Consider the following 112,950-nt stretch of genomic DNA (forward strand, 5'->3'; position numbering starts at 1 on the left):
GTGCGGCGCCGGCGGTTCACGCGGCACTCAAGCCGCGCAGCATCGCCTATGGCTACAGCATGGGCGCCTATGGCGCGCTGAAGCACGGACGCTGCCTCGGGCTCGCGGGGGCGATCGCCGTCGCGCCGCAGGTCAGCGTCTCGCCCGCCGACGTGCCCTGGGACACGCGCTTCCACCGACTCCATCAGCCGTCGCTGCACCAGGGAATGATCGTGACGGCGGCCGATCTCGCACCCTTCGTCGCGGTGCTTGCCGATCCCTATGACGGGCTCGACTGGCGCCATGCCAGGATGGCGGCGGCGACCGGCCGGGCGCACCTGCTGCGCGCGCCGATGACCGGGCACGGCGCCATCTGGCTGCTCGCGGGTTCGCGTGCCCTGGAGGAAATCCTCGCCCCCGCGCTGGCACACGACATCGCGGGCATGCGCGCGGTGCTGCGGGCCCGGCGGGCGCGGTCGGGGCATTGGTTCCGCCTCATGGGCCGCGCCGCTGCCCGCCATGGCCATGACCGACTTTCCGAGACGCTCTGGCAGCGCGCCGCCGAACTTGGCATGCCGGCCGCCCTGATTGAGGTCGAAAGGGCCGAGGCGATGGCCGACCGCGCCTACCGCCTGGTCGAGGCCGGCCGGCCGGCGGAGGCGGTCGCGCAATGCCGCCGGCTCGTCGCAATCGAGAACCGCCCGGCGGGGTCGATCGGCCGCGCCGGCCACGTCCTGCTGAAGGCGGGGGTCCCTGCCGAGGCAGAGGCCGCCTTCCGCCTCGCGCTGCGCGACCGCTCCGCCACGCCCGACCTGCATATCGGCCTCAGCCTCGCCCTTGGGCAGCAGGGCCGGGGACGGGAGGCGATCGAGGTGGCGCGGGCCGCGCACGCCGCGCTGCCACGCGACGCGGAGATCGCGACGCATCTCGGCCACCTGCTGATCGGTGCCGGCGGCGATCACCAGGCCGAGGCCGAGGCGGCGTTCCGTTCCGTGCTTGCGCGCCAGCCGGCCTCCGGCCAGGCGCTCTATGGGATGAGCGTGCTCACCGCCGGCCGCGGTGACCTGCCGAAAGCCCGGCTGCTGGCCCAGCGCGCGGTGTTCCGCATGCCGGGCAACCAGGACGCGCTGGCCTGGCTGGCGGAGCTGCAGCTCCGCCTCGGCGACGCGACACGGGCGGCGCGCCTGTTCCGCGGCGTGGTGCAGTCCGACCCCTCGCGGGCATCCGCGCATGCCGGGCTGTCGGAGGCCCTGACCGCGCTCGGGCGGCGGGAGGAGGCGGTCGCCGCCGTTCGGCGCGGCCTCGCGGCCCTGCCCGATGACCCCATGCTGCGGGCGCGGCTGCGCGCGCTGACCGGGCCGCGCTCGGTCCCGGCGCGGCTGGCGGCGCGGCTGCTGCGTAGCCTCCTCCCGCGGTTGGCTCAGTAGGCAAAGGGTACGCGGAGCCGTGCCCCGGGGGCGGGCTGGCGCAGCAGGCGGTCCTCCCGGGACTGGACGCTGTGGGGGTCGCTGGTGGCGCCGACACGCGGTTCGTTCGGGTCGATCAACGCCGGATCCAGACGGGGAGAAGTGGACGCCGAGCGATCGCGCGGCGCTTCGATGTCGGGATTCGGCACCGGTGCCGGTTCCCCGCGCGAGGCAGGGGCTGGCGGCGGCGGTGGGGGCGGCGCCGGCGACGCCGCCGGCCGGCGGCGTCGCCGCGGGGTTGCGGCCGGGGAAGGCTGCGCCGTGGCGAGACCCGGCAGAAGCAGGGCAGGCAGGCTCAGCACGGCGCGACGGCCACTCATGCCGGGCTTCCGGGCAGGGGGCGGATGCCGCGCCGGTCCTCGGGCGGGTTCAGCGCGACCTCGCCGGGCCGGCCATCCCGCCAGGCGCGCAGCGCCCAGCGGACGGAGGGGAAAGCAAGGTCGCCCCAGGGGATCTTGTCCCAGGCGAAGCGGCGGACCTCCAGGCTTTCCGGGCCGGCCTCGAAGCCGGGCTGCTCCAGCCTGGCGCGGAAGATGACCTGGACCTGGCCGAGCCGGGCGATGGAGTAGACGGCGAGCACGCCTTCGAGCGCGATGCGGGCGCGGGCTTCTTCCCACGCCTCGCGGCGGGCGCCTTCCTCCACCGTCTCGCCCATTTCCATGTAGCCGGCGGGGATGGTCCAGAAGCCCAGGCGTGGTTCGATCGCGCGGCGGCACAGGAGCACGGTGTCGCCCTCGGCGACGATGCTGCCGACGACGACCTTCGGATTCTCATAGGCCACATGCCCGCAATCGGGGCACATCAGGCGTTCGCGGTCATCGCCTTCGGGAATGCGCCGGACGAAGCGGGACATGTCGAGAATCATGGAGCGTCCCCCCGCGCCGTTGCAAGCGGTTGGGGGAAGTCATTGTTTGGCCCTCAGGCGCCGGGCGTCCCGCATCCGACGGCCTTGGCTTCGTGCCGTGTGCCGGCGCGGTCGCACTGCGCGTTCCCGGCCTGAGGCGGGCCCGGGTGCGAGGTCCGATGCGATCTTGCGATGACGCGGCAGGCCACCTGCCAGCGACGGATCAGACCCGCAGGTCGAGCAGCGAACCGCGCGGCAGGGTCTGGCCGGAGGGCAGGGCGCCCGCGGGCGGCACGGCGCCGAGGGTGCGCTGCGGCACCGCGCTGGCGGCACCGCGCGCCGCCGCCTCCGGTCGTTCGGACCCGCGCACCGGCTGGATGCCGGCGGAGCGCGTGACCTCCTGCGTGAAGGCGGCGAGGGAGTTGAGGCTGAGCATGCGGAGCATTGTCCAGCCGAGCCGTGAAGAATGGCTTAACCGGAGCGGGCCTCGCAGGCGGCGAACGGGAGCGATGCGCATGGCCTGAGCCTGCGCCCGGCGCCCGTTAACCTTCCAGCAACCATTGCGTGCAGGGCGGGCAGGAGGCCCGCCCTGATGTCACGATGCGGTGAGCGCCGCCACCCCTGGCAGCGTCTTGCCTTCCAGCCATTCCAGGAAGGCGCCGCCGGCGGTCGAGATGTAGGTCATCCGATCCGCCACCCCGGCATGGCGCAGCGCCGCCACCGTGTCCCCGCCGCCGCCGATCGACTTCAGCGCGCCCGACTGCGTGAGCGCCGCGACGATTTCCGCCACACCGACCGTCGCGGTGTCGAAGGGCGGCGTCTCGAAGGCGCCGAGCGGCCCATTCCAGACCAGCGTGGAGGCGCCGCGCAGCCGCGCCTCGATCGCCTGCTCGGTCTCCGGGCCGACATCAAGGGCCATGGAATCGGCCGGCACGGCATCGACGCCCACCGTGCGGGTCGGCGGGTTGGGCTCGAAGCGCTCGGCCACCACCAGGTCCGCGGGCAGCAGTATCTCGCAGTTCGACGCCTTCGCGTTCTCAAGGATGGCGCGCGCCGTGTCGTGCAACTCCGCTTCCTGCAGCGACCTGCCCATCGCATGCCCCTGGGCGGCGAGGAAGGTGTTGGCCATGGCGCCGCCGATGACCAGCACATCGACCTTTTTCGAAAGGTTCCCGAGCAGATCGAGCTTGGTCGAGACCTTGGCGCCGCCGACGATCGCCACCACTGGGCGCGACGGATTGCCGAGCGCGGCATCGAGCGCCTTGAGTTCCGCCTCCATCAGCCGGCCGGCATAGGCGGGCAGCAGGTGGGCAACGCCCTCGGTGCTCGCATGGGCACGGTGCGCCGCGGAAAAGGCATCGTTCACATAGGCGTCGGCGAGCTTCGCGAGCGCGGCCGCCATCGCCGGGTCGTTCTTTTCTTCCCCTGCGTGGTAGCGGGTGTTCTCGAGCAGCAGGATGTCGCCGTCCTGCAGCTTCGCGACCGCGGCCTCGGCCTCCGGCCCGATGCAGTCATCGGCCCAGGCGACCGGGCGGCGCAGCGCGGCCGAGAGCGCCTCGACCAGCGGCCTCAGCGACATCTCCGGCACGCGCTTGCCCTTGGGCCGGTCGAAATGGCTGCACAGGATGACGCGCGCGCCGGCATTGGCGAGTTCCGCGATGGTCGGGCACAGCCGCTCGATGCGTGTGCGGTCGGTGATCCGGCCGTCCTTCACCGGCACGTTGAGGTCGGCGCGGAGCAGCACCCGCTTGCCCTTGGCGTCCAGTGCGTCAATGGTTCGGTACGACATCGCGGCGATATTCCTGGCCTGGTGACGAGAAGGAGAAGGGTCGAATGGTCCGGTGGCTTGCGGTCTTCGTCCTTCTTCCGGTCCTAGCATCGGCGCAGGAGGCCTTCCAGTTGCCCTCGGGCAACATCCACTGCGCTGTCTATGACGGCGTGCTGCGCTGCGACGTGCTGAACTTCACCTATGCCCGTCCGCCGCGGCCCCCCGGCTGCCAGGAGGATTGGGGCGGGGCGCTGGAACTCGGCGGCAAGGGCGCGGCGCGCGTGATCTGCCACGGCGATACGGTCGCGAACCCGGGCAACCCGGTGCTCGGCTACGGGCGCGCCTGGCAGGGGCCGGGGATGGCCTGCACGGCGGCGCAGACGGGGCTGCGCTGCACGAACGGAGATGGAAGAGGGTTCGAGATGGCGAGGGCGCGGCTGCGCCTGTTCTGATCCGGCTCTGGCGCGGCATTTGCTTTCCTCTGCCGGTGCCACACAGCGCCAGGTCGCGCGGGAGATCGCACCCATGGAGTTCCTGCCCAGCCTTCTGACCCTCGCCGGGATGCATCTGCTGGTGGCCATGCTGCCCGGGCCCAACACCGTGGTCGTGAGTTGGCTCTCCGCCACCGTTTCGCGGGGCGACGGGCTGCGCGCCACTGCCGGCGTCGTGATCGCCTCGCTGGTGTGGGTGGTGTTGAGCCTCTTCGGCGTCGGCACGCTGCTGCTCGAGGCCGGGGCGCTCTATGCGGCGCTCCGCCTGCTGGGCGCGGCCTATCTGGCCTATGTGGGCATCCGGATGCTGCGGGCAGGCTGGCGCCCGGCGGCGCCGGGGGACGAATCCGCGCGTCCCGCGCTTGCCGGCCGGAGTCCCTTCGCGGCCGGGCTGCTGACGACGCTGAGCAACCCGAAATCGGCGGTGTTCTGGACCAGCGCCTTCCTGGTGGCTGTGCCGCCGCATGCGCCGGCCTGGCTCTATGCGGCGATCGTCGCCGTCATCGCGGTGCAGTCGGCGCTCTGGTACGGCGCGGTGGCGCTCCTGCTGTCCACGGGCGTGGCGAAGCGGTCCTATCTGCGCCTTGCGCGCTGGCTTGATATGGTGGCCGGCGGGGTGATGGTCGCGCTCGGCCTGAAGCTCGCGGACGAGGTCCGGCGGGAGATCGCGGTGCGCGCGGCGTCCTGAACCGTCAGGCCTTGTCGGACGGCAGCCGGATGGTGCGGCCGTCCACCGCGAACTTCCCCCAGCCCTGGTGGTGGATGGTCTTCGCGTCGCGCCGATCGGGATCGATCCAGGCCTGGACCACCTCCAGCACGAACATGCAGTAGGCGTTGACCATCCGCGTGTCGATCACGCGGCATTCCAGGTTGGCGAAGCAGTCGGGCAGCAACGGCGCCGCGACCTGGCGCGCGGGCTTCGTCGCGATGCCGAGCGTCGCGAACTTGTCGGTATCCGCCCCCGAGCAATTGCCGATCGCCACCACCGTCTTCGCATACTCCGCCGGCGGGATGGCGATGACGCATTCCTTCGTCCGCCGCAGCGCCGTGAAGGAGTGGTTCCGGTTGCTGACGATGCAGGCGATCTGCGGCGGCGTGAACTCGACCATCATGTGCCAGGACATGGCCATGACATTGGGCGTGCCGCGCAGGCTGGTGGCGACCAGCACCACCGGCCCCGGTTCGATGAGCTGGTACACCCGTTCCAGCGGGAACGACCGCAAATTCCGCTGTCCGGAGGCCTTTCGGCCTCCGGCGGGGTGGTCCGGAGGGGCGGCGCCCCTCCGGTTCATCACAGGCTGCCGAAGAGCGCCGCGGTGTCGCTCATGCGGTTCGAGAAGCCCCATTCGTTGTCGTACCAGGACAGCACGCGTACCAGGCCGCCATCGACCACCTGGGTCTGCGTCGCGTCGAAGGTGGACGACATCGGGTTGTGGTTGAAGTCGATCGAGACCAGCGGCGCCGTGTTGTAGCCGAGGATGCCCTTGAGCGGCCCGCTTTCGCTCGCTGCCTTCATCGCCGCGTTGACCGCTTCCTTCGTCACGCCTTCCTTGGCCGGCACGAAGTCGAGCGAGACGAGCGACACGTTCGGGGTCGGGATGCGGATGGCCGTGCCGTCCAGCTTGCCCTTCAGTTCCGGCATCACCAGGCCCACGGCCTTGGCCGCGCCGGTCGAGGTCGGGATGGCCGAGACCGCCGCCGCGCGCGCGCGGTGCAGGTCCTTGTGCAGCGTGTCGACCGTGTTCTGGTCGCCCGTATAGGCGTGGATCGTCACCATGTAGCCACGGACGATGCCGAAATTGTCGTGCAGCACCTTCGCCACCGGCGCGAGGCAGTTGGTGGTGCAGGAGGCGTTGGAGATGACGGTCATCTCCTTCGTCAGCGTCTGGTGGTTCACGCCGTAGACGATCGTCGCGTCGGCGTTGTCACCAGGAGCAGAGATGACGACCTTGCGCGCACCGGCGGTCAGCAGCGCGGAGGCCTTCTCCTTGCTGGTGAAGATGCCCGTGCATTCCATGGCGACGTCGACGCCCTCGAGCGGCAGCTTGGTCGGATCGCGCTCGGCGGTGATCTTGATGGGGCCCCAGGTCTTGCCCGCGTTCTTGATGGTGATGGTGTCGCCCTCGACGATCACCTCGCCGGGGAAGCGGCCATGCACGCTGTCGTAGCGGAACAGGTGGGCGTTCGCCTCGACCGAGCCGAGGTCGTTGATGGTGACGAATTCCAGGTCGTCGCGGCCGGCCTCGCAGGCGGCGCGCAGAACCAGACGACCGATGCGCCCGAACCCGTTGATGGAAACCTTCACCGCCATGGCGTTCGTATCCTTCCCGTCAGGAGAGTGAGTCGATCAGGCGAGGCGCTTCTTCACCGCCGCCGTCACGGCATCCGCCGTGATGCCGAAATGCTTGTAGAGGTCGTCCGCCGGCGCCGAGGCGCCGAAGCCGCACATGCCGACGAAGATGCCATCGCTGCCGAGCCAGCGGTCCCAGCCGAAGCCGATCGCGGCCTCGATGCCCACGCGCAGCCCGCTGCCGAGCACCTGCTCGCGGTAGGAGGCATCCTGCGCCGCGAAGATTTCCCAGCAGGGCAGGGAGACGACGGCGGTCGGGATGCCTTCGGCCTCCAGCGCATCCCGGGCGGCGAGCGCGAGGTGCACCTCCGAGCCGGTGGCGATCAGCGTCGCCCGGCGCGCGGCGGACGCCTCGGCCAGCACGTAGCCGCCGCGGGCGCAGCGGTTCTCGCCGGTATCGCTGCGCAGCGCCGGCAGGTTCTGGCGGGAGAGGGCGAGCAGCGACGGCCCGTCCGCCCGCTTCACCGCCAGTTCCCAGCACTCGGCCGTCTCCATCGCATCCGCCGGACGGAAGACGAAGACGTTGGGCATGGCGCGGAAGGAGGCGAGGTGCTCGACCGGCTGGTGCGTCGGCCCGTCCTCGCCGAGGCCGATGCTGTCATGCGTCAGCACGTGGATGACGCGCTGGCGCATCAGCGCGGCGAGCCGGATCGCCGGCCGCATGTAGTCGGAGAAGACCAGGAAGGTGCCGGAATAGGGGATGATGCCGCCATGCAGCGCCATGCCGTTCATGGCCGCGGCCATGCCGTGCTCGCGCACGCCCCAGTGGACGAAGCGGCCGGAGAAATTCCCCGGCGCGATCGGCGGGACGCCCTTCACATTGGTGTTGTTCGACCCGGTGAGGTCGGCCGAGCCGCCGACCATCTCCGGCACGCTCGGCACCAGGGCTTCGAGCGCCTTCTGGCTGGAGACGCGGGTGGCGAGCTTCGGCTTCTCCTCGGCGTGCTTCGCGCGCAGCGCGGCGAGGGCGTCGCGCCAGGTCTCCGGCAGCTTGCCGGCCATGGCCCGGTCGAATTCGGCCTGCTGCGGGTGCTTCGCCAGGCGCTTCAGCCAGGACCGGCGGGTCCCGGCGCCGCGGCGGCCGGCGGCCTCCCAGGCGGCCTTGATGTCCTCGGGCACGGTGAAGGGCGGGGCGGTCCAGCCCAGCAGCTCCTTCGCCGCCGCCGCTTCCGCCGCGCCGAGCGGGGAGCCGTGCGACCCGGCCGTGCCCGCCTTGGTCGGCGCGCCGAGGCCGATGATGGTGCGGCAGGCGATCAGCGTCGGCTTGCGGTTGCGCGTGGCCCAGGCCATCGCCGCCGCCAGCGCCTCCGGGTCATGGCCGTCGACACGGCGGGTTGCCCAGCCATAGGCCTGGAAGCGCTTCAGCGTGTCGTCGGTGAAGGACAGCGCGGTGTCGCCGTCGATCGAGATGTGGTTGTCGTCCCACAGCACGCAGAGCTTCGACAGGCCGTAGTGGCCGGCGAGCGAGGCGGCCTCGTGGCTCACGCCTTCCTGCAGGTCCCCGTCCGAGGCGATGACCCAGGTGCGGTGGTCGACCAGCGAGGCGCCGAAGCGCGCCGCCAGCATCCGCTCGGCCATCGCCATGCCGACCGCGGTCGCGATGCCCTGGCCGAGCGGGCCGGTGGTGGTCTCGATCCCCGGATGCTCGCCGAATTCGGGGTGCCCGGCGGCGGGGGAATGGAGCTGGCGGAAGCGCTTCAGCTCCTCCACGCCCATGCCGGCATGCCCGGTCAGGTGCAGCAGGGCATAGAGCAGCATCGAGCCGTGGCCGGCCGACAGCACGAAGCGGTCGCGGTCGGCCCAGCGCGGGTCGGCCGCGTCGTACTTCAGGAACCTCGTGAACAGCACGGTCGCGACATCGGCCATGCCCATCGGCATGCCGGGGTGGCCGGACTTCGCCTGCTCCACGGCGTCGATGGCGAGGGCGCGGATCGCATTGGCGAGCTCCCGCGCCTCCGAGGCCGGGCGGGCGAGGATTTCGGCCTGGGCGGCGAGCGCCGGGTTCGCGGAGGCGTCGGGCGTCGGGGCGATGCTGGCCAAGAGGAGGCACCTGCGGCTGCTGCGGGGGGTGCGGGCCGCTATAGAGGCGGGGGGGCCGGCGGGCAACCGGGTGGGACGGATGGCCCCCATGCGCGCCGGCCGCGGCCGGGATGAGGCTCCGCCCGGCCTCGCCGGCCGGTGCCTGGCCCGCCGGGCGGCGCCGGGTGCCGCGGAAGCGGCCGGCGCGGCGTGCCGCAGGCCGTTCGCGCATGCGCCGAACGGCGCATTCCCGGGCCGGTGCCGGCATTCTCCGACGGTTTCGCAGGGCGCAACGGAGGCCCCCCCGGGTCGCGGGAGGCGCCCCGAAGGATCAGGGCGCGAAGACGGAGAAGATGTAGCTCGCCGCCAGCACCAGGTGGACGATGCCACAGAGCAGGTTGGTCCGCCCGGTGCCGTAGGTGATGATCGCCACCGCGAAGGACAGCGCCAGCAGCACCGTCTGTCCGGCGGTGATGCCAAGCTGGAGCGGCTGCCCGATCCAGAAGGACACCGCGGCCACCAGCGGCACGGTCAGCCCGATGCAGGCCACCGCGCTGCCGAGCGCGAGGTTGATGCTGGATTGCAGGCGGTTCTGCGCGGCGGCGCGGATGGCGGCGGCGCTTTCGGGCATCAGCACGATGGCGGCGACGATGACGCCGACGATCGCGATCGGCGCGCCCACCGCCTGCACGCCTTCCTGCAGCGCGGGCGCGAGCGCCTTCGCCAGCATGACGACCGAGAGCAGCGCCATGCACATCAGCCCGAAGCAGGCCAGCGCGATCCGCGCCGAGGGCCGCGCATGCCCGTGCCCGGCAACCCCGCCCACCGGGAGGAAGAACTCCCGGTGCCAGTTGGTCTGAATGAACAGGAAGGCGGCATAGAGCGCGAGGCAGACGACGGAGACGAAGCCGAGCTGGACCGGCGAGAGATAGGGCCCGGGGACCGAGACCACGTGGTTCGGTGCGATCAGCACCAGCGTCGCCATCGGGATCAGCACCGCGAGGAAGGAATTGGCGCCCTCCACCCGGAATTCGGCGTTCCGGTGCCGCCAGGAGGCGACGACGATGCAGGCCCCGGCCAGCCCGTGCAGCACCAGCATCACCGCCGCATGCACCGAATCCCGCATCAGCCCGGGATTGGGATCACCGCCGAGCATGAGGGAGATGATCAGCCCGGCCTCGATCACAGTGACGGCGACGGCGAGGACCAGCGTGCCGAAGGGCTCGCCGACGCGCAGCGCCACCACCTCCGCGTGGTGCACCGCCGCCAGCACGCTGCCGAGCAGCACCACGGCGAGCAGCAGTGCGACCGGTCCGAGCCCCGCCTTGCCGATGGCGAGCCACGCCGCCACGCCGATCACCGGCAGCAGGATGGTGTGGAGCGGGATTCGATCGGTGGGTGCGCCGGCCATGCATCCTGCCTAGAACAGATCCCGATCAGGTGGAATCAGCCGATCGGGTCCAGTTGCGCGTGAAGACCGGAGGCTGGGGTGGTTGCCATCAGCCGACGCGAACGAAAGCCGCTCCGGACGGGCGGAACCTGCTCTTCAACCGAATGCGGTGCGCCGGGCGGGCGCTCGCCGGCATCCAGTTGCGACCCTGTCGCGGCCGCCCCGATGCGCTAGCCTTTCGCCCATGATCACGCAGCTGCAAGCCCCTGTCGCGGAAGCGCCGACCCGCGACGGCCTCTGGCCGATGCCACCGGGCCCGCCGCACGAGGAGAGCCACTTCGCCCAGGCCGCGGTGGTGCGCGACTTCGTGATCGGCGCGGCGGACGGGCTGGTCCTGCCCTTCGCCCTGGCGACCGGCCTCGTCGCCGCGGGGTTGGCGCATCCCCTCATCGTCGTCGCGGGCCTGGCCGTGATCGCGGCAGGCTGCGTCGCCATGGGCCTCGGCGGCTACCTCGCCGCACGCAGCGAGGCGGACCGCTATGCCTCCGAGCGGAAGCGCGAGGAGCACGAGACGGTCGAATACGCCGACCGCGAGCGCTGGGAGGTCGCCGCCATCCTGCACCGCTACGGCGTGCGCGGCGACGCGCTGCGCATGGCCGTCGATTCCGTCTGCGCCGAGAAGCGTCGCTGGGTCGATTTCATGATGCGCTTCGAACTCGACCTGAAGGAGCCGGAACCGCAGCGCGCGGGGCGCTCCGCCGTCGCGACGGGCAGCGGCCATGCGGCAGGCGGCCTGATACCGATCGCACCCTACATGCTCATGCCGGAGGCGGGCGGCGCGCTCGCGGTCTCCTCCGCGCTGACCGCCGGCGCGCTGGTGGCCTTCGGCTGGATGAAGGCGCGCGCCACCGGCCTGCCGCCGCTGCGTGGGGCGGCGCAGACGCTTGCCGTCGGCGCGGTCGCCGCGACAGTTGCCGCTATCCTGGCGCGGGCGGCCGGCGGCTGACCCGGGGCGCGGCAGGCCGACATGCCGCATGACATGCAGGTGCCCTGGCACGCCCTGCCGGCGAATGCCGCGCTCGCCGCCTTGGGGTCCGCGCCGGCCGGGCTGGATGCCGCCGAGGCGGCCGCACGCCTGGCGCGCCACGGCCCGAATGCGCTGCCCGAGCCGCCCCGCCCCGGCCTGTTCGCGCGCTTCCTCCGCCAGTTCGACGACCTGCTGATCCGCGTGCTGCTGGTGGCGGCGGGGCTGACGGCGTTCCTGGGCGAATGGGCGGACACGGCGGTCATCCTCGCGGTGGTGGTGATCAACGCCGGGGTCGGCCTGATGCAGGAAGGCCGCGCCGAGCGTGCGCTGGAGGCGATCGGCGGGCTGCTCGCCCCGCGTGCCGCCGTGCTGCGGGACGGCGTGCGGCGCACCCTGCCGGCGGAGCACCTGGTGCCCGGCGACATCGTGCTGCTCGAAGCCGGGGACCGCGTGCCGGCCGATCTCCGCCTGCTCGAGGCCGCCGCGCTGCGCGTGGAGGAGGCCGCGCTGACCGGCGAATCCGTGCCGGTGGAGAAATCCGCTGCGCCGGTCACCGCCGAGGCGCCGCTCGCCGAGCGCGCCGGCATGGCCTTCACCGGCACCCTCGTCGTGGCCGGCCAGGCCCGCGGCGTGGTGGTCGCGACCGGCGCGGCGACGGAGATCGGCCGCGTCGGGTCCATGTTGGCGGGGCTCGAGGCCGCGGAGACCCCCTTGCTGCGGCAGATGAAGCGGCTCGCGCGGGTGCTGACGGTGCTGGTGCTCGGCCTGTCGGCGGTGGTCTTCGCCATCGCCGTGATGCGCCACGGCATGCCGTTCGCCGGGGCGGTGCTGGTGGTGGTCAGCCTCGCCGTCTCGGCCATCCCGGAGGGCCTGCCGGCGGTGCTTTCGGTCACCCTCGCGCTCGGCGTGCGGCGCATGGCGGCGCGCAACGCCATCATCCGCCGGCTGCCGGCGGTGGAGACGCTCGGCGCCGTCAGCGTCATCTGCACCGACAAGACCGGCACGCTGACGACGAACGAGATGGCGGTGCGCAGCGCCGCCTGGCCGGGCGGCGAAGCGACCGTCGGCGGCGAAGGCTACGCGCCGATGGGCTGGCTCGCCGTACGGGGCGCGCCGCCGCCCGCGCGGCTCGCCGAGGTGGCGGTGCTCTGCAACGACGCCGCGTTGCGGGAAGGCCCGCGCGGCTGGGCGGTGGAAGGCGACCCGATGGAGGGCGCGCTGCTCGCCTTCGCCGCGCGCGCCGGCGCCGATGCCGATGCGCTGGAAGCCGAGCACCCGCGCCGTGCCGTACTGCCCTTCGACGCCGCGCATCGGCTGATGGCGACGCTGCACCCGGCCGGCGGCGGCGTGTTGCTGGCGGTGAAGGGGGCGCCGGAGGCCGTGTTGCCGCGCTGCGTCGCGCAGGCCGATGGCGGGCCCTTCGACGCCGCCGCATGGACCGCCTGCGCCGAGGCCATGGCCGCGCGCGGCCAGCGCGTGCTGGCGCTGGCGATGCGGGAGGACGCCGCGGCGCCGGCCGCGGTGCTCCACCTGCCAGAAGGGCTGACCCTGCTGGGCCTGCTCGGCCTCGCCGACCCGCCACGGCCGGAGGCGAGGACGGCCGTCGCCGAATGCCGCGCCGCCGGCATCCGCGTGGTGATGATCACCGGCGACCACGCCGCGACCGGCGCCGCCATCGCCGCCGAGCTCGGCATCGCCGAGGCGCCGCGCGCCCTGACCGGGGCCGAGCTGGACGCCCTCGACGAGGCCGCCTTCACCGAGGCCGTCACACGCACCGATGTCTTCGCCCGCGTCAGCCCCGGCCAGAAGCTGCGCCTGGTCGAGGCGCTGCAGCGCGACGGCACGGTGGTGGCGATGACCGGGGACGGGGTGAACGACGCCCCGGCGCTGAAGCGCGCCGATATCGGCATCGCCATGGGGCAGCGCGGCACGGAAGCCGCGAAGCAGGCGGCGCAGATGGTCCTCGCCGACGACAACTTCGCCTCCATCGCCGCGGCCGTGCGGGAAGGCCGCACCGTCTACGACAACCTGCGCAAGGTGATCGTGTGGAACCTGCCGACCGATGGCGGGGAGGCGCTGGTCATCGCCTTCGCGGTGGTCTTCGGCCTCGCCCTGCCGATGACGCCGCTGCAGGTGCTGTGGATCAACACCATCACCGCCACCGCCCTCGGCATGGCGCTGGCCTTCGAGCCGACCGAGCCCGGCACCATGCGCGAAGCGCCGCGCGACCCGCGGCGGCCGATGCTCTCGGGCTTCCTGCTCTGGCGCTTCCTGCTGGTCTCGGTGCTGATCGCCCTCGCCGCCTTCGGCATCTTCGACTGGGTCCTTGCGCGCGGCGTGGGGGAAGACGTGGCACGCACCGCGGTGGTCAACGCCATCGTGGCGCTCGAGATCGCCTATCTCTTCGCCGTGCGGCGGGGGCGGGGCGCGCTGATCACTTCGGCGCGACCGACGGCGGCGCTGTCGCTCGGCATCGCCGTCACCGCCGCCGGCCAGGTGCTTCTCACCTATGCGCCGCCGCTGCAGGCGGTGTTCGGCACGGCGGCGCTGGGCGTGGCGGAATGGGCCGGCGTCGCCACCGCCGCCGCGGTGTTCCTCGTGGTGCTGGAAGCCGAGAAGGCGCTGCGCCGACCGCGGGTTGATCGGAGGCCGGGAAGCGTATTGCGCGGATGACATGAAATTCATGTCCGCGCAGGATCGGGCGGATGCGTCGCCGTCGCCCTCGCACGCCATGTCACCCGGTGAAGTGCAGGCGCGTCTCGATGTGGGGGCGGAAGGACTGTCCGGCCCCGCCGCCGAGGAGCGGCTTCGCCGCCACGGCCCCAACCGGCTGCCGGAACCGCCGCGGCGCGGGGCGCTGCTGCGCTTCCTCGACCAGTTCCGCAACCTGCTGATCTACGTGCTGCTGGCAGCGGCGGCGGCGAGCGCGCTGCTCGGCCATCCGCTCGATGCCGCGGTCATCCTCGCCGTGGTGGTGCTGAACGCGATCGTCGGCTTCATCCAGGAAGGCAAGGCGGAGCAGGCGCTGGCCGCGATCCGTGACCTGCTCGCCCCGCGCGCCTCGGTGATCCGCGACGGCCGGCGCCAGGAGATCGACGCGCAGGAGGCGGTGCCCGGCGACATCGTCCTGCTCGAGGCCGGGGACCGCGTTCCCGCCGACCTGCGCATCCTCTCGGCGCGCGGCTTGCGGGCGGAGGAGGCGATGCTGACCGGGGAATCGGTCCCCGCCGACAAATCCGCCGACGCCGTGCCGGAGGAGGCGGCCCTCGGCGACCGGCGCTCCCTGCTGTTCTCCGGCACGCTGGTCGTCGCCGGCCAGGCGCGGGGCGTCGTCGTCGGCACCGGCGCGGCGACGGAGATCGGCAAGGTCAGCGCCATGCTCGCCGGCGTCGAGACGCTGGAGACGCCGCTGCTCCGCCGGATGGACCGCTTCGCCCGCCAGGTGACGCTGGCGGTCCTCGCACTCGCCGTCCTCGCCTTCGGCGTCGCGCTGCTGCGGGGCTGGCCCGCGGCCGAGGCCTTCATGGCCGTGGTCGGCCTCGCCGTCGCGGCCATCCCGGAGGGGCTGCCCGCCGTGCTGACGGTGACGCTGGCGATCGGCGTGCGCCGCATGGCGGCGCGCAACGCCATCATCCGCCGGCTGCCGGCGGTGGAGACGCTGGGCGCCGTCGGCGTCATCTGCTCCGACAAGACCGGCACCTTCACACGCAACGAGATGGTCGCCGGCGCGGTGGTCACCTCGGCCGGCGAACTCGCGATCGAGGGTGCGGGCTACGGGCCGAAGGCGAGCATCATGGCCGCCGAGGGCGGCGACCCCGACCCGGAGACGATCGGCCTGCTGCGCCGCCTGGCGCGCGCCGGTGCGCTCTGCAACGACGCCGCCCTGGCGCCCGGCGATGCCGGGCACTGGCAGGTGCTCGGGGACCCGATGGAGGGGGCGCTCATCGCGCTCGCGGCCCGGGCGGGGGTGGCGGCCGAAGAACCGCGGCTCGATGCCATCCCCTTCGACGCGCGCCATCGCTGGATGGCGACGCTGCACGAGGACGGGGAAGGCGGCCGGATCCTCGCCGTGAAGGGCGCGCCGGAGGCGCTCCTGCCGCTCTGCCGCCATGAGGCGGCGCCGGAGGGCGTGCGCGCGCTCGATCCCGCCGCCTGGGAGGCGGCGGCGCATCGCCTCGCGGACGGCGGATATCGCGTGCTTGCGCTGGCGGAGGCGCGGCTGCCGGACGATGCCGGCCTCGCCGATGCGCGGCTGCCGCGGCTGACCATGCTCGGCCTGGTCGGCCTCGTGGACCCGCCGCGGACGGAGGCGATCGCGGCGGTCGCCGCCTGCCGGTCGGCCGGGATCCGCGTGAAGATGATCACCGGCGACCACCCGGGGACGGCGCGCGCCATCGCCGGCGCGCTCGGCCTCGACGCGACGGGGCGTGCCCTGACCGGCGTGGATCTCGACAGCCTGGACGATGAGGCGCTCCAGGGCGCGGCGGCGGAGACCGACGTCTTCGCGCGCACGAGCCCGGAGCAGAAGCTGCGCCTGGTGACCGCGCTGCAGGCGGGCGGCGCGGTCGTCGCCATGACCGGGGACGGCGTGAACGACGCCCCCGCCCTGAAGCGCGCCGATGTCGGCGTGGCCATGGGCCGCAAGGGGACCGAGGCGGCCAAGGAGGCCGCCGACATGGTGCTCGCCGACGACAACTTCGCCTCGATCGCCGCCGCGGTGCGCGAAGGACGCACGGTCTACGACAACCTGCAGAAGGTCATCGCCTGGACGCTGCCCACCAATGGCGGGGAATCGCTGGTCGTGCTGGCGGCGATCGGGCTCGGCCTCGCCCTGCCGATGTCGCCGGTGCAGATCCTGTGGATCAACATGGTGACGGCGGTGGCGCTCGGCCTGACCCTCGCCTTCGAACCGCCCGAACGCGATGTGATGGGCCGTCCGCCGCGCGTGCCGGGAGCATCCCTCCTGCCGGCGGTGCTGGCCTGGCGCGTGGTCTTCGTCTCCGCGGTGATGGCGGGCTGCGCCTTCGCCCTGGATCTCTGGGCGACGGCACGCGGGCTCTCGGTCGAGGAATCGCGGACGCTGGTCGTCAACGCGATCGTGGCGATGGAGGTCGGCTACCTCTTCGCCGCGCGACAGTCGCGCGGCAGCGGCTTCTCCGCCGAGGGGTTCCGCGGCACGCCGGCGATCTGGACGGGCATTGCCATCACCTCGGCAGCGCAGGCGGCCATGACCTGGGCGCCGCCGCTGCAATGGACCTTCGGCACCGCATCGCTCGGTGTGACGGAGGTGCCGGCCTGTCTCGGCGCCGGCGCGCTGCTGCTGGTGCTGGTGGAGGCCGAGAAGGCGCTGCGCCGCGCGAGGTGAATCCTACCGCACCTGCGAAGCGCCCGTTTGACGCGGCGCTTCGCCTGGGCGCAGCAATTCGTCGCTGGGTTCTTCCGCCGATGAGGATTGCGCCATGTACGCGATGATCCGCAGCTACTCCGCCACCGGCTCGATCGAGGAGATCGTGCGCCGCGTCGAGGCGACGGTCCTGCCGATGCTGAAGGCGCATCCCGGCTTCCGAGGTTACTGGGCGGGGCGGAGCGAGGGCGGCGCCTTCTCGATCAGCCTCTTCGACAGCCAGGCGGAGGCGGAGGCGGCGCATGAGAAGGTGCGCGGCATCGTCGCCGCCAACCTGGCGGAACTGCTGCCGCAGCCGCCGGTGATCACCAAGGGCGAAGTGCTGGTGACGGCAGTGCCGTGAAGGGAATAGGAAGGCGCGGGGGAGGGGAACCTCCCCCGCGAACCCCCTCCCTTCCTTGGCTGTCGGCAGGGCGGCCCGGCGCGCCGGGCACGCCCATGCCGGTGGTCGGAAAAGGAGGGGGGAGTTCCCTCCCCCCGACCTTGCGGCCCCTGCTCAGGCCGGCCGGTTGGCGCGGGCCACCACGGCTTCGAACAACACCTGGCAGCCGGCCTCGGCCTCCTCGGGGAGGATGCTCTCGGCCTCGTTGTGCGACAGGCCGTCCTTGCACGGGGTGAAGATCATCGCCGTCGGCACCGAACGCGCCACATAGACGGCGTCGTGGCCGGCGCCGGAGATGATCTCGCGCGCCGAGAGGCCGAGCCGCTTCGTCGCCTGGCGCACCAGATCCACGCAGGACGGGTCGAAGGGCTGGGCCGGGATGAGGAACAGTTCCGCCAGGTCGAGCTGGCAGCCCGTCTCGGCGACGAGCTTGCGCGCCTGCTCGGGGAAGGTGTCGGCGAGCGTCCTGATCTCGGCGTCCAGCGGGTGGCGGAACTCGACGCTGAAGCGCACCTCGCCGGGCACCACGTTGCGGGAGGGGTGCATCACCTGCAGGAAGCCGACCGTGCCGCGGCCGTCCTCGCCGCGCGCGCGCATCAGCTCGTCGACCAGCGTGATCACCCGCGCCGCGGCGACCAGCGCATCCTTGCGCGCGGAGGGCGGCGTCGTGCCCGCATGGCTGTCCTGGCCGGTGATGACGGCGTCGTACCAGACCTGCGCCTGCGCGCCGGTGACGATGCCGATCTGCTTGCCCTCCTTCTCGAGGATCGGGCCCTGCTCGATGTGCAGCTCGAAATAGGCATCGGCCGGGAAGGGCTTCGCGGCATGCGTCCCCTTGTAGCCGATCTGGTCCAGCGCCTCGGAGACGGACATGCCGTCCACGTCCTTCAGGCCATAGGCCTTCTCCTGCGTGTAGATCCCGGCCCAGACGCCCGATCCCATCAGCGAATGGCCGAAGCGCGAGCCTTCCTCGTCGGTCCAGTTCACCAGCTCGATCGGCGCCTCGGTGACGATGTTGAGGTCGTTCAGCGAGCGCATCACCTCGAGCCCCGCGATGACGCCGAGCGCGCCGTCGAACTTGCCGCCGGTCGGCTGGCTGTCGAGGTGGCTGCCCATCAGCACCGGGAGGCGCTTGGGGTCACGACCTTCCCGGCGGGCGAACATGTTGCCGATGGCGTCCACGCGCACCGTCAGGCCGAGCGCCTCGCACCAGCCCTTGAAGCGGTCGCGCCCGGCCTTGTCGACATCGGAGAGGGTCAGGCGCTTCACGCCGCCCTTGGGCGTGGCGCCGATCTCGGCCATCGCCATCAGACTGTCCCAGAGGCGCTTGCCGTCGATCCGCTGGTTGGTACCGCTCATCGGTGTTCGTGCCCGTGCTGCTTTGGAGGGGGGCCGGTTCAGAGGCCGTTCGAGAAGGTCGGCACCGGCCCTCACCCCGGCCCGGCCCGGCCACCCAGTTCGGCATGGTGTCGTTGGGTGGCCGGGCCGGGGGCGGGGCGGTGCCGACATGAGAATGCGCCGGACGGTGCATTCTCAAGCGGGCTCTAAGCCCGCCGGCGGCCCCTGTCCACCGGCCGCGAGGCCGCCCCCGATGCCGCCTCCGCGCCGGCTCCGAATACAATGCTGATGCGCGTTAGTTCAATTGTGTTAGGAACAAGTCCTAATAGAAGGAAAGTTGTGATACTTGGCGAATAATTCAAATCGCCAGGAGCCTGCGAGGCAGTCGATGGCATTGATGTGACGTGCCGGCGGGTCGGGACTGTTGCGCTCGGCCGCGATTTGCTGCATGGCATGGATCGGCAGCTCCCCGGCTGCCGGCGAATTCACGCGTCATCTGCCCACTGGAGACCATCGCGCGCCGCCGGGCGCGCATCCCCCCGCAATGGCTCGCGCAGCCAGAACCGCCAAGGAGAGTCCCCCCATGGGGTTCCAACGCCATGCCCCCCACCCCTCTGCACGCTGTTCCGCCCCGGAGCGCATGTCAGGGGAGCCTCGGACCGGCCGAAGCGGCAGGTCCCGGACCACGGCCCTGCGGATCGCGGCGAGTTGCGCCGTGCTTGGCTTCTCCTCGATGACCATGGGCTGCGCCCAGTCGGTCCAGGGCAGCGCCCAGCCTGTCGCCGCGGCGACGGTGGAACAGCCCGCCGGGCCGCCGCAGGTCGGGACCGCCTCCTATTACGCGCGCCACTTCAACGGCCGGCGCATGGCGAACGGCAGCCGCTTCGATCCGTCTTCCGATACCATCGCGCACCGGACGCTGCCCTTCGGCACCGTCGTCCGCGTGACGAACCTCCACAACGGCCTGTCCGCGACCGGTACGGTGACCGACCGCGGTCCCTGGACCCGCGGCCGCATCGTCGACCTCAGCCCGCGGATCGCGCGCGACATCGACATGATCCGCAGCGGCGTCGCGCGGGTCGAGGTGGTGCCTGTCGTCGAGGTCGCCGAGGCCGCCGACTGACGCCGGGGCCGTTCCGGCCGTTTGGCCGGGACGGGTGGCGGGGCTTGCACGGATCGGGCTGCGGCCGGCCGGATGGCCCGGCGCGCGGCGCCGGCCGCGCGGTTCAGCGAATGAGCGGGCAGCCCCCCTCGGCCAGCGGGCGATAGGCTTCGTTGCCGGGGATGGCCTGCGCCACCTCCAGCAGGTCCCATTCCCCGCGCGCCTGGGACGGCTGCTTGGCGCGCATCAGGTACATGTCGCGGATGACGCGGCCATCGGCGCGGATGGTGCCGTTGGCCGTCATGAAGTCGTTGATCGGCGTCTCGCGCATCTTCGCCATCACCGCCGCTGCGGCATCGGTGCCCGCGGCCTGCACCGCCTTCAGGTAGTGCGTGACGGCCCCCCACATGCTGGCCTGGAACATGGTGGGCGGCCGGCCGTGGATGCGCTGGAACCGCTGCGCGTAGGCGCGCGTCGCGTCGTTCTGGTCCCAGTAGTAGGCCTCGGTGAAGACCATGCCCTGCGCCGTGTCGAGACCGATCGCCTTGATGTTCGTCAGCAGGCAGAGCAGCGCCGCCGGCTGGATGCCACGCCGGTTCAGCCCGAATTCGCCCATCTGCTTGACGATGTTGATGAGATCCGTGCCTGCCGCGGCGATGCCGACGACATTCGCCCCCGACCCCGCCGCGCGCACCAGGTGGGAGGAATAGTCCGTCTCCCCCAGCGGTGCGCGCGTGCTGCCCATCACCTGTCCGCCGAGTTGGCGGATCACCGCCGTCGCATTGGCTTCCAGCGAATGCCCGAAGGCGTAGTCCGAGGTGATGAAATACCAGCGGCGCCCGCCGCCCTGCATCACCGCGCCGACGGTGCCGCGCGACAAGGCGTAGTTGTCGTAGGTCCAGTGCACGCCGTAGGGCGAGCAGTCCTTGCCCGTCAGGTCCGTGGTGCCGGCGGCGATGACGATGTCGACCTTCTGCTTCTCCCGCGCCAGGTTCTGCACCGCGAGCGCGACGGCGGAATTGCCGAGGCCGAAGATGGCATCGACCTTCTCCTGGTCGTACCAGCGCCGCGCGATCGACATGCCGACATCGGCGCGGTTCTGCAGGTCGCCATGGACGAGCTCGATCGGCATGCCGTTCACGCGGCCGCCGAAATCCTCGATGGCGAGGCGGGCGGAGACGACGTCGCCCATGCCCTGCTGGTCGGCGAAGACGCCCGACATGTCGTCGAGCACGCCGATCTTCACCACGCCATCGGAGATGCCCGACTGCGCGCGCCCGGCGGAAGGGCGGATGGCGGCGAGCGGCACGGCGGCCGCGCCGGCCAGAAGGTGCCTGCGGTTCATGGTTCGGTTTCCCCCATTGGTGTCGTTCTTGAGCCGCATCATGCCACGCGGGCGTGATGTGGCCAGGGGGGGCGGAAAGCCCCATGCGCGCGAAGATGGGAGCCGGAGAGGGGCGGCGCCCCTCTCCGATCAGCAGCGCCGAACATCCGGCACGCATGGGGCAAAGCCCCTCCGCCCTTCATGCCCCGACCGCGGCGCCGCGTGCCAGCGCCCCTTCCCCCCGGCCCGCTACCCGACGAGCGCCGCGAGCTTCTCCCGCACCTTGCCGACGGCGCCTTCCCGGAAGCCGGCTTCGGGCAGGGCGCGGTACATCTGGTAGCTCTCGCGGATCAACCGCGGCAGCGGGATGTAGGTGGAATTCCCCAGCGGCGCGACCTGGCGCGTGATGCGCTTGAACATCATCCCGCCGGGCACGCCGTGCGCCTCGGCGATCTCCGGATAGACGGGCCAGATGGTGTCGCTCGCGAGCTGGTCGCAGGGCGGTGCGACATGCGGCGCATCGGCGGGCAGCAGCCCGGCGCGGATCGCCGCGGCGCGCGCCACGTCCGCGAGCACGAAGCCGCAGGGGTGGTTCATGGTGTGCATGAACGGCCCGCGCGCGTGCCACGCCTCGAACTCGGCCGCCATGTCGAGCCCGTACTTCGCCAGCTGGTCGAGCAGCAGCGTCCGGGCGCCGCCGAAGGCCGACACGTAGCCGAGCCGGTTGTAGACCAGCCGGTTGAACAGGGTCGGCACGTCGCCTTCGGCGAGGCCGAGCGAGAAGGCGGCGGCGACGATCGCCGAGTGATAGGCGCCGAGCGGCGAGCCCTGCACCTGCCCCTCCACCGTGAGGTAGGCCATGTCGGGGTGGTAGCCGCGGAAGGCGATCGCCGGCAGGCGGTGCAGCGGCGGGCCGTTTGCGGCCAGCATCCTGGTCTGCAGCTTGCCGAACTCCGGCCCGAAATCCTGGCTGAACACCGCGTCGAAGCCCCGCAGCAGCTCGACCGCGTTCGGCACGCGCTTGGCGTTGCGGATGACGGCGGCCTCGAAGGCCTCGACGTCCGCTTCCGGCAGCAGGTGCGCGAGCGCATGGGCATAGCCGTGCGCCTGGCAGTTCCCCAGCACCGCAAGCCGCATCACGCCGGCCCGCCGGGCGCGACGATCGCTTCCTCGTCGCAGATCACCCTGGTCAGCGCGGCGTAGTCGGCGGCCTCCTCGGCGCTGACCGCGGCGGTGGGCGCCGGCGGCGGGGCGGCGATGGCAGGCGGCGCGGCCGGCGCAGCGGCGGGCGCCGGCGCGTCGTCCAGCCCGTGGCGCGCGAAGAGTTCCATCACCTGCGCGACGCCTTCCGGCGTCACCTCGCGCAGGTCGTCGGCGAAGAAGCGCCCGCGCGCCTGTGGCCCGGTGATGATCTCGAAGGATGGGAAATAGGCGATGGCAGGGTCGCGCCGGCACAGCTCCTCGACCACGGCGCGCAGGATCGCCTTGCTCGCGACGGTGGAGACCAGCACGTGCCGGTCCTCATGCGTCGCGATGAGCGACACCGGGGAGACGGTGAGCATCACCCGCACCCGTGGATTGACGTCGCGCAGCCCCGCAAGGAAGGCCTCGAGCGCGGCGAGCGTCTCGGCGAAGCCGGCATTGACGAAGCGCCAGGCATCCGGCGGCGTCGCGACGCCGAGCACGCCGGGGTGCAGCGGCACGGCGAGCCCGTCCTCCGCCGCCACCCAGCCTTCCGTCAGGCCGAGCGTGAAGATGAAGACGTCGCAGCCTTCGAACATGCGGCGCACGGCGGCGAGGTGCCGGCGGCGGTCCTCCTCCAGCGCCTCGAGGCTCGGGAAGCCGCCGGCCTGGATGCGCGGGCGGCAGGGATCGACGAAGCCGCCGCCCGGCAGCGCCCAGGCCCGCGCCTTCGGCCGCATCAGCCCGTAGGCGCGCTCGAAGAGCTGGCGAAGCTGCAAGGTCGTGTAGATGTTGCCGAAGCGAGCCGGGAACACGCCGTAGCCTTCGTCCGGCGCAACGCCGCCGGGATGGCGCTCGGTGACCAGGCTGCGGAAGCCCGCGGCCGAGAGGTGCCGCGACAGGTGCTGCGCGAAGCAACTGCCCGCCGTCGCCACCGCGTCGGTACGGGAAATCCGGAAGGGCAGCGCGGTGACGGGGTCCACCCCGGTCGCATCGCGCCCGGAGACGGCCTGCCGCCAGAAGCAATGGTCGGGGCGGCCGCGATAGGGGTTGGTGCTCAGCATCTCGGTCGGCTTCGCGGCTCCGTCGTGACCTCGGCCGTCCGTCGATACAGCCTGCCCGGTTCGCCCGGCAACCCTGGCGGCGGACGGATTGCCCTCCGGCCGGGCATGCGCGAGTTTGTGCGCCTTCCGGGAAGGACGGAGATTCATGGCCCATGCCCTCGGCGCGCCCGCCGCGCCCGCCATCCTGCGCAACACCGAACTCGACGCCGATGCCGTGCGCCAGGCGCGCGTGGACCTCGCGGCCTGCTTCCGCATGGCGGCGCGGCTCGGCATGCATGAGGGCATCTGCAACCACTTCTCCTTCGTGGTGCCGGGGCGCGACGACCTCTTTCTCGTCAACCCCTATGGCTGGGCGTTCAGCGAGATCACCGCATCCCGCCTGCTGGTCTGCGACTTCAAGGGCAATGTGATCGCCGGCGACGGCGTGCCGGAGGCGACGGCCTTCTACATCCACGCGCGGGTCCACAAGAACGTGGCGCGCGCCAGGGCCGCGTTCCACACGCACATGCCGAACGCGACGGCGCTCGCCATGCTCGAAGGCCCGCCGCTGGTCTGGGCCGGGCAGACGGCGCTGAAGTTCTACGGCCGCACCGTGGTGGACGAGGAATATGGCGGCCTCGCCCTCGACGAGACGGAGGGCGACCGCATCGCCGCCAGCATCGGCGAGGCCGACATCGTCTTCATGAAGAACCACGGCGTGATGGTGGTGGGCCCCTCGGTCGCCGAGGCGTGGGACGACCTCTACTACCTCGAGCGCGCGGCGGAAGCGCAGCGGCTCGCCCTCTCCACGGGCCGGCCGCTCAAGCCCGTGCCGCACGAGATGGCGCAGCGCACCTACGAGCAGATGCGCGATGGCGACAGCGAGAGCGCGCGGCTGCACCTCGAAAGCGTCAAGCGCATCCTCGCGCGCGACGAGCCGGACTTCATGCATTGACCCTTCGCGCCGGCGGCGAGGCCGCGCTGCGTCCCGACGCGGCCGGGCTCGCGCTGCTGCTGGCGACGACGATCGGCTGGGGGCTCAACTGGCCGGCGATGAAGCTGCTGCTGGCCGAGCTGCCCGTGCTCTCGACCCGTTCGGCCGCCGGCGCGCTCGGGCTGCTCGTGCTGCTCGCGGTCGCGCGGCTGCGGGGCGAAAGCCTGGCGGTGCCGCTCGGCCTCTGGCCGCGGCTGATCCTCGCCTCGCTGCTGAACGTGACGGCCTGGATGGGTCTCGCCTCCTTCTCGCTGCTCTGGCTGGCGGCGGCGGAGGCGACCATCGTCTGCTACACCATGCCGGTCTGGGCCTCGCTGATGGCCTGGGCGATCCTCGGCGAACGCCCCGGCGCGGCGCGTGTCGCCGGGCTGATCCTGGCGCTGGCGGGACTCGCGCTGCTGGTGCTCGGCCGCGGCGTCGCGGTGGGGCTGGAGAAGCTGCCGGGCGTGGCCTTCGGCCTGGCCTCGGCCATCCTGTTCTCGCTCGGCACGGTGCTGTCGAAGCGCTGGCCGCTCGGGCTGCCGCCGACCAGCGGCGCGGCCTGGCAGGTGGGTCTCGGCATCGCGCCGCTCGGCATCGCGGCGGCCATGTTCGACCCGATGCGCTTCGGCACGCTGTCCGCCGGCGGCTGGGCGCTGATCGCCTATGGCGGCGTCTTCGCGCTCGGCCTCTGCTACCTCTCCTGGTTCGCGGCGCTGCGACGCCTGCCGGCCTCGCTCGCCTCGCTCGGCACGCTGATCACGCCGATGGTGGGCGTGGCGAGCGCGGCGATCGTGCTCGGCGAGCCCTTCGGCTGGCGGGAGGCGACGGCGCTGCTGCTTACCCTCGCCGGCATCGCGCTCGCCGTCCGGCGATAGGCGGCGCCTTCGCGACGCCGGACCGGCGCCTCGCCACGCACGGCATATCCGCTAGGCGCCCATTGTCCGGTCCCGGGCATGGCCGCGGGCGATAGCCTCACTTCAGGCGTTGCTGGCGGAGGCATGTGCATGGAGTTCGCCCTCTTCAACCTGATGTCGCTCAACCACGCCGGGGAGAGGCCAGCGGAGGTGATGGCGACGACCGTCGAGGCGGTGCAGCTCGCCGAGCGGACTGGCTTCGACGCCGCCTGGTTCGCCGAGCATCATTTCACCAGCGCTTCCATCTGCGCCTCCCCGCTGATGATGGTGGCGCATTGCGCGGCGGTGACGCGGCGCATCCGGCTCGGACCCGCGGTGGTGGTGCTGCCGCTGCACCATCCGCTGCGGGCGGTGCAGGAGATCGGCATGGCGCAGCTCATGGCGCCGGGCCGGCTGATCCTCGGCATCGGCACCGGCCATCAGCCGCACGAGTTCCGCAGCTACGGCATCGACCTCGGCGAGCGGACGACCATCCTGCACGAGGGCTGGGACATCCTCGAACAGGGCCTTGCCACCGGCCAGGTGGCGCTGGAGGGGAAGCACTACCGCATCCCGGCCTCGCCGATCTGCCTGCCTTCCGCCATGCCGCCGCTCTACCTCGCCGGCGGGGATGCCGGGCTCATCGGCCGGGCCGCGCGGGCGGGGGCAACGCTGCTGATCAGCCCCGGCCTGCGCTGGGGGGATGCCGCCCTGCCGGCGAAGGCGAAGGTGGAGGCCCCCTATCGCGCCGCCGGCTTCGCCGGAGCGGACATCCCGCTCGGCGTGCAGCGCTATGTCTTCGTCACCGAGGATCCCGCGGAGCAGCGCCGCGCCGCCGAGGGCCTGCTGGCGCTGTCGCGCAGCACGCTGGCGCTGCGCCTGCCCGACCCGCCCCGCCAGGGCGTGCTGCTGCAGGCCGTGCCCTTCGAGGGCGAGCCGAGCGTCGACTGGCTGCTCGAGCATGCGCCGATCGGCTCCGCCGAGAAGGTGGCGCGCATCCTGGCCGACGACCTGCGCGCGCTGCGCCCGACGCATGTCAGCCTCTATTCGGGCTTCTCGGGCCTGGGCCAGGGCCCTGTGCTGGCGGCCGTCGAGCGTCTCGGCCGCCACGTCCTGCCGGCGCTGCGCGGCGCGGCGCGGGCCCTCGCCGCCTGAACAATCATCCGGGAGGCGGAACGGCATCGCCCCACTCTCCGACCAGGCGTGCCAGCTCCCTGTTGCAGAGCGCACCTTCGCCCGATGCGGCGAACCCCCCTGGGATCCGTTCCCCTCCAGGCGGTCCAGGTGGCCCAGCCACCTGGCGGGGGTCTCGGGGGCGGCGCCCCTGAGCGGAGCCTCGCCCCCGCGCTACGTCCCCGGCACCCGCCCCTTCAGCGTTCCTGCCGCCGCCAGCCGCCGCACCTCCGCGCGCAGGAAGCGGATCACCGCATGGGCCGCGGTCGAGATCTGCCGATCCGCCGAGGTGGCGACGACGAAGCCGTGCAGCAGTTCCGGCGCACGGATGCGCGCCGCTGCGAGCAGCCCGGCGCGCAGTTCCCGCGCCATCGCGTCCCAGGCCAGGATGCCGTAGCCGAGCCTGCCGTCCAGCAGGCTCAGCAGGGCGGCGAGCGAGTCGACATCCGTCACCTTCCGTGCCGCGAGATCCTGTGCGGCGAGCGCGGCCTCGAATTCCCGGCGCATGCCGTGATGTCGTCCGGGCAGCAGGAGCGGGAGCGCGGCGACGTCGGCGAGGGCGATCTCCCCCGCCGCATCGAGGAGCGGCAGGACCACCGGATCCCCCGGCGGATAGGCCAGGTGGAGATGCGCGTCGAAGAGCGGCTCGGTGCGCAGCACGGCGCTGCGCCGATGGGTGTTGAGCACCGCGATGTCGACGCGCCCGGCGGTCAGCCACTCATGGAGTGTGCCGGTGAAGCCGTCGAGCAGATGCAGCTCGACCTCAGGTGATTCCGCTTGGAGGTGGCGCAGCAGGGCCGGTGCGAGCAGCGCGGCGACGGAAGGCGGCATCGCCAGGCTGACCCGGCCGCGCGGGATGCCGCGGGCGGCGAGGGTGCGGGAGCGCAGCGCCTCGAGCCCCTCCAGCATGGGCGCCAGTTCCTCCGCGAAGCGCTGGCCGTCCTCGGTGAGGGTGACGCCGCGGCCGTTGCGGTAGAGCAGGCTGGTGCCGAGCTCCTCCTCCAGCGCGCGGATGGCGCGGCTGAGAGCGGGCTGCGTCACGCCGAGCCGGGCTGCGGCGCGGGAGAAGCTGCCCTCGTCGATGACCCTGCGGAAGAGACGGAGCTGGCGGAGTTCCATGGGGAGGTATCGGGCGCGCTGGTCCGGGAGCGAGGGTGGGCGAATGCTGAGATGCTGGAGCGGAGCCGCCTCTCCAGACCACCCCGCCAAAGGCCGAGAGGTCTTTGGGAACCATGACTTTGGCACCGGGCCGGTGCGCGCGCATGGATTCTTGTGGGGGCCGGGGAACTCGGGAGAAGAGAGCTGCCCACGGGCGTTCCATTCATGTTGCAATGCAACATGAATGGGTTCCCGCAGTGAGGCTATCCCAGGGGCAGGTCCCCTCCGTCCGATCAGTTCACCCGCGCGCCGACACGTTCCACCACCGCCCGCCAGCGCGGCAGATCCTCCGCCAGCCGCCGGCGCATCGTCTCCCCATCCGCGACCGAGGGCGCGAAGCCCCATTCGATCACCTTCGCCTCGATCGCGGGCTCGCGCGCGATGCGGCCGAAGACATCGGCGAGGCGCGCGACGATCGGCGCGGGCGTGCGTGCGGGCACGACCAGCCCGTACCAGGTGGTGCTCTCGAAGCCGGGCATGTTGCAGGCTTCCGCGATGGTCGGCACCTCCGGCACCGCCGGGATGCGCGAGGAGGAGGTCACGCCAAGCAGGCGCACGCGGCCCTGGCGGTACATCTCGATCACCGGGCCGGTCTGGTAGAAGAAGACGTCCACATCGCCCTGCAGCAGCGCCGTCATCGCGAAGGGCCCGCCGCGATAGGGCACGTGCAGCAGGTCGATCCCCTGGACGGCGGCGAACTGCGCGCCGGCGAGATGCGTCGAGGCGCCGATCCCGGTGCTCGCGTAGTTGAGCCGCCCGGGCGCGGCGCGGGCGGCTTCGACGACGGCGCCGCAGGTGGTGAAGTTCGGCCGCTTCTCCGTGCTGACGGTCATGAAGTTCGGTGCCTCGAACAGCGTCATCAGCGGGATGAAGTCGGCCTGCGTGTTGACTGGCATGGCGGGCAGCACGGCCGGGTTGATCGCCAGCATGGCGGAGGTGGCGATCAGCACCGAATGGCCGTCCGGCGCGGCGCGCGCGGCGGCTTCCATGCCGATGTTGCCGGAGGCGCCGGAACGGATATCGATGACCATCGGGACGCCGAGTTCCTGCTGGACGCGTTCCTGGATCAGGCGGCCGTAGATGTCCATCGCGGTGCCGGCCGGGAAGGCGGTCATGAACATCAGAGGCCGGCCGCGCACGGGGAAGTCCTGCGCCATCGCCGCGCCCGCCCCGGCGACCAGGGACAGTGCCGCCAGGGCTGCCCGCCAGATTCGATTCATGCTCATGCCGCGCCTTCCGTCAGCAGATCGGATGGCCGTGCGCGGTCTGGGCTCTCCCGGCCCGGCGGGGCGCTTCAGCGCCCGCGCCGCGTTCCGCCGCTTCGTCCCGGCAGCGGACACGCGCGCAGGCTGCCATCGGCGCCCCCGGCCGGGCAATCGCCTTGGCCGGTGCGCGCCGGGCCTAACACCTATGCCGCCGGGGCATGTCCCGGCGTCAGCCGACCGGGATGTTGTCCAGCAGCCGCACCGTGCCGAGCCGCGCTGCGGCGATGAGCCGCATCGGGCCATCCGCGCGTCGCGCGGTCAGCGGCTTCAGCGTCTCGGCCTCGACCAGGGCGAGGTAGTCCGGCGCGAAGCCGGTGTCGCGCAGGGTTTCCAGGCCCTCGCCGAGGGCCGACGCGACCGGCGCGCCGGCGGCGATCGCCGCGGCGGCCTTCGTCATCGCCCGGTGCAGCACCGGCGCGGTGGCGCGTTCCTGCGCGGAGAGGAAGCGGTTGCGCGAGGACAGGGCGAGCCCGTCCGCCTCCCGCACCGTCTCCACCGGCAGGATGCGGATGGGGATGTCGAGGTCGCGCGCCATGCGGGTGACGACCTGGAGCTGCTGCCAGTCCTTCTCGCCGAAGGCGGCGACCTCCGCCTGGGTCTGCTGGAACAGCTTGCAGCAGACGGTGGCGACGCCGCGGAAATGGCCGGGGCGGGCATCGCCCTCCCAGCCGGCCGAGGGGCCGGCGACCTCGATCACGGTGGCGCTGCCGGGCGGGTACATCGCCTCCACCGGCGGCATCCATGCGAGGTCGCAGCCCGCCGCGCGCAGCTTGGCGAGGTCGCCTTCCTCGTCGCGCGGATAGCGCGCCAGGTCCTCGTTGGCCCCGAACTGCAGCGGATTGACGAAGATGGAGGCGGCGACGGCATCCGCCTCCCGCCGCCCGGCGGCGACGAGGGACAGGTGCCCCTCATGCAGCGCGCCCATGGTCGGCACGAGGGCGAGGCGCTTGCCGGCCGCGCGCAGGGCGGCAGTGGCGGCGCGGAGCGAGGGTAGGTCCCGGCAGATCTGCATGGGCGCACCGTAGCCTGCGCGCATGGACGGGCAAGCGCGGCATCGGCATGGTCCGCCATGCCATGACCGCATCCCAAGACCGCCCCCTGATCCGCCTGCTGCCCGGCCGCGACCGTCGCGTGAAGTCCGGCCACCCCTGGGCCTTCTCCAACGAGATCGCCATGACCCCGGCGGCGAAGGCGCTGCCGCCGGGCAGCGTGGTGCGTCTCGAAGGCGATGACGGCGTGAAGCACGGTGCCTGGCACTTCAACCCGCATTCGCTGATCGCGGCGCGCCGGCTTTCCGCCGACCCCGCCGCCGCCTGCGACGGCGCCTGGTACCGCGAGCGCCTCGCCGAGGCGCTCGCCCTGCGCGACCGCCTGTTCGACGCGCCGCAGTACCGACTGGTCCATGCCGAGGCCGATGGCCTGCCGGGCCTGGTGGTGGACCGCTACGGCGACGTCGTCGCGGTGCAGGCGAACACCGCCGGCATGGACGCGGCGACGCCGATGATCGTCGAGGCGCTGTCGGCGCTGGTCGCGCCGCGCGGCATCGTCGCGCGCAACGACAGCGGTGTGCGCAAGCTGGAAGGGCTGGAGGAGGAGGTGCGGCTGCTCGCCGGCGACGCCACAGGCGCCGTCGTGGAGGAGAACGGGCTGCGCTTCCCGGTCGATCTGCTCGGCGGCCAGAAGACCGGCTGGTTCTTCGACCAGCGCGAGCACCGCGCGCGCGTCGCCCGGCTGTCGAAGGGCGCCACCGTCCTCGATGCCTTCTGCCACACCGGCGGCTTCGGGATCGGCTGCGCGGTGGCCGGCGCGGCGCAGGTCACGCTGCTCGACCGCAGCGAACATGCGCTCATGACCGCGCAGCAGGCCGCGGCGATGAACGGCGTCGACGGGCGCGTCACGACGATGCGCGCCGAGGCGATGGAGGCGCTGGAACGCATGGTCGGCGAGGGCCGCCGCTTCGGCGTGGTGATCACCGACCCGCCGGCCTTCGCCAAGACGCGCAAGGACCAGCCGGCGGCGCTGCGCGCCTATGCGAAGCTCGCGCGCCTCGCCGCGACGCTGGTGGAACGCGGCGGCTTCCTCTTCATCGCGTCCTGTTCGCACCATGTCGCGCCGGGCGAATTCGCCGATGCCGTCGCCTGGGGCGCCCATCGGGCCCGGCGGGATGCGCGCATCCTGCACATGGGCGGCGCCGGGCCGGACCATCCGCTGCACCCGATGCTGCCGGAAAGCGCCTACCTCAAGGGCATGCTGCTGCACCTGGCATGACGCCGGCGCGCACCCTGCCGCATGTCCGCTTCGACCTGCCGGACCCGATCCCGGTCGGGCCGCGGCTTGCGCGCGGCTGGCGGATCACCTGCTATGAAGCGGCGGGCGCGACGATCCGGCTTGGCCGCCGGTCGCGCGGGATCGACCGTCTGCTCGGCGCCGCCGGCGTCCGGCATGGTGCTTTCGTCGGCGCCTGGAACCCGCTGAGCCGGCCGCATCCGGAATCGTGGAACCACACGCAACTCGACCGGCTGCGCAGGCTGGCGGGCCGCGCCGGCATCGCCTTCCTCGAAGGCGCCGGGCATGCCGCGCGGCCGCCCTGGGCGGAGCGGCACCTGCTGCTGCTCGCCGACTGGCGGCGCTGCGCCGTGCTCGCGCAACGCTTCCGGCAGCATGCCATCCTGCTGGTGCGGCTGCGCGCGCCGTCGCGGCTCCGCGTGCTGCGATGATGGCGGCGCTGCCCTTCCTTGCCGCGGTCTTTGCCGTGCGCGCGGCGCTCGGCGCGCTGTTCCAGGCGCCGGGCGCGGCGGCGGCCGTGCTGGTGCCGGAATTCGGGCTGGACTGGACGCGGTTCGGCACGCTGGTCGGGCTGTTCTGGTTCCCTGGCCTGGTGCTGGCCTTTCCGCTCGGACTGGCGGCGCGGCGGCTGGGGGACCGGGCGGGGGTGCTGCTCGGCCTCGCGCTGCTGGTGGCGGGCGCGCTTGGCGCGGCGGCCGGCGGATCCGTGCCGGCGCTGTTCGCCGGGCGCCTGCTGATGGGCGTGGGGACGGTGCTGGTGATCCTGCTGCTGACCAAGATGGTGCAGGACCGCTTCCATGGGCCGGACCTGTTTCCTGCCATGGCGGTCTATGTGCTCGGCTGGCCGATCGGCATCGCGGCGACGCAGGCGCTGTTGCCGGGCGTTGCGTTGGCGCTCGGCTGGCAGGCGCCGTTCCTGGTCGCGGCGGCGGCAGGGGGGCTGGCGTTCCTGGCACTCGCCCTTGCGGCCCGGCCCGTGCCGCGGGCGCCGGCGCCGCCCCCCGGCGCGGGCCGGCTGACGGGGCGGGAAGTGCGGCTGATGTGCCTCGCCGGCGCCTGCTGGGCGGCGGTCAACGGCACCTACATGGTGCTCGTCACTTTCGCTCCGGTGCTGCTGGCGGAACGTGGCCTCGGCGTCGCGGAGGCGGGATTCGCGACCTCGCTGATGTCCTGGGTGAACGTCGTCGCGGTGCCGGCGGGGGCGATGCTGGCGCGGCGGGCCGGCACGACGGTGCCGATGGCGCTCGCCTGCATCGGCGCGGCGGCGGCGCTCGCGGCCGCGCTGCCCTTCGCGCATACCGGCCTGGCGGCGCCGATCCTTGCCCTGCACGGGCTGCTCTATGCCCTGCCGATCACGGTCTTCTCGGCCCTGCCGGCGATCGCCGTGCCACCGGAGCGGCGGGCGCTGGGCCTCGGCGTGTACTTCGTGTGGTTCTACGCGGGGTGCACGGGCTTCCCGCCGCTCGCCGGGTGGCTGGCGGACCGCTCCGGCGGGGCGAGCGCGCCGGTGCTCTTCGCCGCCGCGCTGCTCGTGGTCGCGCTGGCGCTGTTCCTGCTGTTCCGCCGCGGCGTGGCGCGCTGAGGCGGGCACGATGCCTTCACCTTCGTGCGGTCCGCGTCAGTTCACGCCCACGGCGCCGCCCATCACCTCGCCGATGCCGTGGTGCACCACCAGGTCGGCGAGGTCGTCGAGCGGCGTCTCCTGCCGGTTCACGATCACCAGCCGCGCGCCGTTGCGCTTGGCGACCTCGGGGAAGCCCGCGGCCGGATAGACCACCAGCGAGGACCCGAGGACGACGAAGAGATCCGCCGCCAGCGTCTCGCGCCGCGCGCGTTCCATCGCGTTTTCCGGCATCGCCTGTCCGAAGCTGATCGTCGCGGTCTTCACCAGCCCGCCGCAGGCGACGCAGCCCGGCACTTCGCCGTCGCGTTCGAAGGCGGCGCGCAGGGCGCCGATCTCGTAACGCTTTCCGCAGTCGAGGCAATGCGCGTAGGTGGAATTGCCGTGCAGCTCGATCACCTGCGCTTCCGGCACGCCCGAAGCCTGGTGCAGCCCGTCGATGTTCTGGGTGATGACGGCCGAGGCCTTGCCCTGGCGCACCAGCAGCGCGACGGCGCGATGCCCGCGATTGGGCTGCGCGGCACGCATCACCGGCTCGCTGTCGAAGCGGCGGCGCCAGGCCTCGCGCCGCGCCTCGGCCGACGAGACGAAATCCTGGAACATGATCGGCTGCACGCGGGCCCAGGTGCCGCCCGGGCCACGGAAATCCGGGATGCCGGATTCGGTGCTGATGCCCGCGCCGGTGAAGACGACGACGCGACGCGCGCTGTCGAGCATCTGCCTGAGCGTGGCGGCGTCGCGGGCGGCGTCCATGCGGGAAGTCTGGCGAGGGGCGGGGTGGTTGTCGAGGAGGGGCGGGGGGAGAAGAGAACTTCTCCCCCCGCACCCCCCTCAACCTTCTTTGTCACCTGGGAACCGGCCTCCGAAGTCATACCAGCGGCACGAGTTCCTGACTTGTGCGGAGGCCGCGAATGCGGCCCGCCGGCAGTCCGGCGAAGCCAAGCAAACCGGAGGTTTGCGCCCGGCGCCTGAGGGCAGGAAAGGGCGGCTGCCAGCGGTCGCGAGTAGCGGCCGCCGGTATCAGTTCCCAGGTGCCAAAGAAGGGAGGGGGTTCGGGGGAGGTTCACCCTCCCCCGACCTTTTCACGCGACCCGCGCCAGCATGAACAGCCGCCGGAACGGCAGCAGCACCACCCCATCCGCCTGCGGCGGGTAGGCCGCCCGCATCGCCGCGCGGTAGGCTGCGAGGAAGCCCTCCCGCAACTCGCCCTCCAGCGCATCGAGGAAGGGCCGCAGGCTGCTCCCCATCGCCCACTGGACCACCGGGTCTTCCCCGCGCAGCACATGGACGTATTCCGTGATCCAGAATTCGAGCGCCGCGACGCGCGGCCGCAGCAGGTCGTAGTAGGCGCCGGGGTCGAGGATCGGCGGCGCGCTCGCCACGCCCGCGAGCTTCGCCGCCCAGGGCCCCTGCCGCGCGACGCGGTCCTGGTCCGCGCGCAGCGGCCGGTCGTGCATCGCCGGCATCTGCACCGCCAGCACGCCGCCCGGCGCGAGATGCGCCAGCAGGCGCGGGAACAGCGCCTCGTGCCCGCCAAGCCAATGCAGCGCCGCGTTGCTGAACAGCACGTCCACCGGGGCGGCGGGCGACCAGTTCGCGATATCCGCCTGCTCCGTGGCGAAGCCGCCGCCGGCCGCCTTGGCGAGCATCGCGGCGCTGCCGTCCACCCCGGTCACCGTCGCGCCGGGGAAGCGCGCGGCGAGCGCCGGCATGGCGTTGCCCGCGCCGCAGCCGAGGTCGACCACGCGCTTCGGCGAGGGGTGCGCGATGCGCCCCATCAGGTCGAGCGCCGGCCGCAGGCGCTCATCCTCGAAGCGCAGGTACTGCGTGGCGTCCCAGCTCGACGCGCTCACAGGAAGCGGGCCCGGATGTCGACGCTGCTCTCGCGGCCGAGCTTGTCGAAATGCTGGTCGAGCCATGCGTCGGCGGCCTCCCGTCCGTACTGCTTCAGCATGCAGAGGAAGTCCCAGTCGCCGTTGAACTTGGTGCTGAGCTTGAACTTGCGCATGCGGTCCTCGTCCTCGATCAGGTGGATGAAGAGACGTCGGTAGCGCGGCTGTTCCAGCCGCCCGCTGTCGAGCAGGCGCTGCACGAAGTCGATGGCGCGCATCTCCGCCATCAGCGACCCGTTGAAGGTGATCTCGTTCAGCCGGTTGACGATGTCGGAGGCCGAGGTCGGCGTCTCCTCGCGCACCGTGGGGTTGAGCTGGATCAGCACGATGTCCGGCGGCCCGCCCTGGTCATACAGGGGCCAGAGCGCCGGATTGCCGAGATAGCCGCCGTCCCAGTAGGGCTCGCCGTCGATCTCGACCGCCTTGAACACCTGCGGCAGGCAGGCCGAGGCGAGCAGCGCGTCGACCGTCAGCTCCTTGCGGGTGAAGACGCGGGGCTTGCCGGTGCGCACGCTGGTCGCGGAGACGAAGAGCCGCGGCGCCTTCGCCTCCATGCGCAGCCGGTCGAAGTCGATGCTGTCCACCAGCGCGTCGCGCAGCGGGTTGTAGCTGTAGGGGAAGGGATTGATCTGGTACGGCGAGAGCACGCGGGAGAGCGTGTCGAAGGTGCGGTAGGCGACCGACCAGGTCAGGTCGTGCCCCCAGACGAGCTTCTCCATCGGCGTCGACCGCAGCGGGCTGATCGCGAGATGCCCCGCGATCGAGCGCCAGAAGCGGTCGAGCGCGGAGATCGCCGCCGCCGGCCCGCCGTCGAGCAGCCCCTGCACCACCATCGCGCCGTTGATCGCGCCGGCGGAGGTGCCGGACAGCCCGTCCAGCTCCAGCCGGTCGTCCTCGAGCAGCCGCTCCAGCACGCCCCAGGTGAAGGCGCCATGCGTGCCCCCGCCCTGCAGCGCCAGGCTGATCCGGCGTCTCGCCGGCGGCTTGGCGACGGCGGGGGTGGCCGGGCCGGTCTGTGGCGTCGCCTCGCTCACGCCGCCGTCCAGCCGCCATCGACAGAGAGCGCCGCCCCGTTCACGCCGCCCGAGCCCGGGCCGCAGAGCCACAGCGCCATCCGCGCGACTTCCTCCACCTCGATCCAGCGCTTGGAGGGCTGCTTCTCGAGCAGGTAGTCGGTCAGCGCCTTCTCCTCGCTGACGCCGTGCTTCTCGGCCAGCGGCTTCACCTGTGCCTCGGCCAGCGGCGTGCGCACGAAGCCGGGGCAGATGGCGTTGCAGGTGATGGGCGTCTTCGCGACCTCGATCGCCACCACCTTGGTCATGCCGACCACGCCGTGCTTGGCGGCGACATAGGCGACCTTGAAGGGGCTCGCGACCAGGCCGTGGGCCGAGGCGACGTTGACGATCCGCCCCCAGTTCCGCCGGCGCATCCCCGGCAGCGCCGCCTTGATGGCGTGGAAGTTGGAGGAGAGGTTGATGGCGATGATCGCGTCCCAGCGCGCCTCGGGGAATTCCTCCACCGGGCTGACGAACTGGATGCCCGCGTTGTTGACCAGGATGTCGAGCCTGCCGAATGCCTTCTCGGCATCGGCCACCATGCCGCGCACCTCGTCGGGCTTCGACATGTCCGCGGCGGAATAGGGCGCGTCGCCCCCGCCCATGGCGGCGCCGACCTCGGCGCGGGCGGCGGCGATCTCCTCGGGCTTGCCGAAGCCGTTGAGCATGACCTTCGCCCCGGCCTGGGCCATGAGCAGCGCCATGCCGTGGCCGATGCCGGAGGTGGATCCGGTGATCAGGGCCGTTCGGCCCGCAAGTGTCTTTTCCATGTGACCAGCCCTGGAGAACGGACCGGCACTAAGGCTCAGGGCAGGCGATTGAGCAAGCCGACGATGCGCTTCGTGCCCGGGGCCAGGAATTTCGGGGTGTAGAACTCCGAGGCCGCCCGCTTCCCCGCCTCCTGCGCCGTCGGATAGGGCAGCACCGCCCCGGCCAGGGCCGACAGGGGCAGGCGCCGCCCGATCATCAGCGCGAACATCCCGGCCATGTCGCCGGCGCCGGGGCCCACCACGGAAGCGCCGAGCAGCCGTCCCTTGCGGTCGGTCACCAGCTTCACCAGCCCCTCCGCCCTGCCTTCCGCGACCAGGCGGTCATTCTCGGCGAGCGGCCAGCGCAGGATGGTGAGGTCCTCGCGCCCGGCGGCGCGCAGCTCGGCCTCGGTCGGGCCGATCTGGGCGATCTCGGGGTCGGTATAGGTGACGCGCGGCAGGGCGGCATAGGAGAGCTTCGCCGGCAGCCGGAACAGCATGGCCCGCGCGATGATGCCGGCGTGCTGCGAACAGACATGGGTGAAGGCGCGCGGCCCGAGCCCCTGCGGATCGGCGATGTCCCCCGCCGCCCAGACCCGGCGGTTGGAGACCGAACGCAACGCCAGGTCGGTCGTCACCCCGCGCGACGTGTGGGCGATGCCGGCGGCCTCCAGCCCCAGCCCGTCGAGCCGCGGGGCGCGCCCCACCGCGAGCAGAAGATGCGTCCCGGCGATGCGCGTGCCGTCCTCGAGCAGCACGGCGATGCCCTGTGCATCGGGTTCCGCCGCGACGATGCGGGCGCCCTCGTGCAGGGCGACGCCGTCCGCCTCCAGCGCCGCGCGCAGCGGCGGGAGGCATTCCGCCTCCTCCCGGCCGGCTATCCGGGCCGCTTCCAGCACCGTCACCCGGCAGCCGAGCCGGGCATGGGCCTGCGCCATCTCGAGCCCGATCGGCCCGCCGCCGAGGATGATAAGGTGGCCGGGCCGCTCGCGCAGGGAGAACAGGCTTTCATTGGTCAGGAACGGCAGGCCGGCGAGGCCCGGGATGGGCGGGACGACGGCGGCGGACCCTGCGGCCACCACGGCGCGGCGGAAGGTGAAGCGCCGGCCGCCGCCCTCGATCGTGTCGCGCGCGACGAAACGGGCGGTGGCGCGCACCACGGTCGCGCCCATGGCACGGAAGCGCTCCTCCGAATCATTGGGGGCGATCGTCGCGATGGCGCCGGCAACGTGTTCCCGCACCCCGTCCCAGTCGATCTCCGGTTCCGGCAGGCGGAGGCCAAAGCGGTGTGCGCGGCGGGCCTCGGCGGCGGCACGGGCGGCGGCGAGCAATGCCTTGGACGGCACGCAGCCGAAGTTCAGGCAGTCGCCCCCCATGGCGCCGCGCTCGAACAGCGCAACCTTCAGCCCGAGCCCGGCGGCGATCGCCGTGACCGAGAGCCCCGCCGCGCCCGCCCCGATCACCGCCACGTCCAGGTCAGGCATCGCGCGTCCTTTTCCGCCACCAGGCGCCGAGGAGGGAGAGCGCCGCCAGCCCCAGCAGCGGCAGCAGGATGGGAGGCGACAGGATCACCCCGAGATCGGGCCGCCGCCCCGCCGCCAGGACCTCGCCCAGCCCCGCGCCGATTCCCGCGAAGACCGCCGTGGCCGGGATGATGCCGATGGCGGTGGCCGCCGCATAGGCGCCGAAGGGCATGCCGACCAGCGCGGGGGCGAGGTTGACGAGCCAGAAGGGCACCACCGGGATCAGGCGGAGGGTCAGCAGGTAGAAGAAGCCGTCCCGTTCGAGCCCCGGCCGGATCCGGCCGACCAGCCTTGCCGCCCGCCCCGCCACCAGGGGCGCGAGCGCCGAGCGCGCGGCGAGGAACAGGGCGCAGGCGCCCAGCGTGGCGCCGACCACCGTGAGCGCCGCGCCGAGCCAGGTTCCGAACAGCAGCCCGCCCGCCAGTGTCATCACCACCCCGCCGGGCAGGGAGAGCGCCACCACCAGCACATAGGCGAGCACATAGGCCGCCGCCGCCGTCGCCGGCCGCGCCGCGACCCAGGCGGCGAGGGTGGCATGATGTTGGGCCAGGGCCTCGAAGGACAGCAGCCGCGTGGCCCCGGACGCCCAGGCGGCCGCCAGCAGCACCGCCAGCAGGAGCAGCGGCCAGAGGCGGCGGAGGGCGGAAGGGCGGGCGGGGCGATCCATCTTCGCTGCGGAATTCGGTGCGCGGCCGCTCCCGGTTACACTGTGTCGCGCCGCGCGCGGTTGACGCGTGGCGATCCCCCTCCCTATACCTCCGCCCCTTGCCGGGGCGCCGCTGTGAAAGGGGTGCCGCCGGCGCGTCTTGCTGGCGGCATGGTTCGCGCGCCGGCCCCGAGGTTCAGGAGACCTGTCGTGAAGCGTACCTACCAGCCCTCCAAGCTCGTCCGGAAGCGCCGGCACGGGTTCCGCTCCCGCATGGAGACGGTGGGCGGCCGCAAGGTGATCGCCAACCGCCGCGCCAAGGGCCGCAAGCGCCTTTCGGCCTGATCCCGTCCGCCGCGCGGAGCGTCGCATGTCGGGCAGCGCCGACCCGGCCGCGCCCCATGCGGGCGCACCCGCCGGACGGCTGAAGAAGCGCCGGGAATTCCTGCGCGCCGCCTCGCGCGGCAAGCGGGCCGCGCGCCCGGGCCTCGTGCTGCAGGCGGTGGCGGGAGAGCCCGGGCGGCTGCGCCTGGGCTTCACCGTGACCAAGAAGGTCGGCAACGCCGTGGTGCGCAACCGCGCCCGGCGGCGGCTGAAGGAAGCCGCGCGCCTGACCATGCCCGGCCTCGGCGCCGAGGGTTGGGATCTGGTGCTGATCGGGCGCGACGCCACCGGCACGCGCCCCTTCGCCCAGCTCATCGAGGACCTGCGCGGCGCGCTGCGCCAGGCCGGGGTGGTGCGATGACGCGCGCGATGACGCGCGCGGACGGAGTGCCTGCGGCCGAACCGCATGCGGTGATGGCGGCCGCCAGGGCGCCGGCGACGGCCGCCGCCACCGCGCTCAAGGGCTGCGTCCACGCCTATCGCTACACGCTGCGCGGCATCATCGGCAGCCATTGCCGTTTCTACCCCTCCTGCAGCGACTACGCGCTGGAGGCGCTGTCCGTGCACGGCGCGGCGCGCGGCACGCTGATGACCGCGAAGCGCATCCTGCGCTGCAACCCCTGGAACCCGGGCGGCTACGACCCGGTGCCCGGCCCCATCCCGCCGAAAGGCTGAGATACTTCCCGATGGACCAGAAGCGCCTCTTCGCCGCGATCGCGCTCTCGATCGGCATCCTGCTGATCTTCGACGTGTGGAATCGCACGAACCGCCCACCCGCGCCGCCGCCGGCGCAGGTGACCCAGTCCGCCCCGGCGGTGCCGGCACCCGTGCCGGCCGCCGGTGCGCCGGGGGTCGGCGTCGCGGCCCCGGCGACCGGGAGCGAGGCCGCACCCGCCGCCGCCCGCGCGCCCGCCGCGCGGCTCGAAATCCGCACCCCGCGCGTCGCCGGCAGCCTGAACCTGCGCGGCGCACGGCTCGACGACCTGGTCTTCACCACCTACCGGGAGACGCTGGCCCCCGATTCCCCCCAGGTGCGCCTGTTCGCCGCCCGCGACAGCCAGCAGCCCTATTTCGCCCAGTGGGGCTGGACGGCCGGGGACGGCCGCACCCGCGTGCCGGACAACGACACGGACTGGACAGCGACGGGCGGGCCGCTCGCGCCCGGCCAGCCCGTCACGCTGTCCTGGGACAACGGCCAGGGCCAGGTGTTCGAGATCGCCCTGTCGATCGACGAGCAGTACATGGTCTCGGCCCAGCAGCGCGTGCGGAACACCGGCAGCGAGCCGGCCTCCGTGCTGCCCTGGGTGCGCGTGCGCCGCGAGCACACGCCGACTGTCGCCGGCTTCTACATCCTGCATGAGGGCTTCACCGGCGTGCTCGGCGGGCGCCTGCGCGAGGTGACCTACAGCGACGCGAAGTCCGAGGCCGCGCGCCGGTCCGGCACCGCGCTCGAACAGGAAACCACCGGCGGCTGGGCCGGCTTCACCGACAAGTACTGGCTCGCCGCGGTCATGCCGACCGCGCCCGACCAGACGCTGCGTGCCTCCTACCGCCACGTGAACGAAGGCGGCGGCGCGGCAGGCGACCGCTGGCAGGTGGACATGGCGCCGCCGGCGCCACTGACGATCGCACCAGGCGCGACGGGCGAACTCGCCACCCGCCTGTTCGCCGGCGCGAAGGAGGTGCACCTCCTCGACGGCTACATGGACCGGCTGAACATCACCGACTTCGACAAGGCGATCGACTTCGGCTGGTTCTACTTCCTGGTGAAGCCGTTCTTCCTGGCGCTCGACTGGATCTTCCGGATGACCGGGAATTTCGGCGTCGCCATCCTGATCTTCACGGTGCTGATCAAGGCGGCCTTCTTCCCGCTGGCCAACAAGGCCTACCATTCGATGGCGCGGATGAAGGTGCTCGCGCCGAAGATGACGGAGATCAAGGAACGCTACAAGGACGACCCGCAGAAGGCGCAGGCCGAGATGATGGCGCTGTACCGGAGCGAGAAGGTCAACCCGGCCTCCGGCTGCCTGCCCATCCTGATCCAGATCCCGGTCTTCTTCGCCCTCTACAAGGCGCTGTTCGTCACCATCGAGATGCGGCACCAGCCCTTCTTCGGCTGGATCCACGACCTCTCGGCGCCGGACCCGACGAACCTGTTCAACCTGTTCGGCCTGCTGCCCTTCGACCCGGCGCAGTGGTCCACCTTCCTGCACATGCCGGCATGGGCGCTGATCATGGGCGTGACCATGTTCGTGCAGCAGAAGCTGAACCCGCCGCCGCCCGACCCCATCCAGGCCAAGATCTTCGCCTGGATGCCCATCATCTTCACCTTCATGCTGGCATCCTTCCCGGCCGGGCTGATCATCTACTGGGCCTGGAACAACACGCTGTCGGTGGCGCAGCAATACTACATCATGCGGCACGACCGGCGGGCGGCACGGGCGGCCAAGGTGAACGGCGCGGTGAGCAAGGCGAAGTGACAGGCAGCAGGGCGGGGGAGGGGAACCTCCCCCGGACCCCCTCCCTTTTCTGTCCGTTGCCGGCACGCGCCCGGCGCGGCGGGCCGGCCCGCGCGGCCGATGGTGGAAGATCATGACCGGACTGGCCGAAGCCCGCGATGACGCGGAACGCGCGGCGCTGATCGAGGCCGGAAGGCTGCTCTTCGCCCGGCCCTGCATCTTCTTCTACGCGGCGCAGAAATCCGATCAGCTGCCACCGCCAGGCCTGCCGGAGATCGCTTTCTGCGGGCGGTCCAACGTGGGCAAGTCTTCGCTGATCAACGCGCTGACGGGGCACAAGACGCTCGCGCGCGTGTCCCAGACGCCGGGGCGCACGCGACAACTCAACTTCTTCAACCTCGCCGAACGCCTCGTGCTCGTGGACCTGCCCGGCTACGGCTACGCCAAGGCGTCGAAGGACATGCAGCGCGACTGGCAGGGCGTCATGTTCGACTACCTGCGCGGCCGGCCGAACCTGATGCGCGTGATCCTGCTGCTGGATGCGCGGATCGAGACCAAATCCGCCGACCGCGCCGCGATGGACCTGCTGAACACCGCCGCCGTCGCCTTCCAGATCGTGCTGACCAAGGCGGATGATGTCGGGCCGCAGAAGCTCGCGGCACGGCTGAAGGAAGCCGAGGGCCTGGCCCGCAGCCACACCGCGGCGCACCCGCTGGTGCTGGTGACGAGCAGCGAGACCGGGCAGGGCATCCCGGAACTGCGCGCGGAGATCGCTTCGCTGGCTGCGTGAGGCGCGCGGAGGGCGCTGCCCTTCCCGGAGCCCCCGATCGATTCCTGGTGTCCAGGGAGCACGATTGGAAACGCGACTCGCGGCGCGTTTCCGGGTGCGGGCCGGCGCCGGACTTTCCAAGCGGTCTCATACCGCCGAGCCTTGCCGATGACCTCATCGGCGAGGTTCAGCGGTATGGCGCGTGGGGCTGACGGGGCGGCCGCGCGCGAAGCCAGGACTCTGATACCGAGTCTGCCGAAAGGCTGGCCGGTATCGGAGGCCTTCTGGCCTCTGGTGGGGTGAGGTGCGGAGTGGGGCAAGGCCCCCTTCCGCCATTCACGCCCGCGCCAGGTTCTCGCGCAGCGTCGCCCCCGCATATTCCTTCCGGAACAGCCCCCGCCGCTGCAGTTCCGGCACCACCAGCCGGCAGAATTCCTCGAACATCCGCGGGAACACCGTGGGCCAGATGATGAATCCGTCGCAGGCACCGCTGGTGAAATAGTCCTCGAGCTGATCCGCGACGGTCCGCGCCGTCCCCACCAGCAGCCCGCGCGGCTTCTGCGCAGCTTCGGCGAAGCTGATGCCTTCCTGCCGCATGAGCTGCATGACGCGGTCGGTCGATCCGCTGATGCCCTGGTGGCCCTGCGCCGCGGCCAGGGTCTCGGCGGTGCGGTGCTTCGACAGGTCCGCGCCGAGCAGCGCCGAGTGCACCATGAGCTGCGCCTCGGGATCGAGCAGGGATTGGAGATAGGCGTATTTCTCCTGCGCGATCGCGTCGGTCTCCCCGAGGACCACGGCGAAGCTCGGCATGATCTTGCAGGCGTCCGGGGGGCGGCCGAACTTCGCCATGCGTGCCTTGAGGTCGTCGTATATGGCGATGGCGTCCGCCTTGCCGTGGGGCGTGCAGAAGACCAGCTCGGCCCAGCGCGCGGCGAAGTCGCGCCCGCGGTCGGAGGACCCGGCCTGCATCAGGACCGGCCGCACCTGCGGCGTGCGCGGGATGCTGAGCGGCCCGCGCGTCTTCACCCATCTTCCCTCGAAATCCGTGTGGCGGACCTTGGACGGGTCGATGAAGACGCCCGCCTCGCGGTCCATCACGAAGGCGTCCTCCTGCCAGGATTCCCACAGGGCGATGCAGGCTTCCACCACCTCGTCGGCGCGGTCGTAGCGCTCGTCCTTGGCCGGGATGCCGTCCATCCCGAAGTTCCTCGCCTCGAGGTCGGTGGCGGAGGTCACGATGTTCCACGCCATCCGCCCGCCGGTCAGCAGGTCGAGCGACGCGAGCGTCCGCGCGAGGTGGTATGGATGCAGGAAGGTGGTGGACAGCGTCGCGCCGAGGCCGAGGTGCTTCGTCACCCGCGCCATCAGCGGCAGCACCACCAGCGGATCGAGGTAGGAGATCTGCCCGCCGAGCCGGAGATTGGCGCCGAAGCCCCCGCCATGGATGTCGGCCAGGCCGAAGAGGTCGGCAAAGAAACAGGCGTCGAAGCGTGCCTCCTCGAGCACGCGCGCGATGTGTTCGTAGCGTTCCGGCGCGAAGATGTCGTGCAGCGCCGCCTCTGGGTGGCGCCAGGCGCCGGGGTGGTTCGCGGTGGGCCCGGTCTTGAGATAGGCGACCAGGTGCATCCTGCGCTGGCTCAAGGGGTCATGCTCCGGCTGGGTGCGGGCGCGGCGGGGCGGGCCATGGGACCTCCGGGTCTCAAGGGGCCGTGAGGCATCGTCTGGCGCGTTGCCCGGACTATGCGAGTCGCGCCGTGGTGCGGCAAGGCACCGCGGCCGCATCGAATTGTCATGCAGCCGGGCGATTTCCAGCCGGCGCGATCTGCTCTAGAGGGTTTTCCGCCCGAAGGTGACCGTGGGCGGTGCCCGCGGCGAACCGCCTGCCTGGGCGCCGTCGGCCGGGTGCTACAGCCCGACCCGGCCACCGCCCCCGGGCCGCTTCCGGTCCAGTCCAGATCCACGAGCTGCCCATGAACGAAACGTCCGACACGCCCGACGCCATGCAGATCCTCGCTGGCGCGCTGCCCTTCCTGAAGCGCTACGACGACGCCACGGTGGTGGTGAAGTACGGCGGCCATGCGATGGGCGAGGAGGAGACGGCGCTGCGCTTCGGCCGCGACATCGCCCTGCTCGAGCAGGTCGGCGTGAACCCGGTGGTCGTGCATGGCGGCGGGCCGCAGATCAACGCCATGCTCAAGCGGCTGAACGTGAAGTCCACCTTCGTCCAGGGCCTGCGCGTGACGGATGAGGAGATGCTCGACGTGGTCGAGATGGTCCTCGCCGGCCCGGTGAACAAGCAGGTGGCGGAGGCGATCACACGCGCCGGCGTGCTCGCCGTCGGCATCTCCGGCAAGGATGGCGGGCTGATCCGCGCGCGCAAGCTGAACCGCACCTATCGCGACCCCGACAGCAACATCGAGAAGGTGCTCGACCTCGGCTATGTGGGCGAGCCGGCGAGCGTCGATCCCAAGGTGCTGCGCCTGCTGATCGGCGCCGACATAGTCCCCGTGGTGGCCCCGGTCGGCGTCGGCGAGGACGGCCAGACCTACAACATCAACGCCGACACGGCCGCCGGCGCGATCGCCGGCGCACTTTCGGCCGAACGCCTGCTGATGCTGACCGACGTGCCCGGCGTGCTGGACGTCGAGAAGCGCCTGATCCCGGAGATGACGGTCGCCGAGGTGAAGGCGGGCATCGAGGCCGGCTGGATCAACGGCGGCATGATCCCGAAGGTCGAGACCTGCATCTACGCCGTCGAGCGTGGCGTGAAGGGCGCGGTCATCCTGGACGGCCGCGTACCGCATGCAGTGCTGCGGGAACTGTTCACCGATGGCGGCGCGGGCACGCTGATCCGCGCCTGACGCCGCGCGAAGCTCTTCGCGCCTTGATGGCGCGCGGGGCTCTTCGGGCCTGACAGCGCGCGCGGGATCCTGCGCGCGCGACCGGCGCCGGCGGAAGACCGCTCCGCCGGCCTCAGCGCGCGGCGGCGCGCGCCAGCGCGTCCACCCGCCACTGCAACTCCCCGTCGCCCACCAGCACGGGCGCGACGGATGTCGAACCCGGGATGCCCGGCGCCAGAAGGCCGACCACGGCATCCGCGGTCGCGGATCCGAGCCCGGCCTGCCGGCACATCCCGGCGATCGACTTGGCGCAGCGCGTCGCCACCGCATGGTCCACCGCGCTGCGCGGCATGCGGCTCAGGCCGGCGAGGCCGGTGGTGACGAAGGCGATTTCTCCGCTGCGGGCAGCGCGCAGCATGACCGCGTCGGTCAGTGCGCCGGCGCCCTGCAGGATGGTGGCGCGGGTGGCGGCATCCTGTGCCGTCTCGCCCGGCCGGGCGGTGCCGGCGAGCCTGGTCGCGACGGCGGCCCGCAGCTGGGCGGCGGCCGCGGGCGGCAGGTCGCTGCGCTCGGCCAGCGGGGCGAGCAGGTGCTCGGCCACGAAGCCGGCCAGCGCGACCGCGGCGCGCGGCGGCAGGGCGGGGCGCCGCACCAGCGGTTCCTGCCAGGCGGTGACCTCGGCGGCCTGGACGACCAGCGCATCCAGCGTCCCTTCGCGGATCGCCGCGGTGCGGTTGCCGAGCAGCGCGCCGATCGCCAACGCGTCGCCGGTCGCGACCAGGGCATCGGCCACGGTTTCGCTGATCTCGGGGCGGCGGGCGATGGCGGTCAGGGTGGCCGTGGTCGGCGGCGCCGCGACGAGGCCGAGCAGATCCTCCTCGGTCAGCAGGGGCGACAGGCGCAGCACCGGCCCGCACACGCGGATGTCTCCATCCGCGGCGAGGGTCAGCACCAGCTCGCGCGGCGCGGCCGGCAATTCCTGCACCGCCTCGGCGATGGTGGCGCGAATCTCCGCGGCGGCGTCGGCAGCGAGCTGCGCCAGCGCCGTCCAGGCCATGTGCGCCAAGCGGTCCTGCTGCGGCGGCGGCAGGCCCGGCGCCAGCACCGCGAGCCGCCCGGCGAGGGCGGCGCGCACCGCGCATTCCCCATCCCCGGCGAGCACCGCGAAGCTCTGGTGCGGCGTGGCCGGGTTCGCCGCGACCGCGCGGCGCACCTCCGGATCCGCGTCGCCCATGAGGTAGTAGAGCGCTTCGGGCGGCGCGGTCGCGTCGATGGCCAACGCCAGCCGCGCTTCGGCCGGCCCGTCGTCGAGGATGCGGGCGGCGTCGCTCAGTTCCATGATGCCGGTGCCTCTGCCAGGCGCCATCCGCCGCGCCCATTGCGCTTGGCCTCGTAGAGTGCCGCATCGGCACGGGCGAGCAGCCGTGCGGGGAGTTCGCCCGAAGCCGGGTCCCAGGTGGCGATGCCAAGGCTGAACCGTGGCGCCCGCGCGGCGGGCATCGCATGGGCGCCCTGGATCAGCGCCGCGGCGCGCGCGGTCGCGATCGCGGCATCGGCGCCGTCGATCCAGAGGATGAACTCGTCGCCTCCGAAGCGCGCGGCGATGTCGTCCGGTCCCGCGGTTTCCCGCAGCAATCGGGCGGTGGCGCGCAACGCGGCGTCGCCGGCGTCATGCCCATGCTGGTCGTTCAGCGGCTTGAGGTTGTCGAGGTCGAGGAAGACCAGCGCGCCTGGTGCCGCCCGTCGCGGCACGAGACGCGCCTCCAGCGCATCGAGGAAGGCGCGGCGGTTGGCGAGGCCGGTGAGCGGATCGGTGCTGGCCTGGCGTTCGAGTTCCTGCTGCAGGCGGCCGAAGCCGAGCACGGCGCCGAGCGTCGCCGCCATGGAGCGGAGCACGGCGAGGTCCTCGGCATCCCAGGCGCGACCGCCGGGACTGCGCCAGGCGGCGAGCGCCGAGAGCGCGGGTGGCCGCCCGTGATGGTGCAGCAGCGCCGCCGGCTGGCCACCTTCGAGCGGCCCGAGCCAATCCTGTTCGGCGGCGAGGGCGAGGCCGGCGGCGGCGATCAGCCCGGCCGGCGGGTCGACGGTGCCGGCGGCGACCTCGGGGCCGGTGGCGGTCGGCACCATCATTGCCGTGCCGGCGCAGCCGAGCGCCTCGCGCAGGCCGGCGAGCCCGCGCGCGACCGCCTCGCTGGCGGTGCCGGCGTGGCGCACCGCCTCGGCCAGGGCATCGAGCATCGCGGCGCGGCGGAGGCCGGCGGCGGCGGTGGCGGCGGCGGTTTCCTCCTGAGTGACGTCGTGCGCCGCGCCCCGCAGCCCGGCGAAGCCGCCGCGCGCATCGCCGAGCGGCGCCAGGGAGAGCGAGAGGCAGCGCGGCTGCCCGGATGCATCCGCCACCCAGGCGCGGTGGTTGCGCACCGCCTGGCGCAGGTCGAAGGGGCTCGGCCCGGCGCCGAGCAACAGCGAATCCGCCCGCCGCCCGAGCAGCCCCGCGGAGCGGTGCCCGAGCACGGTTTCCGGCCAGAGGAAGGTGAAGCGCCCGGTATTGTCAGTTTCGAACACCAGGTCGGAGCCGAGGCCGGCAAGATCCTGCCAGCGCTGACGCGACTCCAGCAGCGCCCCGTGCAGCGCGGCAGAGGCCGCCGCAGCGGGCGGGACCATCACCGACCAGTCCTCCGGGCGCAGCGCCGTGTTCATGGCCGGCATGGAAGCGCCCCTCCGATGAATCCCTCGTTAGCGCCGCGACACGACGGCCGGGGCCGGCCCGATGCGGCCGGCATGTCGCGCGTTGACAGTCCCGCCTCCGGGCCTCAAGGAACCGCGCCGCCCAGGACAGCCGGAGAGAGCAGCGCCCATGGACACCATCGCCCTTCAGGCCCGGATCGAGTCGCTCTGGCAGGTCCGGGACAAGATCAATTCCGCGACCGCCGGCTCCGACCGCGCGGCGATCGAGGATGCGCTGGAGATGCTCGATTCCGGCAAGGCGCGCGTCGCCCAGCCGGACGGCAAGGGCAACTGGCATGTGAACCAGTGGCTCAAGCAGGCCGTGCTGCTGTCCTTTCGCCTGGTCGATTCCGCACCGATGGACACCGCCGCCGGTGCCTATGACAAGGTGCCGCTGAAGTTCGCCGGCTGGGGCGAGAACCGCTTCCGCGAGGCCGGCTTCCGCGCCGTGCCGGGCGCCGTGGTGCGCCGGTCCGCCTATATCGCGAAGAATGTCGTGTTGATGCCCTCCTTCGTGAATCTCGGCGCCTATGTCGATGAGGGCACGATGGTGGACACCTGGGCGACCGTCGGCTCCTGCGCGCAGATCGGCAGGAACGTGCACCTGTCGGGCGGCGTCGGCATCGGCGGCGTCCTCGAACCGCTGCAGGCCAATCCCGTGGTGATCGAGGACGACTGCTTCATCGGCGCCCGCTCCGAGGTCGCGGAAGGCGTGATCGTCGAGCGTGGCGCGGTGCTGTCGATGGGCGTCTTCCTCGGCGCCTCGACCAAGATCATCGACCGCGCGACCGGGGAGGTCTTCGTCGGCCGTGTGCCGTCCTACTCCGTGGTGGTGCCGGGCTCGCTGCCGGGCAAGCCGCTGCCGGACGGATCGCAGGGGCCCTCGCTCTACTGCGCCGTCATCGTCAAGCGCGTGGATGCGCAGACCCGCGCCAAGACCGCGATCAACGAGCTGCTGCGGGACTGAACGCGACATGGCCACGGACCCGCTGCCCATCGCCCAGGCGCTGATCCGCTGCCCCTCCGTCACGCCGGCCGATGCCGGCGCGCTCGACGTGGTGCAGCGGCTGCTGGAACCGCTTGGCTTCGGCTGCGAGCGGCTGGTCTTCGGCCCGGATGACTACCGGGTGGACAACCTGTTCGCCCGGCGCGGCAGCGGCGGCCCGCATTTCTGCTACTGCGGCCATACCGACGTGGTGCCGCCGGGCGACCTCGCCGCCTGGTCGGACGACCCCTTCGCCGCCGTGGTGCGCGACGGCGTCCTCTATGGCCGCGGCGCCTGCGACATGAAGGGCGGCGTCGCCGCCTTCATCGCCGGGCTGACCGACTACCTGGCTGCCAAGCCCGACCATCGCGGCTCGATCTCGCTGCTGATCACCGGCGACGAGGAAGCGCGCTCGGTGGACGGCACCGCCCGCGTGCTGGAATGGATGCAGCAGAACGGCCAGATCCCCGACATGGCGCTGGTGGGCGAGCCGACCAGCAGGCGCGTCCTCGGCGACACCATCAAGATCGGCCGGCGCGGCAGCCTCACCGCCTGGGTTAACGTGCACGGCAAGCAGGGCCACAGCGCCTATCCGGCCGGGGCGGACAACCCGATCCATCGCCTGGTCGCCGCGCTGGCGCCGCTGCTCGCCGCGCCGCTCGACAACGGCAGCGAGTTCTTCCCGCCGACCACCCTGCAGGTGACCGGCCTCGATGTCGGCAACACCACCTCGAACGTCATCCCGGCGGCGGCGCGGGCGATGATCAACATCCGCTTCAACGACCTGCACAGCTCCGCCGCGCTGACCGAACGGCTGCACGCCGCGCTGAAGGCCGCGGGGTGCCGCTACGAGATGCGCACCGAATGCTCGGGCGAGAGCTTCGTCACCCAGCCCGGCCCCTTCGTCGACGGGCTTTCCCGCGCCATCACCCGCGCGACGGGGGAAGTGCCGAAGCTCGACACCGGCGGCGGCACCTCGGATGCGCGCTTCATCGCCCGCTATTGCCCGGTCGCCGAATTCGGCGCGGTGGGCGAGACGCCGCACCAGGTGAATGAGCGTGCCTCGGTCGAGGAACTCCGCCGCCTCGCCGATGCCTACCGCATGATCCTCGAGGAGGCGCTCGGCTGAGCGGCTCCGCCCCGCCGCCGGCCGGCCCGGTCACCCGCGGCATCGCGGGCGTCCTGCTGCTGGCGCGTGGCCAGGCGGCCGGCGCGGCGGCCATTGCGCCGACGATGGAGGATGCGCGCGCCTCCTTCCTCTCCGCGGTGATCTGCCTGCCGCTCTTCCTGCTGCTGCGCACCTTCGCGGTCGGGGAGGCGGCGCCCGATCCGGCGCGCGCGCTGGTCGCCGACCTGCTCGCCTATGTCTGCTCCTGGGCCGGCTTCGCCCTGGCCTCGCTGCCGCTGGCGGAGGCGATGGGCCGGCGCGCCCAGTGGCCGCGCCTGATCGCGGCGTGGAACTGGGCGAACCTGGTGCAGTACGTGGTGCTCGCCGTGCTCATGGTGCCGTCGCTGCTCGGCCTGCCGGGCGCGGTGACGGATGCGCTGGGGCTGCTGGGCCTGGGCTATGCCTTCTGGCTGCAGTGGTTCGTGGCGCGGGCGACGCTCGGTGTCAGCGGACCACGGGCGGCGGCTTTCGTCGCGCTCGACCTCGGCATCGCGATCTTTCTCTCCGGGCTGGTCGTCCGGATGTCGGCGGGCTGAACCCGGCGCGTCGCGGCCGAAGGCGATCGGCCGCAGACGGAAGGACAGGGTGCCGCGGGCAGGATTCGAACCTGCGACGCGCGGCTCTTCAAACCGCCGCTCCACCTCTGGGCTACCCCGGCAATCCAGGGCAGGGACACTGGGCCGGCGCTCCCGCGAGCGTCGGGCGTCAGTGTCCGGAGGCAAATCGCCGCATGATCACGGCCGCGTGCATGTCATCGGGGCGGAGCGGCATGCAAGCGCAACCGGCTCACCGCCAGTCGAGCGGTTCCGCGTAGCGCACGCCGGTGAGCACCAGCCCTTCCGGTGGTGCGGTCTGCCCGGCGCGGGTGCGGTCGCGGCCGTCGAGCACGCTGCGCGGCCAGGAGGCCGGGCGCTTGCCGAGGCCGACCTCCGCCAGCGTGCCGACCATGTTGCGCACCTGGTGATGGAGGAAGGAACGCGCCTCCGCGGTGATGACCACCTCATCCCCGAAGCGCGACACATCCAGCCGGTCGAGCGTGCGCAGCGCGGACTTCGCCTGGCAGGCGGCGGCGCGGTAGGCGGAGAAGTCATGCTTGCCGAGCAGCCCCTGTGCCGCTTCGTGCATCGCCCCGGCATCGAGCCGCCGCTGCACGTGCCACACGCGCCCGAGGTCGAGCGCCGGCCGCGCGCGGCGATTGAGGATGCGGTACCGGTAGGCGCGGCCGATGGCGGAGAAGCGTGCCGACCATTCCCCGGCCACCGGCGCCGCGCCGAGCACGGCGACCGGGTGCGGTCTGGTGTGGAAGTTCAGCGCTTCCCTGACACGTTCCGGCGGCAACTCGGCGGCGAGCGTCACCTGCGCCACCTGGCCTTCGGCGTGCACGCCGGCGTCGGTCCGGCCGGCGGCGGTGAAGGTCGGGACCTCGCCACCGTTCAGGTGCGCCGCGGCGTCCTCCAGCACCTGCTGGACCGACAGCCCCTCCGCCTGGCGCTGCCAGCCGATGAAGGGCGCGCCGTCGTATTCGAGCAGGAGCGCGTAGGTGGGCATCAGCCGAGCACGGTCCCGGCGGGCAGCGCGAAGCCGCGCAGGAAGGCATCGGCATCCATCGCCGCGCGGCCAGGGCGCTGCAGCCGCGTCAGGCGCAGCGCGCCATCCCCGCAGGCGACGAGCGCCGCATCGTCGAGCAAGACGCCCGGCGCGCCCGCACCGGCTTCGATGCGCGCGGCGAGGACGCGGATCTGCTCGCCCTGGTGCTGGAAGTAGGTGCCGGGCCAGGGGTTCAGCGCGCGTACGCGGCGTTCCAGCGCCGCGGCGCCCTGCGACCAGTCGAGCCGGCCGTCCTCCTTGGTCAGCTTGGGCGCGTAGGTGACGCCCTGTTCCGGCTGCGGCATGGCGGGCGGGTCCTCCGCCAGCGCGCGCAGGATCAGCCGCGCGCCGATCTCCGCCAGCGCGTCGTGCAGCGCCTGGACGGTGGTCTCCGGGCCAATCGGCGTCGCCTCCTTCAGCAGCATGGGGCCGGTGTCGAGGCCTTCCTCCATGCGCATGATCGTCACGCCGCTCTCGGCATCGCCGGCCAGGATGGCGGCATGGATCGGCGCCGCGCCGCGCCAGCGCGGCAGCAGGGACGCATGGATGTTGAGGCAGCCGCGCCGCGGCGCGTCGAGCATCGCCCTGGGCAGGATGAGCCCATAGGCGGCGACCACCGCGGCGTCGAGATCGAGCGCGGCGAAGGCCTCATGCTCGGCGATATCGCGCTTCAGCCGGGCGGGGGTGCGGATTTCGAGGCCGAGTTCCAGCGCGGCGCGATGCACCGGGCAGGGGGTTTCCTTCTGGCCACGACCGGCGGGGCGCGGCGGCTGGCAGTAGACCGCGACGATGTCGTGGCCGGCGGCGTGCAGGGCGCGCAGGGCCGGGACGGCGAAGTCCGGGCTGCCCATGAAAGCCAGGCGCATGCGTCACGCGCCGGAGAGGGGCGCCGCCCCTCTCCGGACCTCTTCCCGCCAAAGGCCTAAAGGCCTTTGGAAACCAGCAGCTGGGGCGCGCCACATCGGCTCGGTTGCTCCCGAAAAGGACGGTCTCCAAGGGCCTTGAGGCCTTTGGCCGGAGGGGTGCGGGGAGGGCGGAGCCCTCCCCGAGGCAGGCCGGGGTGCGGGGAGGGCGGAGCCCTCCGCGACAGCAGCGCCGCGGCACGGGGGCGCCGGATTTCCGTCAGTCCCGCTGCTTCGCCTTCAGCTCCTTCGCGAGCTTCCGCAGCAGCATGTTCCGCTTCAACGCGCTCAGGTAGTCCACGAACAGCACGCCATCGAGGTGGTCGATCTCGTGCTGCAGGCAGGCGGCCATCAGCCCTTCGCCCTCGATCTCGTGCCGCGCGCCCGTCAGGTCGCGGTAGCGCACCTTCACCACCGCCGGCCGCGTCACCTCGGCATACTGGCCGGGCAGGGACAGGCAGCCCTCCTCCCGCGTCGCCAGTTCCTTGCTCGCGGCCACGATCTCCGGGTTCACCAGCACGATCGGGTCCTGCTGCTCGTCCTTCTGGAGGTCGATGACGACAAGGCGCAGCAGTTCCCCCACCTGGGGGGCGGCAAGGCCGATGCCCGGCGCGGCGTACATCGCGGCCAGCATGCGCGGCGCAAGGGCGCGGACCCTGTCGGCGTCCGCCTCCGCCACCGGCTTCGCCTTGGCGCGCAGCCGCGGGTCGGGAACGAGCAGGATCGGCAGGTTCGGTGTGTCTGTCATGGCGGGAGGTGCGGGCATGTAGCCCTCGCGGCCCCCCCTTGCAACCGCCTCTCCGCCCGCCAAAATCACTGAGCGGCGGGGTGCTTCGGGTCCCGCCGACCGCTTCGCTCTCGAATGAGGAGGCCTTCTGCCGTGTCCCGCCAGTCGCTGTTCGGCTCGCCCCTGTTCCTCGGCTTCGACCACCTCGAGCAGATGCTCGACCGGGTCGGCAAGAACGCCGAGGGCTACCCCCCCTACAACATCGAGCAGATCGGCGAGAGCCGCCTGCGCATCACCCTCGCCGTCGCGGGCTTCGCGATGGACGACCTGCAGATCACGCAGGAGGACAACCAGCTCGTCATCCGCGGCCGGCAGAAGGACGATGCGGAAGGGCGCGTCTTCCTCCATCGCGGCATCGCCGCGCGCCAGTTCCAGCGCGCCTTCGTGATGGCCGAGGGGATGGAGGTGGAGGGTGCCTGGCTCGACAACGGCCTGCTGCACATCGAGCTGAAGCGCCCGCAGCCGGAAAGCCGGGTCAAGACGATCCGCATCGGCGCCAGGGGCAACGGCGCCACGACCGCGATCGTCGACGCCCGCACCGACAGGAGCTGAACCCTTTCATCGAAACCGGGCCCATTCGGGCCGGAATATCCGCACGGGCCTTCGGGACGTGTCGGAAGGAGACCACGCCATGACCGACAACGACATCGACCGGGACGAGGCCGAGCGCGACGCGGATGTGCTGCCGCCGGAGGCGCTGCGGTCCCTCTCCCCTCTCGCCTGGGCGCGCTACGGCGCGGCGAGCATCGCCTATGTCCGCCCCGTGGTGGTGAACGGCCAGCCGGCGGTGGCGATCCATGCCGCCGACGGCACGCCGATCGGCGCCGCGCCGACCCTGGCGCTGGCCACCGCGGCGATCCTGCAGCACGGCATGGGTGCGGCGCTGGTGCATTGAGCGGCCGCCGCCGCCGTTGCACAGTCTGCCCCTCCGGAATCCGTGAGGGGCATGGACTACACCGTACTCTACGATGACGACCATCTGCGCGTCGTGCATCGCCGGGGATCGTCGCACTTCACGCTGGCGACCTTCCCCGGCCTGGGAGTCTGGGCACGCGCCCGGCACATGTGGGCGGAGGGGCCGGTCGAGAAGCTCGACCTCGAGGCGGTGGGCTTCGTCTGCAAGCGCGGCAACTGGTACCCGATGGAGTCCGTCGAGCGCGCGGCGCCGGCGGTGCGCCGCGTCCTGCGCCCGGTTTCGGTCGGCTACGGCTACAGCATGGGCGGCTACGGCGTGCTCAAGCACGGGCGTCGCGTCGGGCTGAGCCATGTGGTGTCGCTCTCGCCGCAGATCTCGATCGACCCCGCCGATGTCCCGCAGGACACGCGCTTTCACAGCGCCTTCGACAGCGCGAAGCACGCGGGCATGCGGGTGGTTGCCGAGGACCTGCCGCCATGGGCGCTCATGGTCTACGATCCGGCCTTCGACGGCGACCGCATGCAGGCGGACCTGGTCGCCGGCATCCCCGGCCTCGCACGGTTCCGCTACCCCCATCTCAATCACGCGACGCTCGGCATGCTGGCCGGCACGGCCACGCTGGGCAGCTTCATCGACCTGGTCGTGCAGGGCGACATGGAGGCGGTGCACGCCTTCCTCCGTGCCCAGCGTCGGCAATCGGGCCACTGGTTCCACCATCTCGCCCGCGCCAATGCCCGGCGCGGCCGCTGGGAACGCGCTGACAAGCTCTGGGAGCGGGCCAGGGCGCTCGGCATGTCGGCGGCCGTGATCCGGCAGGATCGCGCCGCCCTGCTGCAGGCGGGCGCCGCCTCCGAGCCGCCCGCCGCCGCGCCGGAACGCGCCGCGCGCAGGCCGTCACCTCTCAATGCCCGGATCCTCGCCGCCGCCCGGAAGGGCGAGCACGATGCCGCGATCGACGCCGCGCGCGAACTGAGCCCGGAGGCGGCCGAGCCGCATGCCGTCCTGGCCGCGCTGGAGGCGGCGCTGGCACTGGGCGCGGACGAGGCGATCGGCGCCGCTGCGCGGCTTGCCATCGGCGCCGACATGCCGAAGGGCATGCGCGCCGCCTGTGCCCTGCGCCTTGCGCGGGCGGGGCATGGCGGGCTGGCGATCCAGTCCCTGCTCGCCGACCCCAAGGTGCTGGAGGAGGATGCCGGCCAGCCCGCCGTGCTCTTCGCCCTGCGGGTGATCGCGAGCCCGGCGGCCGGCGACGCGGCGGCGCGGGCGACGGCGCAGCACCTTCTGCGCCGCCTCCTCAATGCCGTGCCGGAGGAGCGCCTGCCCTCCCCCTTCGCCTTCGCCGGCGGATCGGTGGCGGGCCTCGCCGTGCCGCTCGGGCCCGAGGTGGTGCTCCACGTCGCGCCCGGTGTACCTGCCGCGCGGATCGCCGGGGTGCGCCGCGCCCTTTCCGCCCTGCCTTCCGAGCTCGAGCTGGCGCCGCCGCCCCGGGTCTGGATGCTCGAGGACGTCTTCGTGAACCGCCTCGGCCAGGTCTGGAACGCCGAAGGCGGCCTGCTGCGTCCGCAGCGCCTTCCCCTGCCGAAGGCGTCCTTCGCCGCCATGACCCGCGCGCCGATGGTCGAGGATGCGGTGCTCGCGCCGGATGCCGAGGGCAAGGCGCGAGGCTGGCTGGCCGAAGCTCTGCCCGCCTTGGCCTGGCGGCTCGACGGCGAGGGCGCGGATCTGCCCCTGGTGCTGCGGGAGGAGCCCGCGGCCGATGTCGCCGGCATCATGGCGCTCGCGGCGGCGGGCGCGCCGCCCGGACTCCTGTCCGCGGGCGACGCGCTGCGCGTGCGGCGGCTGCATTTCGGCGAGGTCGCCCTGCGGCAACTCGGGCATCATGCGGCGTTCCGGGGCCTGATCGCGCGGCTCACCGCGCGTACCGGCGGGGGCGGTGCCGGCGGCGCGGTCTGCCTCGCGTCCCGCGCGCCGGACGGCGGGCGGGAGCCGCCCTGGCGCGGGCTCCTGGCCGAGTTCGGCTTCCGCCTGCTGCTGCCCGAGGACCTGCCCCTGGCGACACTGTTGGCCGAGGTGAATTCCGCCGAAGCGATTCTCGCCGAACCCGGCGCTCCGCTCGGGCTGCTCGCGCTGGCCGCGTCGGGGCGGCGCGTGTTCGAGATGATCGAGCCATCGGGCGGCGTCATCGGGCGTCTCGGCCCCGCCCACCTCTCCCGCATCCGTGGTCATGAGCACCATCTCTGGCTCGCAGGCCCCGACGCGGCCGGCGGTCCGGCGATCGCCGCCCTGCGCGCCGCCATCGGCGAGTTCCTGGCGTCATGACACCCTGCCGCGCGATGGCGTTTCCGGCGGTTTCACCAATCGGTGCAAGAATGCGGGAGATGACGAACGATGGGTGACCGGACGGCCGTGGCGTCGGAGGTCGGCGATATCCTGGATCTCGTGCCGCATGCGGGGCCGGCGCCGGAGCGCGGCGCCCCGGCGCCGGCCGCTTCCCGCGCGCCTGCCGCTGCCCCCGCGCGCAGCCCGGCAGCGATGGCCGAGCGCGCCGTCGCCGACGGCACCGCCGAGACCGTGCGCGAGACCGCAACGCGTCTGATCCGCATGGAGATCGCCCCCGGGGCGCGCATCGCCAGTGCCCGCGTCTTCGCCCGGGCGGGGCGGGGCGAGGAGGCGCTCGCGGTGCTGCTCGCCGATCCGGCGACCTTCGGCAGCCCCGTCGCGGCGGTGGTCCTCGATCACGTGGTGCAGATCCAGGGCCTGCCGCGCCCCGTCGCCGCGCTGGCCTGGCACCTGCGCCGACGCCTGCGGGAGGAAGCGCGCCGCCGCAAGGCCGCGGCGGCGCCGTGAGCGCGGCCGCCTTGCCGCCGGCAAGGATCCTCTACGAGGATGAGCATGTCGTCGTGGTGCACCGTCCCGGTGTCTCGGCCTTCTCGCTGGTCACCTTCGGCGGCGTCGGCCAGCGCCCGGCCGGCATGTCGATCTGGGCGCAACGGCCGGTCGATGCGCTGGGCCTCGATGCGGTCGGCTTCCTGGGCAAGAGGTCGAACTGGTATCCGGCCGCCTCGGTGCATCGCGCGGCGGTCGCGGTGCGTGAGGTGCTGCGGGACGGCGCCATCGGCTACGGCTACAGCATGGGCGGCTATGCCGCGCTGAAATACGGCAGGCTCCTGGGGCTGAGGGCCGTGCTCGCGGCGGCGCCGCAGATCTCGATCGATCCCGCCGACATGCCGCGGGACCTGCGCTACCACCGCTTCTTCGACCCCGGCCTGCATGCGGGCATGCGCGTGGACGGCGGCGATCTCTGCGATCTCGCCGTGATCCTGGCCGATCCGTATTTCCGGCTCGACCGGATGCATGCCGACGCGCCCGGCCTGGGGGCGGCGGTGCGGCATGTCTGGCTGCCCTATCGGCGTCACGGCGCCATCCAGCCGTTGCTGGGCAGCCGGGTTGTCGGCAGGGTCCTGGATCTGCTGCGGGCAGGGGACGTCGCCGGCATCCGGGCTTTGATCCGGGCCCGGCGGCGTGGGTCGCGGGAGTGGTACGAAGCCGTGGCGACCGCCGCGATGCAGCGTGGCCGCATCGCGCAGGCCCAGGCGCTTTGGGCGCGCGCCGCCGAGCTCGGCGCCTCGCCCGCCGTGATCGACCGCCAAAGGGAACGCGCCGAGCAGGACCGCGACCGCATGCCGGTGATCCGCTGGCAACCTGCCGCGCGGCGCCGCATGGCTGGGCGGGTCCAGGCGGCGGCGAGGGCGGAGGACTGGCAGCGCGTCACCCGCACGGCAGCGCGCCTGTCGCCCTTGCCTGAAATCCCTCGCCTCGCCCAGGCGGCGACCAACGCCGCCCTTTCCCTCGGCTCCCGCGAGGCGCTGGCGGAGGCGACCTCCCTGGCGATCGGGGCCGAACTGCCGCGGGCGACGCGCTTCGTCGTCGCGGAACGCCTGGCCGCCACCGGCCATGGCCTTGAATCCATCGCGGTGCTGCTCGCCGATCCGGCCATCGCAGGCGACCGCGAGGCGCAGGCGCGCGCGGCGCCGATCCTCGCCCGGGCCCAGCGCGACGCCACTCTGTCCTGGCCCTGGCAGGCGCTGGCCGGGGCCCTGCAGCGCCGGCTGATGGGCGGCGCGGACGACGCGCATGACCGCCCGCCCCCGGAGCCATCGCCGCACGCATTCGCGCGCCCGGCGTCGAAGCCGGGCCCGCCCGGCCGGCATTGGGTGGGCGCCGCCCCGCGCCTGTCGCCCCATGTCGTGGAGGAGTTCCGGGCCACGCTCTCCGCCCCCCATGTGCAGCTTGCCGGCAGCGTCGCGCCCTCGGTTGTCTTGCTGCGCGACGTTTACGTGAACGCCCGCGGCCAGGTGTGGGGCCGGGACGGCCGGCTCCACCGATCGCTGGGCCGGCCGATCGCCGAAGCCTCGCTCGCCGCCATGGCGGCCGCCCCCGACCTGCCCGAGGCCGCCCTGGGGGTCGAGCCGCACGGGAACTTCTACCACTGGGTGATCGACACCCTGACGAGCCTGGCCTGGCGCCTCGACCCCGGACCCGAGGGCATGCCGGTGCTGCTGCGGGAGGACGCGCCGGCCTATGTCCGCGAATCGCTGGACATCGCCGCCGGCGCGCCGGTGCCGACGGCCGAGGCCGGGGCGGCGGTCCTGGTGCGGCGCCTGCACCTCGGCGACCGCGGGCTGCGGCACCTGGCGCCGCGCGGGGCGCATGCGACCCTGCTCGGCCGCTTCGCCGAGGCGGCGCGGCGGGAGGCGGTGCCGGCGGCGGAACGCCTCTATATCTCCCGGCGCGACAGCGGCATCCGCCGGATGCTGAATGAGGAGGAGATCGAGGCGGTCTTCGCCGAACGCGGCTTCGTCTGCACCACCTTCGGCGGCCAGCCGCTGCTGCGCCAGATCGGCCTGCTGCGCGGGGCGCAGGTCATCGCCGGGCCGCACGGTGCCGGCTTCGCGCACCTGCTGTTCTGCGACCCGGGGCGGCAGGTGTTCGAACTCCTGCCGGCCACCCTCGGCCATCTCGACCTGCGCGCCTGCTTCGCGACGCTCTCGCGCGTGTGCGGCCATCGCCACGGCATCTGGCTCGCGCCGTTCAACCAGACCTTCGGCGACTGGCGGGTTCCGGCCAAGCCGGCAGCCGCGGCACTGGACCGTTTCCTGGCGGGCCGCGCGGGCACGTAGTCGAGGGGGCGTCGCCCCCTCGAGCACCCCCAAGCAGGGGACACCGTCCCCTGCAGCCGGGGGGATAGTGGCGGCGCCGGCCTCCTATGCGATCCCGCCGACGTCGCCCGGATCGATCCAGCCGACATTCCCGTCGCCGCGCCGGTAGACCACGTTCAGCGCGCGCGTCGCCTTGTTGCGGAACATCAGCGCCGGCACATGCGCAAGATCCATGCGCATGACAGCCTCGCCCACCGTCAGCATGGCGATCTCGGCGGGGTGTTCGGCGATGATGGCGCCGTGATCGGCGCCATTGGGCACCGGCAGTTCCTCTTCCTCCTCGCCGGCCGGGCGCAGCACGCGTTCGAGCCCTGCGGGCGGGGTTTCCGCCGGCGGCTCGCGTCCGGGGGCGAAGGAGCGGGCATGTTCGTTCACGCGGCGGCGATAGCGCCGCAGGCGCTTGGCGAGGTGCTCGGCGGCTTCGTCGAAGGCCCGATGGGCGTCGGCGCCCTCTCCCTCGGCCCGCATGGTGAGCCCACGGCCGGCCTTAAGGTTGATGTCGCAGGCGAAATGCGCGCGGCTGCGGTGGAAGGTGACGTTCGCTTCCAGCGCGTGGTCGAAGTATTTGCGCGTGATGGCATCGAGGCCGTCGCGGACGTGGACTTTCAGCGCCTCGCCGGTTTCGACCTGCTTGCCTGCGACCGTGACATGCATGGGGCTTTGCCCTCCTTCCCGAGTGAAAGGGGAGGGGCCGCCCCGTGGTGGCGACCGGGCACCGGCCCGAGCCTCCGTTGCGGGCCGAACAGGCAGGTCGGATCAGGCCGGGACGGCCTTCTCCCGTTTGCGCTGCACCGATGATGGAATGTGCAGCGCATCGCGGTATTTGGCCACGGTCCGGCGGGCGATGTCCACGCCTTCCGCACGCAACCGGGCCACGATCGCATCATCCGAGAGCACGTCCTCGGCATCCTCGGCTTCCACCATGGCCTTGATGCGGTAGCGGACCGATTCCGCGCTGACGGATTCGCCGCCCGCGGTGCCGGCGATCGCCGTGGTGAAGAAGTATTTCAGCTCGAATGTGCCTCTCGGTGTCGCGATCGCCTTGTTGGAGGTGACGCGGGACACGGTGCTCTCGTGCATCCCCACCTCCTCGGCCACGTCGCGCAGGATCAGCGGGCGCAGATGGGCGATGCCGTGGCGGAAGAAGCCATCCTGCCGGCGCACGATCTCGGAGGCGACCTTGAGGATGGTGTTCGCCCGCTGCTCGAGCGACTTCACCAGCCAGGAGGCGGTCTGGTAGCGTTCGGCGACCCAGGCCTTCTCGTCGCGGGACTTCGCCCCCACCACGGCGCGCGCATGGAAGCCGCGGTTGACCAGCACGCGCGGCAGGGTGTCGGGGTTCAGCTCGACGATCCAGTGATCGCCGGGTCCGCGGCGCATCAGCACGTCGGGCACCAGCGTCGGCGCCGGCGGCGCGTCGAAGGAGGCGCCGGGCTTGGGGTCGAGGCGGCGCAACTCGGCCACCATCTCCGCCATGTCCTCGGCATCCACGCCGCAGACCTGCTGAAGCCCGCGCAGGTCGCGCCGCGCCAGCATCTCCAGGTTGTCGAGCAGCGCGGCCATCGCCGGGTCGAAGCGGTTGCGGTCCTGCAACTGGACCATCAGGCATTCGCGCAGGTCGGCGCAGAACATGCCGACCGGGTCGAAGCGCTGCATGCGCCTGCGGACGGCGGTGACCGCCGCCTCCTCGCAGCCGAGGGCGGCGGCGATGACGGCATCGCCCACCGCGAGCCGCCCCGCCGGATCGACCAGCGCGAGCAGGTTGGCGGCGATCATGCGTTCCTGGGGCGTGGCGAAGGTCAGGCGCACCTGCTCGCCGATATGCTCGCGCAGGTTGGGCGCCGGGGCGGCCATGGCCTCGATGCCGGAGAGGTCGTCCTCGAAATCGGCGCGGCCGCCGCGGCCGACGGGCAGGGCGCCGCTGTCGTAGACATTGTCCCACTCGGTATCGAGCGGCGCCGCGTTCTCGGATGGCAACGCGTCGGAACGCGCGGCCTCGGCGGCGTCGGGCGCCTCCGCCGCGGCGGGCAGGGGGTCCGTGCCGCGCCCGGCATCGGGGCCGGGCGGCTCGCGCTCGTCGCGTTCGAGCAGCGGGTTGCGTTCCAGTTCCTCCTCGACGAAGGCGGTCACCTCGAGGTTGGAGGATTGCAGCAGCTTGATGGCCTGCCGCAGCTGCGGCGTCATCACCAGCTGCTGCGAATGGCGCAGGTCGAGCCGCGGCGCGAGCGACATTATCGGCTTCCGCGCCGCGTCGCCGCGCGACGCCGCCATGTGCGCTGCCGCCATCCCAACCCTGCGTGCATGGCGGCGGGGACAGTCATGGCGGGCAAGCTAGAGACTGAACCTTTCGCCGAGGTAGACGCGGCGCACCCCCTCATGCGCGACGATGTCGCGGGGTGAGCCCTCCATCAGCACCTGGCCGTCGTGCAGGATGTAGGCGCGGTCGATGATCTCCAGCGTCTCGCGCACATTGTGGTCGGTGATCAGCACGCCGATGCCGCGGTCCTTCAGGTGCTTCACCAGGTCGCGGATCTCGCCGACCGCGATCGGGTCGATGCCGGCGAGCGGCTCGTCGAGCAGGATGTAGGCCGGGTGGGTCGCCAGCGCGCGGGCGATCTCGCAGCGCCGCCGCTCGCCGCCCGACAGCGCCAGCGCCGGCGCGCGGCGCAGGTGGGAGATGCCGAATTCGGCGAGCAACGCATCGAGCATCTGCTCGCGCCGGTCGCGCACCGGCTCGACCACCTCGAGCGCGGCGCGGATGTTGTCCTCGACGTTCAGGCCGCGGAAGATCGAGGCCTCCTGCGGCAGGTAGCCGAGGCCGAGCCGCGCGCGCCGGTACATCGGCAGCGTCGTGACGTCGTGGCCGTCGAGGAAGACCTGGCCCTCGTCCGGCTGGACGAGGCCGGTGATCATGTAGAAGGTCGTGGTCTTTCCGGCGCCGTTCGGCCCGAGCAGCCCGACCGCCTCGCCCCGCTTCACCGAGATCGAGACGTTCCGCACCACCGGCCGCTTCTTGTACCGCTTGCCGAGCCCCTTCGCGACAAGCCCGGCCGAGGCCGCACCGTCCAGCACGCGCAGCGCCTCGCTCATCGTGGCGCCTCCTGCTGCCGCGTGCCGCCGGGCCCGGGCAGGTCCTGGCCGCCCTGCGGCACCACCAGCCCTTGCACGCGCGCGCCCGGCGCGGAGACGAGCCGGGCGACGCCGGTCTGCATGTTCACGATCGCTTCCTGGCCGGTCAGAGTGTTCTCGCCGCGGGTGATGCGCACCTGGCCGAGCAGCCGCGCCATGCCCGAATTCGGGCTGTAGACGCCGCGGTCGCCGCGCACGACCTCCTCGGCCGTGCGGATCTCCACATTGCCGAAGGCCTCGACGCGGTCGATGGAGGAGGGTGCCGGGGTGCCGGGCGGCGTCGCCGCGGGCTGCGGCCGTTGGGCGCCGGGGGGCGGCGTCTCGGCGAAATGCGCCACGAGGGTGTCGGCGCGCACGCGGCGCCCGTCATTCGTCACCACCACGGCGTTGCCGCGCGCCACCGCCATGCGGCGGGCGGACCAGTATTCGACGCTGTCGCGCGCGGTCAGCGTGTTGTCCGGCGTCGTGAGCCGCAGCGCGCCGCCGGTCATCACCATCACCGCCTGGTCCATGTCGTAGACGGCGCGGTCGCCCTCGGCGCGGTCGGTCGCCGAGGTGACGACGACATTGCCCTCGGCCTCCAGCCGCCAGATCTCGCCGCCACCGGCCGGACCCTCGGCGGGGGCGCGGGCCTGGGTGGCGCCGGCGCCGCCGCGCGGTCGGTAGCGCGCCATCAGCCGGTCGGCCTCGACCGTCACGCCGCCGCGCGTCGCGCGCGCCTGGCCACGGGCGACCACCACCTGTTCCTGCTGGCGCCACTCGATGCCGTCGGTGGCGGTGACCTCGACCGGGCCGCCCTGGCTCAGGTCGATGCCCTGTGCGAATGCCGTGCCGCCAAGCAGCAGTACGGCGGCGGCGACGAAGCATGCTTTCACTGACCGCCCTCCAGCACCGCGCGGGCGCGGCCGGTGAACACCACGACCTGGCCGCGCTCGGTCAGGCGGAAGCCCTCGCTGACCAGCGTGCCGAAGGGGCCCTGCGCGGCGACCGGCCGGTCGCCCGATGCGGAGCCGTCGCCGAGCAGGACCTCGGCCGCCTCGGTCACCAGCATGTTGCCGCCATCCTGCCAGAGCGTGACATCGCCCGTCAGATCGAGCCGGTTGCGCCCCTTGTCGTAGCGCCCGGCCTGGCTTTCCAGCAGCACCCAGGACCCGTCGGTGAGCAGGATGTCGGCGCGCGGCTGGTCCAGCTCCACCACGTCCGGCGCGTCGGTCTGGGAGGCGATGGTGGCGGTCACGGTGAAGGGGCGGTTCTGCTCGTCGAGGCCCTGGTAGCGCGGCTGCACCACCCGCACCGCATCCGGCGCGGTCTGGATGACGCGGCGGAAGGAGACGCGGGCGCGGTCCTCCATCCGGTCGAGCTCCGGCCAGACGGCGATGCCGATCAGCAGCCCGACCCCGGCGATCGGGAAGACCCACTTGGCCAGCCGCACGAGGAAGCGCCGGCGCGCGATCTGCCCGGCGGAGGGCGCCCAGCGCCCGCGCGACGGCGGCAGCATGCGCCGCGGCGCCGCCGGCCCGCCGGTCGTGCGCAGCGGCACGGGCTGGGTCGGGCGGGGGTCCTCGCGGACGCTCATGCGACACCGGCTCGCAACAGGTCGTGGATGTGCAGGATGCCGACCGGGCGGCCTTCTCCGTCCACCACGAAAAGGGCGGTGATGGCACGCGCGTTCATCTCGTGCAGCGCCTCGGCTGCCAGGGTCTCGGGCGTCACGGTTCGGGGGGCGCGGGTCATGATCTCGGCCGCGCCACGCGCCATCAGCGCGGCACCGCCGCCGGCCTCGAGCGCACGCCGGAGGTCGCCGTCGGTGATGATGCCGAGCAGCTTCCCGTCCGCCCCCTGCACGCCGAGGCAGCCGAAGCGCCGCGCCGTCATGGCGACGATGGCGGCGTCCATGCGCGTCTCGGGCGGGGTGAGGGGGAGTTCCTCCGGCCCGTGCATCAGGTCCTTCACGCGGGACAGCCGCGCGCCGAGCTTGCCGCCCGGGTGGAAGACGCGGAAATCCGCCGCGGTGAAGCCCCGCCGCGTCAGCAGCGCCACCGCGATGGCATCGCCGAGGGCAAGCTGCATGGTGGTCGATGTGGTCGGTGCCAAGCCCATCGGGCAGGCCTCCGGCGCGTCGGGCAGCACCAGGGGGACGTCCGCGGCGCGGGCCAGCGTGCTGCCGGCGCGGCCGGTGATGCCGACCAGCGGCAGGCCGAAGCGCTTGGCGTGGCCGACCAGGTCGGCGAGCTCCGGCGTCTCCCCGGAATTGGACAGGGCCAGCACCGCATCGCCGGCGACGATCATGCCGAGGTCGCCGTGGGAGGCTTCGGCCGGATGGACGAAGAGCGCGGGCGTGCCGGTCGAGGCCAGGGTCGCCGCGATCTTGCGCGCGACGTGGCCGGACTTGCCCATGCCGCTGACCACGACGCGGCCGGTGGTGCCGGCGAGCATGGTGACGGCCTTGGCGAACCGGTCGTCCAGGCTGGCGGCGAGCGCGGTCAGCGCCTCGGATTCGAGGGCGAGCACATGCCGGGCGGCATCGAGGTCGGGATGGGAGGAAGGGGCGTTCACGCCGTCCTGTATGGTGCGGCGCGGCCGGGGGGTCAATAAAGGCGGCGGGTGGTCTTCCAAGAAGCGTGCCAACCGGCGCGGCGGGCGAGGCCGCAGCGGCAGGGGGGCGATCGGGGTCGGAGCGGGTGCCCGCCAAGGCCGAAGGGGCTTCGCCCCTCCGGGCCACCCCACCAAAGGCCGAAGGGCCTTTGGAAACCATCACCTGGCGCCGGGCGCCGCGGCCATTCCGGATCGACACGGCGACGGCTGCGCACAAGCGCGGCCTTCAGCGCCGTTCCCAACCTCGATGCATGGGGCCAAGTCTCGGTTTCCAAAGGCCTTTCGGCCTTTGGCGGGGTGGTTTGGAGGGGCGGTGCCCCTCCAATTCCTTTGCCCATCCCGGCATTGACCAGGACGCCGCTCCCTCCGGTTCCGCGCCCTCAGTGCGCGAGGATGTCCGGGTCCTCGTAGCCGAGCAGATCGAGCTTCCCGCGCGCCGGCAGGAAGCGGAAGCAGGCCTCGGCAAGGTCGAGCCGCCCTTCGCGCCGCAGCAGCCCCTCGAGCTTCGCCCACAGCGCGTGCAGATGCAGCACGTCCGACGCCGCGTAGGCGAGCTGGTCCGGCGACAGCTCCGGCGCACCCCAGTCCGAGGTCTGCTGCTGCTTCGACAGGTCGACGCCGAGCAGTTCCTTGCACAGGTCCTTGAGCCCGTGCCGGTCGGTGAAGGTGCGCACCAGCTTGGCGGCGACCTTGGTGCAGACCACCGGCGCGGTGGTGACGCCGAGCGCATGCCACAGCACCGCCACGTCGAACCGCGCGAAGTGGAACAGCTTGGTCACCGCCGGGTCGGCCAGCAGCTTCCTGAGGTTCGGCGCCGCATAGCCGAGCCCGCCGAGCGATGCGGGAATGAGCTGCACGAGATGCGCCGAGCCGTCGCCGGAAGAGAGCTGCACCAGGCACAGCCGGTCGCGATGCGGGTTCAGCCCCATCGTCTCGGTGTCGATGGCGACCATGCGGCCGAGGTCGAGCCCGTCCGGCAGGTCGTTGCGATGCAGCCGGATGGTCACGCCGGCGGGAGTGAAAAGGGTGGTACCCACGGGATGCGCCGTGCCTCGTCAGTAAAGTGGTGCCCAGGAAAGGACTCGAACCTTCACAGCCTTGCGGCCACAGGTACCTGAAACCTGCGCGTCTACCAATTCCGCCACCTGGGCAGGGGGCCGGCGCCTTGCGGCGAGGCCGGGCGTTTACGCGCCGGCGTGCGGGTCGTCAAGCGGGGCTGCGCATGCTTGAGGCGGCGGGGGGCGACCCATATCGTCGCCTGGGCTTCACGGATGGAGGGCGAGGCATGAACGGTCGTCGGGTGGCCACCGTGTTCGGGGGCGCGGGCTTCATCGGCCGCCATGTCGTCCAGCGACTCGCGAAGCTCGGCTTCATCGTCCGCGTCGCTGGGCGGGACGTGGAAAAGGCGGGCAGGCTACGCCCCCTCGGCGACGTCGCGCAGGTGGTGCCGGTGGCGGCCTCCATCACCGACGAGGCCTCGGTGGCGCGCGCCGTGGCCGGCGCGACAGTGGTGGTGAACCTGGTCGGCATCCTGTTCGAGCGGAAGCCCGGCGATTTCCAGCGCATCCATGCCGAGGGCGCCGGGCGCGTCGCGCGGCTCGCCGCCGCTGCCGGGGTCGAGCGGCTGGTGCACATCTCCGCGCTCGGCGCCGATGCCGCGAGCGAAAGCCTCTACGCCCGCACCAAGGCGGAAGGGGAGGCGGCGGTCCGGGGGGCCTTCGCGGCGGCGACCATCCTGCGCCCCTCTGTCGTCTTCGGCCCGGAGGATCAGTTCTTCAACCGCTTCGCGGCGATGGCGGCGCTGCTGCCGGTGATGCCGGTGGTCAGCGGCGCGACCAGGTTCCAGCCCGTCTATGTCGGTGACGTGGCGGATGCGGTGATGGCGGCGATCGCGCGCGACGACGCGCGGGGCCGCACCTACGAACTCGGCGGCCCGCGGGTGATGAGCATGCGGGAGGTGCTGGAGTTCGTGCTCGAGCACACCCGTCGCCGGCGCCCGCTGGTGCCGATGCCGATGGGCCTGGTGCGGCTCCAGGCGCGGCTCGGAGAGCTGCTGCCGACACCGCCGCTGACGCGCGACCAGGTGATCCTGCTCGGCAAGGACAATGTGGTGCAGGAGGGCGCGGCGGGCTTCGCGGCTCTCGGCATCGAGCCCAAGGCGGCGGAGGCGATCGCGCCGGCCTATCTGGCGCGTTATCGCGCCGGCGGCTCGCGGGCCGCGAGGGTCGCCGGATGATAAGTCCGTATCGGACATATTTGAGGGAAGAATTGTTGCGTGGAGTTGGTCGGCTGCGAGAGTGTCGCAGATATAGGACAAAAAAACTGACCTAACGGCGCAGAAAGGACTCGCGCGGCCCTTTCGCATGCCGTATGTGACCCGCCGCCAGGGGTCCGGCGACGGATCACGTGCGGCCCTGCGCCGCCCGCCTGTCCCCGGCATGACGACGCCGCCCAACGGGGGTCCGCATGGCCGAGAAGATGCTCCAGTTCGTCCGCCTGCAGCAGCGACAGCCGGAAAAGCGTGACGCCGGCGAGCGCCGCGCGGACTGGGACGAGGTGTATCGCCCCTTCGCGGCCGCGGCGGCCTCCCAGCAGGCCTCCCGCTGTTCGCAATGCGGCGTGCCCTTCTGCCAGGTGCACTGCCCGCTGAACAACAACATCCCCGACTGGCTGAAGCTGACCGCCGAGGGCCGGCTCGAGGAAGCCTACGAGGTCGCCGCCGCGACCAACACCTTCCCCGAGATCTGCGGCCGCGTCTGCCCGCAGGACCGCCTCTGCGAAGGCAATTGCGTCATCGAGAAGGGCTTCGAGTCCGTCACCATCGGCGCCGTCGAGAAGTACATCACCGACACCGCCTGGGAGCGCGGCTGGGTGAAGCCGCCCAAGGCGGTGCGCGAGCGGCGCGAGAGCGTCGGCATCATCGGCGCCGGCCCCGCCGGCATGGCCGCGGCCGAGCGCCTGCGCACCATGGGCTACCAGGTGACCGTCTATGACCGCCACGACCGCGCCGGCGGCCTGATGATCTACGGCATCCCCAACTTCAAGCTGGAGAAGGAGGTCGTGGTCCGCCGCTGGAAGCAGTACGTGATGGGCGGCATCCAGTTCCAGATGAACATCGCCGTCGGCCGCGACATCACCCTCGGCGAGCTGCGCCAGAAGCATGATGCGGTGCTGGTCGCGACCGGCGTCTACAAGGCGCGCGACATCACCTGCCCGGGCGCCGGGCTGACCGGCGTGGTCGCCGCGCTCGACTACCTGATCGCGTCGAACCGCAAGGGGCTTGGCGACGATGTGCCGGACTACGACAGCGGCGCGCTGAACGCCGAGGGCAAGCACGTGGTCGTCGTCGGCGGCGGCGACACCGCGATGGATTGCGTGCGCACCGCGGTGCGCCAGGGCGCGGCCTCCGTCACCTGCCTCTATCGCCGCGACAAGGCGAACATGCCGGGCTCCATGCGCGAGGTGAAGAACGCCGAGGAAGAAGGTGTGCGCTTCGAATGGCTCGCCGCGCCGGAGGCCTTCTTCGGCGAGGGCGCGGTCGAGGGCGTGCGCGCCCAGCGCATGCATCTCGGCCTGCCCGACGCCACCGGCCGCCAGCAGGTGGAACCCATCCCCGGCGCCCATTTCAACCTGCGCGCCGACCTGGTCATCAAGGCGCTCGGCTTCGACCCCGAGGACCTGCCCGCGCTGTTCAACGAGCCGGAACTGCCGGTCACGCGCTGGGGCACGCTGAAGGTCGACTACCGCACGATGATGACGACCCTGCCCGGCGTCTTCGCCGCGGGCGACATCGTGCGCGGCGCTTCCCTGGTGGTCTGGGGCATCCGCGACGGCCGCGACGTGGCCGAGCAGATCCATGCATTCATCTCGGCGCGGGGCGAGGCCTCGGCCATGGCGGCGGAGTGAACACCATGACGCAGCACGAGAACGGTTCCGCCTTCGCGCAATCCTACGTCGCCGGCCGCGACCTGCTCGCCTCCGCCGCGCATATCGACCTGACCGAGCACGATGCCTGCGGCGTCGGCCTGGTCGCCGCGCTGGACGGCAAGCCGCGGCGGGAGGTGGTGCAGGCCGGCATCGACGCGCTCAAGGCGGTGTGGCACCGCGGCGCCGTCGATGCCGACGGCAAGACCGGCGACGGCGCCGGCATCCATGTCGAGATCCCGCAGGACTTCTTCGCCGAGGTGGTCGAGCGCGGCGGCGACCGGCTGCGCCCGGGCCGCATCGCCGTGGGCATGGTCTTCCTGCCGAAGACCGACCTCGGCGCGCAGGAACGCTGCCGCCAGATCATCGAGACCGAGATCCTCAACGCCGGCTACTCCATCTACGGCTGGCGCCAGGTGCCGATCGACGTCGCCTGCATCGGGGAGAAGGCGAATGCGACGCGCCCCGAGATCGAACAGATCCTGATCTTCGACCCGGAGCAGCGTGAGGTCGCGATCGCCGAGCGCGACATGTACGTGATCCGCCGGCGCATCGAGAAGCAGGCGATCGCCGCGCAGATCCCTGAGCTCTATCTCTGCTCCCTCTCCACGCGCTCGATCATCTACAAGGGCATGTTCCTGGCGGAGAGCCTGACGGTCTTCTACCCGGACCTGCTCGACGCCCGCTTCGTGTCGCGCTTCGCCATCTACCACCAGCGCTACAGCACCAACACCTTCCCCACCTGGCGGCTGGCGCAGCCCTTCCGCATGCTCGCCCACAACGGCGAGATCAACACCGTCCACGGCAACATCAACTGGATGAAGAGCCACGAGACGCGGCTCGCCCATCCGCTGCTCGATCCCTTCATGGAGGACCTGAAGCCGGTCGTGCAGGCCGGCGGGTCCGACACCGCGACGCTCGACAACGTCTTCGAGCTGCTGGTGCGCGGCGGGCGCGACGCGCCCATGGCCAAGGCCATGCTGATCCCGGAAAGCGTCGGCAACAACGCGACCATGCCGGAGAACCACCGCGAGCTGTTCATGTACTGCAACGCGGTGATGGAACCCTGGGACGGCCCGGCGGCGATCGCCGCGACCGACGGCCGCTGGGTGATCGCCGGGCTCGACCGCAACGGCCTGCGCCCGATGCGCTACACCGTCACCGATGGCGGGCTGCTGATCGTCGGCTCCGAAACCGGCATGGTGAAGCTGCCGGAGGACCGCATCGTCCGCAAGGGCCGCGTCGGCCCGGGCCAGTGCATCGGCGTCGACCTCGAGGAAGCGCGCTTCTACGAGGACGGCGCGCTGAAGGACGCGCTCGCCGCCCGCAAGCCCTTCGGCCAGTGGACCGCGCGCACCACGCGCATCGACGAGATCGTCAAGGCCGAGGGCGACGAGCACGCCAACTTCGCCGGCGAGGAGCTGCGCCGCCGCCAGCTCGCCATGGGCTACACGCTGGAGGAGCTGGAAGGCATCCTCCACCCGATGGTCGAGGACGCCAACGAGGCGGTCGGCTCGATGGGCGACGACACGCCCATCGCGGTGCTGTCCTCCCAGTATCGCGGCCTGCACCACTATTTCCGCCAGACCTTCAGCCAGGTGACGAACCCGCCCATCGACTCGCTGCGCGAGACGCGGGTGATGACGCTGAAGACCCGGCTCGGGAACCTCGGCAACATCCTCGACGAGGACCCGACGCAGTGCGACATGCTGATGCTGGACAGCCCGGTGCTGTCCAACGCGCAGTTCGACGCCATGCGGGCCTATATGGGCAGCACCGTCTGCACGGTGGACTGCACATGGCCGGTCGAGGACGGTGAGGGCGGCCTGCGCCGCGCCATCGAGCGCATCCGCCGCGAGGCGGAAGAAGGCGTGCGCTCCGGCTGCGCCCACGTCATCCTGACCGACGAGGCGCAGTGCCGCGAACGCGCGGCGATCCCGATGATCCTCGCCGTCGGCGCGGTGCAGACGCATCTCGTCAGGCACGGGCTGCGCACCTTCACATCGCTGAACGTGCGCGCGGCGGAGTGCATGGACGTGCATTACGTCGCCGTGCTGATCGGCGCGGGCGCGACCACGGTGAACGCCTATCTCGCGCAGGAGAGCATCGCCGACCGGCACCGCCGCGGCCTGTTCGGCCAGATCTCGCTGCGCGATGCGGTCGCGCGCTACAAGAAGGCGGTGGACAAGGGCCTGCTGAAGGTCATGTCCAAGATGGGCATCGGCGTGCTGTCCTCCTATCGCGGCGGCATGAACTTCGAGGCGATCGGCCTGTCCCGCGCGCTGGTGGCGGAATTCTTCCCCGGCACGCCGTCGCGCATCTCCGGCATCGGGCTTTCCGGCATCGCGCGGCGCATCCTCGCGCTGCATGACAAGGCCTGGCAGGAAGGCGCGGTCGCGCTGCCGGTCGGCGGCCTCTACAAGCTGCGCCGCCGGGGCGAGGTGCATGCCTTCGACGGCTCGCTCATCCACACGCTGCAGAAGGCGGTGGAGACGGACAGCTACCAGACCTTCAAGCGTTACTCCGATGCGGTGCGCAAGCTGCCGCCGGTGGCACTTCGCGACCTGCTCGACTTCCGCACCGAGGGCCGCACCCCGGTGACGCTCGAGGAGGTCGAGAGCATCACCGAGATCCGCAAGCGGCTGGTCGCTCCCGGCATCTCGCTCGGCGCGCTGAGCCCCGAGGCGCATGAGACGCTGTCCATCGCCATGAACCGGATCGGTGCGCGCTCCGACAGCGGCGAGGGCGGCGAGGATCCCGTCCGCGCCCGCCCGCGCCCGAACGGCGACAACGCGAACTCGGCGATCAAGCAGATCGCCTCGGGCCGCTTCGGCGTGACGGCGGAATACCTCAACAACTGCCGCGAGATCGAGATCAAGGTCGCGCAAGGGGCGAAGCCCGGCGAGGGCGGCCAGCTTCCCGGCTTCAAGGTGACCGGGCTGATCGCCAAGCTGCGGCATTCGACGCCGGGGGTGATGCTGATCTCCCCGCCGCCGCACCACGACATCTACTCGATCGAGGATCTGGCGCAGCTCATCTACGACCTCAAGCAGATCAACCCGGATGCCTCGGTCTGCGTGAAGCTGGTCTCGCGGTCCGGGATCGGCACCATCGCCGCGGGCGTGGCCAAGGCGAAGGCGGATGCGATCCTGGTCTCCGGCCATTCCGGCGGCACCGGCGCGTCCCCGCAATCCAGCATCAAGTATGCCGGCCTGCCCTGGGAACTCGGCCTGTCCGAAACCCACCAGGTGCTGCTGCTGAACCGCCTGCGCCACCGCGTGCGGCTGCGCACCGACGGCGGCATCAAGACCGGGCGCGACGTGGTGATCGCGGCCATGCTCGGCGCCGAGGAATTCGGCATCGGCACGGCGAGCCTCGTGGCCATGGGCTGCATCATGGTCCGCCAGTGCCATTCCAACACCTGCCCGGTCGGCGTCTGCGTGCAGGACGAGGCGCTGCGCCAGAAGTTCACCGGCACGCCGGAGAAGGTGATCAACCTCTTCTCCTTCGTGGCGGAGGAGGTGCGCGAGATCCTCGCCTCCCTCGGCTTCCGCAGGCTGACCGACGTCATCGGCCGCACCGACCTGCTCCAGCAGGTCAGCCGCGGGTCGGAGGATCTCGACGACCTCGACCTCAACCCGTTGCTGGTGCAGGCCGATGCCGGCCCTCATGCGCCCTACTGCACCCTCGAAGGCCGCAACGAGGTGCCCGAGACGCTGGACGCGGAGATGATCCGCGATGCCGACGCGCTGTTCCGGCACGGCGAGAAGATGCAGCTCCAGTACAACATCCGGAACACGCATCGCGCGATCGGTACCAAGGTGTCTTCGCGCATCACGCGCCAGTTCGGGATGAGCGGGCTGCAACCGGGCCATCTGAACGTCCGCCTGCGCGGCTCGGCCGGGCAGTCGCTCGGCGCCTTCGGCGTGCGCGGGCTGAAGCTCGAAGTGTTCGGCGACGCCAACGACTATGTCGGCAAGGGGCTTTCGGGCGCGACCATCGTGGTGCGCCCGGCGCCTTCCTCGCCGCTGGTGTGGAACGACAACACCATCATCGGCAACACGGTGCTCTATGGCGCGACGGCGGGTGAGCTCTTCGCGGCCGGCCAGGCCGGCGAGCGCTTCGCGGTGCGCAATTCCGGCGCCACCGCGGTGGTCGAGGGCTGCGGCGCCAATGGATGCGAATACATGACCGGCGGCACGGTCGTGATCCTCGGGGCGGTCGGCGACAATTTCGGCGCCGGCTTCACCGGCGGCCAGGCCTTCATCTACGACGCCGACGACACCTTCGAACTGCGCATCAACCCCGAGACGCTGCTGTGGAGCCGCATCGCCCACCCGCATTGGGAAGGCGTGCTGTGTGATCTGATCGCCCGGCATGTGGCGGAAACCGGCAGCCGCTTCGCCGCCCGCCTGCTGAACGAATGGGCGACCGAGCGCGGCCGCTTCTGGCACGTCGTGCCGAAGGAATACGCGAAGTACCTGCCGGTCCCGATGGCCGAGACCGAGGCCGTGGCGGCCGAATGACTCCGGCCAGCGGGCGCTCCGGCGCGCCCGCTGGCGAAATCCTTCATGGCTCGCGCGCGCGCCATCTTCCGTTTGCGTGACGGAAAGGTAATCTTCGCCGCAGCGGCGGGGCGGCCGCGGCAGCGGAGGAGGTTTTCGGCGTGCGTATCCCGGCCATGGCCCTCGCGGCCCTCCTTGCTTTGGCTGCGCCGGCCTCGGCGCAGGTCCGCGACATCGCCAACGTCAACGGATGGCGCGCCTATGTGGCGCAATCCGACAACGGCCCGCTGTGCGGCATGGGCACGGACGCGAACCGTGTCGGCCGCTTCTTCTGGATCAAGGTCGAGCGCCTGCGCGGCCAACTCCACGGATTCGTGCAGGTGGGCGACCGATCCTGGAATGTTCGGCAGGAGGCGCGGGGGCGCATCATCATCGCGATCGACAACCGCCGTGCCGAATTGAACTACATCGGCACCACCCGCCCCGAGATGATCGAGGCCTCCTACCAGGGCGCCTTCAACAATTTCATCAATTTCGTCGAGGCCTTCGCCGCCGGCTACCGGATGCAGGTGATCTTTCCCGGGGAGCGCGTCGAACCCTGGTCCGCCGATCTGCGCGGCACCCGTGCCGTGACCGAGGCCTTCCTGGCCTGCGCGCGACGCATCTGAGAGCCCGCTTGAGAGCGCGCCGAATGGCGCATTCCCGAGGCCGGCCGTTCCCGGCATTCCCAATCGGGCTCATGCCCGCCGGCCTTTCGGCTCATCCGGCATGAGAGTCCCGGCCTGGCGCGCAGCCGCCACACCCGTCCTGCGCGCGATACCGTTCGCCTTGCCGATGACGAGGTCATCAGCAAGGCTCGGCGGTATCAGAGCGCGATGTGCAGCTTTGTGCGCAGCTTTCGCGACGGCTCGCGCGACGCTGATCGCTGCCGACCTTTGCGCCCCGCAAGGGGGGGTGGCATAAGCGGGCCATCGTGAGGCTGCTCTTCCACCTTCCCCTCTCTCCCTTCTCCCGCAAGGTGCGCCTGGCGCTCGGCGAAAAGCGCATCCCCTTCGACACGCGCATCGAGCGGGTGTGGGACCGTCGCGACGACTTCCTCGGCATGAATCCCGCCTGCACAGTGCCTGTGCTGCAGGAGGACAACGGCCTGACGATCGCGGATTCCAACGCAATCTGCGAGTACCTGGACGAGGCCTATCCCGACATTCCGCTGCTCGGGCGCACGCTCGCGGAACGGGTGGAGGTCCGCCGCCTGGTCGCCTGGTTCGACGGCAAGTTCCACGCCGAGGTCGGCATGAACCTGCTCTACGAGAAGCAGATGAAGCGGCTGATGGGGCGCGGCAATCCGGATGCGACGGCGATCCGTGCCGGCTATGCCAACCTTCGCCCGCATCTCGAATACATCGGCTGGCTGGCCGAGACGAGGCCCTGGCTCGCCGGGCCGATGCTGTCGCTGGCGGATCTGGCCGCGGCGGCGCATCTCTCGGCGCTCGACTACATCGGCGATATCGACTGGTCGCTGAACGAAGCGGCCAAGGACTGGTATGCGCGGATGAAGTCCCGCCCGTCCTTCCGCCCGCTGCTCGGCGACCGCGTGAGCGGCGTGACGCCGCCCGACCACTACGCCGACCTGGATTTCTGATACCGGCCAGCCCTTCGGCTGGTTCGGCATCGGAGTCCAATGAAGTGGTTTCCGTTCGCCTCGGTCCGCGGCGACCACTCCAGCCTCTTGCCTTCACGAGCATCCTCACCCGGTCGGTGATTCCGCTCGATCGGGATCCGTGCCGGCCGATGGGGGGTCATCGGCAGGGTCCGGTGACATATGCCTCTGGCGTGCGTGTCCTGGCTTCGCGCGTCGGGAGCAGCGCCGCCGGCAAGCGCCGGTCGCGCCGGCTGGTTCAGGCCCGAGGCCTTGCCGGGGGCCGCCGGTGCCCGTCCTTGACCGGCGGCTGGGCTACCGCCGCGCCGGGCCGGCCTCGATCAGCGCCATGTTCTGCGCCGCGAGATCCGCGGCCGCGCTGTCCGGCGAGAGTTCGATCACCCGTTCCCAGTCGGCCCGCGCCTCAGCGGCCTCGCCGCGAATCTGGCGGATGATGCCACGCTCCAGCAGGCCTTCCACATTGTCCGGGTCGAGGCGCAGCGCCTCGGCGACGCTCTCCACCGCCTCCCCGATGCGGTCCAGCCGGCGCAGCGCGGAGGCGCGCAGCACCCAGGCCTCCACCAGGGAGGCATCCGCCGCGACCGCGCGCTCCAGATCCTCCAGCGCCTCCGCCGGCCGGTTCAGCGCCAGCAGCGCCATGCCGCGCTCGGTCAGCAGGCTGGAATCGGCAGGCACCAGCGCGAGCGCCAAGGTCAGTGCCGCATGGGCGCGCTGCGGCTTGCCGGCGGCGATCCAGGCCTCGCCGGCCTGGCCGAACACCGCTGCGCGGGCGGCCATGCCGGCCTGGCTGCGCGCGGCGATGCGCTCCAGCGCCTCTGCCGCGCGTTCCGCTTCACCCAGGGTCAGCGCGGCGAGGGCGGCGCAATGGGCAGCCGCCTCGCCACCACCTTCCATTCCCCAGGAATCGGCAAGGCTGCGTGCGCCCTCCGGATCGTCCTCGAGCATATCGAGGCAGCGTTCATATTCCGGCGCATCAGTCAGCCTCGGCGGTTCCGGCGGCGTCGGCAGCGGATCCTCGGGCCCGCCCTCCAGGAACCACCAGGCGCCGCCACCGGCCGCGAGCAGCAGTACCGCCGCGCCGGCGATCAGGAGGCGGAGGGGGAACATGCCCGCAATCTAGAACAGATCGCGACCCTGTGGAATTGCGCGACCGGGTGATGATGCGGCCGGAACGCAGGGCTGCGCCGGTCGCTGTCGACCGGGGCGAACGGTGGGCGATCTGGTCGTCATCTCGCCGCCATGCCAGATGGCGATGGCGGAGGGTGCAATGCTGCTCGTGGCGGGGCTCGGGTTTGCGGGAATGGCGGCGGCGCGGCTGGCGGCGGCGGCGGGCTGGCGCGTCGCGGGCACGGCGCGCGATCCCGCCGCGAGCGCGGCGCCGCCGGGTGTCGAGCCTGTCGCCTTCGCCGCTGCCTCCGCGGCGATCGCGGAGGCCTCGCACCTGTTCGTGACGGCGCCGCCGAACGAAGCCGGCGATCCGGTGATCGGCGCGCACCGGCCGGCGCTCGAGGCCGCGCTCGCCGCCGGCACGCTGCGCTGGATCGGCTACCTCTCCACCACAGGCGTCTATGGCGACCACGGCGGCGCGAAGGTGGACGAGGCCACGCGCCCCACGCCCGGCCAGGAGCGCAGCCGCCGTCGCCTTGCCGCCGAGGAATCCTGGCGCAACCTTGCCGCCGGCCGCGCCGCGCTCGACATCTTCCGCGCCGGCGGCATCTATGGGCCGGGCCGCTCCGCCTTCGACGATCTGCGCGCCGGTACGGCGCGGCGCGTGGCGAAGCCCGGCCACGCCTTTTCCCGCATCCATCGCGACGACATCGCGCGGGCCGTGCTCGCCGCGATCGGCCAGGACCTGCCGCCCACGGTGCGCATCCTGCACCTGGTGGACGACGAGCCGGCGGAAAGCGCCGAGGTCGTCGCGCATGCCGCGCGCCTGCTCGGACTGGAACCTCCGCCGGCGATCCCCTTCGAGGCAGCTCGGGCGCGCATGTCGCCCATGGCGCTCTCCTTCTGGGCGGAGAACCGGCACGTCACCAATGCCTTGACCAAGGCCGCGCTCGGCATCGCCTGGCGCCATCCGACCTATCGCGAAGGGCTAGCCGCCATCCTGGAGGAGGAGCGGCGCCAGGGTCTCCCCCAGTAGCGCCAGATCCTGCGGCCGCGACAGGCGGTGGTCGCCGTCCTTGATCAGCGTCACATGCACGTCGCCGCCGGTCAGCGCCTCCGCGATGCGCAGCGCGTGGCGCCAGGGCACGTCCGGGTCCTGCTGGCCCTGCAGGATGCGCACCGGCGCCGCGATCGGCAGCGGGCCGCGCAGCAGCAGGTGCCGGCGCCCGTCCTCGATCAGCGCGCGGGTGATGGGGTAGGGGGCGCCGTATTCGCTCGGCCGCCGCCAGAGGCCGTCGCGCTCGATGGTGGCGCGCACCTCGGGCGGGAATTCCGCCCACATCAGGTCCTCGGTGAAGTCGGGGGCAGGGGCGATGCCGACCAGGGCATGCACCGCGATCCGTCGCGCCAGCAGCAGCGCGATCCAGCCACCCATGGAGGAACCGACCAGCACCTGCGGGCCGTCGGCCATCGCTTCGATGACGCAGGCCGCGTCGTCGGCCCAGCGGCCGATGGTGCCGTCCTCGAAGCGGCCGCCGGAGGTGCCGTGGCCGGAATAGTCGAAGCGCAGGAACGGCGTGCCGCGCGCCTCGCACCAGCCGGCGAGGAATTCCGCCTTGGTGCCGGTCATGTCGCTGTTGAAGCCGCCCAGGAAGACCACGCCCATGCCGCGGCCGGGCAGGCGCCGCCAAGCGAGGCGCACGCCGTCGCCGCGGTCGAGCGTGCCGTGCTGCTCCTTCATGGGGAGGGCGTTCCCGGGGAGGGCGCCGCCCTCCCCGGACCCCTCCCGCCAAAGGCCGAAAGGCCTTTGGAAACCGGGACTTGGTCAGGGGTGGCGGGGAGGGGGATGGCGCATCCGCGACGATGGCGACGGCGGTGAAGCCCATGCCCGAAGAATCTCATGGGTTCCGAGGGCCTTTCGGCCCTCGGCGGGGTGGTCCGGAGGGGCAGCGCCCCTCCGGGAAGCGCCCCACCCATCACGGCCGCGGCAGCCCGCGGCGCATCAGCGACGCGAACAGCGCCCGCGTGCCGAACACCCAGGGCGGGCATTCGTCGGTGCGGTCCACCTCGTTCACCAGCGCGCCGAGCCGCGGGCTGGCAATCCGCACGATGTCGCCTTCCTTGTGCGTGAAGCCCATCCCCGGCGCGCCGCGGTCCTTCGCCGGCGAGAACGGCGTGCCGAGATACAGCACCGCCCCGTCGGGATACTGGTGGTGCGCCCCGATCATCTGCCCGACGAGCTCCGCCGGATCGCGGCTGATCGCGCCGACCGCTCCGCGCTCGTCCAGCGTGAAGCCGTCGCGGCCGCTGATGGTCAGCGTGATCTCGGCGCGCCGCACATCCTCAAGCGTGAAGCCTTCGTCGAACAGCCGGATGATCGGCCCCAGCGCGGCCGAGGCGTTGTTGTCCTTCGCGCGCCCCAGCAGCAGCGCGCTGCGCCCTTCCACGTCGCGCAGGTTCACGTCGTTGCCGAGCGTCGCCCCCTGGATGCGGCCGCGGCTGTTGACCACCAGCACCGCCTCCGGCTGCGGGTTCGACCAGTGGGAGGCGGGATGCACGCCGACCTTCGCCCCGGTGCCCACTGCTGCCATCGGCGGGCATTTGGAGAAGATCTCCGCATCCGCGCCGATGCCGACCTCGAGGTACTGGCTCCACCAGCCCTTCTCGACCAGCGCCGCCTTGACCCGCATCGCCTCCGCGCTGCCCGGCACCAGCCTGGCGAGGTCGTCACCGATGATCTCCCTCACTTCGAGCCGCACGGCGGCGGCGGCCGATGCATCGCCGCGGCAGCGTTCCTCGATCACGCGTTCCAGCATGGAGCGCACATAGGTCACGCCGGCGGCCTTCACCGCCTGCAGGTCGATCGGCGCCAGCAGCCAGGGTTTCGCCGGATCGCGCGCATCATGCGCGGAATTGGCCATCAGCGCGTCGAGGTCGAGGGCGAGCGGAGCCCCGCGCGTGCGGATGGTGGCGGCGGGGTGTTCCTCCTCCATCCAGCGGGACATGGTGCCGTAGGCGCAGGTCATGTCGAAGGCGGCGCCGCCGATCATGCCGACGATGCAGGGGCCCTCGGCCGTCATGATGCGTGCGGCGAAGGCGCCGGCGGCGAGGTCCGCCGGCAGGCAGGTGCGGTCCAGCCGCATGCGTTCGTCACTCCCGGTGTCTGGCCCTCACAGGCTGACGGCGTGACGCGCCCCTGCCAAGGGGGGTCAACAGGCGGCGTGAAGCACCGTGCAGGGCGGCGGCGCGGGACGCGGTGCGAAGGGCGGCGGAAGGCTGCGTCCCGCACGCCAGGCTGCGTGCCGGGCGGCAATGGCGCGCACGAGGGCTTGGGGCGCGCGGGCATGGGCGGCGGCCAATGTCGGCGCATCCGGGGCACCGCTCTGCACGACGCCGAGATCCTCCTGCAGGTCGGATAATGCCTGCATGGTCCCTGCCTCCAGGGCATAGGCGAAGAGGGCGAGGTCCGGCCCGGCCGGCAGCTTTCCGGCACCCACCGGCGCCCAGACCATCTGGCGCAGGATCCGCGCCGCGGTATCGCGGCCGAGCCCGCGCAGCGCCGCGACATCGGCCGGCCCCCCGATCCAGACCGAGAGCAGCCCGAGCCCGATGCCGTGCGCGGCGGGCCCGCCCAGCAGCCGGTCGTGCGGGTTGAACGCACCGTGGGCCGTCATCACGGTCGCGGCGCAGGCGGCGAAACGGTCATCTACGGCGGGCATGACGCCACATTGGCGACATGGAGGTTAAGGAAGGCTTTCGCGACCTCTCACGGCGGCAAGCCCCGCTTCCACGGGTAACCCACGCTCGCCTTGCCGTAGCCGTAGTCGAACAGGGCGCGCAGATAGGCCATCGCGAAGGGCTCGGATTCCTCGGCGGTGAAGTCATCGTCGATGTGCGCGAGGTTGAAGGCGATGCCGTGGCGTTCCGCCGCGGCCTGGATGCGGAAGATGTCGCCCAGGCTGGCGGCGCTGATCAGGGTCGAGATGGCGCGGCCGGCGATGTCGATGGCGCGCCGCCGCACCGGCCCGCCCGGTGCCCTCAGCCGCCCGTTGCGCACCACATAGGCGGTGACCGAGGCCGGCGTCAGCCCCGCGCGGATGCGCGCCTCCCGGCTCTCGCCCAAGGCCGGCGGATAGAGATAGGCCTGTGCGTAGGTGCCGCCGTCGACATGCATTTCCTGGTGCGGCCGCCCGTTCACCGTGACGTCGATCATCACCGGCGGAAACAGGCCCGGAATGGCGGTCGAGGCGAGCAGCACCTGGCGCGCCAGATCGAGCGCGCGGGGATGCCCGCTCGCCGCGATGGCGCCGAGGTTCCAGCCGACCGGCCGCTGCGCATCGAGGTTGGTGGTGGCGATGATGAGCTGCCGCCCGTCGCGATAGCCTTCGGCGATCTCGGCCAGCAGGCCCTCGTTCATGTGTCGCGCGATGGCGCGCGCGAGCGGCGCGCTGTCCGCCACCGCATCGTCCAGCAGCGCCGCGAGCAGGCCGCGGCCTTCCAGCACGTCCGAGGCGGTGATGCCGGTATAGGCCTCGCGCAGCTCCGCATCGCGGTGCGGCCCGGCAAAGACCAGCGGCGCGGTCAGCGCGCCGGTGGAGATGCCGGTGACGACGTTGAAGGTCGGGCGCGTGCCGTGCGTCGTCCAGCCGCAGGCCAGGCCGGCCCCGAAGGCGCCGTTCTCTCCCCCGCCCGAGAAGGCGATGATCGAGGAAGGCGGCAGCGGTTCCCGCGGACCGAGGCCGAACCGCCGGCGCTGGCGGCGGCCGGCCTCGTTGAACTCCTCGACGATGCGCGGCAGGTCGATGGGATCGGTGACGCAGAAGCGCTCGTTCGGCAGGCCGAGGACGGTTGCCTCGCGGATCTCGTCCCGCGGCACGGGGGCGCCGCGCTCGGAGAAGGCGCATCCCGCAAGCGTGGCCGCACCTCCGGCGAGCAGGCTCCGCCGCAGGATCCGCTCGCTCGTCAGCATGTCCTCAGCGGGGGCCGTCATCCCCGGCCTCCATGGCGCGCGGCCATCCGTGCCGCCTCATGCCGGCGGGCGGCGCGCCCAGTCGTAGCCCCGGCGCCCCCGCTCGTAGCCATAGGCGAAGAGCGCGCGCATGTAGCCCTGGTCGAAGGGGGCAGGGAGCTGCTGGTCGAAATCGGTGCCGATGAAGGCGAGATGGAAGCCGATCCCGTCGCGCTGCGTGTTGCTGTAGATGCGCAGCACGTCGTTGTAGCCGCTGGCGGCGATCATGGTGGAGATGGCGCGGCCGGCGATGCCGAGCGTGCGCCGTTCCACATCCGCCCATTCGGGGTCGAGCCGCGCGTTGCGGATCACGTAGGCATCGGCGACCGCGGCGGCGGTGCCGCGACGGAGCCGCGCCCGCCGCCCCTCGCCGAGCGACGCCGGGTAGAGGAAGGCCTGGGCGAAGGCACCGCCGTCGACGTGCATCTCCTGCCGCGCCTCGCCGTCCAGCGTGACGTCGATCATCACCGGGGAGAAGGCGCCGGGGATGGCGGCCGAGGCGAGCAGGATGCGGCGCGTGAGGTCGAGCGCCCGCGGGTGGCCGCTGTCCGCGATGGCACCGATGTTCCAGATGACCGGAAGCTGCGCGTCGAGCTGCGTCGTGCCGATGAGCATCAGCCGCCCGCCCCGGTAGGCGCCGGCGATCGCCGCGAGCATCTCCTCGTTCATGTAGCGGGAGATGGTGCGGAAGAGCGGGGAATTGTCGGCGAGTCCATCGGCGAAGACCGCCCCCAGCAGGCCGCGCGAACGCGCGACGTCGGCGAGCGTGAGCTCCGTGTAGACGGAACGGAGCTGCGCGTCGTGGGCGCTGCCCAGGAAGGCGAAGGGCGCCGTCAGCGCGCCGGTGCTCACGCCGGTGACGAGGTTGAATTCCGGTCGCGTGCCCTGCTCGGTCCAGCCGCAGAGCAGGCCCGCGCCGAAGGCCCCGTTCTCCCCGCCGCCGGAGACCGCGAGCAGCTTGACCGGAGGCAGCGGCGTGCCCTGCCGCAGGCCAAGGCGCGCGCGGCTGCGCTCGCCCGCCGCGATGAACTCGGCTTCCAGCGCCTGGAGCCCCGCGCGGTTGAAGATGTTGAAGCGCTCATTGGTCAGACCCAGCACCTTGGCCTCGTCGGTCCGTCCCCGCGGGACGGCCGGCCCCCGGACAGGGAGTTCGCAGCCGGGCAGCGCAAGCGCGGCACCGAGCGCGAGGAAGGACCTCCGGGGAGCGATTGGTGCGGCCATGGCGAGCTCCGGCTGATGGGCACCGCAGCATAGACGAGGAAACGGCGCCGCGCGCAGCCCGCCGATTGCGGCCGCGGTGGTCAGGCGCCACTCTCGGGTCCAACGACCGGAAAGGGAGGGAGAACGTCATGACCATCACCCGCCGCAATGCCCTCGGTGCGCTTGCCGCCGCCGGCACCTTCGGCCTGCCTCGCCTCGCCCGCGCCGCCTGGCCGGCCGACCGCCCGATCGAGGTGATCGTGCCCTACCCGCCGGGGGGCGGGGTCGACACCATGGCGCGCGTGATCCTGCCGGCGGTGCAGAACCGGCTGCAGGGCGCCCGCTTCCTGGTGGTCAACCGCGCCGGCGCCGGCGGCCAGCTCGGCTGGGAGGCGGCCTTCGCCGCCGCGCCGGACGGCTTCACCCTCGCTGCCACCAGCGTGCCCGCCATGGTGACCTATCCGATGGAGCGCCAGGTCCGGTACCGGCCGCTCGACTTCACCTTCATCGCCAATGTGGTGGATGATCCGGGCGGCATCTTCGTCGCGGCGAATTCCCCGCTGCGGACGCTGGCCGACCTGGTGGCCGCGGCCAAGGCGCGGCCGGGGCAGATCTCCTACGGCTCCACCGGCATCGGCTCCGACGACCACCTGCTGGTCATCGCGCTCGAGGACCGCGCCGGGATGCCGCCGATGACGCATGTGCCCTTCAACGGCATGGCGCCGCTGTCGACCGCGCTGGTCGGCGGGCACATCCAGGTCGGCGCCTTCAACATGAGCGAGAGCCTGGCGCTGCTGCGCGACGGGCGGATCCGCTCCCTCGGGCAGGCGTCGCTGACGCGCTGGTCGGGCACGGCGGATGTGCCGACCTTCCGCGAGCAGGGGCAGAACCTGATCAGCGGGGCGACGCGCGGCATCGTCGCCCCGCCCGGCCTGCCTGCCGAGATCCGCGTGCGGCTGGAGGGCGCCTTCCGTGCCGCGCTCGCCGATCCTGACTTCGTGAAGGAGGCGGAGCGGCTGGGCCTGCCGCTCGCACCGCGCATCGGGGAGGAGTACCGCAGCGATGTGGTGGGGCTGGAGCGCGACCTGCGCGGCCTCTGGCAGCGGCGGCCCTGGCGCGAATCGTGAGCGGCCGCCCCTGGCGCGAATCGCCGAAGCGGTGCCTCGTGACGGTTCGCGCCGCCCCCGGCGCGAACCGCGAATGAGGCCGCCATGCTGAAGATCCATGCCGGGGCGCTGCGCGACCTGGTGCGTTCGATCGTCGCCGCCACCGGCAGCACGCAGGAGGAGGCGGAGGAAGTCGCCGCCCACCTCCTGGAAGCCAACCTGCAGGGGCATGACAGCCACGGCATCATGCTGCTGCCGCGCTACGTGGAGCATGTCCGGCAGGGCAAGCTGCACCCCAACGTCGCGCCGAAGGCGATCCGGCAGGAGGCGTCGCTGGCGCTGTTCGACGGCGGCATGGGCTACGGCCAGCGTGTCGGGCGCATCGCGATGGACTGGGCGATCAATGCGGCCCATGCGCATGGCCATGCGGTGATGGGGCTGCGCGACGTGCACCACCTCGGCCGCATCGGCACCTATGGGGAGCAGGCGGCGGCGGCGGGGATGATCTCCGTCCATTTCGTCAACGGCGTCTCCGGCCCGCCGGCGGTCGCACCCTTCGGCGGGTCCGACGGGCGGTTGTCCACCAACCCGGTCTGCATCACCGTGCCGGCGGCGCGCGCGGGCGATGCGCCGCTGGTGCTCGACTTCGCCACCTCGGCGATCGCGCTCGGCAAGTGCCGCGTCGCCTTCAATGCCGGACGGGCGGTGCCGGAAGGGTCGCTGGTGGATGCGAAGGGGCAGCCGACGACCGATCCCGGCGTGCTGTATCGGGACCAGCCGCGCGGGGCGCTGCTCTCCTTCGGGGCGCACAAGGGCTACGGCCTCGCGCTGGTGTGCGAGGTGCTGGCCGGCGCGCTGCTCGGCGGCGCCACCGCCTGGCGGCCGGAGCAGCGCGAGCGCGGCATCGTCAATTCCTGGCTCGCCTTCGTGCTGGACCCCGGGCGGTTCGGGGATCTCGACGCCTTCCGCGGCGAGCTCGCGGCGGTGATCGCGGACGTGAAGACCTCCCCGCCCGCGGACCCGGAGAACCCGGTGCTGGTGGCGGGGGAGAAGGAACGCATCACCCGCGCGAAGCGGCTGGCCGAGGGTATTCCGGTCGATGCGACCACCTGGGGCAACCTGGTGGCGGCGGCGCGGAGCCTCGGGATCGCGGAGATTCCCGAGGCGCGCTGAAGCCGCGCCGTGTCGGGGGGCGGCATCTTGGCTGGCGTGATGGTCCGGTTCGGGTGACGCGAGGGGGCCACCCCATGTGTGCAAGCCTGTGGCGCTGGTGATCGGAGAAGGGCTCTGCCCCTCTCCGAGCCTCGCCCTGCCGGGGTGCAGTGCACCCTGGACCGGCCGATGCCTGGCGTTGGGGATGGCTGCCGCGCCGGAACGAGGAAGCGCGCTGCGTACACGACACCCGCGCAAGCATACGGGCTCCGGGCGCGGCGCTTCCTTCGTCGCCGCGGAACGCCTCCCCTGCCCGACGCCAGGTGATGGTTTCCAAAGGCCTTTCGGCCTTTGGTGGGGAGGCTTGGAGGGGCAATGCCCCTCCATTTCCCGTCCGCCGATCACCGCTTCATCACCAGGGCCCGATGGCATCACGCCTCGGCGAGGACCATCCAGCTCACGCCGAAGCGGTCCTGCACGACGCCGAAGGTGGCCGCGAAGAAGGTCTTCGCCATCGGCATCTGCACCTGTCCGCCTTCCGACAGGGTGGCGAAGGTGCGTTCGGCCTCACCGACCGAATCGGCTGTGAAGGCCAGCGAGAACCCGGCGAAGCTGGCCGCGCCCTCGGCGCAGCCGTCCGAGGCCAGGATTTCCGTCGCACCGACCTTGATCGACGCGTGCATGATCCTGTCCTCGCTGCCCGGCGGGATCTGCGATGGCTCGGGGTTGTCCCTGAAGCGCAGCACCATGCCCGGCGTGGCGCCGACGGCCTTCTGCCAGAAGGCGATCGCCTCCTCGCAGCGGCCGTTGAGGAAGAGATAGGGCTGGACCTGCATCGTGGTTTCCTCCGCTGGGCGGAGGAGACTTAACTAAATGGTTTATCTATTCGCAAGCGCGGCGTCGATCTGCCTAGCCGATCGGCACCCCCGCCACGTCCTTCGCGGTGCGGATGGTCTGCAGCGTCTGCACCCGCATGACGCTGGGCGCGCCGGTCAGTCGGGAGGTCAGCTCGTTTTCGTGCGCCGTGTCGCGCGCGACCAAACGCAACAGGAAATCGCCGCCGCCGCGGATCATGTGGCACTCGCGCACCTCGGACCAGGAGGTCGCCAGCGACTCGAAGGCATCGAGCACGGCCTGCTTCTGCGACTCGAGGCCGACCAGGGCGAAGAAGGTGATTTCCCAACCGAGGGCCACGGGGTCGATATCGGCATGGTAGCCGCGGATCACGCCGGCCTCCTCCAGCCGCCGCACCCGCCGCAGGCAAGGGGGCGCGGAGAGGTTCACCCGGCGGGCGAGCTCGACATTGGTCATCCGGCCATCCGCCTGGAGTTCGGCGAGGATGTGCCGGTCCACCGAATCGAGGCCGGGGTCTTCGTGATCGCGGGGCATGTTCAAAGGTCGCTTGTTTCGTTGCTCGGCTGCTTGGCCGGGCGCAATATCATTGCACGTTCCTGCTGTATCAAGGCATCAGGGTTGTGGCCTGTGCGGGGCTGCCCGATATCCGATGCAGCGCAACTGCAATGGGACCCGCCTCGTGGCCGAGATGCACCGTACCCGCCTCCTCATCATCGGCGCCGGCCCGGCGGGGTACACGGCGGCGATCTATGCCGCCCGCGCGGGGCTCGAACCCATGGTCGTCGCCGGGCTTCAGCCCGGGGGGCAGCTCACCATCACCACAGATGTCGAGAATTACCCGGGCTTCGCCGAGGCCATCCAGGGCCCCTGGCTGATGGAGCAGATGCAGAAGCAGGCGGAACATGTCGGCGCCAGGGTGGTGTTCGACATCGTCACCGCCATCGACCTGTCCCGCCGGCCCTTTCGCGCCACCGGCGACTCGGGCGACGTCTATGAGGCCGAGGCGGTGGTCATCGCCACCGGCGCCCAGGCGAAATGGCTCGGCATCCCGGGGGAGAAGGAACTCGGCGGCTTCGGGGTCTCGGCCTGCGCGACCTGCGACGGCTTCTTCTACCGCGGCAAGGACGTGGCGGTGATCGGCGGCGGCAATTCGGCGACGGAGGAGGCGCTGTACCTCGCCAACCTCGCCCGCCACGTGACGCTGATCCACCGGCGCGACTCGCTGCGCAGCGAGAAGATCCTGCAGCAGCGCCTGTTCGCGAAGCCGAACGTGACGGTGCTGTGGGACACGGTGACCGAGGCGGTGCTCTCCGATTCCTCCGGCCGCGTGCCGGTCGCGCGTGGCCTCGCGCTGCGCAACGCGCGCAGCGGCGAGAAGTTCGAACTGAGGGTGGACGGCATCTTCGTCGCCATCGGCCATGCGCCGGCGACCGCCCTGTTCCAGGGCCAGGTGGAGATGGACGCGGAGGGCTACATCGTGACGGTGCCGGGAACCGCGCGCACCTCCGTGCCCGGCGTCTTCGCAGCGGGCGACGTGCAGGACAAGGTCTATCGCCAGGCGGTCACCGCGGCCGGCACCGGCTGCATGGCCGCGCTCGAGGCGGAGAAGTTCCTCGCCGCGATGGACGCCGCGACAGAACAAGCCGCCGCCTGATGCCGATCGACTGGGACAAGCTGCGCGTCTTCCACGCGGTGGCCGAGGCCGGCTCCTTCACCCATGCGGGGGAGACGCTGAACCTCAGCCAATCCGCCGTCTCCCGTCAGATCCAGGCGCTGGAGGAGGCGCTGACGGTCCCGCTCTTCCACCGCCACGCCCGCGGCCTGATCCTGACCGAGCAGGGGGAGACGCTGAACCGCACGGTGCGGGAGGTCTTCGCCAAGCTCGCCATGACCGAGGCGCTGCTGACCGAAAGCCGCGAGCGCCCGGCGGGGCGGTTGAAGATCACCACCACCACCGGCTTCGGCAGCACCTGGCTCGCACCGCGACTGCCGCGCCTGATCAGCCTGCATCCGGAGATCAGCGTCACGCTGCTGCTGGACGATTCGGACCTCGACCTCGCGATGCGGGAGGCCGATGTCGCCATCCGCATGCACCCGCCGCGGCAGCCTGACCTGATCCAGCGCAACATCGCGACCTTCGGCTGGAAGGTCTGCGGATCGCCGGCCTATCTGAAGGGCGCGGGCATCCCGCAGCGGGTCGAGGACCTCGATGCCCACCGGCTGATCATCTACGGCGACTACCGGCCGCCGATCGACAACATCAACTGGCTGGCCGAGGCCGGGCGCCGGCCCGGGACGCCACGGCGGTCGGCGATCGAGATCAACTCCCTGCCCGGCATCCTCGAGGCGGTGCGCAGCGGCCTCGGCCTCGCGGCGCTGCCCGACTACGTCCTGGAACGGCAGATGGAAGGGCTGGTGCAGGTGCTGCCGGAGGTGAAGGCGCCGAAGATCGAGGCCTTCTTCGTCTACCCCGAGGAGATGCGCCATTCGAAGCGGGTCGCGGTGTTCCGGGACTTCCTGATGGCGGAGCTGGCGGCGACGGGGCACTGAGCCGGCGTCAGCCCCCGGGATCCGGGTTGCTCACGGCATAGAGCCTGAATGGTGGCACGGAGAACATCACGCAGCCGTTACGCGCGTCACACGGGTATCTCGTTCAGTCATGCGATGTGCGCATATCGGATTGGTGCATATCGGGAATCATGCATGCCGCAACTGCGTCTATGGTTTGGGCATCCGATGACTAGCTCGGATGGGGTCCTCAGGATCCCTCGTCTCCCAGACGTGAAGCCTCCCTGTTGACTAGCCCTGGAAAACCTTGGTTTTCCGGGGCTTTCTTTTTGCGGCAGGGGCAGTGGCGCCGCGGGTGCGGGGTGGATGGGATGCAGTCCACGAGGGTGGTGGTGTGAATGGCTCGCGCTATGCGGGTGTGCGATCATGCGTGGCAACTTCTGCTGATCTTGGCATTATTTTTGCTTAAACTTTGTTGACGCGCCCTCGCCAGAGCCATTCCCGTTTGACGGGGCATCGGCGGCGCCATGCCGCCTGCGCGGTCACCATTGCCGGCAGCCCTGTCCAGCCTGCCCGCCACGCCGTCTCCGACCGCCCTGGTCATGAGGCCGACCACATTGTTTCGGTGGCCGCGGCCCCTTGGCCGATGGCTCTCGGCACGAAGGCGCGTCTTCGCAACGAAGATCCACGCCAAGCTCAACGGCTGCTGGCCGGCAGCCCTTCCTGCCGATGACTGTTCTGTATATGTTCCTTTTCGCCGGCGATGATTCCCGGCCGGTGCCGGCCTGCTTCACCCGTCGCGCAGCGGCCGGAAGTGACCAGCCATGACCAGGAGGAGCCCCGCCATGACCGATCACCGGCGTTGCCGCTGGGCCGAGAAGGATCCCCTCGAACGCGCCTATCACGACACCGAATGGGGCGTGCCCGAGCGCGACCCGCGCGCCCTGTGGGAATGCCTGATGCTGGAAGGCTTCCAGGCCGGCCTGTCCTGGATCACCGTGCTGCGCAAGCGCGAGAACTTCCGCACCGCCTTCGCCGGCTTCGACCCGCGCAAGGTCGCCCGTTTCACCGAGGCCGACACCCTCCGCCTGCTCGCCGATCCCGGCATCATCCGATCCCGCGCCAAGATCGAGGCGACCATCCGCGGCGCGCGGATCTTCCTTGAGATGGACGCGCGCGGCGAGGATTTCGCGACCTATTGCTGGTCCTTCACCGATGGCCAGGTGCTGCGCGGCGATGGCAAGACAGCCGCGGCCTCCGCCGAACTCGCCGGGCGCGTCTCGAAGGACCTCAAGGGCCGCGGATTCAAGTTCGTCGGACCGACCATCGTGCAGGCCTGGCTGCAGGCAGTCGGCATCGTCAATGACCACGCGATCGGCTGCTTTCGACGCGATGCCATGGCCGGAAGCGGTGGTGCGTGAGGCCGGCCGGTCGAAGGTCGGGGGGAGGGAACTCCCCCCGATCCTCCCTCCTTCCTGGATCACCTGGATGGGCGGTCCCGGCGCGCCGGGAACTCCAGGCTGACAGACAAAAAAGGAGGGGGTGCGGGGGAGGTTCCCCTCCCCCGCGCACTACCCGCGCCTGACGACGTAATCCCCTGCCTCAAGCGCCGCGATGATCGCATCCCCCTGCGCGGCGTCGCGCACCTCGACCATCAGGTGCAGCTCCGTGCTCTGCACCGTCGGCGCGCCGAACAGTTGCTGGTGCTTCACCTCGATCACATTGCCGCCGACCGCCGAGATGCGTGCGGCGATGTCGGCGAGCACGCCGGGGCGGTCCGGGATGTCGAAGTGCAGCCGCAGGATGCGCCCGTCGCGCAGCAGCTGGCGCAGCAGCACGTTGGACAGGGCGCGCGCGTCGATGTTGCCGCCGCAGACGGCGGTGCCGACGACGCGGCCCTTGAAGCGCTCCGGATAGGTCAGGATGGCCGCGAGGCCGGCCGCGCCGGCGCCCTCCGCGACCACCTTGGCCCCTTCGGCGAGCAGCGCGACCGCCTGCTCCACCGCGCGCTCGGGCACCAGCAGCACCTCGACGCCGAGGCGGCGGAGGATGGCGAGCGGCGTTTCCCCGACGTCGCGCACCGCGATGCCCTCGGCGATGGTCGGCCCGCCGACCGAGACGGGGTCGCCGGCCAGGCGCTGCGCCATGGCCGCGTAGCCCTCCACCTCCACGCCGAAGACCGGCATGCCGGGGCGCAACTCCGCCGCCGCGCTCGCGACGCCGGCGCACAGGCCGCCGCCACCGATCGGGATGACCAGCGCCTCGATCTCCGGCGCGTCCTCGAGCATCTCGAGCGCCATGGTCCCCTGGCCGGCGATCACGCCGGGGTCGTCGTAGGGATGGATGAAGACCAGGCCTTCCTTCAGCGCCAGGTCGTGCGCATGGGCGGCGGCCTCGGCCAATGTCTCGCCGTACAACACGACGCGCGCGCCCCAGAACTCGGTGCGCACCACCTTCGTCGCCGGCGTGAACTTCGGCATGACGATGGTGGCGGCGACGCCGGCGAGCTGCGCGTGCCGCGCGACGGCCTGCGCGTGGTTGCCGGCAGACATGGCGATGACGCCGGCCGCGCGTTCGCGCGCCGTCAGCAGCGCGAGCCGATTCGCCGCGCCGCGTTCCTTGAAGGCGCCCGTCGCCTGCAGGTTGTCGAGCTTGAGGAAGACCCGCGTGCCGGCGGCGCGGCTGACGGCCGGGTTCTCGATGGTGGGCGTGCGCAGCACCGCGCCGCGAATTCGCTCTGCCGCGGCGCGAATGTCGGCGAGCGTGACGCTCTGCACGACAGGGGCCTCGGCAGCCACGGCGAGGCCGCGGATCGAATTCACGGGTGACATCGTTGTCCTCTTGATGGTCGGAATACTGTCCGGCGCGCCGCCGCGGGCGGAGGCGCGCCGGGAAGCCTGCGCGGCCGGCCGGCGATCAGGCGAAGCTGACGCCGGTGATCTCGACCGAACGGGCGCCGCCAGGTGTCGGCACCTCGACCGAATCGCCCACCTTCTTGCCCATCAGCGCCTTGGCGAGCGGCGAGGTGACGGAGATCGACCCGTTCTTCATGTCCGCCTCGTACTGCCCGACGATGCGGTAGGTCTTCTCGTCCTCGCTCTCCTCGTCGACGATGGTGACACGGGCGCCGAACAGCACCTTGTCGCCGGTGAAGCGGGCGACGTCGATCACATCGACGGCGGGGATGATCGCCTCGAGCTCCGCGATGCGGCCTTCGATGAAGGACTGGCGCTCGCGCGCGGCGTGGTATTCCGCGTTCTCGGACAGGTCGCCATGCGCGCGCGCCTCGGCGATCGCCCGGATGATCGCCGGACGCTCCTCGCCTTTCAGCACCTTCAGCTCCTCCTCCAGACGCGCGAGGCCCTCGGCGGTCATCGGGAACTTCTGCACGGCGAACCCTTCCCAGATAGTGCGTCCCCCCCGCCGGCCCTCGGTCCGATTCAGCCAGGCCAGGCGGTCGGTGGGGGAGAGACGCCACGGGGGCCGGAAACGGCCCCCATGCGGTCAGAACGACGTGGCAAAATACGCCTGGAGGGGTGCCACATCAAGGGTTCCGGCCTTGAGCGCGGCGATGGCGTGGACCGCCGCCCTGGCCCCCGCGGCCGTCGTGTAGTGCGGAATGCCGTGGGTGAGGGCGCTGCGGCGGATGTCGAAGCTGTCCGCCACCGACTGTCCGCCGCCCGTGGTGTTGATCACGAGCTGGATGTCGCCGGACTTGATCGCGTCGACGCAGTGCGGCCGGCCCTCCAGCACCTTGTTGATGACCTGGCACTCGAGTCCGGCATCGCGGATGCGCACCGCGGTGCCGCGGGTGGCGAGGATGCGGAAGCCCATCTCCGACAGGCGCCGCGCCATGGTGACGGCGGCGGCCTTGTCGCTGTCCTTGACCGAGATGAAGGCGGCGCCCGCTTCCGGCAGCTTCACGCCGGCGCCGAGCTGGGACTTGAGGAAGGCGCGCTCGAAGGAATGGTCGAGGCCCATCACCTCGCCGGTCGACTTCATCTCCGGTCCGAGGATGACGTCCACATTCGGGAAGCGGTTGAAGGGGAAGACCGCCTCCTTGACCGCGACATGGCGGGAAACGGCGTCGTCATCGAGCTTGAATTCCGACAGGCGCGCGCCGGCCATGACGCGAGCGCCGATCTTCGCCACCGGCACGCCCGTCGCCTTGGCGACGAAGGGCACGGTGCGTGACGCGCGCGGGTTCACTTCCAGCACGTAGATGTCGCCGTCCTTCACCGCGTACTGCACGTTCATCAGCCCCTGCACCTTCAGCGCGCGGGCCATCGCCTCGGTCTCCGCCTTCAGCTCGGTCACGATGGCGGGCGGCAGGGAGTAGGGCGGCAGTGAGCAGGCGGAATCGCCGGAATGGATGCCGGCTTCCTCGATGTGCTCCATCACGCCGGCGACGTAGACGGCACCCTCGGCGTCGCAGATGCAGTCCACGTCGACCTCGATCGCGTCGGCGAGGTACTGGTCGATCAGGATGGGATTCTCGCCCGAGACCTTCACCGCCTCGGCGCCGAAGCGGCGGAGCTGCTCGTCATTGTGCGCGATCTCCATCGCGCGTCCGCCGAGCACGTAGGATGGGCGCACCACCACCGGGTAGCCGATGCGGTTCGCCTCGGCGATGGCCTCGTCGAGCGTGCGCGCGGTGCCGTTCTGCGGCTGCTTGAGGCCAAGACCCTTCAGCAGCATCTGGAAGCGCTCGCGGTCCTCGGCGATGTCGATGGCCTCGGCGGACGTGCCGAGGATCGGGATGCCCGCCTTGTGCAGCGCCTGGGAGAGCTTCAGCGGCGTCTGCCCGCCATACTGCACGATGCAGCCCAGCACCTCGCCGGATTCCTGTTCCTTGCGGATCAGGGCGATGACGTCCTCGGCGGTCAGCGGCTCGAAATACAGCCGGTCGGAGGTGTCGTAGTCGGTCGAGACCGTCTCCGGGTTGCAGTTGACCATGATGGTCTCGAACCCGGCATCCTTCAGCGCGTAAGCCGCGTGGACGCAGCAATAGTCGAACTCGATGCCCTGGCCGATGCGGTTCGGGCCGCCGCCGAGGATGATGATCTTCTTCCGTGCGGTCGGGCGGGATTCGCAGACCGGCACGCCGAAGCCGCCCTCATAGGTCGAGTACATGTAGGGTGTCTCGGAGGCGAACTCGGCGGCGCAGGTGTCGATGCGCTTGTAGACCGGCTGCACGCCGAGCCTGTCGCGCAGCGCCGCGACCTCCGTGTCCTTCACGCCCGCAAGCGTCGCGAGCCGCGTGTCGGAGAAGCCCTGCGCCTTGAGCCTGCGCAGCGCGGTCGCGCTCTGCGGCAGGCCCTTGGCGCGCACCTCGTTCTCGGCGGCGACGATCTTCTCGATCTCGCGCAGGAACCACGGGTCGAACTTCGACGCCTCGTGGATCTCCTCGAGCGAAACGCCGGCGCGCATCGCCTGGGCGGCGACCAGCACGCGGTCGGGCTTCGGCGTCGCCAGCGCGGCGTGGAAGGCCTGCGCGGAGCCGTCGCCCGGCGCGGCGATGTCATCGAGGCCCGACAGCCCCGTCTCCAGCCCGCGCAGGCCCTTCTGCAGGGCCTCGGCGAAGGAACGGCCGATCGCCATGGTCTCCCCGACCGACTTCATCGAGGTCGTCAGCGTCGCCGGCGTGCCGGGGAACTTCTCAAACGTGAAGCGCGGGATCTTCACCACGACATAGTCGATGGTCGGCTCGAACGACGCCGGCGTGACCATGGTGATGTCGTTCTGAAGCTCATCGAGCGTGTAGCCGACCGCGAGCTTCGCCGCGACCTTGGCGATCGGGAAGCCGGTCGCCTTCGACGCGAGGGCGGAGGAGCGCGACACGCGCGGGTTCATCTCGATGATGACCATGCGGCCATCGACAGGGTTGATGCCGAACTGCACGTTCGACCCGCCGGTGTCGACGCCGATCTCGCGCAGGCACGCGATGCTCGCGTCGCGCATGCGCTGGTATTCCTTGTCGGTCAGCGTCAGCGCCGGGGCGATGGTGACGGAATCGCCGGTGTGCACGCCCATCGCGTCGAGATTCTCGATGGAGCAGACGATGATGCAGTTGTCCGCGCGGTCGCGGACCACCTCCATCTCGAACTCCTTCCAGCCGAGCACGCTCTCCTCGATCAGCACCTCGGAGGTCATCGAGGCGGCGAGGCCGGCCGCGACGATCTGGTCGAACTCCTCCCTGTTGTAGGCGATGCCGCCGCCGGTGCCGCCGAGGGTGAAGGACGGACGGATGACGCAGGGCAGGCCGACCGTCTTCAGCGCGTCCCACGCTTCCGGCATGCTGTGCGCGATTTCGCTGCGCGGGCTCTCGATGCCGATCTTCGACATGGCGTCGCGGAACTTCTGGCGGTCCTCGGCCTTGTCGATGACCTCGGCCTTGGCGCCGATCAGCTCGCAGCCGTACTTCGCCAGCACGCCCGATTCCGCGAGCTTGAGCGAGGTGTTGAGCGCCGTCTGCCCGCCCATCGTCGGCAGCAGCGCATCCGGGCGTTCCTTGGCGATGATCTTTTCGACGATGTCGGGCGTGATCGGCTCGACATAGGTCGCATCCGCGAGGCCCGGGTCCGTCATGATCGTCGCCGGGTTCGAGTTCACCAGGATGACGCGGTAGCCCTCCGCACGCAGCGCCTTGCAGGCCTGGGCGCCGGAATAGTCGAACTCGCAGGCCTGGCCGATGACGATCGGGCCTGCGCCGATGATGAGGATGGACTTGATGTCGGTGCGCTTCGGCATGGTCTCAGGCCTCGGGGGAAGAAGGGGCGGCAGCGGTGCCGCCGATCATGAACTGGGCGCCGCAGCCGACCGGCCGGGCGAGGGGGAGGGCGGTGACACCCGGATCTGCGCGCCGCCAGGCGGGACCGGCAGGCCGGGGCGCCGCCTGCGCAATGCAGGACGCCGCCATGCCGGCGCGACGCGGCACCGCGCCCATCGCACGGGGCCTCGGGTCGAACCGGTCCATCAGCCCTCCTTCGGCCGCGGAAACAGGAGCAGCGTGAGGAAGGCGACGGCGAAGAGAATCCCGCCCCCCAGCAGCACGCCGGCCATCGCATCGTCCACGAGGCTCGGCCGCAGGCTCCAGAAGGCCCAGAGCCCGCCGAAGGCGGCGATGGCGCCATAGGCGGCGCTGCACGTCACGAAGGGACGCAGCGCGCGCGGGCCGAAGCCGAGGCGGCGCGTCGTGATCCAGAACAGCACCACCGCCGGCAGGCCGATGATCAGCGCCGCCGCGGCGCCCTGCGCAAGCGCCTCCAGCCCTGCATACATCAGCGCCTCCCCTCGCTCGCGAGCTTCACCGCGATCAGTGCCAGCGCGGCGCCGAGGATCCAGCGCTGCGCCGCCATCCAGCCCGGCCGTGCGCCGAGAAAGCGGGCCACGCCTGCCGCCCCCAGCACCAGCGCGCCGTCGAAGAGGATCGCGACACCGATCTGCACCGCACCGAGCAAGGCCCCCTGGGTGAAGACGCTGCCGAGCGCCGGGTCGATGAAGGGCGGCAGCACCGCCATGTAGAACAGCGCGACCTTCGGGTTCAGCGCCGCCGTGGCGAAGCCGACGCCGAACAGCCGCGCCGCGGGTTCCCGCGGCATCGGCCGTGGTGCGAAGATCGGCTGCCCGCCCGGCCGCAGGCATTGCCAGGCGAGGAACATCAGATAGGCCGCACCGCCGAGCCGCAGCACGTCCCAGGCATAGGGCACGGCGAACAGCGCCGCGGTCAGCCCCGCCGCGGCGCAGAGCATGATCACCAGCGAGCCGAACTGGCAGCCGACGAGCGAAACCAGGCCCGCCCCCGTCCCCTGCGCCAGCGAACGCGAGACGAGGTAGAGCATGTTCGGCCCCGGCGTCGCCGCGAGGCCGAGGGACAGCGCGGCGAAGACCAGCAGTGTCTCGACCGGGGGCATCAGCCGTGCACCGAGAACCCGCCATCCACCGGGATGGAGACCCCGGTGATGAAGGATGCCGCATCGCTCGCCAGGAACGCCGCCACGCCCTCGAAGTCGCGCGGATCGCCCCAGCGCCTGATCGGCGAACGGCGCAGCACGTCATCGTGCAGGCTCGCCATGTCCTGCCGCGCCTTTCGCGTCAGGTCGGTGTCGATCCAGCCGGGCAGGATGACGTTCACCGTGATGCCATCCTCCGCCCAGGCCACGGCGAGCGACTTCGTCAGCTGCACCACGCCACCCTTCGACGCGCCATAGGCGGCATGGAAGGGCAGGCCGAAGATCGACAGCATCGAGCCGTTGTTGATCACCCGCCCCGCGCCGCCGGCCTTCAGGTACGGATGCGCCGCCTGGCTCGCGATCATGGTGCTGGTCAGGTTGGTGGCGAGCACCGTGTGCCAGTCCTCCATCCGGTACTCCTCCGGACGGCGGCGGATGTTGGTGCCGGCATTGTTCACCAGGATGTCGAGGCGGCCCATGCGCTCGGCCGTCGTCGCGACCACGGCGCGGATCGAGGCTTCCTGCGTGACGTCCACCTCGACCGCGTCTGCGGTCGCGCCCAGCGCCTTCAGTTCGGCGACGGCGGCCGCGTTCTTCGCCGCGTTGCGCCCGGCGACCATCACGCCGGCGCCGGCCTTGGCGAGGCCGCGCGCGAAGCCGAGGCCGATGCCCCCATTGCCGCCGGTGACGAGCGCGACGCGCCCCTTCAGGTCGAACATGCCGTTTCCCTTCCTATCGCCGGGCGCGTCAGGCGCGGCCGGTCTTGGACGCCTCGATCATCTCGACGAAACGATGGAAGAGGTAGTGGCTGTCGCTCGGGCCCGGGCTGGCTTCCGGGTGGTACTGCACGGAGAAGGCCGGCCGGTCGGTCGCGGCGATGCCCTCATTCGTGCCGTCGAACAGCGAGACATGCGTGACCTTCGCATTCGCCGGCAGGGTCTTGGGGTCCACCGCGAAGCCATGGTTCTGGCTGGTGATCTCCACCTTGCCGGTGGTCAGGTCCTTCACCGGCTGGTTCGCCCCGCGATGCCCGCGCGGCAGCTTGTAGGTCCTGGCCCCCAGCGACAGCGCCAGCAACTGGTGGCCGAGGCAAATGCCGAAGACCGGCAGCTTCGTCTCCAGCACGCCCTGGATCGCCGGGATGGCGTATTCGCCGGTCGCCGCCGGGTCGCCGGGGCCGTTGGAGAGGAACACCCCGTCCGGCTTGTGGCCGAGGATCTCCTCGGCGGTCGCGGTGGCGGGCACCACCACCACCTCGCAGCCGGCGGAGGCGAGGCAGCGCAGGATATTGCGCTTCGCCCCGTAATCCACCGCGACGACCTTGTGCTTCGGCGCCGCCTGCCGCCCGAAGCCGGCCGGCCAGGCCCATTCCGTCTCGTCCCAGGAGAAGGTCTGGCGGCAGGCGACCTCCTTCGCGAGGTCCATCCCCTCCAGCCCCGGCCAGGCCGCCGCCTGCGCCTTCAGCGCGGCGATGTCGAAACGGCCGTCGGCGCGGTGGCAGATGACGCCGTTCGGCGCGCCGAGGTCACGGATGCGCGTCGTCAGCGCCCGCGTGTCGATGCCCGACACGCCCGGGATGCCGTACGAAACCAGCCAGTCCCGCAGATCCTTCGTCGCCCGCCAATTGGCCGGCTCGGTCACGTCCTGCTTCACGACCAGGCCGCGCGCGGCCGGCGTGATGCTTTCGATGTCCTCGATGTTCGTCCCGACATTGCCGATATGCGGGAAGGTGAAGGTGATGACCTGCCCGGCATAGGACGGGTCGGTCAGCGTCTCCTGATACCCCGTCATGCCGGTGTTGAAGCAGATCTCGCCGACCGCGGCGGCCTCGGCGCCGAAGCCTCGGCCCCAGAAGATCGTCCCGTCGGCGAGCACCAGGCAGCCCGTGGCGCCTTCGGGAGGGGTCTCGGCAGAGGCCATGGTGGGCTCCGTCTTCTGGGTTTCGGCGGGCGCGCCGGGCAGTTCGGCAAGGGACAGGCCGGTGGCGGACAATACGGCGGGCCAGTGCTTGGCCGGGATGGCCTTCGCCTGGCGCCATTTCCGGATGGCCTCGGTGCCGACGCCGCAGCGCGCGGCGGCCGCGTCCGGTCCGCCCAGCAGGGCGATGATCTCTTCCACGGTGCGCATGGGCGGGGTTATGCCGGGAAACCATTTCCCACCGCAACCCGAATCGCTTGGGTGGGAAATTTCCTCCCAGGCGGCCCGGCGCGCTATAGGACCCGCCAACCGATCGAGGAGCCCCGGCCCATGTCTCTGCGCACCCGCTTCACCGAGGAACTCAAGGCCGCGATGCGCGCCGGCGACAGCGCCCGCGTCTCCACGCTGCGCATGATCACGGCCAAGCTGAAGGACACCGACATCGCCGCCCGCAAGGCGCCGACCGACCCCGGGGTGTCGGAGGAGCAGATCGTCGCCATGCTGCGCGCCATGGCGAAGTCCCGCGCCGAGAGCGTCGCCCTCTACCGCCAGGGCAACCGGGAGGAGCTCGCCGCGAAGGAGGAGGCGGAGATCGCCGTGATCGAATCCTTCCTGCCGCAGCAACTGGATGAGGCGGCCATGGCGGCGGCGATCGACGCCGCGGTGGCCGAGACCGGCGCGGCCTCCATCAAGGATATGGGCAAGGTGATGGCGGCGCTGAAGGCGAAGCACGCCGCGGTGCTGGACATGGCCAAGGCCGGGCCGATGGTGAAGGCGCGCCTTGGCGGTTGAGGTCGCTGTTTCCGTTGTTCCGGCCCAGGCCCGCGCGGTAGTCTGACCGCGCGGGAAGGCCTCCGCGCCCTCCCGCGGGAGGGTGCGGCGTCATGGCTGTCACGGTACCTGCCCCCAATCCCCGGCCCGCGCCGGCAGGGCGCGGCGGACACGCCAGGGGTGCGACGCCGTCGCGGACATCCCGCTGGATCTACGTGGTCTTCCTCGGCGGGCTGGGCGCGCTCTTCGCCTGGCATGCCTGGTCGCAGGCGAATGCCTACTGGGCCCTCGACACCCACGGGCAGCGGGCAGAGGCCGTCATCCTCCGCTACGAGGAAGTCCGCGGCCGCCGCAGCACGAGCTGGTACCCCGTGTTCCAGTTCGCCACGCCGGAGGGGCTGCGGGTGGAGGCGACCTCCGGCGTGCCCGCCGAGCCTGCCGCATGGCCGCGCGGGCGTCGCGTGATCGTCGTCTACGAGCCGGGCAATCCCACCCATGTCCGCCCGGCCGCCGCGGTCGATGCCGGGCCCGGCGTCACGCCCTGGATCCTGGGCCTGATGGCCTTCGTGATGTTCGCCCTGGCCTCGGTCTTCCTCATCCCGGACCGGCCGAGGAAGATCCATTGACGCCGCCGGCGCGAAGCGCCCGGGTGCCGCGCGCGGCCCTGTCGTGGCGCCCGAACCGGCAGGCCGTGGCTGCCCGCAACCGCCCCCCGCGTCACGGAAGTCCAGGGGACCCGGTCCCCTGGCGCGGGTCTCGGGGGCGGCGCCCGCGAGCGGAGCGCGAGGCGGGGCCTCGCACCCCCCCTCGCCTAGTTCGGCATCTCGAGGTCTTCTGAGAGCACCACGATCTGCACCGCGTAGGAAACCTCGCCGTCCTCCGCGTCGCGATGGACGGTGCCGATGAACTCGTCGCCGACGCGGAGCTCGACGCTCGCGCCCTTGCGCTCGGGGGCCATCACGGCGATGCGGTTGTTGCCGAACAAGCGGCGGAGATGTGCCTGCACGGCGGCGCGTTCGGCCGGGGTCATTGGCGTATCCTTGTCTGCGGGAAGGCGCGCTGATTAGCCGCCGTTCCGTCGCGGCGCAAATCCCGTCGCGCCTTCCTCGCGGGGAAGCTAACTAGCACCCTAGCATGGCCCTCCCGCCCGCCTTCCTCGACGAGTTGCGCGCCCGCACCCCGCTGCCCGGCCTGATCGGGCGGAAGACGCGGCTGCTGAAGTCCGGCCGCAACTGGAAGGGCTGCTGCCCCTTCCACGGGGAGAAGACGCCCTCCTTCTACGTCTACGACGATCACTTCCACTGCTTCGGCTGCGGCGCGCACGGCGATGCCGTGACCTTCGTGATGCGCAGCGAGGGCGCCTCCTTCCCTGAGGCGGTCGAACGCCTGGCGGCCGAGGCGGGGATGGAGGTGCCGAAGCCCTCCGCGCAGGAGGTGGCGCGCGAGCGTCGCGCCCGCGACCTGCACGCCGTCATGGCGGCGGCGGCCGAGGCCTATCACCGCCGCCTCTTTCTCCCCGAGGGGCGACCGGCGCTCGACTACCTGCTGCGCCGCGGGCTGAAGCAGGAGACGATCCGCGCCTTCGCCCTCGGCTGGGCGCCCGCCGGTCGCGGTGCCATCGCGGCCGACCTGCGCGGGGAGGGCGTCACCGAGGACCAGCTCATCGAAGCCGGCCTGCTCCGCCCCGGTGAGGCGGGCGACCCACCCCGGGACTTCTTCTATGCGCGGGTGATGTTCCCCATCCGGGACCGGCGCGGGCGGGTGATCGCCTTCGGCGGCCGCATCCTCGGCGACGGGCAGCCGAAATACGTCAACAGCCCGGAGACGCCGCTGTTCCGCAAGCGGCTCGGCCTCTACGGCCTGGACCTCGCACGGGAAGGGGCCTTCCGCGGCGCGCCGGTGGTCGCCGTCGAGGGCTACATGGACGTCATCGCGCTGCACCAGGCAGGGTTCGCGGGGGCGGTGGCGCCGCTGGGCACCGCGCTGACGCCCGAGCAACTGCAGGAACTCTGGCGCCTGTCGCCGGAGCCGGTGCTCTGCTTCGACGGCGATGCCGCCGGGGCGCGGGCCGCGGCGCGCGCGGCGGAGGTGGCACTGCCGCTGATCTCCACCGACCACACGCTGCGCTTCGCCACCCTGCCGGCGGGGGAGGACCCCGACACGCTGACCGTCAGGGGCGGGCCCGCGGCCTTCCAGGCGGTGCTGGACGCCGCCCGGCCGATGTCGGAGGCGCTCTATGGCCTGATCGCCGAGGGCCGCCCGGCCGCCACGCCGGAACAGCGGGCGGCGCTGCGCAACCGCCTGTCGGGCGCGGCGGCGGCGATCACCGACAAGGCGCTGGCTGCGGAATATCGGCGAGTGTTGCTCGATCGCTTCTTCGCCGCCGGACGGCGCGGTCCCGGGGGGGGCGCGGCGGGGCGGCCGTTCGCCGCGCGCCTGGCCCGCCCGGCGATTTCCGCCGCTCCGGTGCAGGCGGAACGGGCCCGGATGCTGTTCGCCATCCTGCTGCGCCACCCGTGGCTGCTGCCCCAGGCGGAGGAGGCGATCGGGCTGCTCGACCTGCCCGATGGGCCTGCCACGCACCTGCGGGCCGCGATTCTCGCATGGCATGGAGGTGTCGAACGGGTTGACTCCGAAGGTCTGATCGCCCACCTCGCAGACTGCGGATTGGAAGATGCGGTGGCCTGGGCCCTCGTGCCCGCCGGCCTACCCCTTGCGGCGAGGGCCGAGGCCCTGCCCGGGGAGGTCGAGGAAGGTTTCTGGCACTTCTTCCTCCGCCTGCGCGGCGAGGCGGAATTGATCGAGGACCAGCAGGAGGCCCGGCGGATCCTGGCGGAAACCAATGATCCCGCGGCACAACGCCGGCTGATCCTGCTGTCGGAGGCACTCGATGCCGTCCGTCGCGGGGAAGGGGCTGCGGGGGCGTCCGGGGACGCCGCATAGGGTAGAGGCAGTTTTTTCGGGCATCCGGCCACCATCGGATGCCCGAAGGCGTTGGACGGAGCGGAGAGCGCATGGCGAGCAAGGCGGCGGCAGGGGCTGAGACGGTCGAGACGCGTGACGAGCAGGTCGAGGGACTGCTGCTCGACACCCAGTCGGCGGCCGTGAAGAAGCTCATCGCCCGCGGCAAGGAGCGCGGCTACGTCACCGTGGACGAGCTCAACGCCGCGCTGCCCTCCGAGCAGGTCTCCTCCGAGATGATCGAGGACACCATGGCGATGCTGAGCGAGGCCGGCATCAACGTGGTCGAGGCCGAGGAGACCGAGGACGGCGAGGCCGCGGCCAAGCCGGTGGCCAAGGCCGAGGGCGAGGAGGACGAGGAGTCCGGCGGCAATGTGGACGAGGAAAGCCTCGGCCGCACCGACGACCCCGTGCGCATGTACCTGCGCGAGATGGGAAGCGTCGAGCTGCTCTCCCGCGAGGGCGAGATCGCCATCGCCAAGCGCATCGAGGCCGGCCGCGACATGATGATCGGCGGGCTCTGCGAGAGCCCGCTCACCTTCCAGGCCATCCTGCGCTGGCATGAGGCGGTGCGCGCCACGCCTCCGCGCATGCTGTTGCGCGACGTGATCGACCTCGAGGCCACGCAATCCGCCGGCAACCCCGACGGCGCCCCGGCCGACGCCGCCGCCGAGGAGGAATTCGAGGAGGGCGAGGAAGGCGAGGGCATGGGCCTGTCGCTCTCCGCGCTCGAGGAGAAGCTGAAGCCCGAGGTGCTCGCCAACTTCGCCGAGATCGAGAACCTCTACGGCAAGCTGCAGAAGCTCTCGAACAAGCGCATGGAGGCCTACACCTCCGGCGAGGAACTGGCCGCACGCGGCGAGAAGACCTACGAGAAGCAGCGCCGCGAGCTGATCGCGCTGGTCGAGAAGGTCCATCTCCACAACAACCGCATCGAGGAACTGGTCGACCAGCTCAAGGGCCTCAACCGCAAGCTGACGGTCCTTGAGGGCCAGGTGCTGCGCCTGGCCGAGGCGCAGAAGGTCAAGCGCGAGGAATTCCTCCAGCATTGGCGCGGGTCCGAGCTGGACCCGGCCTGGCTGGAGCGCGTCGGCGCCCTGCCGGGCAAGGGCTGGAAGGCCTTCGTCGCCAAGTCCAGCACCGAGGTCGAGGCGATCCGTTCCCGCATCGCGGAAGTGGCGAACCTGACCGGCCTGCCGGTCGCCGAGTTCAAGCGCGTCTTCGCCACGGTCAGCCGCGGCGAGCGCGACATGACCCAGGCGAAGAAGGAGATGATCGAGGCCAATCTCCGCCTCGTGATCTCCATCGCCAAGAAGTACACCAACCGCGGCCTGCAGTTCCTGGACCTGATCCAGGAAGGCAACATCGGCCTGATGAAGGCGGTCGACAAGTTCGAATACCGCCGCGGCTACAAGTTCTCGACCTACGCGACCTGGTGGATCCGCCAGGCGATCACGCGCTCCATCGCCGACCAGGCGCGGACCATCCGCATCCCGGTCCACATGATCGAGACGATCAACAAGCTTGTCCGCACCAGCCGCCAGATGCTGCACGAGATCGGCCGCGAGCCGCAGCCCGAGGAGCTCGCCGAGAAGCTCGGCATGCCGCTCGAGAAGGTCCGCAAGGTCCTGAAGATCGCCAAGGAGCCGATCTCCCTCGAGACGCCGATCGGCGACGAGGAGGACAGCCACCTCGGCGACTTCATCGAGGACAAGGCCGCGGTCATCCCGCTCGACGCCGCGATCCAGTCCAACCTGCGCGAGGCGACGACGCGCGTGCTGGCCTCGCTCACGCCGCGCGAGGAGCGTGTGCTGCGCATGCGCTTCGGCATCGGCATGAACACCGACCATACGCTGGAAGAGGTCGGCCAGCAGTTCAACGTGACGCGCGAGCGCATTCGCCAGATCGAGGCCAAGGCCCTGCGCAAGCTGAAGCACCCCTCGCGGTCGCGGAAGCTGCGCTCCTTCCTCGACAACTGAGGTTGACCCACCGCCGGCGCCGCCGCGAGAGTCGCGGCACGGCAGGAGGGCGCGAGACATGGCGATGACCGTCGCTGAACCGGTGCAGGAGGTGACCGTCGACGTCACCTTCCTGCGGATGGACACCCCGCCGTCCGAGCCCGCCCGGCCCTTGCCCGGGGATGTGCGGGTGGAGCTGGCGCGGCACTGCTCGGTGCCGTTCTACCGCTACCTCTACGACACGGTGGGCGAGCCCTGGCTGTGGTGGATGCGGCGAACCGCCTCGGATGCCGAACTCGCGGCTCTGCTCTCGCTGCCGGCGATCTCGATCCATGTGCTGATGAAGGATGGCGAGCCGGCGGGGTTCTATGAACTCGACCGCCGCTCCGGGCAGGTGGTGAACCTCGCCTATTTCGGGCTGATGCCTTGGGCGATCGGCACCGGGATCGGGCGTGCCTTCCTGCGCCATGCGGTGGACGCCGCCTGGAGCGCCGGCCGCGCGGCGGTGACGGTGAACACCTGCACCGCCGACCATCCCCGGGCGCTGCCGGCCTATCTGGCGGCCGGGTTCCAGAAGCTCCGCACGGTGCGGGAGGTCTGGCCGGTGCCGCAGCGGCTCGGGCTGAGGGTGCCGGCGCATCTGATCGGCTGACGCGCCCCCGAGAGGGGCGCTGCCCCTCTCGAACTCTCCCCGCCAAAGGCCGAAAGGCCTTTGGAAACCAAAACGTCAAGTCACCGCGGGTGCAGGGGACCGTGTCCCCTGTTGGGGGGAGCTTGATGGGGCAAAGCCCCCTCGATCCTCATCCCCGTCAGGCATCCACATACTTGACCGCGCAGCCGTACGCCGGCGTGCTGGCGCGCGCCACCGCCCGCCCCTCGACCACGGCCAGCATGGCGTCGCGCAGGAAGGGTTCGGCACGGGCCACGTCGTCGACACGCGTCGAGCGGATGGAATCGATGCCGCCCATGTAGCGCAGCACGCCGTCCGCCGAGATGACGAACATGTGCGGCGTGACCGTCGCCTGGTAGGCGCGCGCGGCGACCGAGCGGTGGTCGAGCAGCACCGCCGCCGGCGCCGCATTGCGCGAGGCGGTGAGCTCCTTCGCCTGCGCCCCGGTGACGTGGCCCTGCTCCCCCACCGGGGAGGAGGCGATGCTCAGCCAGACCACGCCGCGATCCGCGGCTAGCCGCTGCAGGCCCTGCATGTTGGCGCTGTTGTAGTGCTTCCGCACGAAGGGGCAGTCGTGGTTGGTCCATTCCAGCACCACCACCTTGCCCCGGAAGTCGGACAGGCGGCGCAGGGTGCCGTCCTGGTCGGGCAGGGCGAAGTCCGGCGCCGGCGCGCCGATGGCGGGCGCGGCGGCGGCGAGGCGCGGCGCGAAGGCAAGGGCGCCGGTGGCCGCGAGGGCGGCGCGGCGGGTGATCGTCACGGTCATCAGGACGCGTCTCCTTGGCTGGCGATGGCCTGCAGCACGATCCCCTCGGTGAGGATCTGCGGCAGGACGAGCGGCACCGCGCCGCCCGCTGGGTAGAAGAGGTAGAGCGGCACGCCCTCCCGCTGATGCGCGCGGAGCAGCGCCGTGATGGCGGGATCGCCCTGCGTCCAGTCTCCGGTCAGGTAGGCGACGTTGCGCTCGGCGAAGGCGCGCCGGACCCCTTCGGTGGCCAGCGCCATGCGCTCATTCACCTTGCAGGTGATGCACCAGGCGGCGGTGAGGTTGACGAAGACCGGCCGGCCTTCGGCGCGCAGCGCGGCAACCCGTGCCTCGGACCAGGCCTCGCTGCCGGCGTCGACGGCCGCCCGGGCCGCCGGCGGCGCGGCGGCCAGCATCGGCAGCAGCGCCAGCGCGCCGGCCACCGCGGCCAGCCCGGCGATGCGCCCGACGCGCCCGCCGCTCGCCTGCGCCGCGCCGATCGCCCAGGCGCCGAAGCCGATCAGCACGCCGCCCAGCAGCACCGCCAGCACCGCGGGCGGCCCCGACTGCTCGGACAGCACCCAGACCAGCCAGGCCGCCGCCGCGTACATCGGGAAGGCGAGGCCCTGCTTCAGCCACTCCATCCAGGCGCCGGGCTTCGGCAGCAGCCGCGCCAGCGCCGGGACCAGCCCGAGCAGCGCATAGGGCAGCGCCATGCCGAGGCCGAGCGCGGCGAAGACGGCCATCGCCTCTACCGGTCCCATCGCCAGCGCCGCGCCGATCGCCGCCGCCATGAAGGGCGCGGTGCAGGGGGTGGCGACCAGGACGGCCAGCGCGCCGGTGAAGAAGGAGCCGGCATGCCCGCCCCGCGCCGCCAGCCCGCCCCCGGCCGAGACCGGCCCGCCGACGGCGAAGACGCCCGAGAGGTTGAGCCCCACCGCCAGCATCAGCCAGGCCATGGCACCCACGAAGACGGGCGAGGTGAACTGGAACCCCCACCCCGCCGCGCCACCCGCCGCCCGCAGCGCGACCAGCGCGCCGCCGAGCGCAAGGAAGGACAGCACCACGCCGGCCGTGTAGGACGCCGCATGCGCCCGCACCGCGCCGCGCGCCGCCCCCGAGAGCCGCGCCAGCGACACCGCCTTCATGGCGAGGATCGGGAAGACGCAGGGCATCAGGTTGAGGATCAGCCCGCCCAGCGCCGCGAACAGCATCGCCTGCCGCAGCGGCAGGCCGCCGCCCGCCTGCGGCACCGCCCCGGGCGCCGCGCCGACCAGATAGGCGCCCCGCACGCCGGCCGCGTCGGTGATGGCGACGACGCCCTCGACCCGCGCCGGCAGGGCCTCGGCCGGGCCGCGCTGCAGGGCAAGGGTCAGCGCCCCGTCGCGGACCGTGAGCGGCTGTGCCGCGGCGTTCTCGACCACGCCCCATTCGGCGGGGAAGAAGAAGGCGTCCCGCACGGCGCCGGGGGCGATGCCGGGGCCGGCGATCTCGATCGCCCCGCGCGCGCCGGCGAATCCGAGCCGCGCCGTGAAGGGCGCGTGCCGCGGCTCGGCCGCCTCGGCGGCGGTGAAGAGAGCGGTGATATCCGGCGCGGTGGCGCGCGGAGCGGCCTCGACCGGGATCTCCAGGCGGAAGGCGCCTTCCTCCGGGATGCAGATGCGCTCGCAGACCAGCCAATTGGCCGCCGCGGTGACGGTGAAGGTCTCGCCGGGGCTGAGATGCGCCGGCGCGGTGACCGGGATGGTGAAGACCGGCTCGCCCTCGTAGCCGAAATTGACCAGCGGTCCGAAGGGGATGCGCTCCGGCGCCGGGAAGCGCATCGCACCGGCGGAGGCGCCATCGGGCAGGGCGAGCGTGACCTCCGGCGGCTGCCCGGCATCCCCGGGGTTGGTCCAGTAGGTGTGCCAGCCGGGCGCGAGTCGCTGACGGAGCGCCAGGCGGAACGGCTCACCGGGGGCGATGGCGGCCCGGTCGGCGATCAGCGTGACGGTGGAGCGCGGGGAAGTGACCGCGGCTGACTCGACCGCCCGCGCCGCAGGCGCAAGCGCGACAAGGCCGGCGAGGAGCATGAGCAGCCGCAGCATGTCGATAAGGAAGGGCGGCCGGGCCGGAGACGCAAGGGCCCCAGCGGGAAAAACCGGCGAAGGATGGTGCCGGGCGGGGATCGCGCGGCGCCGGGGGGTCATTCCAGGGTGCTGCTCTCCCAGGAGGCATGGGTGATGTCAGGGTGGCGGAGAAGCTCGGCGACCACCGCCTCGATCTCCCGCGGCACGACCGCCGTGCTGACCAGCACGGCGGCGACCTCGGTCGCCTCGTCGCCATGCTCGGTCACCTCGATATCTGCGACCGGGTAGTGCGCGGCCTGCAGGCGCTCGATCACGTGGCGGCGTACCGCGGGCAGGCTGGCCGAGCCGGTTGTCACGCGCACTTCGATGCGGGCCTCGGTGCTGGCCTGGCTGACCGGGCTGCGTTCGATCCAGGTCACCACCGGTCGCAGCATCGTGTTCCCGGCGAGGACGAAGGCGGTGATCAGCACCGCCTCCACCACCAGGTCCGAGCCGGCGGCCGCGCCGATCGCCGCCGAGCACCACAGTGTCGCCGCGGTGTTCAGGCCGCGGACGTTCAGCCCCTCCTTCATGATGACGCCGGCGCCGAGGAAGCCGATGCCGGAGACGACATAGGAGATCACGCGGACCGCCTCGGCGTCGCCGGCCAGGCGCTGGCCGATATCGACGAAGGCGGCGGCTCCGACCGCGACCAGGGTGTTGGTGCGCAGCCCGGCGCTGCGCTGGCGGAACTGCCGCTCGATGCCGACCAGGGTGCCGAGGATGAAGGCCACGAACAGGCTGAGGATGCTGTCCAGGATGGGCAGCAGGTGGATGGTGGTCTGGAAGCGCAAGGGCGGGAACCGTCGGTGAGGAGGGACTTGCGCCCTCACTACCATGCATTGGCCCGCCTGGCCGGCGGCCACGAAACCGTCATGCCCGCCGCCCGGTCCCGATGCAGGAGGGGCGCCCTGCGGCGCCCCTTCCGAACAATGCGACGATGGTGGCGCTGTCAGCTATGCGCCAGCATCGCCAGCAGCAGCAGCGCCACGATGTTGGTGATCTTGATCATCGGGTTCACCGCCGGCCCGGCGGTGTCCTTGTACGGGTCGCCCACGGTGTCGCCGGTGACCGCCGCCTTGTGGGCGTCCGATCCCTTGCCGCCATGGTGGCCGTCCTCGATGTACTTCTTGGCGTTGTCCCATGCGCCGCCGCCGGTGGTCATCGACACCGCGACGAAGAAGCCGTTGACGATGACGCCGAGCAGCATCGCGCCGAGGGCCGCGAAGGCCTGCGCCTTGCCCGCGATCGCCTGGATGCCGAAGTAGATCACCAGCGGCGAGAGCACCGGCAGCAGGGAGGGGATGATCATTTCCCTGATCGCCGCCTTGGTCAGCATGTCCACCGCGCGGCCGTAATCCGGCTTCTCGGTGCCCTGCATGATGCCCGGCTTCTCGCGGAACTGCCGGCGGACCTCCTCGACCACGCTCATCGCCGCGCGGCCGACCGCGGTCATCGCCATGCCGCCGAACAGATAGGGCAGCAGGCCGCCGAACAGCAGCCCGACGACGACGTAGGGATTGGCCAGCGAGAAGTCGATCGCCGAGACCCCCGCGAAGTACGGGAACTGCGCGGCGTTCGCGATGAAGAAGCTGAGGTCCTGCGTGTAGGCCGCGAACAGCACCACCGCGCCGAGCGCGGCCGAGCCGATCGCATAGCCCTTGGTCACCGCCTTGGTGGTGTTGCCCACCGCGTCGAGCGCGTCGGTGGTCTGGCGGATCTCCTTGGGCAGGCCCGCCATCTCGGCGATGCCGCCCGCATTGTCCGTCACCGGGCCGAAGGCATCGAGCGCAACCACCATGCCGGCCAGCGCCAGCATCGTCGTCACCGCGATCGCGATGCCGTAGAGGCCCGCCAGCCCATAGGCGATCAGGATGCCGAAGATGATCACCAGCGCCGGCAGGGCGGTGGATTCCATCGACACGGCCAGGCCGCGGATCACGTTGGTGCCGTGGCCGGTGACCGAGGATTCCGCAATCGCCTTCACCGGGCGGAAGGTGGTGCCGGTGTAGTATTCGGTGATCCAGATGATCAGCCCTGTGACCGCCAGGCCGATCACGCCGCACAGGAACAGCGAGAAGGCGCCGAAGCTCGCCCCCGCCGCGGTCGCCGTGCCGAAGCCGAAGATCAGGTAGGTCAGCGGCAGCAGCGCGACCAGCGACAGCACCCCGGTCACCGCGAAGCCGCGATACATCGCCCCCATGATGGAGTTGTTCGCCGGCAGCTTCACGAAATAGGTGCCGGCGATGGAGGTGACGACGCAGACCGCGCCGATCGCGAGCGGATAGATCATGCCCGCGCGCAGGAAGTCGGTGCCGGCGAAGGCGATCGCCGCGAGCACCATGGTGGCGACCATGGTCACCGCATAGGTCTCGAACAGGTCGGCGGCCATGCCGGCGCAGTCGCCGACATTGTCGCCCACGTTGTCGGCGATGGTGGCCGGGTTGCGGGGGTCGTCCTCGGGGATGCCGGCCTCGACCTTGCCGACCATGTCGCCGCCGACATCCGCACCCTTGGTGAAGATGCCGCCGCCAAGACGGGCGAAGATCGAAATCAGCGAGGCGCCGAAGCCGAGCGCCACCAGCGCGTCGATCACCGTGCGGCTGTTCGGGGCCAGCCCGCCGATCACCACCAGCAGGAAGAAGTAGACGGCGACGCCGAGCAGCGCGAGGCCGGCCACCAGCATCCCGGTGATCGCCCCCGACTTGAAGGCGACGTCGAGCCCGCCGGCGAGCGAACCGATGGCCGCCTGCGCCGTGCGCAGGTTGGCGCGGACCGAGACGTTCATGCCGATGAAGCCGGCCGCGCCGGAGAGCACCGCGCCGAGCAGGAAGCCGATCGCCACCGCGATCCCGAGCCGCCAGGCCACCAATACGAAGAGCACCGCCCCGACGATGGCGATGGTGGTGTACTGGCGCTTCAGGTAGGCGGAGGCGCCTTCCTGGATCGCCCTGGCGATTTCCTGCATGCGCTCGGTGCCCGGGTCGCGCGACAGCACGTCCCTGGCGGTGATGACGCCGTAGGCGATGGACAACGCCCCGAGCGCGATCACGAGGATCAGCGAAACGGTCAACAAATTACGGACTCCCCCTGGAAATTGCGCGGCGCATTGGCCGCCATGACCCGTCTTTCGCAGGCCGGAGGGAAGGCTAGAGGGGGAAGGGGAGAAGGCGCAACGGCAGGCGATCCCGCTTCCGCGCCGGCCGGAGCCGCGCTGTAGGAAAATCGTCATGAAACGACGACGCCTGCTGCCGCAGGGCAGCGCCGAGGCAGGACCCTGCCCACCCCGATCGCTTCGCCGGCGGACCGCATGCCGGTGAGAGCGGAATCGCAGCGTCGGCCGCCGTGGCCTCGATGGGACAGAGGCCTGTCTGCGCGTGTCGCGGCGCCGCGGAGGGACTGGTGCCGGCCAGCCTAGCGGATGCCTGGGTATCGGGGGCTTGGTTTCGCGTGCCGCCGCTCAGCCGGCCCCGCGTGCCATGCCGGGAGCCAAGGACTGGTTTCCAAAGGCCTTTCGGCCTTTGGTGGGGTGGCCCCGGAGGGGCAAGGCCCCTCCGGCTCCGCGCCCCGGGCAGGGGTCAGGTGACGAGCGCCCCAGCCTCCTGCTTCCGAAGTCCTGCCGACTTCGTTTTCAGGCCGCGAGCCCTGAGTCTTCAGTGGCCGGCCTGTCCGCTTCGTTCGCCGGATCTCCGGCGAACCTCGCGGGCAGGACACCAGGACCCCCACCCACAGCTCACTTCTTCGCCCGTTCGATCGCTTCCTGGATCAGCCTGCGGGCTTCGTCGGCCCCGCCCCAGCCCAGCACCTTCACCCACTTGCCGGGTTCGAGGTCCTTGTAGTGCTCGAAGAAGTGCTGGATCTGCTGCAGGGTGATCTGCGGCAGGTCCGTGTGCGTCTTCACATGGGCGTAGCGCTGGGTGAGCTTCGGCGACGGCACGGCGATGATCTTCTCGTCCCCGCCGCCGTCATCCTCCATGCGCAGCACGCCGACCGGGCGGACGTTGATCACCGCGCCGGGGATGATCGGGCGGGTGTTCGCCACCAGCACGTCGATCGGGTCGCCGTCATCCGACAGGGTATGCGGCACGAAGCCGTAGTTCCCGGGGTAGCGCATCGGCGTGTAGAGGAAGCGGTCGACGAAGAGCGTGCCGGCGTCCTTGTCCATCTCGTACTTGATGGGCTCGCCGCCGACCGGGACCTCGACGATGACGTTCACGTCCTCCGGCGGGTTCTTGCCGATCGGGATGGCGTCGATACGCATGGAATCTGTCTCCGGTAGGGAACGCCGCGGCTGGTAGCAGAGTGCCGCGACGGGGCCAATCGCAGCGCAGCATGGGTTGCACCCGGGGGGGTGCCCCGCCCAGGCTGGCGCCCATGCCCGAAGCCCCTGCCGCCGCCCGATCCGCCTTCGCCGCCGCCGCCCGCGCCCGCGCCCCGGAGGTCGCCGCCCTGACCCGCCGGCTGATGGCCGTGCCGTCCCCCAATCCGCCCGGCGACGTGCGCGCCTGCGCCGAGGAGGCCGCCGCCCTGCTGCGGTACCTGGCGCCGGAGGCGGAGGTCGCGCTGCACGCCACCTCGCCCGAGGTGACCAACCTCGTCGCCCGGATCCGCGGCGCCGGTCCGGGGCGGCTGCTCGCCTTCAACGGCCATCTCGACACCTACCCGGTGAACGAGGCGCTGCCCTGGACCGTCGATCCGCTGAAGGGCGAGTTGCGCGACGGCCGGCTCTATGGCCGGGGCGCGGCCGATATGAAGGGCGGCATCGCCGCCTCCCTGCTGGCCTTCGTCCTGCTGGCGCAGCACCGCGACGCCTGGCGGGGCGAGGCGATCCTGACGCTGGCCGGCGACGAGGAGAGCATGGGCCCGCTCGGCACGAAGTGGCTGCTCGACAATGTCCCAGGCCTCGCGGAAGCCGGGGCGGTCATCATCGGCGATGCCGGCAGCCCGCGCGTACTGCGCTTCGGGGAGAAGGGCTTCCTCTGGATCGAGGTGGAGGCAACGGGCCGCGCGGCCCATGGCGCGCATGTCCATCTCGGCGAGAACGCGGTGGACCGGTTGCGCGCGGCGCTCGATGCCGTGGCCGGGCTCGCCGTCCTGCCGGTCGCCGCGCCGCCTGCGGTTGCCGCCGCCATCGCCGCGGCGAAGCCGGTCAGCGAGCCGCTCGCCGGGGTGGGGGAGGCCGACGTGCTCGGCCGCGTCACGGTGAACATCGGGCGGATCGAGGGCGGCACGGCGCCGAACCTGGTGCCGGCCTCGGCCCGCGCCGCCTGCGACATCCGCCTGCCCGTCGGGGTGACGTGCGACGCCGCCGAAGCCGCGCTGCAGGCCGGGCTGGGGGGGCTGCCCGGCATCGCCTGGCGCGTGCTGCGGCGCTTCGAGCCCAACCACACCGACCCCGCGGCCGAGGTGGTGCGCCTGACCCATGCCGCGGCGGAGGAAGTCCTTGGGGGCAGCGTCGCGGTGAACATGCGGGTCGGCGGTTCCGACGCGCGCTGGTTCCGCATGGCCGGGCTGCCGACCGTCGTCTATGGGCCGACGCCGCACAACATGGGCGGGGCCGACGAATGGGCCGAGGTCGCGGAGCTGGAGGCCGTGGCCCGCGTGCACGCCCTCGCGGCCTTCGACTTCCTCGCCACCTGACGCGATGGGCGCGGAGGGCTGGCACCCGCTGCTGCTGGGCGCGCTGGCGAGCCTCGCCGCCGGCGCGGCGACCGGCCTCGGCGCGCTGCCCGTGCTGTTCGGCCGGCGGCTGGCCGGGGCGTTGGAGGACGCGCTGCTCGGCTTCGCGGCCGGGGTGATGCTCGCGGCCTCCTTCTTCTCCCTCATCCAGCCGGCGCTCGAAGCCGCCGGGGGGCGCGGCTACGGCGCCTTCGGCGCGGCGCTGGTCGTGGTGGCGGCGATCCTGTTCGGCGCGCTCTGCCTCTGGCTGGTGAACCGCGTCCTGCCGCACGAGCATTTCGTGACCGGCCGCGCCGGCATGGGGGGTGAGAGGGTCCGCCGCATCTGGCTCTTCGTCCTGGCGATCACGCTGCA

100 protein-coding genes and 1 tRNA gene (2 of these 101 running past the window's edge) are annotated in these 112,950 nt (G+C 71.8%); 46 read left to right on the forward strand and 55 right to left on the reverse strand.

The genetic code is table 11. From position 1 onward, the window contains the following. On the forward strand, positions 1-1,406 hold the 3' portion of the coding sequence (locus tag GXW74_RS05780; RefSeq protein WP_211845508.1) for a tetratricopeptide repeat protein. Its footprint begins 220 nt before the window's first position; 1,406 of the gene's 1,626 nt are visible here — the last part of the coding sequence; the start codon falls outside the window, past its left edge; its stop codon occupies positions 1,404-1,406. A 355-nt stretch (positions 1,407-1,761) separates the two neighbouring features. Here GXW74_RS05780 and GXW74_RS05785 read toward each other — a convergent pair whose 3' ends face one another. The 3 genes from GXW74_RS05785 to GXW74_RS05795 all read right to left on the reverse strand — a co-directional run bounded on the left by GXW74_RS05785 (position 1,762) and on the right by GXW74_RS05795 (position 4,078). After that, positions 1,762-2,298, reverse strand: coding sequence for an NUDIX hydrolase (locus GXW74_RS05785; RefSeq protein ID WP_211845510.1), 537 nt, complete (start codon positions 2,296-2,298; stop codon positions 1,762-1,764). Positions 2,299-2,512: 214 nt separating this feature from the next. Further along, a complete protein-coding gene (locus GXW74_RS05790; protein WP_211845513.1) occupies positions 2,513-2,725 on the reverse strand; it encodes a hypothetical protein in 213 nt (70 codons plus the stop codon). A 159-nt stretch (positions 2,726-2,884) separates the two neighbouring features. Next, a complete protein-coding gene (locus GXW74_RS05795; protein ID WP_211845517.1) occupies positions 2,885-4,078 on the reverse strand; it encodes a phosphoglycerate kinase in 1,194 nt (397 codons plus the stop codon). 44 nt (positions 4,079-4,122) lie between these two features. On the opposite strand from GXW74_RS05795, the gene GXW74_RS05800 reads away from it, so the two are divergent. Both GXW74_RS05800 and GXW74_RS05805 read left to right on the forward strand, forming a co-directional pair. Then, positions 4,123-4,509 carry a DUF6636 domain-containing protein gene (locus GXW74_RS05800; RefSeq protein ID WP_211845519.1) on the forward strand — a complete coding sequence of 129 codons (387 nt, stop codon included), beginning with the start codon at positions 4,123-4,125 and terminating at the stop codon, positions 4,507-4,509. 73 nt (positions 4,510-4,582) lie between these two features. Continuing rightward, positions 4,583-5,236, forward strand: a complete 654-nt coding sequence (locus tag GXW74_RS05805; RefSeq protein ID WP_211845521.1) for a LysE family translocator — start codon at positions 4,583-4,585, stop codon at positions 5,234-5,236. A gap of 4 nt (positions 5,237-5,240) precedes the next feature. Here the strand turns inward: GXW74_RS05805 and GXW74_RS05810 are convergent, their stop codons facing one another. The 4 genes from GXW74_RS05810 to GXW74_RS05825 all read right to left on the reverse strand — a co-directional run bounded on the left by GXW74_RS05810 (position 5,241) and on the right by GXW74_RS05825 (position 10,328). Next, positions 5,241-5,747, reverse strand: a complete 507-nt coding sequence (locus GXW74_RS05810; protein ID WP_338148150.1) for a flavin reductase family protein — start codon at positions 5,745-5,747, stop codon at positions 5,241-5,243. A gap of 92 nt (positions 5,748-5,839) precedes the next feature. Then, complete coding sequence (gene gap / locus GXW74_RS05815) at positions 5,840-6,859, reverse strand: type I glyceraldehyde-3-phosphate dehydrogenase (RefSeq protein ID WP_211845523.1); 1,020 nt, start codon at positions 6,857-6,859, stop codon at positions 5,840-5,842. Positions 6,860-6,895: 36 nt separating this feature from the next. Then, entirely contained in the window at positions 6,896-8,929 is a 2,034-nt protein-coding gene (tkt, locus tag GXW74_RS05820; RefSeq protein ID WP_338148164.1) for a transketolase, read from the reverse strand. A gap of 319 nt (positions 8,930-9,248) precedes the next feature. Beyond that, the gene (locus tag GXW74_RS05825) at positions 9,249-10,328 is read right to left on the reverse strand and encodes a calcium:proton antiporter (RefSeq protein WP_211845525.1); all 1,080 of its coding nucleotides are present in this window, start codon (positions 10,326-10,328) and stop codon (positions 9,249-9,251) included. 223 nt (positions 10,329-10,551) lie between these two features. Between GXW74_RS05825 and GXW74_RS05830 the strand changes: the two genes are divergently transcribed. From GXW74_RS05830 to GXW74_RS05845, 4 genes are all read left to right on the forward strand, one after another. Continuing rightward, a complete protein-coding gene (locus GXW74_RS05830) occupies positions 10,552-11,313 on the forward strand; it encodes a VIT1/CCC1 transporter family protein (RefSeq protein ID WP_211845526.1) in 762 nt (253 codons plus the stop codon). Positions 11,314-11,334: 21 nt separating this feature from the next. Next, complete coding sequence (locus GXW74_RS05835) at positions 11,335-14,007, forward strand: HAD-IC family P-type ATPase (protein ID WP_211845527.1); 2,673 nt, start codon at positions 11,335-11,337, stop codon at positions 14,005-14,007. A gap of 10 nt (positions 14,008-14,017) precedes the next feature. After that, positions 14,018-16,699: a cation-translocating P-type ATPase gene (locus GXW74_RS05840; RefSeq protein ID WP_246522939.1), complete on the forward strand. Its 2,682-nt coding sequence runs from the start codon at positions 14,018-14,020 to the stop codon at positions 16,697-16,699. Between the two features lie 94 nt (positions 16,700-16,793). Next, positions 16,794-17,081, forward strand: a complete 288-nt coding sequence (locus tag GXW74_RS05845; RefSeq protein WP_211845529.1) for a hypothetical protein — start codon at positions 16,794-16,796, stop codon at positions 17,079-17,081. A 153-nt stretch (positions 17,082-17,234) separates the two neighbouring features. Here the strand turns inward: GXW74_RS05845 and GXW74_RS05850 are convergent, their stop codons facing one another. Further along, positions 17,235-18,479, reverse strand: a complete 1,245-nt coding sequence (locus GXW74_RS05850) for a Zn-dependent hydrolase (protein ID WP_211845530.1) — start codon at positions 18,477-18,479, stop codon at positions 17,235-17,237. 694 nt (positions 18,480-19,173) lie between these two features. Here GXW74_RS05850 and GXW74_RS05855 point away from each other — a divergent pair. Then, positions 19,174-19,581 carry a septal ring lytic transglycosylase RlpA family protein gene (locus GXW74_RS05855; RefSeq protein WP_338148151.1) on the forward strand — a complete coding sequence of 136 codons (408 nt, stop codon included), beginning with the start codon at positions 19,174-19,176 and terminating at the stop codon, positions 19,579-19,581. Positions 19,582-19,684: 103 nt separating this feature from the next. Here GXW74_RS05855 and GXW74_RS05860 read toward each other — a convergent pair whose 3' ends face one another. The 3 genes from GXW74_RS05860 to GXW74_RS05870 form a co-directional block, all read right to left on the reverse strand. Then, a complete protein-coding gene (locus tag GXW74_RS05860; protein WP_211845531.1) occupies positions 19,685-20,905 on the reverse strand; it encodes an ABC transporter substrate-binding protein in 1,221 nt (406 codons plus the stop codon). A gap of 228 nt (positions 20,906-21,133) precedes the next feature. Next, the gene (locus GXW74_RS05865) at positions 21,134-22,021 is read right to left on the reverse strand and encodes a WcbI family polysaccharide biosynthesis putative acetyltransferase (RefSeq protein ID WP_246522986.1); all 888 of its coding nucleotides are present in this window, start codon (positions 22,019-22,021) and stop codon (positions 21,134-21,136) included. Next, positions 22,021-23,130, reverse strand: a complete 1,110-nt coding sequence (locus GXW74_RS05870) for a GSCFA domain-containing protein (protein WP_211845533.1) — start codon at positions 23,128-23,130, stop codon at positions 22,021-22,023. The genes GXW74_RS05865 and GXW74_RS05870 overlap by 1 nt, the downstream gene beginning before the upstream one ends. A gap of 145 nt (positions 23,131-23,275) precedes the next feature. On the opposite strand from GXW74_RS05870, the gene GXW74_RS05875 reads away from it, so the two are divergent. The 3 genes from GXW74_RS05875 (at position 23,276) to GXW74_RS05885 (ending at position 26,133) form a co-directional block, all read left to right on the forward strand. Next, complete coding sequence (locus tag GXW74_RS05875; protein ID WP_211845534.1) at positions 23,276-24,064, forward strand: aldolase; 789 nt, start codon at positions 23,276-23,278, stop codon at positions 24,062-24,064. After that, entirely contained in the window at positions 24,061-24,960 is a 900-nt protein-coding gene (locus GXW74_RS05880; RefSeq protein WP_211845535.1) for a DMT family transporter, read from the forward strand. The genes GXW74_RS05875 and GXW74_RS05880 overlap by 4 nt, the downstream gene beginning before the upstream one ends. Before the next feature lie 129 nt (positions 24,961-25,089). Continuing rightward, positions 25,090-26,133 carry an LLM class flavin-dependent oxidoreductase gene (locus GXW74_RS05885; protein WP_211845536.1) on the forward strand — a complete coding sequence of 348 codons (1,044 nt, stop codon included), beginning with the start codon at positions 25,090-25,092 and terminating at the stop codon, positions 26,131-26,133. Between the two features lie 192 nt (positions 26,134-26,325). On the opposite strand, the gene GXW74_RS05890 is transcribed toward GXW74_RS05885, so the two are convergent. The 3 genes from GXW74_RS05890 to panC form a co-directional block, all read right to left on the reverse strand. Beyond that, positions 26,326-27,270 carry a LysR family transcriptional regulator gene (locus tag GXW74_RS05890; protein ID WP_211845537.1) on the reverse strand — a complete coding sequence of 315 codons (945 nt, stop codon included), beginning with the start codon at positions 27,268-27,270 and terminating at the stop codon, positions 26,326-26,328. Between the two features lie 272 nt (positions 27,271-27,542). Further along, positions 27,543-28,535, reverse strand: a complete 993-nt coding sequence (locus tag GXW74_RS05895) for a Bug family tripartite tricarboxylate transporter substrate binding protein (RefSeq protein WP_246522940.1) — start codon at positions 28,533-28,535, stop codon at positions 27,543-27,545. Positions 28,536-28,743: 208 nt separating this feature from the next. After that, the gene (gene panC, locus GXW74_RS05900; RefSeq protein WP_211845538.1) at positions 28,744-29,586 is read right to left on the reverse strand and encodes a pantoate--beta-alanine ligase; all 843 of its coding nucleotides are present in this window, start codon (positions 29,584-29,586) and stop codon (positions 28,744-28,746) included. A 62-nt stretch (positions 29,587-29,648) separates the two neighbouring features. Between panC and GXW74_RS05905 the strand changes: the two genes are divergently transcribed. Genes GXW74_RS05905 through GXW74_RS05915 form a run of 3 tightly spaced genes read left to right on the forward strand, consistent with a single transcriptional unit; the run spans position 29,649 to position 32,442 of the window. After that, positions 29,649-30,842, forward strand: a complete 1,194-nt coding sequence (locus tag GXW74_RS05905; protein WP_246522941.1) for a class I SAM-dependent rRNA methyltransferase — start codon at positions 29,649-29,651, stop codon at positions 30,840-30,842. Further along, a complete protein-coding gene (locus GXW74_RS05910; RefSeq protein ID WP_211845540.1) occupies positions 30,839-31,291 on the forward strand; it encodes a DUF3293 domain-containing protein in 453 nt (150 codons plus the stop codon). Before GXW74_RS05905 ends, GXW74_RS05910 begins: the two co-directional genes overlap by 4 nt. After that, positions 31,291-32,442 carry an MFS transporter gene (locus tag GXW74_RS05915; RefSeq protein WP_211845541.1) on the forward strand — a complete coding sequence of 384 codons (1,152 nt, stop codon included), beginning with the start codon at positions 31,291-31,293 and terminating at the stop codon, positions 32,440-32,442. Before GXW74_RS05910 ends, GXW74_RS05915 begins: the two co-directional genes overlap by 1 nt. A gap of 36 nt (positions 32,443-32,478) precedes the next feature. On the opposite strand, the gene GXW74_RS05920 is transcribed toward GXW74_RS05915, so the two are convergent. The 6 genes from GXW74_RS05920 to GXW74_RS05945 form a co-directional block, all read right to left on the reverse strand. Next, positions 32,479-33,234, reverse strand: a complete 756-nt coding sequence (locus tag GXW74_RS05920; protein WP_211845542.1) for an SIR2 family NAD-dependent protein deacylase — start codon at positions 33,232-33,234, stop codon at positions 32,479-32,481. A gap of 329 nt (positions 33,235-33,563) precedes the next feature. Next, entirely contained in the window at positions 33,564-34,334 is a 771-nt protein-coding gene (locus GXW74_RS05925) for a methyltransferase domain-containing protein (protein ID WP_338148152.1), read from the reverse strand. Continuing rightward, the gene (locus GXW74_RS05930) at positions 34,331-35,407 is read right to left on the reverse strand and encodes a patatin-like phospholipase family protein (protein WP_338148153.1); all 1,077 of its coding nucleotides are present in this window, start codon (positions 35,405-35,407) and stop codon (positions 34,331-34,333) included. Before GXW74_RS05930 ends, GXW74_RS05925 begins: the two co-directional genes overlap by 4 nt. Continuing rightward, positions 35,404-36,198, reverse strand: a complete 795-nt coding sequence (locus tag GXW74_RS05935) for a 3-hydroxybutyrate dehydrogenase (protein WP_211845544.1) — start codon at positions 36,196-36,198, stop codon at positions 35,404-35,406. Before GXW74_RS05935 ends, GXW74_RS05930 begins: the two co-directional genes overlap by 4 nt. Before the next feature lie 35 nt (positions 36,199-36,233). Beyond that, on the reverse strand, positions 36,234-37,661 hold the full coding sequence (locus GXW74_RS05940; RefSeq protein ID WP_211845545.1) for a dihydrolipoyl dehydrogenase family protein: 1,428 nt from the start codon (positions 37,659-37,661) through the stop codon (positions 36,234-36,236). Beyond that, positions 37,654-38,367 carry a TVP38/TMEM64 family protein gene (locus GXW74_RS05945; protein WP_211845546.1) on the reverse strand — a complete coding sequence of 238 codons (714 nt, stop codon included), beginning with the start codon at positions 38,365-38,367 and terminating at the stop codon, positions 37,654-37,656. The genes GXW74_RS05940 and GXW74_RS05945 overlap by 8 nt, the downstream gene beginning before the upstream one ends. A 189-nt stretch (positions 38,368-38,556) precedes the next feature. Here GXW74_RS05945 and rpmH point away from each other — a divergent pair, with 189 nt between their 5' ends. From rpmH to yihA, 5 genes are all read left to right on the forward strand, one after another. Beyond that, on the forward strand, positions 38,557-38,691 hold the full coding sequence (gene rpmH, locus GXW74_RS05950; RefSeq protein WP_211845547.1) for a 50S ribosomal protein L34: 135 nt from the start codon (positions 38,557-38,559) through the stop codon (positions 38,689-38,691). Positions 38,692-38,716: 25 nt separating this feature from the next. Next, a complete protein-coding gene (rnpA, locus tag GXW74_RS05955; RefSeq protein ID WP_211845548.1) occupies positions 38,717-39,091 on the forward strand; it encodes a ribonuclease P protein component in 375 nt (124 codons plus the stop codon). A 53-nt stretch (positions 39,092-39,144) separates the two neighbouring features. Next, positions 39,145-39,405: a membrane protein insertion efficiency factor YidD gene (yidD, locus tag GXW74_RS05960; protein ID WP_211845657.1), complete on the forward strand. Its 261-nt coding sequence runs from the start codon at positions 39,145-39,147 to the stop codon at positions 39,403-39,405. 11 nt (positions 39,406-39,416) lie between these two features. Next, on the forward strand, positions 39,417-41,210 hold the full coding sequence (gene yidC / locus GXW74_RS05965; RefSeq protein WP_211845549.1) for a membrane protein insertase YidC: 1,794 nt from the start codon (positions 39,417-39,419) through the stop codon (positions 41,208-41,210). A gap of 112 nt (positions 41,211-41,322) precedes the next feature. After that, entirely contained in the window at positions 41,323-41,979 is a 657-nt protein-coding gene (yihA, locus tag GXW74_RS05970; protein ID WP_211845550.1) for a ribosome biogenesis GTP-binding protein YihA/YsxC, read from the forward strand. 315 nt (positions 41,980-42,294) lie between these two features. Here the strand turns inward: yihA and GXW74_RS05975 are convergent, their stop codons facing one another. Then, a complete protein-coding gene (locus GXW74_RS05975; RefSeq protein WP_211845551.1) occupies positions 42,295-43,599 on the reverse strand; it encodes an LLM class flavin-dependent oxidoreductase in 1,305 nt (434 codons plus the stop codon). A 329-nt stretch (positions 43,600-43,928) separates the two neighbouring features. Between GXW74_RS05975 and argB the strand changes: the two genes are divergently transcribed. Continuing rightward, the gene (gene argB / locus GXW74_RS05980; RefSeq protein ID WP_211845552.1) at positions 43,929-44,819 is read left to right on the forward strand and encodes an acetylglutamate kinase; all 891 of its coding nucleotides are present in this window, start codon (positions 43,929-43,931) and stop codon (positions 44,817-44,819) included. Positions 44,820-44,931: 112 nt separating this feature from the next. Here the strand turns inward: argB and GXW74_RS05985 are convergent, their stop codons facing one another. Both GXW74_RS05985 and GXW74_RS05990 read right to left on the reverse strand, forming a co-directional pair. Continuing rightward, positions 44,932-46,137: a DUF2336 domain-containing protein gene (locus GXW74_RS05985; protein ID WP_211845553.1), complete on the reverse strand. Its 1,206-nt coding sequence runs from the start codon at positions 46,135-46,137 to the stop codon at positions 44,932-44,934. Continuing rightward, a complete protein-coding gene (locus tag GXW74_RS05990) occupies positions 46,128-47,504 on the reverse strand; it encodes a sensor domain-containing diguanylate cyclase (RefSeq protein ID WP_211845554.1) in 1,377 nt (458 codons plus the stop codon). The genes GXW74_RS05985 and GXW74_RS05990 overlap by 10 nt, the downstream gene beginning before the upstream one ends. 148 nt (positions 47,505-47,652) lie before the next feature. Here GXW74_RS05990 and dapD point away from each other — a divergent pair, with 148 nt between their 5' ends. The 3 genes from dapD (at position 47,653) to GXW74_RS06005 (ending at position 50,211) form a co-directional block, all read left to right on the forward strand. Then, the gene (gene dapD, locus GXW74_RS05995) at positions 47,653-48,489 is read left to right on the forward strand and encodes a 2,3,4,5-tetrahydropyridine-2,6-dicarboxylate N-succinyltransferase (protein WP_211845555.1); all 837 of its coding nucleotides are present in this window, start codon (positions 47,653-47,655) and stop codon (positions 48,487-48,489) included. A 7-nt stretch (positions 48,490-48,496) separates the two neighbouring features. Continuing rightward, the gene (dapE, locus tag GXW74_RS06000) at positions 48,497-49,636 is read left to right on the forward strand and encodes a succinyl-diaminopimelate desuccinylase (protein WP_211845556.1); all 1,140 of its coding nucleotides are present in this window, start codon (positions 48,497-48,499) and stop codon (positions 49,634-49,636) included. 104 nt (positions 49,637-49,740) lie between these two features. Then, positions 49,741-50,211, forward strand: a complete 471-nt coding sequence (locus GXW74_RS06005; protein ID WP_211845557.1) for a hypothetical protein — start codon at positions 49,741-49,743, stop codon at positions 50,209-50,211. 250 nt (positions 50,212-50,461) lie between these two features. On the opposite strand, the gene truA is transcribed toward GXW74_RS06005, so the two are convergent. The 3 genes from truA to def form a co-directional block, all read right to left on the reverse strand. Beyond that, positions 50,462-51,223, reverse strand: a complete 762-nt coding sequence (truA, locus tag GXW74_RS06010) for a tRNA pseudouridine(38-40) synthase TruA (protein ID WP_211845558.1) — start codon at positions 51,221-51,223, stop codon at positions 50,462-50,464. Next, complete coding sequence (fmt, locus tag GXW74_RS06015; protein ID WP_211845559.1) at positions 51,223-52,128, reverse strand: methionyl-tRNA formyltransferase; 906 nt, start codon at positions 52,126-52,128, stop codon at positions 51,223-51,225. Before fmt ends, truA begins: the two co-directional genes overlap by 1 nt. 256 nt (positions 52,129-52,384) lie before the next feature. Further along, complete coding sequence (def, locus tag GXW74_RS06020; RefSeq protein WP_246522942.1) at positions 52,385-52,912, reverse strand: peptide deformylase; 528 nt, start codon at positions 52,910-52,912, stop codon at positions 52,385-52,387. Between the two features lie 132 nt (positions 52,913-53,044). Here def and GXW74_RS06025 point away from each other — a divergent pair, with 132 nt between their 5' ends. From GXW74_RS06025 to GXW74_RS28590, 5 genes are all read left to right on the forward strand, one after another. Beyond that, a complete protein-coding gene (locus GXW74_RS06025; protein ID WP_338148154.1) occupies positions 53,045-53,503 on the forward strand; it encodes an Hsp20 family protein in 459 nt (152 codons plus the stop codon). A gap of 79 nt (positions 53,504-53,582) precedes the next feature. Continuing rightward, positions 53,583-53,846, forward strand: coding sequence for a DUF1150 domain-containing protein (locus tag GXW74_RS06030; RefSeq protein ID WP_246522943.1), 264 nt, complete (start codon positions 53,583-53,585; stop codon positions 53,844-53,846). A 51-nt stretch (positions 53,847-53,897) separates the two neighbouring features. Beyond that, positions 53,898-56,186, forward strand: a complete 2,289-nt coding sequence (locus GXW74_RS06035) for a hypothetical protein (RefSeq protein WP_211845562.1) — start codon at positions 53,898-53,900, stop codon at positions 56,184-56,186. A 69-nt stretch (positions 56,187-56,255) separates the two neighbouring features. Further along, positions 56,256-56,714, forward strand: coding sequence for a hypothetical protein (locus tag GXW74_RS06040; protein ID WP_211845563.1), 459 nt, complete (start codon positions 56,256-56,258; stop codon positions 56,712-56,714). Then, entirely contained in the window at positions 56,711-59,047 is a 2,337-nt protein-coding gene (locus GXW74_RS28590; protein ID WP_211845564.1) for a glycosyltransferase family 61 protein, read from the forward strand. Before GXW74_RS06040 ends, GXW74_RS28590 begins: the two co-directional genes overlap by 4 nt. A gap of 84 nt (positions 59,048-59,131) precedes the next feature. Here GXW74_RS28590 and hpf read toward each other — a convergent pair whose 3' ends face one another. From hpf to GXW74_RS06085, 8 genes are all read right to left on the reverse strand, one after another. Further along, positions 59,132-59,740: a ribosome hibernation-promoting factor, HPF/YfiA family gene (hpf, locus tag GXW74_RS06050; RefSeq protein ID WP_211845565.1), complete on the reverse strand. Its 609-nt coding sequence runs from the start codon at positions 59,738-59,740 to the stop codon at positions 59,132-59,134. Positions 59,741-59,842: 102 nt separating this feature from the next. Further along, positions 59,843-61,318, reverse strand: a complete 1,476-nt coding sequence (gene rpoN, locus GXW74_RS06055) for an RNA polymerase factor sigma-54 (protein WP_211845566.1) — start codon at positions 61,316-61,318, stop codon at positions 59,843-59,845. 99 nt (positions 61,319-61,417) lie between these two features. Beyond that, a complete protein-coding gene (lptB, locus tag GXW74_RS06060) occupies positions 61,418-62,176 on the reverse strand; it encodes an LPS export ABC transporter ATP-binding protein (RefSeq protein WP_211845567.1) in 759 nt (252 codons plus the stop codon). Further along, the gene (locus GXW74_RS06065) at positions 62,173-63,090 is read right to left on the reverse strand and encodes an LptA/OstA family protein (protein ID WP_211845568.1); all 918 of its coding nucleotides are present in this window, start codon (positions 63,088-63,090) and stop codon (positions 62,173-62,175) included. The genes lptB and GXW74_RS06065 overlap by 4 nt, the downstream gene beginning before the upstream one ends. Further along, positions 63,087-63,791, reverse strand: a complete 705-nt coding sequence (lptC, locus tag GXW74_RS06070; protein ID WP_246522944.1) for an LPS export ABC transporter periplasmic protein LptC — start codon at positions 63,789-63,791, stop codon at positions 63,087-63,089. The genes GXW74_RS06065 and lptC overlap by 4 nt, the downstream gene beginning before the upstream one ends. Beyond that, the gene (locus GXW74_RS06075) at positions 63,788-64,771 is read right to left on the reverse strand and encodes a KpsF/GutQ family sugar-phosphate isomerase (RefSeq protein ID WP_211845569.1); all 984 of its coding nucleotides are present in this window, start codon (positions 64,769-64,771) and stop codon (positions 63,788-63,790) included. The genes lptC and GXW74_RS06075 overlap by 4 nt, the downstream gene beginning before the upstream one ends. Before the next feature lie 419 nt (positions 64,772-65,190). Next, the gene (locus GXW74_RS06080) at positions 65,191-65,847 is read right to left on the reverse strand and encodes a ribonuclease D (RefSeq protein ID WP_338148155.1); all 657 of its coding nucleotides are present in this window, start codon (positions 65,845-65,847) and stop codon (positions 65,191-65,193) included. Between the two features lie 27 nt (positions 65,848-65,874). After that, positions 65,875-65,961, reverse strand: a tRNA-Leu gene (locus tag GXW74_RS06085). 134 nt (positions 65,962-66,095) lie between these two features. On the opposite strand from GXW74_RS06085, the gene GXW74_RS06090 reads away from it, so the two are divergent. The 5 genes from GXW74_RS06090 (at position 66,096) to fzlA (ending at position 74,881) form a co-directional block, all read left to right on the forward strand. Then, entirely contained in the window at positions 66,096-67,046 is a 951-nt protein-coding gene (locus GXW74_RS06090; RefSeq protein WP_211845570.1) for a complex I NDUFA9 subunit family protein, read from the forward strand. A gap of 230 nt (positions 67,047-67,276) precedes the next feature. Next, positions 67,277-68,716 carry an NAD(P)-dependent oxidoreductase gene (locus tag GXW74_RS06095; protein WP_211845571.1) on the forward strand — a complete coding sequence of 480 codons (1,440 nt, stop codon included), beginning with the start codon at positions 67,277-67,279 and terminating at the stop codon, positions 68,714-68,716. 5 nt (positions 68,717-68,721) lie between these two features. After that, positions 68,722-73,260, forward strand: a complete 4,539-nt coding sequence (gltB, locus tag GXW74_RS06100) for a glutamate synthase large subunit (RefSeq protein WP_211845572.1) — start codon at positions 68,722-68,724, stop codon at positions 73,258-73,260. 140 nt (positions 73,261-73,400) lie between these two features. Next, positions 73,401-73,907 (forward strand): hypothetical protein, encoded by a 507-nt coding sequence (locus tag GXW74_RS06105; RefSeq protein ID WP_211845573.1) that lies wholly within the window; start codon positions 73,401-73,403, stop codon positions 73,905-73,907. A gap of 305 nt (positions 73,908-74,212) precedes the next feature. Beyond that, the gene (fzlA, locus tag GXW74_RS06110) at positions 74,213-74,881 is read left to right on the forward strand and encodes an FtsZ-binding protein FzlA (RefSeq protein ID WP_211845574.1); all 669 of its coding nucleotides are present in this window, start codon (positions 74,213-74,215) and stop codon (positions 74,879-74,881) included. 312 nt (positions 74,882-75,193) lie between these two features. Here fzlA and GXW74_RS06115 read toward each other — a convergent pair whose 3' ends face one another. Beyond that, entirely contained in the window at positions 75,194-76,006 is an 813-nt protein-coding gene (locus tag GXW74_RS06115) for a tetratricopeptide repeat protein (protein ID WP_211845575.1), read from the reverse strand. 103 nt (positions 76,007-76,109) lie between these two features. Here GXW74_RS06115 and GXW74_RS06120 point away from each other — a divergent pair, with 103 nt between their 5' ends. Further along, positions 76,110-77,042, forward strand: coding sequence for a Rossmann-fold NAD(P)-binding domain-containing protein (locus GXW74_RS06120; protein ID WP_338148156.1), 933 nt, complete (start codon positions 76,110-76,112; stop codon positions 77,040-77,042). Here the strand turns inward: GXW74_RS06120 and GXW74_RS06125 are convergent. The 5 genes from GXW74_RS06125 to GXW74_RS06145 form a co-directional block, all read right to left on the reverse strand. Beyond that, on the reverse strand, positions 76,995-77,747 hold the full coding sequence (locus tag GXW74_RS06125) for an alpha/beta hydrolase (protein ID WP_211845576.1): 753 nt from the start codon (positions 77,745-77,747) through the stop codon (positions 76,995-76,997). The two genes, GXW74_RS06120 and GXW74_RS06125, sit on opposite strands and share 48 nt — an antisense overlap. 235 nt (positions 77,748-77,982) lie before the next feature. Beyond that, entirely contained in the window at positions 77,983-79,149 is a 1,167-nt protein-coding gene (locus tag GXW74_RS06130; RefSeq protein WP_211845577.1) for a fumarylacetoacetate hydrolase family protein, read from the reverse strand. 66 nt (positions 79,150-79,215) lie between these two features. Further along, complete coding sequence (locus GXW74_RS06135; protein ID WP_211845578.1) at positions 79,216-79,725, reverse strand: glycosyl hydrolase 108 family protein; 510 nt, start codon at positions 79,723-79,725, stop codon at positions 79,216-79,218. A gap of 47 nt (positions 79,726-79,772) precedes the next feature. Beyond that, positions 79,773-80,996, reverse strand: a complete 1,224-nt coding sequence (locus GXW74_RS06140; RefSeq protein WP_211845579.1) for a patatin-like phospholipase family protein — start codon at positions 80,994-80,996, stop codon at positions 79,773-79,775. Between the two features lie 36 nt (positions 80,997-81,032). Further along, positions 81,033-82,235: a patatin-like phospholipase family protein gene (locus GXW74_RS06145; protein WP_211845580.1), complete on the reverse strand. Its 1,203-nt coding sequence runs from the start codon at positions 82,233-82,235 to the stop codon at positions 81,033-81,035. Between the two features lie 128 nt (positions 82,236-82,363). On the opposite strand from GXW74_RS06145, the gene GXW74_RS06150 reads away from it, so the two are divergent. Further along, complete coding sequence (locus tag GXW74_RS06150) at positions 82,364-83,341, forward strand: Bug family tripartite tricarboxylate transporter substrate binding protein (protein ID WP_211845581.1); 978 nt, start codon at positions 82,364-82,366, stop codon at positions 83,339-83,341. Positions 83,342-83,425: 84 nt separating this feature from the next. Beyond that, on the forward strand, positions 83,426-84,493 hold the full coding sequence (locus tag GXW74_RS06155) for a malate/lactate/ureidoglycolate dehydrogenase (protein ID WP_211845582.1): 1,068 nt from the start codon (positions 83,426-83,428) through the stop codon (positions 84,491-84,493). A gap of 410 nt (positions 84,494-84,903) precedes the next feature. Here the strand turns inward: GXW74_RS06155 and GXW74_RS06160 are convergent, their stop codons facing one another. Beyond that, positions 84,904-85,308, reverse strand: coding sequence for a VOC family protein (locus tag GXW74_RS06160; protein WP_211845583.1), 405 nt, complete (start codon positions 85,306-85,308; stop codon positions 84,904-84,906). Between the two features lie 73 nt (positions 85,309-85,381). Next, positions 85,382-85,861, reverse strand: coding sequence for an Lrp/AsnC family transcriptional regulator (locus tag GXW74_RS06165; RefSeq protein ID WP_211845584.1), 480 nt, complete (start codon positions 85,859-85,861; stop codon positions 85,382-85,384). Between the two features lie 145 nt (positions 85,862-86,006). Between GXW74_RS06165 and trxB the strand changes: the two genes are divergently transcribed. The 3 genes from trxB to GXW74_RS06180 all read left to right on the forward strand — a co-directional run bounded on the left by trxB (position 86,007) and on the right by GXW74_RS06180 (position 89,256). After that, positions 86,007-86,981 carry a thioredoxin-disulfide reductase gene (trxB, locus tag GXW74_RS06170; protein ID WP_211845585.1) on the forward strand — a complete coding sequence of 325 codons (975 nt, stop codon included), beginning with the start codon at positions 86,007-86,009 and terminating at the stop codon, positions 86,979-86,981. Further along, complete coding sequence (locus GXW74_RS06175; protein WP_211845586.1) at positions 86,981-87,877, forward strand: LysR family transcriptional regulator; 897 nt, start codon at positions 86,981-86,983, stop codon at positions 87,875-87,877. The genes trxB and GXW74_RS06175 overlap by 1 nt, the downstream gene beginning before the upstream one ends. Positions 87,878-88,680: 803 nt before the next feature. Then, positions 88,681-89,256: a DNA-3-methyladenine glycosylase I gene (locus GXW74_RS06180; protein WP_211845587.1), complete on the forward strand. Its 576-nt coding sequence runs from the start codon at positions 88,681-88,683 to the stop codon at positions 89,254-89,256. A gap of 150 nt (positions 89,257-89,406) precedes the next feature. Here GXW74_RS06180 and GXW74_RS06185 read toward each other — a convergent pair whose 3' ends face one another. The 7 genes from GXW74_RS06185 to carA all read right to left on the reverse strand — a co-directional run bounded on the left by GXW74_RS06185 (position 89,407) and on the right by carA (position 97,914). Further along, positions 89,407-90,657, reverse strand: a complete 1,251-nt coding sequence (locus tag GXW74_RS06185) for a threonine ammonia-lyase (RefSeq protein WP_338148157.1) — start codon at positions 90,655-90,657, stop codon at positions 89,407-89,409. Between the two features lie 94 nt (positions 90,658-90,751). After that, positions 90,752-91,225, reverse strand: coding sequence for a transcription elongation factor GreA (gene greA, locus GXW74_RS06190; protein WP_211845589.1), 474 nt, complete (start codon positions 91,223-91,225; stop codon positions 90,752-90,754). A gap of 114 nt (positions 91,226-91,339) precedes the next feature. Beyond that, entirely contained in the window at positions 91,340-94,585 is a 3,246-nt protein-coding gene (carB, locus tag GXW74_RS06195; protein ID WP_211845590.1) for a carbamoyl-phosphate synthase large subunit, read from the reverse strand. 225 nt (positions 94,586-94,810) lie between these two features. Next, positions 94,811-95,116: a hypothetical protein gene (locus GXW74_RS06200; RefSeq protein WP_211845591.1), complete on the reverse strand. Its 306-nt coding sequence runs from the start codon at positions 95,114-95,116 to the stop codon at positions 94,811-94,813. Then, positions 95,116-95,748, reverse strand: a complete 633-nt coding sequence (locus GXW74_RS06205; protein ID WP_211845592.1) for a LysE family translocator — start codon at positions 95,746-95,748, stop codon at positions 95,116-95,118. The genes GXW74_RS06200 and GXW74_RS06205 overlap by 1 nt, the downstream gene beginning before the upstream one ends. Next, complete coding sequence (locus GXW74_RS06210) at positions 95,748-96,506, reverse strand: SDR family NAD(P)-dependent oxidoreductase (RefSeq protein ID WP_211845593.1); 759 nt, start codon at positions 96,504-96,506, stop codon at positions 95,748-95,750. The genes GXW74_RS06205 and GXW74_RS06210 overlap by 1 nt, the downstream gene beginning before the upstream one ends. 28 nt (positions 96,507-96,534) lie before the next feature. Then, complete coding sequence (gene carA / locus GXW74_RS06215; RefSeq protein ID WP_211845594.1) at positions 96,535-97,914, reverse strand: glutamine-hydrolyzing carbamoyl-phosphate synthase small subunit; 1,380 nt, start codon at positions 97,912-97,914, stop codon at positions 96,535-96,537. Positions 97,915-98,034: 120 nt separating this feature from the next. Between carA and GXW74_RS06220 the strand changes: the two genes are divergently transcribed. Beyond that, positions 98,035-98,496 (forward strand): GatB/YqeY domain-containing protein, encoded by a 462-nt coding sequence (locus GXW74_RS06220; RefSeq protein ID WP_211845595.1) that lies wholly within the window; start codon positions 98,035-98,037, stop codon positions 98,494-98,496. A gap of 92 nt (positions 98,497-98,588) precedes the next feature. Next, complete coding sequence (locus GXW74_RS06225) at positions 98,589-99,101, forward strand: DUF3592 domain-containing protein (protein WP_211845596.1); 513 nt, start codon at positions 98,589-98,591, stop codon at positions 99,099-99,101. A gap of 185 nt (positions 99,102-99,286) precedes the next feature. Here GXW74_RS06225 and GXW74_RS06230 read toward each other — a convergent pair whose 3' ends face one another. Further along, positions 99,287-99,505 (reverse strand): DUF3126 family protein, encoded by a 219-nt coding sequence (locus GXW74_RS06230; RefSeq protein ID WP_211845597.1) that lies wholly within the window; start codon positions 99,503-99,505, stop codon positions 99,287-99,289. Positions 99,506-99,609: 104 nt separating this feature from the next. Here GXW74_RS06230 and dnaG point away from each other — a divergent pair, with 104 nt between their 5' ends. The 3 genes from dnaG to GXW74_RS06245 all read left to right on the forward strand — a co-directional run bounded on the left by dnaG (position 99,610) and on the right by GXW74_RS06245 (position 104,046). Then, on the forward strand, positions 99,610-101,418 hold the full coding sequence (dnaG, locus tag GXW74_RS06235) for a DNA primase (RefSeq protein WP_211845598.1): 1,809 nt from the start codon (positions 99,610-99,612) through the stop codon (positions 101,416-101,418). 71 nt (positions 101,419-101,489) lie between these two features. Then, positions 101,490-103,415, forward strand: a complete 1,926-nt coding sequence (gene rpoD / locus GXW74_RS06240) for an RNA polymerase sigma factor RpoD (RefSeq protein ID WP_211845599.1) — start codon at positions 101,490-101,492, stop codon at positions 103,413-103,415. Positions 103,416-103,473: 58 nt separating this feature from the next. Beyond that, on the forward strand, positions 103,474-104,046 hold the full coding sequence (locus GXW74_RS06245) for a GNAT family N-acetyltransferase (protein WP_211845600.1): 573 nt from the start codon (positions 103,474-103,476) through the stop codon (positions 104,044-104,046). A 157-nt stretch (positions 104,047-104,203) separates the two neighbouring features. On the opposite strand, the gene GXW74_RS06250 is transcribed toward GXW74_RS06245, so the two are convergent. From GXW74_RS06250 to ppa, 5 genes are all read right to left on the reverse strand, one after another. Continuing rightward, positions 104,204-104,830, reverse strand: coding sequence for a redoxin domain-containing protein (locus tag GXW74_RS06250; RefSeq protein ID WP_211845601.1), 627 nt, complete (start codon positions 104,828-104,830; stop codon positions 104,204-104,206). After that, positions 104,830-106,896: a protein-disulfide reductase DsbD family protein gene (locus GXW74_RS06255; RefSeq protein WP_211845602.1), complete on the reverse strand. Its 2,067-nt coding sequence runs from the start codon at positions 106,894-106,896 to the stop codon at positions 104,830-104,832. The genes GXW74_RS06250 and GXW74_RS06255 overlap by 1 nt, the downstream gene beginning before the upstream one ends. A 98-nt stretch (positions 106,897-106,994) precedes the next feature. Beyond that, positions 106,995-107,711 (reverse strand): MgtC/SapB family protein, encoded by a 717-nt coding sequence (locus GXW74_RS06260; RefSeq protein ID WP_246522949.1) that lies wholly within the window; start codon positions 107,709-107,711, stop codon positions 106,995-106,997. 158 nt (positions 107,712-107,869) lie between these two features. Beyond that, complete coding sequence (locus tag GXW74_RS06265; RefSeq protein WP_246522951.1) at positions 107,870-109,990, reverse strand: sodium-translocating pyrophosphatase; 2,121 nt, start codon at positions 109,988-109,990, stop codon at positions 107,870-107,872. Between the two features lie 660 nt (positions 109,991-110,650). Next, a complete protein-coding gene (gene ppa, locus GXW74_RS06270; RefSeq protein ID WP_211845605.1) occupies positions 110,651-111,178 on the reverse strand; it encodes an inorganic diphosphatase in 528 nt (175 codons plus the stop codon). Positions 111,179-111,291: 113 nt separating this feature from the next. Between ppa and GXW74_RS06275 the strand changes: the two genes are divergently transcribed. Beyond that, complete coding sequence (locus GXW74_RS06275; protein ID WP_211845606.1) at positions 111,292-112,557, forward strand: M20/M25/M40 family metallo-hydrolase; 1,266 nt, start codon at positions 111,292-111,294, stop codon at positions 112,555-112,557. 4 nt (positions 112,558-112,561) lie between these two features. Next, a protein-coding gene (locus tag GXW74_RS06280) for a ZIP family metal transporter (protein ID WP_246522953.1) crosses the window boundary here: on the forward strand, positions 112,562-112,950 show its 5' end (the start). Its footprint extends 400 nt past the window's final position; only the first 389 of its 789 coding nucleotides appear in the window; it begins with the start codon at positions 112,562-112,564; the stop codon falls past the right edge of the window.

The organism is Neoroseomonas eburnea, assembly GCF_018129005.1.
Classification (GTDB): domain Bacteria; phylum Pseudomonadota; class Alphaproteobacteria; order Acetobacterales; family Acetobacteraceae; genus Neoroseomonas; species Neoroseomonas eburnea.

Excerpts from the sequence above, each read along its gene's own strand:
- GXW74_RS05785 (WP_211845510.1), bottom strand. The coding sequence starts at position 2,298 with ATGTCCCGCTTCGTCCGGCGCATTCCCGAAGGCGATGACCGCGAACGC.
- GXW74_RS05790 (WP_211845513.1), bottom strand. The coding sequence starts at position 2,725 with ATGCTCAGCCTCAACTCCCTCGCCGCCTTCACGCAGGAGGTCACGCGC.
- GXW74_RS05795 (WP_211845517.1), bottom strand. The coding sequence starts at position 4,078 with ATGTCGTACCGAACCATTGACGCACTGGACGCCAAGGGCAAGCGGGTG.
- GXW74_RS05800 (WP_211845519.1), top strand. The coding sequence starts at position 4,123 with ATGGTCCGGTGGCTTGCGGTCTTCGTCCTTCTTCCGGTCCTAGCATCG.
- GXW74_RS05805 (WP_211845521.1), top strand. The coding sequence starts at position 4,583 with ATGGAGTTCCTGCCCAGCCTTCTGACCCTCGCCGGGATGCATCTGCTG.
- gap (WP_211845523.1), bottom strand. The coding sequence starts at position 6,859 with ATGGCGGTGAAGGTTTCCATCAACGGGTTCGGGCGCATCGGTCGTCTG.
- GXW74_RS05825 (WP_211845525.1), bottom strand. The coding sequence starts at position 10,328 with ATGGCCGGCGCACCCACCGATCGAATCCCGCTCCACACCATCCTGCTG.
- GXW74_RS05830 (WP_211845526.1), top strand. The coding sequence starts at position 10,552 with ATGATCACGCAGCTGCAAGCCCCTGTCGCGGAAGCGCCGACCCGCGAC.
- GXW74_RS05835 (WP_211845527.1), top strand. The coding sequence starts at position 11,335 with ATGCCGCATGACATGCAGGTGCCCTGGCACGCCCTGCCGGCGAATGCC.
- GXW74_RS05840 (WP_246522939.1), top strand. The coding sequence starts at position 14,018 with ATGTCCGCGCAGGATCGGGCGGATGCGTCGCCGTCGCCCTCGCACGCC.
- GXW74_RS05845 (WP_211845529.1), top strand. The coding sequence starts at position 16,794 with ATGTACGCGATGATCCGCAGCTACTCCGCCACCGGCTCGATCGAGGAG.
- GXW74_RS05850 (WP_211845530.1), bottom strand. The coding sequence starts at position 18,479 with ATGAGCGGTACCAACCAGCGGATCGACGGCAAGCGCCTCTGGGACAGT.
- GXW74_RS05860 (WP_211845531.1), bottom strand. The coding sequence starts at position 20,905 with ATGAACCGCAGGCACCTTCTGGCCGGCGCGGCCGCCGTGCCGCTCGCC.
- GXW74_RS05865 (WP_246522986.1), bottom strand. The coding sequence starts at position 22,021 with ATGCGGCTTGCGGTGCTGGGGAACTGCCAGGCGCACGGCTATGCCCAT.
- GXW74_RS05870 (WP_211845533.1), bottom strand. The coding sequence starts at position 23,130 with ATGCTGAGCACCAACCCCTATCGCGGCCGCCCCGACCATTGCTTCTGG.
- GXW74_RS05875 (WP_211845534.1), top strand. The coding sequence starts at position 23,276 with ATGGCCCATGCCCTCGGCGCGCCCGCCGCGCCCGCCATCCTGCGCAAC.
- GXW74_RS05885 (WP_211845536.1), top strand. The coding sequence starts at position 25,090 with ATGGAGTTCGCCCTCTTCAACCTGATGTCGCTCAACCACGCCGGGGAG.
- GXW74_RS05890 (WP_211845537.1), bottom strand. The coding sequence starts at position 27,270 with ATGGAACTCCGCCAGCTCCGTCTCTTCCGCAGGGTCATCGACGAGGGC.
- GXW74_RS05895 (WP_246522940.1), bottom strand. The coding sequence starts at position 28,535 with ATGAGCATGAATCGAATCTGGCGGGCAGCCCTGGCGGCACTGTCCCTG.
- panC (WP_211845538.1), bottom strand. The coding sequence starts at position 29,586 with ATGCAGATCTGCCGGGACCTACCCTCGCTCCGCGCCGCCACTGCCGCC.
- GXW74_RS05905 (WP_246522941.1), top strand. The coding sequence starts at position 29,649 with ATGACCGCATCCCAAGACCGCCCCCTGATCCGCCTGCTGCCCGGCCGC.
- GXW74_RS05910 (WP_211845540.1), top strand. The coding sequence starts at position 30,839 with ATGACGCCGGCGCGCACCCTGCCGCATGTCCGCTTCGACCTGCCGGAC.
- GXW74_RS05915 (WP_211845541.1), top strand. The coding sequence starts at position 31,291 with ATGGCGGCGCTGCCCTTCCTTGCCGCGGTCTTTGCCGTGCGCGCGGCG.
- GXW74_RS05920 (WP_211845542.1), bottom strand. The coding sequence starts at position 33,234 with ATGGACGCCGCCCGCGACGCCGCCACGCTCAGGCAGATGCTCGACAGC.
- GXW74_RS05935 (WP_211845544.1), bottom strand. The coding sequence starts at position 36,198 with ATGGAAAAGACACTTGCGGGCCGAACGGCCCTGATCACCGGATCCACC.
- GXW74_RS05940 (WP_211845545.1), bottom strand. The coding sequence starts at position 37,661 with ATGCCTGACCTGGACGTGGCGGTGATCGGGGCGGGCGCGGCGGGGCTC.
- GXW74_RS05945 (WP_211845546.1), bottom strand. The coding sequence starts at position 38,367 with ATGGATCGCCCCGCCCGCCCTTCCGCCCTCCGCCGCCTCTGGCCGCTG.
- rnpA (WP_211845548.1), top strand. The coding sequence starts at position 38,717 with ATGTCGGGCAGCGCCGACCCGGCCGCGCCCCATGCGGGCGCACCCGCC.
- yidD (WP_211845657.1), top strand. The coding sequence starts at position 39,145 with ATGGCGGCCGCCAGGGCGCCGGCGACGGCCGCCGCCACCGCGCTCAAG.
- yidC (WP_211845549.1), top strand. The coding sequence starts at position 39,417 with ATGGACCAGAAGCGCCTCTTCGCCGCGATCGCGCTCTCGATCGGCATC.
- yihA (WP_211845550.1), top strand. The coding sequence starts at position 41,323 with ATGACCGGACTGGCCGAAGCCCGCGATGACGCGGAACGCGCGGCGCTG.
- argB (WP_211845552.1), top strand. The coding sequence starts at position 43,929 with ATGAACGAAACGTCCGACACGCCCGACGCCATGCAGATCCTCGCTGGC.
- GXW74_RS05985 (WP_211845553.1), bottom strand. The coding sequence starts at position 46,137 with ATGGAACTGAGCGACGCCGCCCGCATCCTCGACGACGGGCCGGCCGAA.
- GXW74_RS05990 (WP_211845554.1), bottom strand. The coding sequence starts at position 47,504 with ATGCCGGCCATGAACACGGCGCTGCGCCCGGAGGACTGGTCGGTGATG.
- dapD (WP_211845555.1), top strand. The coding sequence starts at position 47,653 with ATGGACACCATCGCCCTTCAGGCCCGGATCGAGTCGCTCTGGCAGGTC.
- dapE (WP_211845556.1), top strand. The coding sequence starts at position 48,497 with ATGGCCACGGACCCGCTGCCCATCGCCCAGGCGCTGATCCGCTGCCCC.
- GXW74_RS06005 (WP_211845557.1), top strand. The coding sequence starts at position 49,741 with ATGGAGGATGCGCGCGCCTCCTTCCTCTCCGCGGTGATCTGCCTGCCG.
- truA (WP_211845558.1), bottom strand. The coding sequence starts at position 51,223 with ATGCCCACCTACGCGCTCCTGCTCGAATACGACGGCGCGCCCTTCATC.
- fmt (WP_211845559.1), bottom strand. The coding sequence starts at position 52,128 with ATGCGCCTGGCTTTCATGGGCAGCCCGGACTTCGCCGTCCCGGCCCTG.
- def (WP_246522942.1), bottom strand. The coding sequence starts at position 52,912 with ATGACAGACACACCGAACCTGCCGATCCTGCTCGTTCCCGACCCGCGG.
- GXW74_RS06030 (WP_246522943.1), top strand. The coding sequence starts at position 53,583 with ATGACCGACAACGACATCGACCGGGACGAGGCCGAGCGCGACGCGGAT.
- GXW74_RS06035 (WP_211845562.1), top strand. The coding sequence starts at position 53,898 with ATGGACTACACCGTACTCTACGATGACGACCATCTGCGCGTCGTGCAT.
- GXW74_RS06040 (WP_211845563.1), top strand. The coding sequence starts at position 56,256 with ATGGGTGACCGGACGGCCGTGGCGTCGGAGGTCGGCGATATCCTGGAT.
- hpf (WP_211845565.1), bottom strand. The coding sequence starts at position 59,740 with ATGCATGTCACGGTCGCAGGCAAGCAGGTCGAAACCGGCGAGGCGCTG.
- rpoN (WP_211845566.1), bottom strand. The coding sequence starts at position 61,318 with ATGTCGCTCGCGCCGCGGCTCGACCTGCGCCATTCGCAGCAGCTGGTG.
- lptB (WP_211845567.1), bottom strand. The coding sequence starts at position 62,176 with ATGAGCGAGGCGCTGCGCGTGCTGGACGGTGCGGCCTCGGCCGGGCTT.
- lptC (WP_246522944.1), bottom strand. The coding sequence starts at position 63,791 with ATGAGCGTCCGCGAGGACCCCCGCCCGACCCAGCCCGTGCCGCTGCGC.
- GXW74_RS06090 (WP_211845570.1), top strand. The coding sequence starts at position 66,096 with ATGAACGGTCGTCGGGTGGCCACCGTGTTCGGGGGCGCGGGCTTCATC.
- GXW74_RS06095 (WP_211845571.1), top strand. The coding sequence starts at position 67,277 with ATGGCCGAGAAGATGCTCCAGTTCGTCCGCCTGCAGCAGCGACAGCCG.
- gltB (WP_211845572.1), top strand. The coding sequence starts at position 68,722 with ATGACGCAGCACGAGAACGGTTCCGCCTTCGCGCAATCCTACGTCGCC.
- GXW74_RS06115 (WP_211845575.1), bottom strand. The coding sequence starts at position 76,006 with ATGTTCCCCCTCCGCCTCCTGATCGCCGGCGCGGCGGTACTGCTGCTC.
- GXW74_RS06125 (WP_211845576.1), bottom strand. The coding sequence starts at position 77,747 with ATGAAGGAGCAGCACGGCACGCTCGACCGCGGCGACGGCGTGCGCCTC.
- GXW74_RS06130 (WP_211845577.1), bottom strand. The coding sequence starts at position 79,149 with ATGCGGCTGGACCGCACCTGCCTGCCGGCGGACCTCGCCGCCGGCGCC.
- GXW74_RS06135 (WP_211845578.1), bottom strand. The coding sequence starts at position 79,725 with ATGCCCGCCGTAGATGACCGTTTCGCCGCCTGCGCCGCGACCGTGATG.
- GXW74_RS06140 (WP_211845579.1), bottom strand. The coding sequence starts at position 80,996 with ATGACGGCCCCCGCTGAGGACATGCTGACGAGCGAGCGGATCCTGCGG.
- GXW74_RS06145 (WP_211845580.1), bottom strand. The coding sequence starts at position 82,235 with ATGGCCGCACCAATCGCTCCCCGGAGGTCCTTCCTCGCGCTCGGTGCC.
- GXW74_RS06150 (WP_211845581.1), top strand. The coding sequence starts at position 82,364 with ATGACCATCACCCGCCGCAATGCCCTCGGTGCGCTTGCCGCCGCCGGC.
- GXW74_RS06155 (WP_211845582.1), top strand. The coding sequence starts at position 83,426 with ATGCTGAAGATCCATGCCGGGGCGCTGCGCGACCTGGTGCGTTCGATC.
- GXW74_RS06160 (WP_211845583.1), bottom strand. The coding sequence starts at position 85,308 with ATGCAGGTCCAGCCCTATCTCTTCCTCAACGGCCGCTGCGAGGAGGCG.
- GXW74_RS06165 (WP_211845584.1), bottom strand. The coding sequence starts at position 85,861 with ATGCCCCGCGATCACGAAGACCCCGGCCTCGATTCGGTGGACCGGCAC.
- GXW74_RS06175 (WP_211845586.1), top strand. The coding sequence starts at position 86,981 with ATGCCGATCGACTGGGACAAGCTGCGCGTCTTCCACGCGGTGGCCGAG.
- GXW74_RS06180 (WP_211845587.1), top strand. The coding sequence starts at position 88,681 with ATGACCGATCACCGGCGTTGCCGCTGGGCCGAGAAGGATCCCCTCGAA.
- carB (WP_211845590.1), bottom strand. The coding sequence starts at position 94,585 with ATGCCGAAGCGCACCGACATCAAGTCCATCCTCATCATCGGCGCAGGC.
- GXW74_RS06200 (WP_211845591.1), bottom strand. The coding sequence starts at position 95,116 with ATGTATGCAGGGCTGGAGGCGCTTGCGCAGGGCGCCGCGGCGGCGCTG.
- GXW74_RS06205 (WP_211845592.1), bottom strand. The coding sequence starts at position 95,748 with ATGCCCCCGGTCGAGACACTGCTGGTCTTCGCCGCGCTGTCCCTCGGC.
- GXW74_RS06210 (WP_211845593.1), bottom strand. The coding sequence starts at position 96,506 with ATGTTCGACCTGAAGGGGCGCGTCGCGCTCGTCACCGGCGGCAATGGG.
- carA (WP_211845594.1), bottom strand. The coding sequence starts at position 97,914 with ATGCGCACCGTGGAAGAGATCATCGCCCTGCTGGGCGGACCGGACGCG.
- GXW74_RS06220 (WP_211845595.1), top strand. The coding sequence starts at position 98,035 with ATGTCTCTGCGCACCCGCTTCACCGAGGAACTCAAGGCCGCGATGCGC.
- GXW74_RS06225 (WP_211845596.1), top strand. The coding sequence starts at position 98,589 with ATGGCTGTCACGGTACCTGCCCCCAATCCCCGGCCCGCGCCGGCAGGG.
- GXW74_RS06230 (WP_211845597.1), bottom strand. The coding sequence starts at position 99,505 with ATGACCCCGGCCGAACGCGCCGCCGTGCAGGCACATCTCCGCCGCTTG.
- dnaG (WP_211845598.1), top strand. The coding sequence starts at position 99,610 with ATGGCCCTCCCGCCCGCCTTCCTCGACGAGTTGCGCGCCCGCACCCCG.
- rpoD (WP_211845599.1), top strand. The coding sequence starts at position 101,490 with ATGGCGAGCAAGGCGGCGGCAGGGGCTGAGACGGTCGAGACGCGTGAC.
- GXW74_RS06245 (WP_211845600.1), top strand. The coding sequence starts at position 103,474 with ATGGCGATGACCGTCGCTGAACCGGTGCAGGAGGTGACCGTCGACGTC.
- GXW74_RS06250 (WP_211845601.1), bottom strand. The coding sequence starts at position 104,830 with ATGACCGTGACGATCACCCGCCGCGCCGCCCTCGCGGCCACCGGCGCC.
- GXW74_RS06255 (WP_211845602.1), bottom strand. The coding sequence starts at position 106,896 with ATGCTGCGGCTGCTCATGCTCCTCGCCGGCCTTGTCGCGCTTGCGCCT.
- ppa (WP_211845605.1), bottom strand. The coding sequence starts at position 111,178 with ATGCGTATCGACGCCATCCCGATCGGCAAGAACCCGCCGGAGGACGTG.
- GXW74_RS06275 (WP_211845606.1), top strand. The coding sequence starts at position 111,292 with ATGCCCGAAGCCCCTGCCGCCGCCCGATCCGCCTTCGCCGCCGCCGCC.